101 protein-coding genes (1 of these 101 running past the window's edge) are annotated in these 113,222 nt (G+C 66.6%); 50 read left to right on the top strand and 51 right to left on the bottom strand.

What is annotated here, in order from left to right; genetic code table 11:
• Positions 1–936, top strand: the 3' portion of a protein-coding gene (locus AC5P88_RS02445; RefSeq protein WP_029550681.1) for an RluA family pseudouridine synthase. Its footprint begins 39 nt before the window's first position; only the last 936 of its 975 coding nucleotides appear in the window; its start codon lies beyond the left edge, outside the window; the stop codon is at positions 934–936.
• A 508-nt stretch (positions 937–1,444) separates the two neighbouring features.
• Here the strand turns inward: AC5P88_RS02445 and zupT are convergent.
• The 3 genes from zupT to AC5P88_RS02430 form a co-directional block, all read right to left on the bottom strand.
• Positions 1,445–2,254, bottom strand: a complete 810-nt coding sequence (gene zupT / locus AC5P88_RS02440) for a zinc transporter ZupT (RefSeq protein ID WP_010486740.1) — start codon at positions 2,252–2,254, stop codon at positions 1,445–1,447.
• Between the two features lie 98 nt (positions 2,255–2,352).
• Positions 2,353–2,769 carry an energy transducer TonB gene (locus tag AC5P88_RS02435; protein WP_106550976.1) on the bottom strand — a complete coding sequence of 139 codons (417 nt, stop codon included), beginning with the start codon at positions 2,767–2,769 and terminating at the stop codon, positions 2,353–2,355.
• Complete coding sequence (locus tag AC5P88_RS02430; protein WP_005410315.1) at positions 2,766–3,116, bottom strand: 4a-hydroxytetrahydrobiopterin dehydratase; 351 nt, start codon at positions 3,114–3,116, stop codon at positions 2,766–2,768. The genes AC5P88_RS02435 and AC5P88_RS02430 overlap by 4 nt, the downstream gene beginning before the upstream one ends.
• 90 nt (positions 3,117–3,206) lie before the next feature.
• Here AC5P88_RS02430 and AC5P88_RS02425 point away from each other — a divergent pair, with 90 nt between their 5' ends.
• Together AC5P88_RS02425 and AC5P88_RS02420 are read left to right on the top strand one after the other, a co-directional pair.
• Positions 3,207–3,806, top strand: a complete 600-nt coding sequence (locus tag AC5P88_RS02425) for an NfuA family Fe-S biogenesis protein (protein WP_049429107.1) — start codon at positions 3,207–3,209, stop codon at positions 3,804–3,806.
• A 10-nt stretch (positions 3,807–3,816) separates the two neighbouring features.
• On the top strand, positions 3,817–5,580 hold the full coding sequence (locus AC5P88_RS02420; RefSeq protein WP_495224216.1) for a hypothetical protein: 1,764 nt from the start codon (positions 3,817–3,819) through the stop codon (positions 5,578–5,580).
• A 132-nt stretch (positions 5,581–5,712) separates the two neighbouring features.
• On the opposite strand, the gene AC5P88_RS02415 is transcribed toward AC5P88_RS02420, so the two are convergent.
• Positions 5,713–6,126 carry a barstar family protein gene (locus AC5P88_RS02415; RefSeq protein WP_049429109.1) on the bottom strand — a complete coding sequence of 138 codons (414 nt, stop codon included), beginning with the start codon at positions 6,124–6,126 and terminating at the stop codon, positions 5,713–5,715.
• A complete protein-coding gene (locus AC5P88_RS02410) occupies positions 6,126–6,578 on the bottom strand; it encodes a guanyl-specific ribonuclease (RefSeq protein WP_106550989.1) in 453 nt (150 codons plus the stop codon). The genes AC5P88_RS02415 and AC5P88_RS02410 overlap by 1 nt, the downstream gene beginning before the upstream one ends.
• Positions 6,579–6,798: 220 nt before the next feature.
• Between AC5P88_RS02410 and AC5P88_RS02405 the strand changes: the two genes are divergently transcribed.
• The gene (locus AC5P88_RS02405) at positions 6,799–7,410 is read left to right on the top strand and encodes a superoxide dismutase (protein WP_005410310.1); all 612 of its coding nucleotides are present in this window, start codon (positions 6,799–6,801) and stop codon (positions 7,408–7,410) included.
• Positions 7,411–7,612: 202 nt separating this feature from the next.
• Here AC5P88_RS02405 and AC5P88_RS02400 read toward each other — a convergent pair whose 3' ends face one another.
• The gene (locus AC5P88_RS02400; protein WP_495224214.1) at positions 7,613–8,461 is read right to left on the bottom strand and encodes an endonuclease/exonuclease/phosphatase family protein; all 849 of its coding nucleotides are present in this window, start codon (positions 8,459–8,461) and stop codon (positions 7,613–7,615) included.
• 163 nt (positions 8,462–8,624) lie between these two features.
• Here AC5P88_RS02400 and AC5P88_RS02395 point away from each other — a divergent pair, with 163 nt between their 5' ends.
• Positions 8,625–10,190, top strand: coding sequence for a POT-type proton-dependent oligopeptide transporter (locus tag AC5P88_RS02395; RefSeq protein ID WP_106550979.1), 1,566 nt, complete (start codon positions 8,625–8,627; stop codon positions 10,188–10,190).
• 7 nt (positions 10,191–10,197) lie between these two features.
• A complete protein-coding gene (locus tag AC5P88_RS02390) occupies positions 10,198–10,824 on the top strand; it encodes a rhomboid family intramembrane serine protease (protein WP_111205080.1) in 627 nt (208 codons plus the stop codon).
• Positions 10,825–10,879: 55 nt separating this feature from the next.
• On the opposite strand, the gene AC5P88_RS02385 is transcribed toward AC5P88_RS02390, so the two are convergent.
• Positions 10,880–11,041 carry a hypothetical protein gene (locus AC5P88_RS02385; protein ID WP_005413966.1) on the bottom strand — a complete coding sequence of 54 codons (162 nt, stop codon included), beginning with the start codon at positions 11,039–11,041 and terminating at the stop codon, positions 10,880–10,882.
• Positions 11,042–11,250: 209 nt separating this feature from the next.
• On the opposite strand from AC5P88_RS02385, the gene AC5P88_RS02380 reads away from it, so the two are divergent.
• Genes AC5P88_RS02380 through cfa form a run of 3 tightly spaced genes read left to right on the top strand, consistent with a single transcriptional unit; the run spans position 11,251 to position 13,607 of the window.
• Positions 11,251–11,553, top strand: a complete 303-nt coding sequence (locus AC5P88_RS02380) for a GNAT family N-acetyltransferase (RefSeq protein ID WP_005417588.1) — start codon at positions 11,251–11,253, stop codon at positions 11,551–11,553.
• Positions 11,554–11,590: 37 nt separating this feature from the next.
• Complete coding sequence (locus AC5P88_RS02375) at positions 11,591–12,472, top strand: DUF3298 and DUF4163 domain-containing protein (RefSeq protein WP_495224212.1); 882 nt, start codon at positions 11,591–11,593, stop codon at positions 12,470–12,472.
• Positions 12,473–12,491: 19 nt separating this feature from the next.
• Complete coding sequence (gene cfa / locus AC5P88_RS02370) at positions 12,492–13,607, top strand: cyclopropane fatty acyl phospholipid synthase (protein WP_111112309.1); 1,116 nt, start codon at positions 12,492–12,494, stop codon at positions 13,605–13,607.
• A 138-nt stretch (positions 13,608–13,745) separates the two neighbouring features.
• Here the strand turns inward: cfa and AC5P88_RS02365 are convergent, their stop codons facing one another.
• Positions 13,746–15,914 (bottom strand): M3 family metallopeptidase, encoded by a 2,169-nt coding sequence (locus AC5P88_RS02365; RefSeq protein ID WP_495224210.1) that lies wholly within the window; start codon positions 15,912–15,914, stop codon positions 13,746–13,748.
• A 169-nt stretch (positions 15,915–16,083) separates the two neighbouring features.
• On the opposite strand from AC5P88_RS02365, the gene AC5P88_RS02360 reads away from it, so the two are divergent.
• Complete coding sequence (locus AC5P88_RS02360) at positions 16,084–16,569, top strand: glutathione peroxidase (protein ID WP_111112308.1); 486 nt, start codon at positions 16,084–16,086, stop codon at positions 16,567–16,569.
• 33 nt (positions 16,570–16,602) lie between these two features.
• On the opposite strand, the gene AC5P88_RS02355 is transcribed toward AC5P88_RS02360, so the two are convergent.
• The 5 genes from AC5P88_RS02355 to AC5P88_RS02335 form a co-directional block, all read right to left on the bottom strand.
• Positions 16,603–17,127: a TlpA disulfide reductase family protein gene (locus AC5P88_RS02355; protein WP_495224208.1), complete on the bottom strand. Its 525-nt coding sequence runs from the start codon at positions 17,125–17,127 to the stop codon at positions 16,603–16,605.
• A 198-nt stretch (positions 17,128–17,325) separates the two neighbouring features.
• Positions 17,326–18,105: a ferredoxin--NADP reductase gene (locus AC5P88_RS02350; RefSeq protein ID WP_006455701.1), complete on the bottom strand. Its 780-nt coding sequence runs from the start codon at positions 18,103–18,105 to the stop codon at positions 17,326–17,328.
• A gap of 80 nt (positions 18,106–18,185) precedes the next feature.
• Entirely contained in the window at positions 18,186–20,039 is a 1,854-nt protein-coding gene (locus AC5P88_RS02345; protein WP_106550986.1) for an ABC transporter ATP-binding protein, read from the bottom strand.
• Between the two features lie 365 nt (positions 20,040–20,404).
• The gene (locus AC5P88_RS02340; RefSeq protein WP_053509636.1) at positions 20,405–20,854 is read right to left on the bottom strand and encodes a carboxymuconolactone decarboxylase family protein; all 450 of its coding nucleotides are present in this window, start codon (positions 20,852–20,854) and stop codon (positions 20,405–20,407) included.
• 36 nt (positions 20,855–20,890) lie between these two features.
• Positions 20,891–21,787 (bottom strand): RNA polymerase sigma-70 factor, encoded by an 897-nt coding sequence (locus AC5P88_RS02335; protein ID WP_106550987.1) that lies wholly within the window; start codon positions 21,785–21,787, stop codon positions 20,891–20,893.
• A gap of 158 nt (positions 21,788–21,945) precedes the next feature.
• Between AC5P88_RS02335 and AC5P88_RS02330 the strand changes: the two genes are divergently transcribed.
• The 3 genes from AC5P88_RS02330 (at position 21,946) to AC5P88_RS02320 (ending at position 24,618) form a co-directional block, all read left to right on the top strand.
• Positions 21,946–23,463: a fumarate hydratase gene (locus AC5P88_RS02330; RefSeq protein WP_049429429.1), complete on the top strand. Its 1,518-nt coding sequence runs from the start codon at positions 21,946–21,948 to the stop codon at positions 23,461–23,463.
• Positions 23,464–23,585: 122 nt separating this feature from the next.
• A complete protein-coding gene (locus AC5P88_RS02325) occupies positions 23,586–23,924 on the top strand; it encodes a hypothetical protein (RefSeq protein ID WP_495224206.1) in 339 nt (112 codons plus the stop codon).
• Between the two features lie 58 nt (positions 23,925–23,982).
• Positions 23,983–24,618 (top strand): glutathione S-transferase family protein, encoded by a 636-nt coding sequence (locus tag AC5P88_RS02320; RefSeq protein WP_495224205.1) that lies wholly within the window; start codon positions 23,983–23,985, stop codon positions 24,616–24,618.
• 77 nt (positions 24,619–24,695) lie between these two features.
• On the opposite strand, the gene arsC is transcribed toward AC5P88_RS02320, so the two are convergent.
• From arsC to AC5P88_RS02305, 3 genes are all read right to left on the bottom strand, one after another.
• Positions 24,696–25,037 (bottom strand): arsenate reductase (glutaredoxin), encoded by a 342-nt coding sequence (gene arsC, locus AC5P88_RS02315; protein ID WP_111113755.1) that lies wholly within the window; start codon positions 25,035–25,037, stop codon positions 24,696–24,698.
• Positions 25,037–26,191 (bottom strand): phospholipase A, encoded by a 1,155-nt coding sequence (locus AC5P88_RS02310; RefSeq protein ID WP_106550918.1) that lies wholly within the window; start codon positions 26,189–26,191, stop codon positions 25,037–25,039. The genes arsC and AC5P88_RS02310 overlap by 1 nt, the downstream gene beginning before the upstream one ends.
• Positions 26,192–26,310: 119 nt before the next feature.
• Positions 26,311–26,796, bottom strand: coding sequence for a DUF456 domain-containing protein (locus AC5P88_RS02305; RefSeq protein WP_495224204.1), 486 nt, complete (start codon positions 26,794–26,796; stop codon positions 26,311–26,313).
• Between the two features lie 236 nt (positions 26,797–27,032).
• Here AC5P88_RS02305 and AC5P88_RS02300 point away from each other — a divergent pair, with 236 nt between their 5' ends.
• Complete coding sequence (locus AC5P88_RS02300; RefSeq protein WP_005410290.1) at positions 27,033–27,242, top strand: cold-shock protein; 210 nt, start codon at positions 27,033–27,035, stop codon at positions 27,240–27,242.
• A gap of 73 nt (positions 27,243–27,315) precedes the next feature.
• Here AC5P88_RS02300 and AC5P88_RS02295 read toward each other — a convergent pair whose 3' ends face one another.
• Both AC5P88_RS02295 and AC5P88_RS02290 read right to left on the bottom strand, forming a co-directional pair.
• Complete coding sequence (locus AC5P88_RS02295) at positions 27,316–27,810, bottom strand: glycine zipper 2TM domain-containing protein (protein ID WP_005410289.1); 495 nt, start codon at positions 27,808–27,810, stop codon at positions 27,316–27,318.
• Positions 27,811–27,946: 136 nt separating this feature from the next.
• Positions 27,947–28,381: a hypothetical protein gene (locus AC5P88_RS02290; RefSeq protein ID WP_495224202.1), complete on the bottom strand. Its 435-nt coding sequence runs from the start codon at positions 28,379–28,381 to the stop codon at positions 27,947–27,949.
• Positions 28,382–28,461: 80 nt separating this feature from the next.
• Between AC5P88_RS02290 and AC5P88_RS02285 the strand changes: the two genes are divergently transcribed.
• On the top strand, positions 28,462–29,286 hold the full coding sequence (locus tag AC5P88_RS02285) for a tRNA threonylcarbamoyladenosine dehydratase (RefSeq protein WP_049429422.1): 825 nt from the start codon (positions 28,462–28,464) through the stop codon (positions 29,284–29,286).
• 98 nt (positions 29,287–29,384) lie between these two features.
• On the opposite strand, the gene AC5P88_RS02280 is transcribed toward AC5P88_RS02285, so the two are convergent.
• Together AC5P88_RS02280 and AC5P88_RS02275 are read right to left on the bottom strand one after the other, a co-directional pair.
• The gene (locus AC5P88_RS02280) at positions 29,385–30,158 is read right to left on the bottom strand and encodes a TatD family hydrolase (protein WP_106550914.1); all 774 of its coding nucleotides are present in this window, start codon (positions 30,156–30,158) and stop codon (positions 29,385–29,387) included.
• On the bottom strand, positions 30,155–30,373 hold the full coding sequence (locus AC5P88_RS02275) for a DUF6116 family protein (protein ID WP_005410285.1): 219 nt from the start codon (positions 30,371–30,373) through the stop codon (positions 30,155–30,157). Before AC5P88_RS02275 ends, AC5P88_RS02280 begins: the two co-directional genes overlap by 4 nt.
• A gap of 163 nt (positions 30,374–30,536) precedes the next feature.
• Here AC5P88_RS02275 and AC5P88_RS02270 point away from each other — a divergent pair, with 163 nt between their 5' ends.
• The 11 genes from AC5P88_RS02270 to AC5P88_RS02220 all read left to right on the top strand — a co-directional run bounded on the left by AC5P88_RS02270 (position 30,537) and on the right by AC5P88_RS02220 (position 44,223).
• On the top strand, positions 30,537–31,379 hold the full coding sequence (locus AC5P88_RS02270; protein ID WP_049429434.1) for a glycine zipper 2TM domain-containing protein: 843 nt from the start codon (positions 30,537–30,539) through the stop codon (positions 31,377–31,379).
• Positions 31,380–31,503: 124 nt separating this feature from the next.
• Positions 31,504–32,046 (top strand): GNAT family N-acetyltransferase, encoded by a 543-nt coding sequence (locus tag AC5P88_RS02265; protein ID WP_106550913.1) that lies wholly within the window; start codon positions 31,504–31,506, stop codon positions 32,044–32,046.
• 105 nt (positions 32,047–32,151) lie between these two features.
• Positions 32,152–32,808 (top strand): glutathione S-transferase family protein, encoded by a 657-nt coding sequence (locus AC5P88_RS02260; RefSeq protein WP_495224335.1) that lies wholly within the window; start codon positions 32,152–32,154, stop codon positions 32,806–32,808.
• Between the two features lie 62 nt (positions 32,809–32,870).
• Complete coding sequence (locus tag AC5P88_RS02255) at positions 32,871–35,150, top strand: transketolase C-terminal domain-containing protein (RefSeq protein ID WP_495224201.1); 2,280 nt, start codon at positions 32,871–32,873, stop codon at positions 35,148–35,150.
• A 3-nt stretch (positions 35,151–35,153) separates the two neighbouring features.
• Positions 35,154–37,097: an asparagine synthase (glutamine-hydrolyzing) gene (gene asnB / locus AC5P88_RS02250; RefSeq protein WP_106550911.1), complete on the top strand. Its 1,944-nt coding sequence runs from the start codon at positions 35,154–35,156 to the stop codon at positions 37,095–37,097.
• Between the two features lie 66 nt (positions 37,098–37,163).
• Positions 37,164–37,724 (top strand): NADPH-dependent FMN reductase, encoded by a 561-nt coding sequence (locus AC5P88_RS02245; RefSeq protein ID WP_099603905.1) that lies wholly within the window; start codon positions 37,164–37,166, stop codon positions 37,722–37,724.
• 346 nt (positions 37,725–38,070) lie between these two features.
• Positions 38,071–39,501 (top strand): replicative DNA helicase, encoded by a 1,431-nt coding sequence (locus tag AC5P88_RS02240; protein ID WP_005410278.1) that lies wholly within the window; start codon positions 38,071–38,073, stop codon positions 39,499–39,501.
• A 172-nt stretch (positions 39,502–39,673) separates the two neighbouring features.
• Entirely contained in the window at positions 39,674–41,917 is a 2,244-nt protein-coding gene (locus AC5P88_RS02235) for a TonB-dependent receptor family protein (RefSeq protein ID WP_495224200.1), read from the top strand.
• Entirely contained in the window at positions 41,917–43,506 is a 1,590-nt protein-coding gene (locus tag AC5P88_RS02230; protein WP_495224198.1) for an alkaline phosphatase D family protein, read from the top strand. The genes AC5P88_RS02235 and AC5P88_RS02230 overlap by 1 nt, the downstream gene beginning before the upstream one ends.
• A gap of 250 nt (positions 43,507–43,756) precedes the next feature.
• Complete coding sequence (locus tag AC5P88_RS02225) at positions 43,757–43,969, top strand: hypothetical protein (protein ID WP_495224197.1); 213 nt, start codon at positions 43,757–43,759, stop codon at positions 43,967–43,969.
• Positions 43,966–44,223 carry a hypothetical protein gene (locus tag AC5P88_RS02220; protein ID WP_495224195.1) on the top strand — a complete coding sequence of 86 codons (258 nt, stop codon included), beginning with the start codon at positions 43,966–43,968 and terminating at the stop codon, positions 44,221–44,223. The genes AC5P88_RS02225 and AC5P88_RS02220 overlap by 4 nt, the downstream gene beginning before the upstream one ends.
• Positions 44,224–44,334: 111 nt before the next feature.
• On the opposite strand, the gene lpdA is transcribed toward AC5P88_RS02220, so the two are convergent.
• The 6 genes from lpdA to purB form a co-directional block, all read right to left on the bottom strand.
• Positions 44,335–45,771 carry a dihydrolipoyl dehydrogenase gene (gene lpdA / locus AC5P88_RS02215; protein ID WP_008264626.1) on the bottom strand — a complete coding sequence of 479 codons (1,437 nt, stop codon included), beginning with the start codon at positions 45,769–45,771 and terminating at the stop codon, positions 44,335–44,337.
• A gap of 63 nt (positions 45,772–45,834) precedes the next feature.
• Positions 45,835–47,037, bottom strand: coding sequence for a dihydrolipoyllysine-residue succinyltransferase (gene sucB / locus AC5P88_RS02210; RefSeq protein ID WP_005410272.1), 1,203 nt, complete (start codon positions 47,035–47,037; stop codon positions 45,835–45,837).
• 40 nt (positions 47,038–47,077) lie between these two features.
• Complete coding sequence (locus AC5P88_RS02205; RefSeq protein ID WP_049429412.1) at positions 47,078–49,909, bottom strand: 2-oxoglutarate dehydrogenase E1 component; 2,832 nt, start codon at positions 49,907–49,909, stop codon at positions 47,078–47,080.
• A gap of 186 nt (positions 49,910–50,095) precedes the next feature.
• Positions 50,096–50,992 (bottom strand): GNAT family N-acetyltransferase, encoded by an 897-nt coding sequence (locus AC5P88_RS02200; RefSeq protein ID WP_495224193.1) that lies wholly within the window; start codon positions 50,990–50,992, stop codon positions 50,096–50,098.
• 8 nt (positions 50,993–51,000) lie between these two features.
• Complete coding sequence (locus AC5P88_RS02195; protein ID WP_495224192.1) at positions 51,001–52,416, bottom strand: ribosomal protein uL16 3-hydroxylase; 1,416 nt, start codon at positions 52,414–52,416, stop codon at positions 51,001–51,003.
• A gap of 754 nt (positions 52,417–53,170) precedes the next feature.
• Complete coding sequence (gene purB, locus AC5P88_RS02190; RefSeq protein ID WP_495224191.1) at positions 53,171–54,538, bottom strand: adenylosuccinate lyase; 1,368 nt, start codon at positions 54,536–54,538, stop codon at positions 53,171–53,173.
• Positions 54,539–54,827: 289 nt separating this feature from the next.
• Between purB and AC5P88_RS02185 the strand changes: the two genes are divergently transcribed.
• Positions 54,828–56,267 (top strand): class II fumarate hydratase, encoded by a 1,440-nt coding sequence (locus AC5P88_RS02185; protein ID WP_495224190.1) that lies wholly within the window; start codon positions 54,828–54,830, stop codon positions 56,265–56,267.
• Between the two features lie 126 nt (positions 56,268–56,393).
• On the opposite strand, the gene AC5P88_RS02180 is transcribed toward AC5P88_RS02185, so the two are convergent.
• The 6 genes from AC5P88_RS02180 to AC5P88_RS02155 all read right to left on the bottom strand — a co-directional run bounded on the left by AC5P88_RS02180 (position 56,394) and on the right by AC5P88_RS02155 (position 60,734).
• The gene (locus AC5P88_RS02180; RefSeq protein ID WP_286073871.1) at positions 56,394–56,819 is read right to left on the bottom strand and encodes a hypothetical protein; all 426 of its coding nucleotides are present in this window, start codon (positions 56,817–56,819) and stop codon (positions 56,394–56,396) included.
• A gap of 100 nt (positions 56,820–56,919) precedes the next feature.
• Entirely contained in the window at positions 56,920–57,531 is a 612-nt protein-coding gene (locus tag AC5P88_RS02175) for a DUF2884 family protein (RefSeq protein WP_495224188.1), read from the bottom strand.
• A 30-nt stretch (positions 57,532–57,561) separates the two neighbouring features.
• Positions 57,562–58,449, bottom strand: coding sequence for a DUF4097 family beta strand repeat-containing protein (locus AC5P88_RS02170; protein ID WP_495224186.1), 888 nt, complete (start codon positions 58,447–58,449; stop codon positions 57,562–57,564).
• Positions 58,450–58,474: 25 nt separating this feature from the next.
• The gene (locus AC5P88_RS02165) at positions 58,475–59,503 is read right to left on the bottom strand and encodes an ABC-2 transporter permease (protein WP_495224184.1); all 1,029 of its coding nucleotides are present in this window, start codon (positions 59,501–59,503) and stop codon (positions 58,475–58,477) included.
• Positions 59,500–60,375 (bottom strand): ABC transporter ATP-binding protein, encoded by an 876-nt coding sequence (locus tag AC5P88_RS02160; RefSeq protein ID WP_286073868.1) that lies wholly within the window; start codon positions 60,373–60,375, stop codon positions 59,500–59,502. Before AC5P88_RS02160 ends, AC5P88_RS02165 begins: the two co-directional genes overlap by 4 nt.
• A complete protein-coding gene (locus AC5P88_RS02155) occupies positions 60,375–60,734 on the bottom strand; it encodes a GntR family transcriptional regulator (RefSeq protein ID WP_005410261.1) in 360 nt (119 codons plus the stop codon). Before AC5P88_RS02155 ends, AC5P88_RS02160 begins: the two co-directional genes overlap by 1 nt.
• Positions 60,735–61,343: 609 nt before the next feature.
• Between AC5P88_RS02155 and AC5P88_RS02150 the strand changes: the two genes are divergently transcribed.
• The 5 genes from AC5P88_RS02150 (at position 61,344) to AC5P88_RS02130 (ending at position 65,301) form a co-directional block, all read left to right on the top strand.
• On the top strand, positions 61,344–61,931 hold the full coding sequence (locus AC5P88_RS02150) for a glutathione peroxidase (RefSeq protein ID WP_049428335.1): 588 nt from the start codon (positions 61,344–61,346) through the stop codon (positions 61,929–61,931).
• A 96-nt stretch (positions 61,932–62,027) separates the two neighbouring features.
• The gene (locus AC5P88_RS02145) at positions 62,028–63,005 is read left to right on the top strand and encodes an FKBP-type peptidyl-prolyl cis-trans isomerase (protein ID WP_106550265.1); all 978 of its coding nucleotides are present in this window, start codon (positions 62,028–62,030) and stop codon (positions 63,003–63,005) included.
• A 23-nt stretch (positions 63,006–63,028) separates the two neighbouring features.
• Complete coding sequence (locus AC5P88_RS02140) at positions 63,029–64,378, top strand: UDP-glucose dehydrogenase family protein (RefSeq protein ID WP_106550264.1); 1,350 nt, start codon at positions 63,029–63,031, stop codon at positions 64,376–64,378.
• Positions 64,371–64,613, top strand: a complete 243-nt coding sequence (locus AC5P88_RS02135; RefSeq protein WP_005410256.1) for a SlyX family protein — start codon at positions 64,371–64,373, stop codon at positions 64,611–64,613. The genes AC5P88_RS02140 and AC5P88_RS02135 overlap by 8 nt, the downstream gene beginning before the upstream one ends.
• A 10-nt stretch (positions 64,614–64,623) precedes the next feature.
• Complete coding sequence (locus AC5P88_RS02130) at positions 64,624–65,301, top strand: DUF2058 domain-containing protein (RefSeq protein ID WP_111113356.1); 678 nt, start codon at positions 64,624–64,626, stop codon at positions 65,299–65,301.
• Between the two features lie 48 nt (positions 65,302–65,349).
• On the opposite strand, the gene AC5P88_RS02125 is transcribed toward AC5P88_RS02130, so the two are convergent.
• The 4 genes from AC5P88_RS02125 to AC5P88_RS02110 all read right to left on the bottom strand — a co-directional run bounded on the left by AC5P88_RS02125 (position 65,350) and on the right by AC5P88_RS02110 (position 71,392).
• Positions 65,350–66,537 (bottom strand): MFS transporter, encoded by a 1,188-nt coding sequence (locus tag AC5P88_RS02125; RefSeq protein WP_106550262.1) that lies wholly within the window; start codon positions 66,535–66,537, stop codon positions 65,350–65,352.
• A gap of 78 nt (positions 66,538–66,615) precedes the next feature.
• On the bottom strand, positions 66,616–69,300 hold the full coding sequence (gene metH / locus AC5P88_RS02120; RefSeq protein WP_495224182.1) for a methionine synthase: 2,685 nt from the start codon (positions 69,298–69,300) through the stop codon (positions 66,616–66,618).
• A gap of 57 nt (positions 69,301–69,357) precedes the next feature.
• On the bottom strand, positions 69,358–70,449 hold the full coding sequence (locus tag AC5P88_RS02115; protein WP_495224180.1) for a homocysteine S-methyltransferase family protein: 1,092 nt from the start codon (positions 70,447–70,449) through the stop codon (positions 69,358–69,360).
• A gap of 13 nt (positions 70,450–70,462) precedes the next feature.
• Positions 70,463–71,392 carry an ArsR/SmtB family transcription factor gene (locus AC5P88_RS02110; protein WP_010480432.1) on the bottom strand — a complete coding sequence of 310 codons (930 nt, stop codon included), beginning with the start codon at positions 71,390–71,392 and terminating at the stop codon, positions 70,463–70,465.
• 153 nt (positions 71,393–71,545) lie between these two features.
• On the opposite strand from AC5P88_RS02110, the gene AC5P88_RS02105 reads away from it, so the two are divergent.
• Positions 71,546–72,694 (top strand): acyl-CoA dehydrogenase family protein, encoded by a 1,149-nt coding sequence (locus tag AC5P88_RS02105; RefSeq protein ID WP_049428349.1) that lies wholly within the window; start codon positions 71,546–71,548, stop codon positions 72,692–72,694.
• Between the two features lie 234 nt (positions 72,695–72,928).
• A complete protein-coding gene (locus AC5P88_RS02100) occupies positions 72,929–73,216 on the top strand; it encodes a hypothetical protein (protein WP_111113359.1) in 288 nt (95 codons plus the stop codon).
• Between the two features lie 154 nt (positions 73,217–73,370).
• On the opposite strand, the gene AC5P88_RS02095 is transcribed toward AC5P88_RS02100, so the two are convergent.
• From AC5P88_RS02095 to AC5P88_RS02085, 3 genes are read right to left on the bottom strand one after another with little or no spacing between them, the layout of a single operon-like run.
• Positions 73,371–76,544, bottom strand: coding sequence for a multidrug efflux RND transporter permease subunit (locus AC5P88_RS02095; protein ID WP_049428353.1), 3,174 nt, complete (start codon positions 76,542–76,544; stop codon positions 73,371–73,373).
• Positions 76,545–76,559: 15 nt separating this feature from the next.
• Entirely contained in the window at positions 76,560–77,813 is a 1,254-nt protein-coding gene (locus tag AC5P88_RS02090; RefSeq protein WP_495224176.1) for an efflux RND transporter periplasmic adaptor subunit, read from the bottom strand.
• On the bottom strand, positions 77,813–78,469 hold the full coding sequence (locus tag AC5P88_RS02085; RefSeq protein ID WP_106550257.1) for a TetR/AcrR family transcriptional regulator: 657 nt from the start codon (positions 78,467–78,469) through the stop codon (positions 77,813–77,815). Before AC5P88_RS02085 ends, AC5P88_RS02090 begins: the two co-directional genes overlap by 1 nt.
• Before the next feature lie 250 nt (positions 78,470–78,719).
• On the opposite strand from AC5P88_RS02085, the gene AC5P88_RS02080 reads away from it, so the two are divergent.
• From AC5P88_RS02080 to AC5P88_RS02070, 3 genes are all read left to right on the top strand, one after another.
• A complete protein-coding gene (locus tag AC5P88_RS02080) occupies positions 78,720–83,696 on the top strand; it encodes an NAD-glutamate dehydrogenase (protein ID WP_106550256.1) in 4,977 nt (1,658 codons plus the stop codon).
• Between the two features lie 197 nt (positions 83,697–83,893).
• Complete coding sequence (locus AC5P88_RS02075; RefSeq protein ID WP_111113363.1) at positions 83,894–84,667, top strand: NAD kinase; 774 nt, start codon at positions 83,894–83,896, stop codon at positions 84,665–84,667.
• 47 nt (positions 84,668–84,714) lie between these two features.
• Positions 84,715–85,659 carry a 5'-nucleotidase gene (locus AC5P88_RS02070; RefSeq protein ID WP_005410242.1) on the top strand — a complete coding sequence of 315 codons (945 nt, stop codon included), beginning with the start codon at positions 84,715–84,717 and terminating at the stop codon, positions 85,657–85,659.
• An 85-nt stretch (positions 85,660–85,744) separates the two neighbouring features.
• On the opposite strand, the gene AC5P88_RS02065 is transcribed toward AC5P88_RS02070, so the two are convergent.
• From AC5P88_RS02065 to asnS, 11 genes are all read right to left on the bottom strand, one after another.
• On the bottom strand, positions 85,745–86,296 hold the full coding sequence (locus AC5P88_RS02065; protein WP_495224174.1) for a DUF2939 domain-containing protein: 552 nt from the start codon (positions 86,294–86,296) through the stop codon (positions 85,745–85,747).
• Between the two features lie 55 nt (positions 86,297–86,351).
• Complete coding sequence (locus tag AC5P88_RS02060) at positions 86,352–87,038, bottom strand: DUF2461 domain-containing protein (protein ID WP_005410240.1); 687 nt, start codon at positions 87,036–87,038, stop codon at positions 86,352–86,354.
• Positions 87,035–88,474 (bottom strand): exodeoxyribonuclease I, encoded by a 1,440-nt coding sequence (sbcB, locus tag AC5P88_RS02055; protein ID WP_111113365.1) that lies wholly within the window; start codon positions 88,472–88,474, stop codon positions 87,035–87,037. Before sbcB ends, AC5P88_RS02060 begins: the two co-directional genes overlap by 4 nt.
• Positions 88,474–89,841 carry an FAD-dependent oxidoreductase gene (locus AC5P88_RS02050; RefSeq protein ID WP_106550252.1) on the bottom strand — a complete coding sequence of 456 codons (1,368 nt, stop codon included), beginning with the start codon at positions 89,839–89,841 and terminating at the stop codon, positions 88,474–88,476. The genes sbcB and AC5P88_RS02050 overlap by 1 nt, the downstream gene beginning before the upstream one ends.
• Positions 89,842–89,872: 31 nt before the next feature.
• Positions 89,873–91,147, bottom strand: coding sequence for a kynureninase (gene kynU, locus AC5P88_RS02045; RefSeq protein WP_495224171.1), 1,275 nt, complete (start codon positions 91,145–91,147; stop codon positions 89,873–89,875).
• 169 nt (positions 91,148–91,316) lie between these two features.
• Positions 91,317–91,838 carry a 3-hydroxyanthranilate 3,4-dioxygenase gene (locus tag AC5P88_RS02040; RefSeq protein ID WP_106550250.1) on the bottom strand — a complete coding sequence of 174 codons (522 nt, stop codon included), beginning with the start codon at positions 91,836–91,838 and terminating at the stop codon, positions 91,317–91,319.
• Positions 91,839–91,858: 20 nt separating this feature from the next.
• Positions 91,859–92,521 (bottom strand): carbonate dehydratase, encoded by a 663-nt coding sequence (gene can, locus AC5P88_RS02035; RefSeq protein ID WP_106550249.1) that lies wholly within the window; start codon positions 92,519–92,521, stop codon positions 91,859–91,861.
• Positions 92,522–92,595: 74 nt separating this feature from the next.
• Positions 92,596–93,234, bottom strand: a complete 639-nt coding sequence (locus tag AC5P88_RS02030) for an FMN-binding negative transcriptional regulator (protein ID WP_106550248.1) — start codon at positions 93,232–93,234, stop codon at positions 92,596–92,598.
• Between the two features lie 7 nt (positions 93,235–93,241).
• Positions 93,242–93,556, bottom strand: a complete 315-nt coding sequence (locus tag AC5P88_RS02025; protein ID WP_094000972.1) for a hypothetical protein — start codon at positions 93,554–93,556, stop codon at positions 93,242–93,244.
• A gap of 7 nt (positions 93,557–93,563) precedes the next feature.
• Positions 93,564–93,863 (bottom strand): hypothetical protein, encoded by a 300-nt coding sequence (locus AC5P88_RS02020; RefSeq protein ID WP_099490769.1) that lies wholly within the window; start codon positions 93,861–93,863, stop codon positions 93,564–93,566.
• A 33-nt stretch (positions 93,864–93,896) separates the two neighbouring features.
• Entirely contained in the window at positions 93,897–95,291 is a 1,395-nt protein-coding gene (gene asnS / locus AC5P88_RS02015; RefSeq protein WP_164135876.1) for an asparagine--tRNA ligase, read from the bottom strand.
• A gap of 128 nt (positions 95,292–95,419) precedes the next feature.
• Between asnS and AC5P88_RS02010 the strand changes: the two genes are divergently transcribed.
• From AC5P88_RS02010 to zipA, 7 genes are all read left to right on the top strand, one after another.
• The gene (locus tag AC5P88_RS02010) at positions 95,420–95,758 is read left to right on the top strand and encodes a HesB/IscA family protein (protein WP_006452998.1); all 339 of its coding nucleotides are present in this window, start codon (positions 95,420–95,422) and stop codon (positions 95,756–95,758) included.
• Between the two features lie 71 nt (positions 95,759–95,829).
• Positions 95,830–96,417, top strand: coding sequence for a CbrC family protein (locus AC5P88_RS02005; RefSeq protein WP_495224170.1), 588 nt, complete (start codon positions 95,830–95,832; stop codon positions 96,415–96,417).
• A gap of 188 nt (positions 96,418–96,605) precedes the next feature.
• Positions 96,606–97,043 (top strand): 30S ribosomal protein S6, encoded by a 438-nt coding sequence (rpsF, locus tag AC5P88_RS02000; RefSeq protein ID WP_005410228.1) that lies wholly within the window; start codon positions 96,606–96,608, stop codon positions 97,041–97,043.
• 11 nt (positions 97,044–97,054) lie between these two features.
• Positions 97,055–97,285, top strand: a complete 231-nt coding sequence (rpsR, locus tag AC5P88_RS01995) for a 30S ribosomal protein S18 (protein ID WP_002804494.1) — start codon at positions 97,055–97,057, stop codon at positions 97,283–97,285.
• 105 nt (positions 97,286–97,390) lie between these two features.
• A complete protein-coding gene (gene rplI, locus AC5P88_RS01990; protein WP_014647660.1) occupies positions 97,391–97,840 on the top strand; it encodes a 50S ribosomal protein L9 in 450 nt (149 codons plus the stop codon).
• 260 nt (positions 97,841–98,100) lie between these two features.
• Positions 98,101–101,604, top strand: coding sequence for a chromosome segregation protein SMC (gene smc, locus AC5P88_RS01985; protein ID WP_495224168.1), 3,504 nt, complete (start codon positions 98,101–98,103; stop codon positions 101,602–101,604).
• Between the two features lie 46 nt (positions 101,605–101,650).
• The gene (gene zipA, locus AC5P88_RS01980) at positions 101,651–102,391 is read left to right on the top strand and encodes a cell division protein ZipA (RefSeq protein ID WP_495224166.1); all 741 of its coding nucleotides are present in this window, start codon (positions 101,651–101,653) and stop codon (positions 102,389–102,391) included.
• Positions 102,392–102,468: 77 nt separating this feature from the next.
• On the opposite strand, the gene AC5P88_RS01975 is transcribed toward zipA, so the two are convergent.
• On the bottom strand, positions 102,469–103,593 hold the full coding sequence (locus AC5P88_RS01975) for a pyridoxal phosphate-dependent aminotransferase (protein WP_495224164.1): 1,125 nt from the start codon (positions 103,591–103,593) through the stop codon (positions 102,469–102,471).
• A gap of 254 nt (positions 103,594–103,847) precedes the next feature.
• Between AC5P88_RS01975 and ligA the strand changes: the two genes are divergently transcribed.
• The 6 genes from ligA to gyrA all read left to right on the top strand — a co-directional run bounded on the left by ligA (position 103,848) and on the right by gyrA (position 112,813).
• Positions 103,848–106,319: an NAD-dependent DNA ligase LigA gene (ligA, locus tag AC5P88_RS01970; RefSeq protein ID WP_495224334.1), complete on the top strand. Its 2,472-nt coding sequence runs from the start codon at positions 103,848–103,850 to the stop codon at positions 106,317–106,319.
• 50 nt (positions 106,320–106,369) lie between these two features.
• Positions 106,370–106,855 carry a GNAT family N-acetyltransferase gene (locus tag AC5P88_RS01965; protein WP_005413904.1) on the top strand — a complete coding sequence of 162 codons (486 nt, stop codon included), beginning with the start codon at positions 106,370–106,372 and terminating at the stop codon, positions 106,853–106,855.
• Entirely contained in the window at positions 106,852–107,808 is a 957-nt protein-coding gene (epmA, locus tag AC5P88_RS01960; RefSeq protein ID WP_495224162.1) for an EF-P lysine aminoacylase EpmA, read from the top strand. Before AC5P88_RS01965 ends, epmA begins: the two co-directional genes overlap by 4 nt.
• Positions 107,809–107,946: 138 nt before the next feature.
• Positions 107,947–108,675, top strand: a complete 729-nt coding sequence (locus AC5P88_RS01955; RefSeq protein ID WP_495224161.1) for a DUF3011 domain-containing protein — start codon at positions 107,947–107,949, stop codon at positions 108,673–108,675.
• A 47-nt stretch (positions 108,676–108,722) separates the two neighbouring features.
• Positions 108,723–109,787, top strand: a complete 1,065-nt coding sequence (gene mtnA, locus AC5P88_RS01950; protein WP_495224160.1) for an S-methyl-5-thioribose-1-phosphate isomerase — start codon at positions 108,723–108,725, stop codon at positions 109,785–109,787.
• Positions 109,788–110,098: 311 nt separating this feature from the next.
• Positions 110,099–112,813: a DNA gyrase subunit A gene (gyrA, locus tag AC5P88_RS01945; RefSeq protein ID WP_495224158.1), complete on the top strand. Its 2,715-nt coding sequence runs from the start codon at positions 110,099–110,101 to the stop codon at positions 112,811–112,813.
• The last annotated feature ends 409 nt before the right edge of the window (positions 112,814–113,222 follow it).

Below are 113,222 nucleotides of genomic sequence, written 5' to 3'. Positions count from 1 at the left end.
CCTTCCGTGCGCATGATCACCGTTCCCGCCGACCGCGCCGGCCAGCGCCTGGACAACTTCCTGCTTGGCCAGCTGAAGGGCGCCCCGCGCAGCCTGGTCTACAAGCTGGTGCGCAGCGGCCAGGTGCGGGTGAATGGCGGCCGTGCCAAGGCCGAACGCAAGTTGGAGGCGGGTGACGAGGTGCGTGTGCCGCCGGTTCGTCTCAGCGAAGAGGGAGACAAGGCCGGTCCTCCGGAGGCGTTCATGCGCCGCCTGGAGCAGGCCATCGTCTTCGAGGACGCCCGCCTGCTGGCCCTGAACAAGCCCACCGGCGTGGCCAGCCACGGTGGCAGCGGCATCAGCTTCGGCGCCATCGAGACCCTGCGCGCGCTGCGCCCGGGGCAGACTCTGGAACTGGTCCACCGGCTGGACCGCGACACCTCGGGCCTGCTGATCGTGGCCAAGAAGCGCTCGGCGCTGAGCGAACTGCAGGCCCTGCTGCGTGAAGACCACGGTGCCGGCATCCGCAAGCGCTACCTGACCCTGCTGGCCGGGCGCATGCCCGACGGCGTGATGACGGTCGATGCGCCGCTGCATGTCGGCCTGCGCCAGGGTGGCGAGCGCCATGTGCAGGTCAACGCGATCGGCAAGGAATCGATCAGCCACTTCCGGGTGCTGGAGCGCCGCGGCGGCCATTCCTACTGCGAGGTGCGCATCGAGACCGGCCGCACCCACCAGATCCGCGTGCATGCCCAGCACCTGGGGCATCCGGTGGCCGGTGACGACAAATACGGCGATCCTGCGGTCAACAAACGGCTTCGTGAGCAGATCGGGCTGAAACGACTGTTCCTGCACGCGGCCTCGCTGGAGTTCGCACTGGACGACGGCAAGAGCCCGTATGTGCTGAACGCGCCGCTGGCGGATGAGCTGGTCGAGGCGCTGGACCGCCTGAAGTAACCTCTGCGAGGGGCTGACCGGCCAACGGGCGGAGCCCCCTCGCGGCTGGCCTCCAAAGCGGGATTCCGGTTTTGGTCGGTCCGGGTGGGTTGGCGGGGGACGCCGTGAACCCATCCTTGGGGGCTTGGCCGCGGCATCCATGCCGCGGACACCCCCGCCAACCCACCCGGACCGCCCTTCGACAGATCGCGTGCGCGTCAGCCACGGAACATCAAAAGAAAAGCAGACCCGGGCCGCGCGGCGGCCCGGGTAGAGTCGAGCCACGCTCGACTCACGCGCGCAGCGCGGGCTTCGCTTTTTCATTCTTTCATCGCGCGGCTGGCACGCACGGAAAAATGACGGGGCACGGGCGGGGGCGGCTTGCAGGGGTGTCCGCCGCATGGATGCGGCGGCCAAGCCTCCATGGATGGATTCACGGCGTCCCCTGCAAGCCGGCCCCGCCCGTGACCTCTCGATACTGCGGTACGTACCAGCCGCGAGGGGGCTCAGCCCGTTGGCCGCAACCCCTTCACCACTTGAACAACACCAGGCTGATCGCCAGCGTGCCCATGCCCGCCACCAGGCCGTATACGGTTTCGTGGCCCTTGGCATATCGCTTGGCCGCCGGCAGCAGCTCATCCAGCGCCAGGAACACCATCACGCCTGCGATCAGTCCGAACACCCAGCCAAACGTAGCGTGCGACAGCGATCCTGACAGCAGCCAGTAGCCCAGCGCCGCGCCCACCGGCTCGGCCAGGCCGGACAGCAGGCTGGCACTGAACGCATAGAACTTGTTCTGGGTGGCGAAGTACACCGGCACCGCGATCGCGATGCCCTCGGGAATGTTGTGGATGGCGATGGCGAAGGCCAGCGGCATGCCCACCGACGGGCTTTCCAGGGTGGCGAAGAAGGTCGCCAGCCCTTCCGGGAAATTGTGCGCGGTGATCGCGACCGAGGTCAGCAGTGCGACCCGCTTCAGGTACTCGCGGCTGTTCTCGCGGAACGCAGGATCCTGTTTGTCCAGGCTGTCATGCGGGTTGGGAATGAAGTGGTCGATCAGCACGATCACGATCACGCCCAGCAGGAACGCCAGGGTGCCGTAGGTGAAGCCGGTGCGCTCGCCATAGGCCAGGGCGAACGATGCGATCGACTTGTTGAGGATTTCCGACAGCGACACATAGACCATCGCGCCGCCGGCGAAGGCCAGGCCGAACGCCAGCAGGCGCGGATTGGGGCGGCGCGAGAACAGCACCAGCAGGCTGCCGATGGCGGTAGCGAGGCCGGCCGCAAGGGTGACCGCCAGCGCGATCCAGATGTTTTCGGGGGGAATCTGCAGCATGTACCGACGCGGTCCTGGTCAACAGACAGCCGCCCCGGGCAAGGCCGGGGCGGCGAGGGCGAGGCGGGCGTCGGCTGGCCTCGTCGGGGCGCGGGCGGTCAGCCGCCGCGGCGCAGGCGTTCTTCGATGGCGAAGCACTGGTCCGGCTTCGGCTGCGGTGGGTTGAAGCTGACCGGCACCTGGATGGTGGCCGGCACCGGCTGGCCGTTGCGGGTGGCCGCGTTGAACTGCCAGCCCTGCACGGCGGTCTTGGCCAGCTCGTCCAGCTGCGGGTTGCCGGCGCCGGTCAACAGGGCCACGTCGCTCGGCTTGCCATCGGTGCCGATGGTCACCTTGAAGGTGCTGGTGCCACCCACGCCCATGCAGGCCAGTTCAAGCGGGTACTGCGGCGGCGGCGTCTTCACCGCGGCCACTTCGGTCGGCGGCGGCGGGGGCGGTGCCGGCGGCTCGGACGGGCCACAGCCGGCCAGGCCGGTCGCAGCGATCAGGGACAGGCTCAGCAAACGTACGTTCATGGCAGTTGCTCCGTCAGGGCCGAAGTCTTTGCAGCGCAGATGAAGTCGTTCTCGCTCAGGCCGCCCACGTCGTGGGTGGAAAAGCGCACGACCGCGCGGTCGTAGTGCACGCCCAGGTCCGGATGATGGTCCTCGCGGTGGGCAATCCAGGCCAGCGCGTTCACGAAGGCCATGGTGGCGTAGTAATCCTTGAAGCGGAAGGTGCGCGTCAGGGCCTGTCCGCCCTCGCTCAGCTCCCAGCCGGGAATCTGCGGCAGCAGTTCGGCCAGGCGGGCCTCGCCCAGCTTGTGGTCGCTGCCTTTGCGCGGCACGCAACGGGCCTGGGCCAGTGGAATCAGGTCGGCCATGGGAATCTCCACCTCGTGTTGACTGAACAATGCGCCGGACGGTGTATAAACCGAATGAGCGGCTGACGCTTACTTGGCTAGAATAGCCTGATGATCCAGATCTCCGACACTGCCCAGACCCATTTCCGCAAGCTGATCGAACGCGAGGGCGTGCCCGGCATGGGCGTGCGCCTCAGCGCGGTCGATCCTGGCACTCCGCGCGCCGACGCCCGGCTGGAGTTCGCCGAGCCGGCCGACCTGCTCGGTGACGAGTGGGCGGTGGACTGCGATGGCTTCACCCTGTATGTCGATGCCAGCAGCGTTGGCTGGCTCGATGGCGCCGAGATCGACATCGTCGCCGGCAGTGCCGGTACCCAGCAGCTGACCATCAAGGCGCCGCGCATCAAGGGCGAAGCACCCGGCGATGCCGCCTCGCTGGTCGAGCGCGTGCACTGGGTGGTGGAAAACGAAATCAATCCGCAGCTGGCCTCGCATGGCGGCAAGGTGGCCGTGCAGGAAGTCTCGGCCGAAGGCGTGGTGCTGCTGCGCTTCGGTGGTGGCTGCCAGGGCTGCGGCATGGCCGACGTGACCCTCAAGCAGGGCATTGAAAAGACCCTGATGGGCCGCGTGCCGGGCGTGACCGCCGTGCGCGACGCGACCGACCACGACAGTGGCCACGCGCCGTATATCCCTCGCGGCAACGCCGCCTGATCGCTGACGCGTGCCTCTGACCCGGGCCGAGCAATTCATCGACCTGCTGCTGGCCCGCCAGCAGCCCAGGGCCGTCCTCGAGAAAACCACGCGCCTGCCGTATGGCTGGGCGCTGTGGCTGCGCTCGCTCGGTCCGTTGCCGCGGCCGCTGCATGCCAGCGAGTTGATCGCGGTGCTGCTGCCGCGACCGCTGCCAGGGCCGCCCGGGCAATTGCCCCGGTTGTCACCCTGGCAAGCACTGCGCCGTCTGTTCTGGCAGGACTGGGATGCTGCGCCGCGCGACCAGCGCTGGATGCGCTGGATCTCGGCATTGGCCAGTGCGCTGCTGCACCTGCTGTTCTTCATGCTGCTGCTATGGGTGGCAGTGATCCGCACCACGGCACCGGAAGAAGAAGGCGCCGAGGGCGAGCGCGTGCAGGTGGAGTTCGTCGGTCGCGCCACCCAGGAGGGCGGCGGCGATCAGCCGGGTGCCGAGGCGGCGGCGGCTGCACCGCCGGGCCAGGTTGCAGCTGGCCAGAACGCAGGGGCCGCAACGGCGCCTGAGCCGCGTCCTGCGTCCGCGTCGGCAGCTGCGTCCGCTCCCGCTCCGGCTGCAACGGCCAGCGTGCCACCGCCGCCCGCCGAATCCGAGCCAGCGCCGGTCGCGGCACCGCCACCGTCACCGGTGCAGGCCACCGAAGTGGCCGAGGCCAGTACGGATTTCGTGGTGCCACCGGTCAGCGTGCCGCGCACCGAGGTCAGCATCGTGCCGCGCGACACCACACCGACGGTGCGCGAGCGCAGCGTGCAGCCGGTGCAGGCGCCGCCGACCCCAGCCACACTGCGTGCGCCGGAGATTGCGGTGCGGGCACCGCAGCTGCGTGACATTCCGGTGCAGGAGCGCGAAGTCAGCACGGTCGATGCACCGGCGGTATCGCAGCCGCTGCGCACGGCCGATGTACAGGTCCGTGTGCCGCAGCGCGACGTGCAGGTGCGCGAGCGCGAAGTGCAGGCCGTGGTCGATCCGCAGGTACGGATGGCTGCTGTGGCCGGGCGTGAGCCGACCGTGCGTGCGCCGGCGGGCCGTGACCTGCAGGTGCGCGAGCGCGAAGTTGCGTCGGCACCCGCGGCGGCGCCTTCAACGTCCAGCGGCAGCGCGCCAGCGGCAACGGCGGCGCCTGCGGCCGGCACTGCAAGCCAGGCCAGCAGCAGTACGCCACGGTCGTCCGCCTCCAGCACGACACCGGCCCAGGCCGGCGCGCGTCCGGCTCCCAACCCGGGCAACTGGGCCACGCCTGCCAAGGGCGACGACTGGGGCGCGTCGAGCCGCAACCACGACGGCGCCAGCAGCGGCGCAAGCCAGGCCAGTACCGCCGGCAAGGGCAATGGCCTGTTCAATGCCGATGGCAGCGTGCGCGTGCCGGGGCAGCAGGGTGACGGGCACGCCGAGCGTGGCGCCCCCGGTGGCGCCAACGATGGCTGGAGCAAGGAGCGCATCGCGCAGTCCGGTACCTGGTTGAAGCGGCCGCCGTACGATTACACGCCGACTTCGTTCGACAAGTACTGGGTGCCGCAGGAATCACTGCTGGCCGAATGGGTGCGCAAGGGCATCAAGTCGATGGAGATTCCGTTGCCGGGCACCGGTACGAAGATCTCCTGTGTGATCTCGATACTGCAGGCGGGTGGTGGCTGTGGCCTCACCAATCCGAACATGCAGGACCAGCCGGCCGTGGCACGGCCGCCGCCGGACATCCCGTTCAAGAAAGAGCTGCAGGAAGATAACGGCAGTCGCTAGCGGCGATGCCGGGTCAACTCTCATCCACGCGTGGCGTGGATCTACCGATTCGTTGCAGGTAGCGCCGGGCCATGCCCGGCGGTGGTGTGCACGCAGCGATGCGCACTCGCCGGGCGCGGCCCGGCGCTACCGTCACGCACTCTGCGACAGGAACACCCAGAACGGCACATCGCGGCCGACCCAGTCGCGGCTGGCTTCATCCATCACGTCCAGCAGGGTGTCGAAGTCCTTCTGGGTGGCGGCACGCAGTGCATCCACGTCGGCCAGGAACAGCGCGTAGCCGTTGGCCGGCAGCCATTGCAGGTCGCGCAGGTTGTCCGACAGCGCATCCCAGTTGCCGCCGAAGCCCGCCGGGAAATCCAGCTGCGCCGCCAGCCGTGCGAGCAAGGTGCGCTTGTCGGCCACCCCTTCCAGATCGATGCGGATCACCTTCAGGCCGGCGTCGCGCATCGCGGCGGCCAATGCGCTGATGTCGTCGCTGTCGATGGCGTAGACGCCAGCGTTGTTGATGTCATGCAGGCCGAGGCCGAAATCGTCATGGCTCATCACTGCGCTCCCTGGGCCGGTACGGTGAAGCTGCGGAATGATTCGTAGTGGTCGTCGGTGTAGTACCACGCCTCCGCCGGATCACCGCCGGTGACGATGCGGCGCGTGCCACGGGTGCGTGCGCCGGGGGTGTCCACGGTGTATTCGCGGTAGTAACCGCGCGGGCGCTGCGGCAGCTGTTGTTCGCGGTTGCCGAAGGTGCTGCCGTCCTGGCGGTGCGGGAACGGCCCGCCGCGCTGGATCAGGGCGATGGTCTGCCGGGCTTCGGCGGGCAGGAAGGCGGGCAGGCCGCTGTCATTGTCTGCACCGGCAGCGGCCGGTGCACGCGCGGCGGGTGTGCCCTGCAGGTCCGGTGCGAACTGCGGCGCCGGTGGGCGCTGCATGAAATGGTTGACGACCAGGCCGAGCAGCAGCAGGGCGATGGCGGTGATCAGCAGCCGGGGGTTGCGCATGGGCAGGGGCGGGCAGGGGTGGTGGCAGGCACTGTAGCGCTCCTGCGCTGCACGGTGCATGAGGAGCGCGGTGCGTCACCGCTGCGTAACAATTGCCGTCGTGCTCACTGGCAGGACGCAATTTCCTTTACATCCCCCTTGGTAATCTGGCGGTCTGTCCCCATCATTCACCGCGCAACGCCCGACACCGTCGGGTGCCCTCGCAATCAGGAGATGCATCATGGCCTACACCCTGCCCAAGCTGTCCTACGCCTACGACGCGCTGGAACCGCATATCGATGCGGCGACGATGGAAATCCATCACACCAAGCATCACCAGACCTACATCAACAACGTCAACGCGGCGCTGGAAGGCACCGAGTACGCTGACCTGCCGGTCGAAGAGCTGGTGAAGAAGCTCAAGTCGCTGCCGGAGAACCTGCAGGGCCCGGTGCGCAACAACGGTGGCGGCCATGCCAACCACTCGCTGTTCTGGACCGTGATGGCGCCGAACGCGGGCGGCAACCCGGTGGGTGACGTGGCCAAGGCCATCGACAAGGACCTGGGCGGTTTCGACAAGTTCAAGGACGCCTTCACCAAGGCCGCGCTGACCCGTTTCGGCAGCGGCTGGGCATGGCTGAGCGTGACCCCGGACAAGAAGGTCGTGGTCGAGAGCACCGGCAACCAGGACAGCCCGCTGATGGAAGGCAACACGCCGATCCTGGGCCTGGACGTGTGGGAACACGCGTACTACCTGAAGTACCAGAACCGCCGTCCGGAATACATCGGCGCGTTCTTCAACGTCATCGACTGGAACGAAGTCGAGCGCCGTTACCAGGAAGCGATCGCCTGATCTACGTGACTGGATGAACTGAAAAGGCCGGGGGAGACCCCGGCCTTTTTTGTTTCCCGGATGCTGGACGTCGGGTAGGACCTGGTGGGTGCCGACCTTGGTCGGCACGGAGGCACCTGCGCGCGCGGCAGGGATGTGCCGACCAAGGTCGGCACCCACCGTCGGCACCCACAACCGGCACCCACCGGGGCCGGAGGCGGGGCTATTCGGTCGTGGCCGTATCACCCTGCAGGCGCAGGGTGGCCATCACGCCCAGGCGCAGGCCGGGCAGATCGCCGTCGGCGGGCAGCAGGATCGGCTGCTGGCGGATGCCGCCGAAGTGCTTGACCTGGAACAGCACGTCCAGGCCGTGACCACTGGCGCCGCCGCCGCTGGCCGCAGCGGCCTCGGCGCGGCCGCCGGGATTGCGCCGCGCCGGCTGGAAGCCGGGGGTGCTGCGTACCAGCTCCACGGTGTTGGCGGAGAAATCACCGGCGATCAGGCTGGGCATGCCTTCGGCAGTGGCGCCGATCCAGGTCATCAGGTCGCTGGTCTGGTGCTGGCGCGCGGTGGTCTCGTCCGGGTCCGGGCGCAGCCGCGCCACATAGATGTTGACCAGCGCCTCGCCCAGCTTCAGCCGCATCATGCCGGCCGCACTGAAGGTGCCGGGTGGGTGCAGCAGGGTGACTCCGTCCTCGCTGACCGGCAGCCGGGTCAGCATGGCATTGCCATGCCGCAGCGGCTGGCTGGGCGGGTCGGCGGTAACGAAGTCGCAGCTGTAGCGCAGCCGGCTGGCCAGCCAGCAGGCCGGATTGCGGCCCTGCTGCTGCAGCACCTGCTGCACCGAGATCACGTCAGGCTGCAGCTCGGTGAGCAGCTTTGCCACCTGTTCGCGACGCAGCTTCCACTGCGCGTCATCGCGACTGGGCAGTTCCAGGGCGGCCACGGTTAGCTGGTGCGGCTCGGCGTCACCGTTTGCGCTGGCCGGCACCTGCGTCCGAGCCTGGGCCGGCAACGCCAGCACCATTGCGAGGCAGCTGAGCAGCAGACGGGCGTGGGCGAGGGGGCGCATAACGATAAGTTTACGCTTTTGTCGTGCAGGTGCCGTGACTTCCGGCACGTAGTGTCGCTGCCTGCCATGGATTGGCACCGTTGTCATGCAGCCCTGCAGCGTGCTTCGCAAGCCGCTGTTCCGGTAACCTTGCGCCTTTCGCTTTGCAGGATTGCCTTACAGGATGAGCCACGACGCAGTTGCCCCCATCGCCGGCCAGGGAAAGATGCCGCGCCAGATCCCGTACATCATCGGCAATGAGGCCTGCGAGCGGTTCAGTTTCTACGGGATGCGCAACATCCTGGTGCAGTTCCTGATCACCTCGCTGCTGCTGCAGGAAATCACTGCGGAAGGGCGTGCCGGTGAAGCCAAGGACATCATGCACAGCTTCATGATCGGCGTGTACTTCTTCCCGCTGCTCGGTGGCTGGCTGGCCGACAGGTTCTTCGGCAAGTACCACACCATCCTCTGGTTCAGCCTGGTCTACTGCGCCGGCCACCTGTGCCTTGCCCTGTTCGAGAACAGCCGCGAGGGCTTCTTCCTCGGCCTGGGCCTGATCGCGCTCGGCGCCGGTGGCATCAAGCCGCTGGTGGCCTCGTTCATGGGTGACCAGTTCGACCAGAGCAACAAGCACCTGGCCAAGATCGTGTTCGACGCCTTCTACTGGATCATCAACTTCGGCTCGCTGTTCGCCTCGCTGCTGATCCCGCTGGTGCTGAAGAACTGGGGCCCGCAGTGGGCGTTCGGTATCCCGGGCATCCTGATGTTCATCGCCACCTTCGTGTTCTGGCTGGGCCGCAAGCGCTACGTGCTGGTGCCGTTGCCGCCGAAGGATCCGCATTCGTTCGCCAACGTGGTGCGCACCGCGCTGACCGCGCGCGTGGCGGGCCAGGGCCGTCCGGGCCTGGTGATCGCGGTGCTCGGCCTGGTGCTGGCAGTGGCTTCGTTCGGCCTGGTGGGCTCGCTGGGCATCGTCATCTGCCTGTGCCTGGCGCTGGTATCTATCCTGGCCGGTATCGGTGGTGGCACCTGGCTGCAGCTGGATCGCGCCCGTGGCCAGCATCCGGCCGAAGCGGTTGAGGGCGTGCGCTCGGTGCTGCGCGTGCTGGTGATCTTTGCCCTGACCACGCCGTTCTTCTCGCTGTTCGACCAGAAGGCCTCGACCTGGGTCCTGCAGGGCCAGCAGATGCAGATGCCGAGCTGGTTCACCGCCTCGCAGATGCAGGCGCTGAACCCGCTGCTGGTGATGATCCTGATCCCGTTCAACAACCTGGTGCTGTACCCGGCCCTGCGCCGCTTCGGCTTCGAGCCGACCGCGCTGCGCCGCATGACCGCCGGTATCGCCTTCAGCGGCCTGGCCTGGATCGTGGTCGGCGGTATCCAGGTGGTGATGGACGGTGGCAACGCCATGTCGATCTTCTGGCAGATGCTACCGTACGCGCTGCTGACCTTCGGTGAGGTGCTGGTCTCGGCCACCGGCCTGGAATTCGCCTACAGCCAGGCGCCGCAGGCGATGAAGGGCGTGGTGATGAGTTTCTGGAACCTGACCACCACCATCGGCAACCTGTGGGTGCTGCTGTCCAATGCCGCCGTGCGCAATGACACGGTGACCCACAAGATTGCCAGTACGGGCCTGAGCGAGGCGGCATTCCTGATGTTCTTCTTCGCCGGTTTCGCCTTCGTCGCGGCGTTGGCCTTCGGTTGGTACGCGAAACGCTATCGTATGGTCGACAACTACCGTAGCGCCTGAGCCTGACATGACCCCCGTCAATCTGCTGTTGATCGCCGTCACCGCCATCCTGTCGTGGATGGCGTTCAACAACCGCAAGCTGGCCGACCGGCTGATCCTGTGGCCGCCGGCCATCGACCGTCACCGCCAGTACGACCGGCTGGTGACCTATGGCTTCATCCACGCCGACTGGTCGCACCTGATCTTCAACATGATCACCCTGTTCTTCTTCGGGGGATTCATCGAGAGCGTGATGGTGCAGCTGACCGGCAGCTACCTGACCTACCCGGCGTTCTACATCGGAGCGCTGCTGGTCTCGATCCTGCCCAGCTACCTGAAGAACCAGAAGAACCCGAATTACCTCAGCCTCGGCGCGTCCGGAGCGGTGTCGGCGGTGCTGTTCGCCTTCATCCTGATCAAGCCGTGGTCGATCATCCTGGTGTTCTTCATCCCGGCACCGGCGATTGTCTATGCCGCGTTCTACGTGGGCTACAGCATCTGGATGGACAAGCGCGGTGGTGATCGCATCAACCACAGCGCGCACCTGGCCGGTGCAGCGTTCGGCGTGATCTTCATGCTGGCCATGCAGCCGAGCATCTTCACCCACTTCCTGCGCGAACTCTCCAACCCGACCTTCCGCCTCGGCGGCGGTTGAGCGGCAGGGGTCGGATCCGCTGGATCCGACCCCGGGGCAGGGCCCCCGCTCCTGGTCAGGCGCGGGTCTGCTGGCCGTAGGTGTCCAGCAGACGGGCGAATACTTCTTCACCGATACGCTGGAAATCCTGGTCTTCGGTCTGCCCTTCCACCGCCAGTTGCAGCAGGCCCTCCAGCAGGGCGCGGTCGGTATCGGAATGGGAATCGCTGGGGTGCATCGGGGCCTCCGCGGTGATGCGCATGGTCAACGGTCGCAAGGGCCGTGCCAGCCTGGCCGTACCCCTCCACAGGCGATAGCGGCCGTCCTCCCTCCAGCTTGAGGGTCGAAATCTGACGTGAATGGATTGGACTTGCCCCTGTTCAGGCTTCACGCGATCATGGCGCCCGGCTGCGCACCATCCACGCAGTCGCCGCAGGAGACAGTTCCATGGCTTCGGTCACGCCCCCCGGTCTGGCCTACGAGGTCGAACACGACCTGGCCAACCATCGCTTCACCGCCCGTGTGCGCGGACAGCTGGCGGTGCTCGATTACCAGATCAAACGCAAGCGCATGGTCATCACCCACACCGAAGTGCCAGAGCCGATTGCCGGCCGTGGCATCGCCGGTGAGCTGACCCGCGTGGCGCTGCGCTTTGCCCGCGAGCAGAAGTACAAGGTGGTGCCGGCATGTTCGTATGCCGAAGCCTTCCTGCAGCGGCACGAGGAGTATCACGACCTGCTCGTTGGCTGAATGCCAGCGGGCCACGCTTCAGCCATGGCAGGCGATGATGTACAAACATGAACAGGGGATCCCGATGAAGATTGGAAACAACCGGCCATTGCGCGGCAGCGTGCTGGCCGGCGTGGTGGGCGTGCTGTTGCTGGCCGGTTGCCAGCGTGAGAGCGAGCCGGCACCGGCGACCGATGCGGCCCCCGCCGCCGAGGCCACCGCTGCGGGTGAAACGCCGGCCCCGGACGCGCCGCTGGACCTGCGCGACGTGATCGAGAACAACGAGCGCGAAGTGGTGGGCATCAGCTACCCGGCCGGCATCGACCGCTACCCGGGCCTGGCGCGCGCGCTGCAGGACTATGCCACCAGCGCGCGCAGTGACCTGCAGCAGGCGCTGGACGGGCTTGGCAACGACAAGCCGACCATGCCGTACGAGCTGTCGCTGAGTTTCGAGAAGCTGTTGGAAACCCCGCAGCTGGTGGTGGTCAGTGCCGATGGCAGCCGCTACACCGGTGGCGCCCACGGCGAGCCGCTGGTGGCCCGCTTCGTATGGCTGCCGCAGCACCAGCAGATGCTCAGCGCCGAGAAGCTGGTGGCCGATGCCAAGGGCTGGAAGGCGATCAGCGATTTCGTCGCCGACCAGCTGCGCGAACGCGTGGCCACCCGCCTCAGCGGCGAGGACATGGACCCGGCCCAGCTGCAGGAATCGCTGCGCAACGCATCGCGCATGATCGCCGACGGTACCGGCCCGCAGGCCGACAATTTCAGCCAGTTCCAGCCGCTGACCGACGACAAGGGGCAGATCACCGCGCTGCGCTTTGTGTTCCCGCCGTACCAGGTGGGTCCATACTCGGACGGCACCCAGACTGCCGATGTACCGGCGGCGGTGCTGTTGCCGCACGTGGCCAAGGACTACGTGGAGCTGTTCGCACGCGGTTGACCGCAGTCGAGGAGGTGGCGTGGATACAGGGTTGCAGGAGCGGGTCGCCGGCCTGCTGCAGGAAGCCGGGGTCCGCATCGGCGGTACCCAGCCACAGGACATCCAGGTGCATGACCCGCGCTTCTTCGCGCGGGTCATGGGCCACGGCTCGCTGGGTCTCGGCGAGAGCTACATGGAGGGTTGGTGGGATGCCAACGTCCTCGATGAATTCCTTGTCCACCTGATGCAGGCGCACCTGGACGAACGGGTGCACGGTTGGCGCGAAGTGGCCGATGCGCTGAAGGCGCGGCTGTTCAACCTGCAGGCCGGGCAGGGCAGCTACGAAGTCGGCCGCCGCCACTATGACCTCGGCAACGATCTCTACCAGGCCATGCTCGGCCAGCGGCTGGTCTACAGCTGCGGCTACTGGCGCAATGCCGGTGATCTCGACGCCGCACAGGAAGCCAAGCTCGACCTGGTCTGCCGCAAGCTGGGCCTGCGCCCGGGGCAGCGCGTGCTGGACATTGGCTGCGGTTGGGGCGAAGCCCTGAAGTTCGCCGCTGAGCGCTACGGTGTCAGCGGCGTCGGCGTGACGATTTCGCAGGAGCAGGCTGAGTTCGCGCGGAACCTGTGCGCGGGCCTGCCGATCGAGATCCGCCTGCAGGACTACCGCGAGCTGGACGAACCGTTCGATGCGATTTTTTCGATCGGCATGTTCGAGCATGTCGGCGACAAGAACTACGCCAGCTTCTTCGAGGTGGCCCGGCGCTGCCTGTCGTCGCGCGGGTTGCTGCTGCTGCACACCATCGGTACCAACATCTCGCGGCATCGCACCGATCCGTGGATCGCGCGCTACATCTTCCCCAATTCAATGCTGCCGTCGGCGGTGCAGATCAGCAAGGCGTTCGAAGGGCGCTTCGTGCTGGAGGACTGGCACAACTTCGGCACCGACTACGACCTGACCCTGCAGGCCTGGCGACGCAACGTGGAAGCCGCGTGGCCGCGGCTGGATGCCCGTTACGACGAGCATTTCCGCCGCATGTGGCGCTTCTACCTGGCCGGATCGATGGCCACCTTCCGTTGCCGGCACGCGCAGCTGTGGCAGCTGGTGCTGTCGCCGGAAGGCGTGCCGGGCGGGTACGTGGCGCCGCGTTGATCTGGAAGAGCATCCACGCATGGCGTGGATCTACCGGGTCTGCGTAATGAGGGTAGATCCACGCCATGCGTGGATGACCCAACAAAAAAACCGCCCGGTTTCCCGGGCGGTTTTCGTTTCAGGCTACCGCACCAGCGATCAGTTGCCGGCGCCGGTCAGGCCACGCTTTTCCAGCAGCGGCTCGATCTGCGGCTCGTGGCCGGCGAAATCGCGGAACAGCTGCATCGCATCCACGCTGCCGCCCTTGGACAGCAGGGTGGCGCGGAAGTGGTCGCCGTTCTTGCGGCTCAGGCCGCCGTTGTCCTTGAACCACTTCTGGGTGTTCGCGTCGAGCACTTCCGACCAGATGTAGGCGTAGTAGCCGGCCGAATAGCCGCCCATGATGTGGCTGAAGTACGGGGTCTTGTAGCGCGGCGGAACCGGCGCGTAGTAGATGCCGTCCTTCTCCAGCGCGGCGCGCTCGAAGGCCATCACGTCCTTGGCGGCCGGCACCTGGTCGGCGCCGATCTGGTGCCAGCGCTGATCAAGCATGGCTGCACCCAGGTACTCGGTGGTGGCGAAGCCCTGGTTGAACTTGGCGGCAGCCAGCACCTTGTCCAGCAGTGCCTGCGGCATCGCCGAACCATTCTGGTAGTGCTTGGCGTAGTTCTTCAGGATGACCGGGTTGTCCGACCACATCTCGTTGACCTGCGAGGGGAACTCGACGAAGTCACGCGGCACCGAGGTGCCCGAGAAGTACGGGTACTTCACGTTGGAGAACATGCCGTGCAGGGCGTGGCCGAACTCGTGGAAGGTGGTGTTCACCTCGTCCCAGGTCAGCAGGGTCGGCTGGCCGGCCGGCGGCTTCGGGATGTTCAGGTGGTTGGCGACCACCGGCTTGAAGCCGGTCAGCTTGGACTGCGAGACGTAGGAGTTCATCCACGCGCCACCGCGCTTGGAGGCACGCGCATACGGGTCGAAGATGAAGATCGCCAGCTGGCTGCCGTCGGCGTCGAACACGTCGTAGACAGTGACGTCATCGTGGTAGACCGGCAGGTCGGTGCGCTGCTTGAAGGTCAGGCCGAATTCCTGGCCAGCGGCGTAGAACACGCCGTTCTCAAGCACGTTCTTCATTTCGAAGTACGGCTTCAGCTGCGACTCGTCGAAGTTGTACTTGGCCTGGCGCACCTTCTCGCTGTAGAAGGCCCAGTCCCACGGTTCCAGCTGGAAGGTCGGCTTGCGCGCGGCCTTCTGTTCCTTGTCGATCATCGCCTGCAGGTCGGCGGCTTCGCGCTTGGCGTTGGCCACGGCGGCCGGAGCCAGCTTGCCCAGCATCGCGTTGACCGCTTCGGGCGTCTTGGCGGTCTGGTTGGTCAGGTTGTAGGCGGCGAAGTTCGGGAAGCCCATCAGCTTGGCCTTGTCGGCACGCAGCTGCATGATGCGCGAGACCAGCGCGGTGTTGTCGAACTCACCGCCGCGGCTGCCGCGGCTGACCGACGCTTCGTAGATCTTCTGGCGCAGGGCGCGGTTGGCCAGGTTGGTCAGCGGCGGCTGGCCGGTGGTGTTGAGCAGGGTGATCACGTACTTGCCGTCCTGGCCGCGGGCCTTGGCGGCTTCGGCGGCGGCGGCGATCTGTTCCTTGGACAGGCCGTCCAGTTCCTTGACGTCGTCGACGGTGATCGCCGAAGCGTTCACTTCCGACTGCACGTTCTGGCTGAACCTGGTACCCAGATTGGCCAGCTCGGCGTTCATCTCCTTCAGCTTGGCCTTGTCGGCCTCGGACAGCTTGGCGCCTGCGCGCACGTAGTTGTCGTAGTACTTCTCGACCAGGCGCACGCCTTCGGCGTCCAGGCCCAGCTGGCTGCGGGTGTCGTACAGCGCCTGGATGCGGGCGAACAGCTTGCCGTTCAGCGCGATCGCATCGCTGTGCGCGGCGAACTTCGCCGAGTAGTCGGCCTGCAGCTTCTTGCGGGTGTCGTTGGTATCGGCGCCCACCAGGCTGAAGAACACGGTGGTCGCGCGGTCGAGGATGTCACCGCTCTTTTCCAGGGCGATGATGGTGTTGTCGAAGGTCGGCTTGGCCTTGTTGTTGGCGATGGCCTCCACTTCCTTCAGCTGCTGCGCCATGCCGGCGTCGAAGGCCGGGGCGAAGTCGCTGTCCTTGATCTTGTCGAACTGCGGGAAGTGCAGCGGCAGCGGGCTTTCGGCAAAGAACGGGTTGGCCTGCTGGGCGGCGGTGCTGGCGGCCGGGGTGGCGGCGCCGGCCGAGAAGGCGGGCAGGGCAAGGCCGAGGGACATGGCCACGGCAAGGGCAAGGCGAGTGGTCAAGGTAGGAACTCCGGTAAGGCAAACAAGGGCCCGAGGGTAACCCGGCCAGCCGTGTGCCCACTTGTGTCAAAAGGCATGTTCACGCCGCCGCGATGCCGTGGAGCCACTGCACCGGAGGCTGGCCCGCTACCATGGGCCGCCCCCCCCCCACCGCCCAAGGCCCGCCAGCATGACCACCGCCTACGATTTCAGCTTCAACGACCTCGACGGCCAGCCGCAGGCCTTGGAGCGGTACCGCGGCAAGGCGCTGCTGTTGGTCAATGTGGCCAGCAAGTGTGGTTTCACCCCGCAGTACGAGGGGCTGGAGGCGCTGTGGCGCGAGTACGGCCCGAGGGGCCTGGTGGTGATCGGCTTCCCCTGTGACCAGTTCGGTCACCAGGAACCAGGCAATGCCGAGGAGATCCGGAGTTTCTGCTCGCTGACCTATGCAGTGGACTTCCCGCTCTCGGAGAAGATCCAGGTCAACGGCGACGGCGCGCATCCGCTGTGGAAGTGGCTGAAGGCCGAGAAGACCGGGCTGCTGGGCCTGAGCGCGATCAAATGGAACTTCAGCAAGTTCCTGATCGGACGTCAGGGGCAGGTGCTGGGGCGCTATGCACCTACCGACAAGCCGGAAAGCCTGCGCGGGGATGTCGAGAAGGCATTGCAGCCCTGAGCACGCGGGCGCGTTCTCCTGCCGGAGGGCGGATCATCCCTGCGGCGGACGGTTGCGCACCTCTTCAGGGAGCTGGGCCAGGATGGCGTCAATCACCTTGGGCAGGCTTTCTTCGGAGTAGCCGCGGTGGATATGGGCAATCCGGCCGTCCTGTCCGATGATGAACATGTGCGGGATGGTCTGGATGCCGTACTGGTCGCTGACCTCGCCCTTGGCGTCGTGAATGTAGTCCAGCACCGGCGCATTTCGGTTGCGTATCACGCTGATGAAGTCGCGACGCGGTTCCTTGAAGTTGACCGCATACACCTGCAGGGCGTCGCGCCCGACCACTCGCTGCAGGTTGCCCAGCATGGGCAGTTCCTTGCGGCACGGGCCACACCAGGACGCCCAGAATGTCACGATGACCACTTTGCCTCGCTGGGTGCCGAGATCGACCAGGTTGCCGTCGCGATCCTTGCCCAGGATCTGCGGTGGTACCTCGTTCGGGCGCGGGCGCGAAGCCGGGTCGACGGGCGCGGCGGTGGCGACACCACTTGCCGCCAGCAGTGCGGCGGCCAATACCAATACACGACGAAGCGTCCTGATCATCGCTGTTCCAGGTAGGGGCGGGCTCACTGCCCGCCGAGCTCGGAGCATACGCAATTGCGGGAAGCAGGCGAATCCCTTCGGCCCCGCGATGGCCACGCCCGGGTGGGCCGGGCGCAGGCCCGGCGCCATTCAAGCCGAGCGTGGGCTCGGCTCTACGGATGCAACGCGTTACTTCTCGACGAACGCGCGCTCGAACACGTAGTGGCCCGGCTGGCCGATGCGCGGCGAGACCTGGAAGCCGCGCGCATCAAGCACGCTGCGCAGGTCGGCCAGCATCTGCGGGCTGCCGCAGATCATCGCGCGGTCGTTTTCCGGGCTCAGTTCCGGCAGGCCGAGGGTGCGCTGCATTTCACCGCTTTCCATCAGCGAGGTCAGGCGGCCCTGGTTGGCGAACGGCTCGCGGGTGACGGCCGGGTAGTACAGCAGCTTGTCGCCGATCATCTCGCCGAGGAACTCGTGCTCACGCAGCTCCTTCTCGAAATAATCGCGGTAGGCCAGGTCCTTTTCGTAGCGCACGCCGTGGCAGAGGATCACCTTCTCGAAACGCTCGTAGGTTTCCGGGTCCTTGATCACCGACAGCCACGGCGCCATGCCGGTACCGGTGCCCAGCAGGTACAGGTTCTTGCCCGGGTGCAGGTCGCTGATCAGCAGGGTGCCGGTGGGTTTCTTGCCAACCAGCACCTTGTCGCCCGGCTTGATGTGCTGCAGCCGCGAGGTCAGCGGGCCGTCCTGCACCTTGATGCTGAAGAACTCCAGATGCTCTTCCCAGTTGGCGCTGGCAATGGAATAGGCGCGCAGCAGCGGCCGCGCCTCGGTTTCCAGGCCGATCATCACGAACTGGCCGTTCTCGAAGCGGAAGCCGCTGTCGCGGGTGAGGGTGAAGCTGAAGTAGGCGTCGGTCCAGTGGCGGACCTCAAGCACCGTTTCGGCGCCGAAAGCGGAGGACATGGGCGTATCTATCGAAAGTCGTCGGGGGTGATTCTATCTCAAATGAGACAGGTTCTCATTAGGCGGAACGAGAGGCGTTCTCAGCGGTAACCCGCTGCCTGCAGCTCGAACAGCTCGGCGTACCGTCCTCCCTGGGCCATCAGCTGCTCATGGGTGCCGCTGGCCTCGATGCGGCCATCGGCCAGCACCAGGATGCGATCGGCCATGCGTACCGAAGAGAAACGGTGGGAAATCAGCACTGCCGTACGATTATCCGCCAGCTCCCTGAACCGCTGGAACACTTCGAACTCACTGCGCGCATCCAGCGCTGCGGTTGGCTCATCCAGGATCATCACCTGCGCATTGCGCATCCACGCGCGGGCAATGGCGATCTTCTGCCACTGGCCACCGGACAGGTCCACGCCCTGCTTGAAGCGGCGGCCGATCAGCTGGTTGTAGCCGCCGGGCAGGTCGTCAATCACTTCCTCGGCCATGCCTCGCCGCGCGGCATCGGCGATGCGCGCCTGGTCATCCATCGCCTCGACCTGGCCGACGCCGATGTTCTCGCCGGCGCTGAGGTTGTAGCGCACGAAGTCCTGGAAGATCACCCCGAGGTTGGCGCGCAGGTCGTCCAGGTCGTAGTCGCGCAGGTCGCGGCCATCGAGCAGGATGCGGCCTTCGTCCGGCTCGTACAGCCTCGCCAGCAGCTTCACCAGCGTGGTCTTGCCGGCGCCGTTCTCGCCGACCAGGGCCAGCACCTCGCCGGCCTGCAGCTGGAAATCGAGGTGGCGCACCGCCCATTGCTCAGCATCGGGGTAACGGAAGCCGACGTTCTCGAACACGAAGCCCTGGCGGATCGGCTGCGGTACGCGCACCGCGCCTTCGCGCGAGTGGATTTCCGGCTGGATCTGGAAGAACGAGAACAGGTCGTCCAGGTACAGCGCCTGGCTGGCCACCTGCGAGAACCCGATCAACAGGCCCTCCAGCAACTGGCGCAGGCGCAGGAAGCTGCCGGCGAGGAAGGTCAGGTCGCCGATCGAGAAATCGCCACGCACCGTGCGCCAGGCGATGTAGGCATAGGCGGTGTAGTAGCCCAGCGTGCCCAGCGCGGCCAGCAGCGTGCCCCAGAACGCGCGGCGCCGGGCCAGTGCACGGTTGGCCTGGAACAACGCCACCGACAGCCGCCGGTAGCGCTCCACCAGGAAGCGGTGCAGGTTGTAGATCTTCACTTCCTTGGCCGTTTCCACGCTGGCACCCAACTGGCGCAGGTAGTCGAGCTGGCGGCGCTCGGGCGTCCACTGGAAGTTGAGGCTGTAGCCGGCCGCGTTGAAGTGCGATTCGCCGATGAAGGCCGGCACCAGTGCCAGCGCCAGCAGCAGGATCAGCCACGGCGCGTAGACCAGCAGACCGACGGCGAGGCTGGCCACGGTGATCGCATCCTGCACCTGGCCGAACAGCTGGCTCATCAGGTTCATACGGCCCATGGTCTGGCGCCGCGCACGGTCCAGCTTGTCCTGCAGGTCCGGGTCCTCGAAGTCCTCCAGATCCAGTGTCGCAGCGTGTTCCATCAGCCGGATGCTGGTGACGTTGGCGAACAACTCCGAGAGCAGGGCATCGGCGTAGCTGACCAGGCGGCCCAGCAGGTCCGAGGCGATGGCCAGGCCGAACTCCAGCGCCAGCAGGCCCAGCAGCGGGTTGAGCAGGCCGCTGGACAACGCTTCGCCCAGTGGCGGGAAGCCGGCATCGTGCTGGCTCAGGTGCAGCGCGCTGTCGATGATCAGCTTGCCGACGTAGAGCATCGCCACCGGCAGCAGTGCACGGATCAGGCGCAGCCCAAGGCTGGCCAGGGTAAGCGCGGGGCTGGTCTTCCAGACCATGCGCAGGAACGGAGGCAGGTTGCGCATCGCCCTGAAGCGCTGGCGCAGGCTGGGTTTCTTTTCGGAGGCAGCAGGCATCCGTTTATTGTGCGCGCCCCGGCCGTGCAGAGGGGGTCAGTGCAGGCGTGCGGCCCGGGGTCAGATCCCTTTGCCCTGCAAAGGGATCTGACCCTGCTGCATCCACGCATGGCGTGGATCTACCGTGTCGACCAAGGTCGACACCCACCAACAGCAGTAGAAGTCTGTCGAGGGCGGGGTGGGTCCGGTTGCGGGGGGGGGGCAGCCGCATGGATGCGGCTGCCAAGCCCCCAAGGACGGGTTTACGGCGTCTCCCGTAACCGGATCCACCTCGCCATCCCTCAGGAAACCAGCTTCTGACGTTGCTGTTGTTTCGGCTGTTGCCTCTGCGGGTGCCGGGCGGCAGCCTGGCCAACAAAACCCTCTTACGGCAGCGGCGGCAGCAGCCCTGCACCCAGCCGGTTCCAGGCATTGATCACGGCGATGCCCATGCTCAGGTCGCTGATGCCCTTCTCATCGAAGTGCGGCGCCAGTGCATCGAACGCCGCCTGCGAGGGCGCGCCGTCGGTCAGCCGGGTCAGCGCCTCGGCCCAGCCCAGCGCCGCGCGCTCGCGTGCATCGAAGAAGCGGCTTTCATGCCAGGCCGGCAGCGTGTCCAGCTTGCGCGGCTCGATGCCGCCCTTGCGCAGCGCGGTGCCGTGCATGTCCATGCAGTAGCCACAGCCATTGAGCTGCGACACGCGCAGGAACAGCAGTTCCATCAGGGTCGGGTCGATCGAGCTGTCATGCACCGCCTTGCTGGTGGCCAGCAGGCCCTTGAAGGCCTCGGCGGCCAGGCGGGTGTACGGAACGCGGGGAGAGGCGTGGTCGGACATTTTCGGCTCCACGGCGGCCACAGTGGCCGCCTTTCACTACCAGGACGCCGTACCGTCGCCGCGCGTGACAACATCCGGCAGCTTTTCCGGATTCAGCACGCTGTACACATTGGCAATACGGCCATCGACCACCTCGATGGTGGTGACCGAGTGCAAGTGCTCGCCGTGGAAGCGCAGGATCGCCGGCTCGCCGTTGACGTAGCCCAGCTGCGCTGGATGCACCGCGCCACGACGTGCGATCGCCCAGAACAGGCGGCCGATGCGCTCGGCGCCCAGCAGTGGACGCACCGCCGCGGTGACCACGCCGCCGCCGTCGGACACCAGCAACGCGTTGGTGTGCAGCAGGGCCTGGATCGCCTCGCTGTCACCACGTTGCGAAGCATCCATGAAGCGCGCCAGCAACTGCCGGTGCTGGCTGGCGTCGGCGTTGAAGCGGGGCCGCCCGGACTGCAGGCGCTGTTTCGCGCGGTGCACCAGCTGCCGGCAGTTGGCCTCGCTGTGGCCGATCAGGTCGGCGATCTCGCGATAGTCGTGGTCGAAGGCTTCCTTCAGCAGGAAAGCGGCGCGCTCTTCAGGGCCCAGCTGCTCAAGCAGGGTCAGGAAGGCGACCGAGACATCGTCGGCCAGCGCGTGCAGCTGGGCCGGGCCGGGCGCAGGATCGGGCTCCAGCGTGACTGCCAGCGGCTCGGCCAGCCACGGGCCGACGTAGTGCGCGCGCTCACGCTTGGCGGCACGAAGGCGGTCCAGGCCGAGTCGTGTGGTGGTGGTGACCAGCCAGGCCTCGGCATCGCGGACCCCGGCCGGATCGGCGCCGGACCAGCGCAGCCAGGCATCCTGGACCACGTCTTCGGCATCGGCGCGGCTGCCGAGCAGGCGGTAGGCCAGCGCCATCAGGCGCGGGCGGTGGGTCTGGAAAGCGGTTTCGGCGTTCATGTGGGCAAGGACGCCGCAGCGGCGCGTGGCGTGACAGGGGAGGTGGGGTCAGATCCCTGTCCCTGGGAAAGGGATCTGACCCCTGACTCTACCTGCGGCCGGGGGAGGGGGTAAAATGGGCGGATTACCCCCGCCAGCCTTGAGCAAGCGAGCAAGCCGTGACATCGATCAAGCAGGAAGACCTCATCCAGTCCATCGCCGACGCGCTGCAGTACATCTCGTACTACCACCCGGTCGACTACATCAAGAACCTCGCCGCCGCCTACGAGCGCGAGGAGTCGCCGGCCGCGAAGGAAGCGATGGCCCAGATCCTGATCAATTCGCGGATGTGCGCCGAAGGCCACCGTCCGATCTGCCAGGACACCGGCATCGTCACCGTGTTCCTGGAAATCGGCATGGACGTGCGCTGGGACGACGCCACCATGGGCGTGGAAGACATGGCCAATGAAGGCGTGCGCCGTGCCTACATGCACCCGGACAACAAGCTGCGCGCCTCGGTGCTGGCCGATCCGGCCGGCAAGCGCATCAACACCAGGGACAACACCCCGGGCGTGGTCAACGTCAAGGTTGTGCCGGGCAACACGGTCGATGTGATCGTCGCCGCCAAGGGCGGTGGCTCGGAAGCGAAGACCAAGTTCGCCATGCTCAACCCGTCCGACTCGATCGTCGACTGGGTGTTGAAGACCGTGCCGACCATGGGCGCCGGCTGGTGCCCGCCGGGCATGCTTGGCATCGGCATCGGTGGCACCGCCGAGAAGGCGATGCTGCTGGCCAAGGAAGCGCTGATGGAGCCGATCGACATCACTGAGCTGCAGGCCCGTGGTGCCTCCAACCGCATCGAAGAGCTGCGCCTGGAGCTGTACGAGAAGGTCAACGCGCTGGGCATCGGCGCACAGGGCCTGGGCGGCCTGACCACCGTGCTCGACATCAAGATCAACGATTACCCGACCCATGCGGCCAACCTGCCGGTGGCGATGATTCCGAACTGCGCTGCGACCCGCCATGCGCATTTCACGCTGGATGGCAGCGGCCCGGTGATGCTGGACCCGCCGTCGCTGGAAGACTGGCCGAAGCTGACCTACGACGCGTCCAAGGGTACCCGCGTGGACCTGGACACGATCACCCCGGAAGACGTGGCCAGCTGGAAGCCCGGCCAGACCCTGCTGCTCAACGGCAAGCTGCTGACCGGCCGCGACGCCGCGCACAAGCGCATGGTCGACATGCTCAACAAGGGCGAGGAACTGCCGGTCGACCTGAAGGGTCGCTTCATCTACTACGTCGGCCCGGTCGATCCGGTGCGCGATGAAGTGGTGGGCCCGGCCGGTCCGACCACCGCCACCCGCATGGACAAGTTCACCCGCCAGGTGCTGGAGCAGACCGGCCTGCTGGGCATGGTCGGCAAGGCCGAGCGTGGCCCGGCGGCCATCGAGGCGATCCGTGACAACAAGTCGGCCTACCTGATGGCCGTCGGTGGTTCGGCCTACCTGGTGTCCAAGGCGATCAAGGCGGCCAAGGTGGTCGGTTTCGCCGACCTGGGCATGGAAGCGATCTACGAGTTCACCGTGCAGGACATGCCGGTGACCGTGGCGGTTGATTCCACCGGCGAGTCGGTGCACAAGACCGGCCCGCGCGAATGGCAGGCCCGCATCGGCAAGATTCCGGTGGTGGTGGAGTAAGCCATCCGCCGCGGACCAGGCAACGGCGCCCGTGTGGCGCCGTTGTTGTGTGGGCCGAAGGATTAACGCTCGTGTAGCGGTTGCTCTGCTACGGTCAGCGCACGCTCGCACAGGACGTGTCCATGGCCCTGCATCGATTCATCGTGGTAGGCGTGCTGCTGGCCCTGGCCGGCTGCAGCACCCCTGCGTCGTACGAAGGCGCGGATTTCCCCGCATCAGCGCAATGCCGCGTGCAGTGCCAGGCCGGCTATCGCAGCTGCATGGCGCAGAATGACTCCCTCGGCAGCCGCCAGAGCAATTGCGAGCAGCAGGTGGTGCCGGCGCCGGACAAGCGCTGCAAGGACGTGGACAACCCGGACCTGCGCCGTGCCTGCGAACTGAAGGCGCACGACTGCACGATGCGCGCACCGATGATGTCCTGTGGCGAACGCCGGGATTCCTGCATGAGCAGCTGCGGCTGAGCAACAATCGCGCGCGTGGGCGCATAATCGGCGGATCCACCTGCACAGGATCTTCCGCATGAGCACCACGCTGTATGGTTCGGCCAGTACCGCCGCCCTGGTCGTGCACTGGCTGCTGATCGAGCTGGGCATCGAGCATGAACTGGTGCTGCTGGATTTCGATACGCGCGAGCACAAGTCGGCGCAGTACCTGGCGCTCAATCCGGCCGGTGTGGTGCCGACACTGCTGATCGATGGCCTGGTACTGACTGAAGCGGCGGCCATCGCGCTGTACCTGGCCGATCGCCATCCGGACGCCGGCCTGCTGCCCGCGGTAGGTACACCGCAGCGCGCCGATGCCTATCGTTGGATGTTCTGGTGCGCCAATACGCTGCAGCCGGCCTACCGTGCCTGGTTCTATCCGAACGAGGTGGCGGGCGAGGCGAACGTCGAGGCCAGCCGCGAGATGGCACGTCAGCGCCTTGAAGCGGCCTGGCAGCATGTCGCCACGCACCTGCAGTCTCATGGTCCGTACCTGCTGGGCGCCACGCCCTGCGTGGTCGATTACATGCTGGTGATGCTGATGCGCTGGTCGCGCAACATGCCCAAACCCAGCGACACCTGGCCGGTACTGAAGGCGCACGCTGCGTCGATGAAGGCGCGCCCGGCGTTCGCCGAGGTGTACCGCCGCGAAGGCATCACCGACTGGCTGTAAGCCAGCCGGGGAGGAGGGCTAGGACCCCGTTTGGGTAGAGTCGACTCTACCAACAGGCTCCGCTACGTCGCGGCGGGTTACAGGATCTCCAGGACCGTTTCCGGTGGACGGCACAGGCGTGTGCCCTTGGAGGTGCGCACCACGGGACGGTTGATCAGCCGCGGGTGTTCGGCCATCGCCGCCAGCAGCGTGGCCTCGTCCGCATCTTCCAGGCCCAGTTCGGTGAACTGCGCTTCCTTGCTGCGCACCAGCGCCTGCGCGTCCAGCCCGGATTCGGCCAGCACCTGGCGCAGCACCGCGACGTCCGGCGGGCTGTCCAGGTAGTCGACCACCACCGGCTCGAAGCCAGCATCACGTATCAGCTTCAATGCGCCGCGCGAGTTGCTGCAGGCCGGGTTGTGCCAGATCGTCACGTGCATCAGAACCACTCCAGCAGGGACACGCCCACGCCCACGTAGGTGGCCTTGTGGTTGTAGTCGATCAGGCTTTCGCCGTAGCCGTCGAACACCTGTACATGGCCGCGCAGCAGGTTGCTGATCGGGAAGCCGTAATCCAGCTGCAGGGCACCGTGCGAGCGGCTGCCGGTGCGCAGCGAGTGGCGCGCCATCAGCGAGACCTCATGGCCGTTGCGGTTCCAGGTCAGGGTCGCATCACCGCGGCCCATGTAATCCTCGATGTCCGGGTTGTTGTCGTCGCTGCGGGTCTCGGGAATGCGGTACCAGGGGCGCAGCACCAGCGCCCAGTTCTCACGGTCCAGGCCGATGTTGAGCATCACCCGGTTCCAACTGCGCGACAGCGGGTCGGCGCGGCCATTGGACTGGTGGTTCAGCGCGATGCCGGTCATGCGCCCGCGCCAGCCACCGATCGAGTAGCCATTGCGGAACACCATCATCACTTCCGGCTCGTAGTTGGTTTCGCGGAACGGGCGCGAATCCTCACCGTTGTAGGCCTGCCAGCGCGAGCTCTGGGTGTAGCCGGCCCAGATGTCGCCGTTGTCGCCGAACAGGTTCTCGGCGATCTTGGTCTTGAAGCTGATCTGGAACTTCAGTTCGGCACTGTCCAGCACCTGCGGCGTGGTGACCGTGTTGGCCGGGTTCGGCGAGTGCGGCGTGGTGTTGCGGTCGCTGGTCCAGAACGCCGGCAACAGGTACACCGGCTTGTAGGCGCGCAGCTGGAACGGGCCGAGCTTGGAGTCTTCGGCCAGCTCCCAGCGGCTGTCCAGCAGCGAGCCACGGCCGGCATTGGCCAGTGCGCTGTCAGGGGCCGCTGGACGGAACAGGTCACTGACCCGCTCGCGCAGTTTCTCTTCGCCCTGGCTGACGCGTGCGGTCTGGCGTTCTTCGCGACGGGCCTGCGCGGCTGCCTCGGCCGCAGCGTCGGCCTCGGCGGTGGCCTGCGGGGTACGCCCGAACTGGCGGTCATAACAGGCCAGGCGGGCAGCATCGGTGGTAATTGCCGCGCACGCGGCCGGCGAGGCTTCGGCACTGGGCGCGAACTCCTGCGCGGCCAGTGGCGCACTGGCCAATGCCAGCGCCAGCGGCGCGAAGCGGGGAAGCAGCGGAGACAGGGTCATTGCAGCAGGCCCTTCGGTGAATACGGGAATCGCACAGTGTGGCGGCTGCACCGGATCACGGCCAGCCCCCACGGTTTATGCACGGCCACCGCGTGCGCGTGGCGTGAAGGAGAGGCTGGTCACAGGAACCAGGCGAACGCAAACAGCCCCAGCATCGCGATCACCACCGCCAGCTTCAGCGCCAGGCCGAGCAGGATGCCAAGCCATGTGGCCAGGCCCACCTTGGTCGAGCGCCCCAGTTCGCGGGTGTGCCAGTACTCGCCCAGCAGGGCGCCGATCAACGGGCCGGCGAACAGGCCGATCGGCATGAAGAACAGGCCGACGATGCTGCCGACGAAAGTTCCCCACAGTGCCTTGCGGCTGGCACCGACCCGTTGCGCCCCCACCACGGTGGCCAGCACGTCCACCAGCAACGAGAGCAGGGTCAGTACCCCCAGCACAACCAGGGTCGGCCAACCGACGTGGGCGAAGCTGTCCGCCCACGCTGCCAGCAGCAGTCCGATGAACACCAGCGGGATGCCGGGCAGGGCCGGCAGGATGATTCCGGCGATGCCGACAAGGACAAAAATGACCGCTAGCAGATATAAGATGAATGAGAGTCCCATGCTGTCCCGTATGGTGGCCGTTTTGGGGTTGACAGTGAAAGATTTTGCCAGTTGCTTTTTCGTTTTGGGCGGGTTAAGTTGCAGTCGCTGAGCTTGGCAAGGTCACCGTGGATCGTGGCCTGATGAAGCAAGATCTTCCCGATCCGCTGCATCGATGCACCTCGCTTCCCCCTTGCTTGTCAGCCGCCCACCAGGCGTTTCCTACAACAAGAGAGAGTCACCAGGGAGTTAGTGAGATGTCTGATCGCGAGACCGGTACCGTCAAGTGGTTCAACGATGCAAAGGGCTTCGGCTTCATCAGCCGTGAAAACGGCGAAGACGTGTTCGTGCACTTCCGTGCCATCCAGACCCAGGGCTTCAAGAGCCTGAAGGAAGGCCAGAAGGTCACCTTCACCGTCGTGCAGGGCCAGAAGGGCCTGCAGGCCGACGCCGTGCAGCCGACCTGATCGCGCTGCAAGCCGTCACATGAAAAAGGCCCGCGCAAGCGGGCCTTTTTCTTTGCCGTCGGCCCGGTGCAGGTCAGCGCAGGATGACCTTGCCGTTGACTACGCGCACATAGGTGTTTTCGCGGATGCCGCCGAGGTCGCGCTGGTTGACCACGATGGTGCGGCCATCATCCATGCGCACGCTGATGTCGTAGGTATCGCTGGTGACGTTCTTCTGGATCTGGTTGCCCGCCAGCGCACCGCCGACCGCGCCTGCGGCCGCGGCGATGTTCTTGTTGCCACGGCTGCCGCCGGTGTGATCGGAGATCTCATGGCCGGCCACGGCACCGACGATGCCGCCGAGGATGGCGCCGGTCGCGCTGGGCGCGGTGCGGCCCGACGGCACGGTGTTGATGCGGGTGACGATGCCGCAGTCGGCGCAACGGCCCTGGTTGTATCCGCCATTGTTGCCGTAGCCGCCATTGTTGTAGCCGTTGTTGTAACCACCGCCACCGTAGCCGGGCGAGGTGGCACAGCCAGCCAGGGCGAGGGTAGCGATGGCGCTGGCGGCAATGAGCTGGATCTTCATGGGGCGTCTCCTGGCCGTGAAGGCGGGTGCGTTGGGTGGTACTGCGTCATGCAGCAGGGTGGACGAATCCTCTCCTTTCGAACGTGAACAAGGTGCCAACCAGGCGTGCCTTGCCCGGCTACAGGATGAATGCGCGTCAGCGGAAGTCCTGGTGGCAGGCTCGGCAGTCGGCCTGCACGGTTTCCACCACCTTGGCCAAGGCGGTGCAGTCACTGGGCGGCGCCGCCAGTGCGGCGTTGAGGTTGCCGCGCAGCTGGCTGGCGTGCTGCTGGAACCGGCCATTGTCCTTCAGTCCGGGAAAGGCCAGGTCGAGGTCGTTGGACAGAAGACGCAGGGCCTGCAGCCGCGGCACGCTGTCGGCCAGGCTGCAGCGGTTCTGCTGCTGGGCCTGCAGCAGCAGCTGCGATTGCCGCTGCATCACCTGCATCAGGCTGTCCGGGAACGGGTCGCGGCGGGCCTGCAGGGCGCGGCCAACCATGACCGTAGCAACCAGGCCGATCAGCAGGCCCAGGCACAGCACGAACAGGTAGCGATGGGCAGTGGACGGGCGGCGGGGCGGGCTGGCGTTCATGGCGGGCTCTCCGGGCGTGCAACGGTGGGTTCGATGCCGGCGCGCTGTAGGCGCTGGCGCCTGCACGTTAAAATAGCCGGATGAACGAACAGGTCAAACAACGCTTCGCCGGCATCGAACGGCTGTATGGCGTAGGTGCGCTCGAGCGCCTGCAGGGCAGCCGCGTGGCGGTAGTGGGCATGGGCGGGGTCGGCTCGTGGGTGGTGGAAGCGCTGGCGCGTTCGGCGGTCGGCCACCTGACCCTGATCGACGCCGATGACATCTGCGTGTCCAACACCAACCGGCAGCTGCCGGCGATGGAGGGCAACTACGGCCGCAACAAGGCCGAGGCAATGGCAGAGCGCTGCCGCGCGATCAACCCGGACATCGAGGTTGATGCCGTGCAGGCGTTCCTGACCGTGTCCAACATGGCCGAGCTGCTGGACCGTGGATTCGATCTGGTGATCGATGCCTGCGACAGCTTCCGGGTCAAGGTCGAGACGATCGCCTGGTGCCGTCGCCGCAAGCTGCCGCTGCTGACCGTGGGGGCTGCTGGTGGTCGCACCGATCCGACCCTGGTGCGGATCCGCGATGTCTCGCGCACCGAGCATGACGCCATGCTGGCGCTGATCCGCAAGAAGCTGCGCAGCGAGTTCAATTTCCCGAAGAACGCCAAGCGCTATTTTGGCGTGCCGGCGGTGTACTCGCTGGAAAACGTGAAGTATCCGCAGGCCGATGGCAGCGTCTGCGGCATCCGCCCGAACCTGGGTGCGGATGCGGCACTGAAACTGGACTGCGGCGCAGGCCTCGGTGCGGCAACGCACATCACCGGCGCGTTCGCGTTCGCTGCGGTGGGCAAGGCGCTGGAAATGCTGCTGGAGCCGAAGAAGGTGAAGGCCGGGGTGGCTGAGGCCAGCGAGGCCTGATGGATCGTGCCGGCCGAGGTCGGCACCTGCATTGATTCAATCATTCCAGCGTTGGATTGGTAGCGCCGGGCCATGCCCGGCGTCCGGTCCGCTGCCCGTTACAACGCCGGCAAAGCAAACAGTCGGCGCGCGTTCTCCGTCGTGGCATGTGCCACGGCTTCAACGTCCATTCCGCGCAGTGCGGCCACGTGGCGGGCGATGACCGCCAGCCGCGCCGGTTCGTTGCGCTGGCCGCGGATATCGGCATCGGGCTGATCCGGTGCATCGGTTTCCAGCAGCAGCTGTTCCAGCGGCATCCCGCGCACCAGGCGCTGCAGCCGTTGCGCGCGTTCGTAGGTCAGTGGGCCGCCAAGACCAAGCAGGAAGCCTTGCCGATGCAGTTGCGCGGCCTGTTCCGGGCTGCCGGAAAAGCTGTGCACCACGCCACGCAGGCCGCCGATGCGACGGATCGCGGCAATGACCGCATCCACCGCGCGTCGCGCATGCACGATCACCGGCAGCTCGAACTCGCGGGCCAGTTCCAGCTGGCCGATGAAGTACGCCTGTTGTGCCTCTGCGTCCAATCCCTCGACGAAGAAATCCAGCCCGCATTCGCCGATCGCACACGGTCGTTCGCGCTCGATCCACTCGCGCAGCAGCGGCAGATGGTCGGGCCGGTGCTCGGCCAGGAACATCGGATGCAGGCCGTAGGCCGGGTACAGCCCCGGTGCCTGCCGGCAGACCTCGCGCAGCTTCGGCCAGCTGGCGGCGGTGACGGCCGGTACCACCTGCTCGCGCACGCCTGCGGCGCCTGCGCGCTCGATCACCGCCGTGCGGTCAGCATCGAATTCACTGGCATCCAGATGGCAGTGGCTGTCGACCAGCGGGGTCAACGCTGTTCCAGCGGCGGCGGGGCCGGGACTGTATTGCGGCTCTTCCAGTTGGCCAGCAGCAGGGTACCGAAGCCCAGTACCAGTTCGTCGACGAACGGGATCGGGTCGGGGATGAACAGGGTCAGCACGAACAGGCCGGCGGTGAGCTTGAACAGGGTGGGGTAGCGCAGCCGGCGGGCCCATTGCAGTACCGGCAGCAGCATCGGGTTGGCCATGGCGTGGATCCTCCTGGGGAATATGCAAACGCTACCACGGGCCCAGCATTTCCCGATGCTGAATGGGTTACAGGAATGAGCAGGAAATGTGGAGATTCCGTTCAGGCAGTGCATGCTGCAATCTGGCCCGAGAACGTTGCGGATGGTCCGCAAGGAGCAGGTCATGAAAAGCACAACTACAACTGTCCTGGTCGCAGCGGGCGCGCTGCTGGTCGGTGGCATCGCCACCGCCGCCTTCATGAAGAGCGGCGACAAGTCGCCTGATTCCATCAGCGCCGGAACCCCCAACGGTGAATCACGCCTGGTTGACGGCAACGCCGTTGACGATGGCGCACGTGGTGACAAGCTCGACCCGTCTGCGCCGCGCGGGCTGGAATATGCCGACGTGCTGAAGGTCGACCCGATCACCGAGAAGCAGAAGGCCTACGCCACCGTGATCGGCACCGATGCCGTGCGCGAGACCTCCACCACCCAGACCCCGCATGAGGTCTGCCAGGACGTGACCGTGCAGGAGCGCCTGCCGGAGCGTGACGGCAACGTCGGCGGCACCGTGGTCGGCGCGGTGGTCGGTGGCCTGCTCGGCAACCAGGTTGGCGGTGGCAACGGCAAGAAGGCCGCGACCGCGGCCGGTGCCGTGGCCGGTGGCTTCATCGGCAACCAGATCGACAAGCGCCACGTGGGTGGCCGCGTGGTCAACCGTACCGAGCGCCAGTGCCACACCGAGACCGCCACCTCCGAGTCGAGCCGTGTTACCGGCTACAACGTGACCTACCGCAACGAGGACGGCACCACCGGCACCATGCGCATGGCCAGCAAGCCGGGCAACCGCATCGCCATGGGCACCAATGACGTGGTGAAGGGCTACAACGTGACCTACCGCTACGACGGCGCCGAGAAGACCGTGCGCATGGACAACAAGCCGGCCAGCGATCGCCTGCCGGTGGTCGATGGCCAGCTGGTCACGCAGACCGCCGCTGCCGGCGCCACTGCGGCCACGCGCCAGTAATCCAGAACACCCTGCTGTACCCGACGGGCCGGCTCATGCCGGCCCGTTCTTTTGCGAGCGCGGGCGTTCATCCGTGTGGACGCGGAATCCACCATCATGGTGGCCCTTTCGACATGGAGTCGGCATGAGCATCTTCGACCTGCGCATCGAAACAGAGCGCCTGATCCTGCGCCCGCTGCTGCGCGAGGACTACGAACCTTACCTGGCGTTCTGCGCCGACGAGGAAACGATGCGCACCCTGGGTGGCGTGCAACCGGCGTCGGTGGCATGGCGCGGTTTCTGCAGCCTGGCCGGCGCCTGGCAGCTGTTCGGTTTCTCGATGTTCAGCGTGATCGAAAAATCCAGCGGGGAATGGATCGGGCGGATGGGCCCCTGGCAACCGCAGGACTGGCCGGGTACCGAGGTCGGCTGGGGCATCCGCCACGCCAGCTGGGGCCGGGGCTATGCGCCGGAAGCGGCCGTCGCGGCGATCGACTGGGCCTTCGACACGCTGGGTTGGGACGAGGTGATCCATACCATCGCCGAGAACAACGACAACTCGCGGGCGGTCGCGCGCAAGCTGGGCAGCACGTTGCTGCGGATGGGCGAACTGCCGCCGCCGTACAACGACAAGCCCATGCAGATCTGGGGCCAGTCGCGCGAGCAGTGGCGGCAACGCGCGCGCTGAGCGCTGCCCGGTAGTGCCGGCATGCTGCACCCGCGCTTGGCATTCACCGGCGCACTTGCCAGACTGCACGCAGCCGGCCGCCGGCCGGATCCGATGGAGCAGGCAATGGTGGAAGAGCGCGTTCCGTTGACCGTGCATGGCATGTCGGTCTCGGGCAATTGCCACAAGGTGCGCCTGCTGCTGGAGCAGCTCGGCAGCCGCTATCGCTGGGTGGAAGTGGACAGTGCCCACGGCCAGACCCACACCCCTGAATTCCTGGCATTGAATCCGAACGCGAAGGTCCCGCTGATCGTCCGCGACGATGGTCGCGTGCTGACAGAATCCAACGCGATCCTGTTCTGGCTGGCCGAAGGCACGCCGTACCTGCCCAGCGATGGCTGGGAGCGCGCACAGGCATTGAGCTGGATGTTCTTCGAGCAGTACACGCATGAGCCCTGCGTGGCAGTGGCACGCTTCATCCGTGGCTGGACCGAGGTTGACTCGCCACGCCGCGCCGAACTGCCACGCCTGCAGCAGCGCGCGGCCGATGCGCTGGCAGTGATGGAGCAGCACCTGCGCCAGGCGCAATGGTTCACCGGCAGCGAGTACGGCATCGCCGATATCGCCCTGTTTGCCTATACCGATGTGGCGGGCGAGGGCGGCATCAGCCTGGAACCGTTCCCGGAAGTGCGCGCGTGGCTGCAGCGCGTGCGTGCGCAGCCGCGCTTCCTGCCGATGCCAGCGGTGACCGCCGAGGTGCAGGCGCGTTTCGAGGCCGCGTAACGCCCGGAGGGTAGCGCCGGGCCACGCCCGGCGGAATGCAACAACGACACGGAGGGTGTTCGATGTTCGCAGTGGTTCCCGATCCGATTCCCGCACGCATGCGCGTGCTCAACCGCGCCGATGTGTGCGACGTCAATTTCCTCGAGGCGGTGCGCGGTTGGCGTGGTACGCCGCGCCCGCGACCGGCGGCGGATGCACCGATCCTGCCGGGCAGTACGCTCAGCGCCACCGCGTTCGATGAACTGTTCGATTCGCAGCTGGCCAGCCGCCAGCTGGACCTGATGGCACGCGTACTGCGCGTGCAGAACAAGGTCTTCTACACCATCGGTTCTTCCGGTCATGAAGGCAACGCGCTGCTGGCGCGGGCCTGCAGGCACACCGATCCGGCGTTCCTGCACTATCGTTCCGGCGCCTTCATGGCCGAGCGTTCGCGGCAGGTGCCGGGCATCGACCCGCTGCGCGATGCCGCGCTCTCGTTCGCTGCCAGTGCCGAGGATCCGGCCAGCGGTGGCCGCCACAAGGTGTGGGGCAGCAAGCCGTTGTGGGTGCTGCCACAGACCTCGACGATCGCCTCGCACCTGCCCAAGGCGCTGGGCACCGCGCTGGCCATCGAGAGTGGCAAGCGCTTGGGGCAGGCACTGCCGGTTCCGCCCGACAGCATCGTGCTGTGCTCGTTCGGCGATGCTTCGGCCAACCACGCCACCGCGCAGACCGCCTTCAATACCGCGATGTGGTCGGCCTACCAGAAACTGCCGGCGCCGATCCTGTTCGTCTGCGAGGACAACGGCCTGGGTATTTCAGTGAAGACCCCGGAGGGCTGGATCGCCGAGCGCTTCAGCCGCCAGCCGGGGCTGGACTACTTCTTTGCCGATGGCCTGGATCTGGCCATCGGCCACGCGCAGGTACAGGCCGCGGTGGAGCACTGCCGGCGCACCCGGCGGCCGACCTTCCTGCATCTGCGCACCACGCGCCTGATGGGCCATGCCGGTACCGACTTTGAAGTGGAATGGCGTGCGCTGCCCGAGCTGTGTGCGGCCGAGGCCCAGGACCCGCTGCTGCGTTCGGCGCAGATCGCACTTGAATCAGGCTGGATGGATGCGGCCGCCATCGAAGTGGCCTACGAGACGATGCGCGCGCGCTGCATGGCCGCCGCCGCCGATGCCGAAGGCAGTGCGAAGCTGCAGTCGCTGCGGGAGGTGATGGCGCCGCTGGCACCGTACACGCCCGCAGCGGTGCAGGCCGAAGCGCAGCGCGAGGTCGCTGCCGAAGCGCGCGAGGCACTCTATGGCGGTGCCGAGGCATTGCCTGAACGACAGGCGCCGCGGCATCTCGCGATCCAGATCAACCATGGCCTGCAGGAACTGCTGGCCAAGTATCCGCAGAGCCTGTTGTTCGGCGAGGACGTGGCGCAGAAGGGCGGTGTCTACACCGTCACCAAGGATCTGCTGCGCCGCTTCGGGCCGCGCCGGGTGTTCAACACCCTGCTGGACGAGACCATGATCCTGGGCATGGCACAGGGCCTGGCCAACATGGGCATGCTGCCGATTCCGGAAATCCAGTACCTGGCCTACCTGCACAACGCCATCGACCAGCTGCGTGGCGAGGCCTGTTCGCTGCAGTTCTTCTCCAACGACCAGTACCGCAACCCGATGCTGGTGCGGGTGGCCGGGCTGGGCTACCAGAAGGGTTTCGGTGGCCATTTCCACAACGACAACTCGATCACCGCGCTGCGCGACATCCCCGGGCTGGTGGTCGGCTGCCCATCGCGCGGCGACGATGCCGTGATGATGCTGCGCACGTTGGCGGCGCTGGCGCGGGTGGATGGGCGGGTGGCCGTGTTCCTGGAGCCGATCGCGCTGTACATGAGCAAGGACCTGCACGCACCCGGCGATGGCCAATGGCTGTTCGACTACCCGGCCCAGGGCCAGGCGTTGGTGCCGGGCGAAGGCCGTGTCTACGGGCCGGAGGCTGGCGACCTGGTGATCTACACCTACGGCAACGGCGTGCCGATGGCGCTGCGCGCGGCGCCGGCCATCGAGCAGCAGCTGGGCTGGCAGGTGCGGGTGGTGGACCTGCGCTGGCTGGTGCCACTGGATGCCGGCTTCATCGCCGCCCAGGCCGCCAGTGCGCGGCGTGTGCTGGTACTGGACGAAGGACGCCACAGCGGCGGAGTAGGCGAGGGGGTGGTCACCGCACTGGTCGAGGCCGGTTTCGGCCACCTGCCGCTGCGCCGGGTCTGCGGTGCCGATACCTATACCCCGCTGGCGGGGGCAGCAATGTTCGGGCTTCCAAGCGACAATGCAGTGATTGGCGCCGCCCTTGAACTGGCGCAGGAACCCTGATGCATGTGTGGATTGGCGGGAATGTTGTTGCCGGCGCCGGTGGCGTCGGCCGAGGTGCTGCAGGCGCAGGTTCTGGCCATGGGCGAGGCACTGCACCACCGCGGGCCGGATGATGGCGGCAGCTGGGTCGACGCCACGGCCGGCATCGCGCTGGCGCATCGCCGCCTGAGCATCCTCGACCTGTCGCCGCTGGGGCACCAGCCGATGGCCTCGGCCGATGGCCGTTACGTGATGGCCTACAACGGCGAGGTCTACAACTTCGCTGCCCTGCGTGCCGAACTGGAGCCGCTGGGGCACACCTTCCGTGGCCATTCGGATACCGAGGTGCTGCTGGCAGCGATCCTGCAGTGGGGTATCGAGGACACCCTGCAGCGCTGCAACGGCATGTTCGCCATCGCCCTGTGGGACCGCCAGCAGCAGTGCCTGTGGCTGGCCCGCGACCGCGTCGGCAAGAAGCCGCTGTACTACGGCTGGGCCGGTGACACGCTGGTGTTCGGCTCTGAACTGAAGGCGCTGTGGCAGCACCCGGCGTTCGACAACGACATCGACCGGGATGCGCTGACCCTGCTGCTGCGGCTGGACTACATTCCCGCACCGCACAGCATCCACCAGCGCTGCTACAAGCTGATGCCCGGGCGCGTGCTGCGGCTGGACGCCGAAGCCGTAGCGGCGGGTGCGGCCGCGCACCGCCCGGAGCAGGCACAGCGCCCCTACTGGGATGCGCGTGCGCGCATGCAGGCCGCGCTGGCGGCCCCGTTCCAGGGTCGCATCGAGGAGGCCGAGGAACAGCTGGACACGCTGCTGCGCGATGCGGTCGCGCTGCGCATGGTGGCCGACGTGCCGGTGGGCGTGTTCCTGTCCGGCGGTACCGATTCGTCGCTGGTGGCGGCGCTGATGCAGGCGCAGAGCGGGCAGCCGGTGCACAGCTTCAGCATCGGCTTCACCGATTCGGGCCACGACGAGGCACCGCTGGCCAGGGAACTGGCCACGCATCTGGGTTGCGACCACACCGAGCTCTACGTCAGCGGCGCGGATGCACTGGCAGTCGTGCCGCAGCTGCCGGCAATGTTCGACGAACCTTTCGCCGACGCTTCGCAGGTGCCGACCGCGCTGGTCGCACGCCTGGCGCGTCAGGGCGTGACTGTGGCGTTGTCTGGTGACGGCGGTGATGAGCTGTTCTTCGGCTACACCCGCTACGTGCGCGCGCTGCGCAACTGGCAGATGCTGGGCCGCGTGCCGGGCCCGCTCCGGCGCTGGATGGGCGCGCGCGCGCAGCAGCAGGGCGAGGCCTCGCGGACCGGCGGACTGGCCGCGCTGCTGGCCGAGTCCGGCGCGCGTGGCATCGGCGACGTGTACCGCAACCGCATCTCGCGCTGGCGCGATCCGGCGGCGGCAGTGCCGGGCGCGCAGGCTGCCGGCAGCTTCTACGACCTGGCCGATCCGTTGCACGGCGCCGGCACACCGGCCGACGCGATGATGCTGGCCGATTACGTGACCTACCTGCCGGATGACCTGCTGTGCAAGGTCGACCGCACCTCGATGGCAGTCAGCCTGGAGGCACGCGCGCCGCTGCTGGACTGGCGCGTGGCCGAGTTCGCCTGGTCGCTGCCGCTGGGCTTCAAGCGCAGCGAAACCACCAGCAAGGTGCTGCTCAAGCGGGTTCTTGGCCGCTACGTGCCGCAGTCGATGGTGCACCGGCCCAAGCGCGGGTTCGGTGCGCCGGTCAGCGATTGGCTGAAGGGCGACCTGCGGCCGTGGGCCGAAGACCTGCTGCAGCCGGCACGCCTGGAGCGCGAGGGAGTGCTGTCGGCGTCGGCGGTGCAGCCGCTGTGGCAGCAGTTCCTGGGGGGCCAGCGCAAGTGGCATACCCACCTGTGGAACGTGCTGATGTTCCAGGCCTGGCAGGCGCATTGGCGGCAGGTGCGGGCCGGCGTGACCGGCGGCTGATCTTCACCGGACGGCACGGGCCCGGCGTCTAGGCTGGGCCTCCCGCACCGTGAGGAGTATGTCCCGATGTCCGTCCCCACCATCGCCGTGTTCGTCGGCAGCCTGCGCAAGGATTCCTGCAACCGCAAGCTGGCCCATGCGCTGGAGAAGATCGCTGGCGACCGCGCGCGCTTCCAGTACGTGCAGATCGGCGATCTCCCGTTGTACGACCAGGATTTCGATGGCCAGTACCCGCCGCAGGGCACCCGGCTGAAGGATCAGGTGCGTGCCGCCGACGCGGTTCTGTTCGTGACCCCCGAATACAACCGGTCGGTACCGGGCGTGCTGAAGAACGCCATCGACATCGGTTCGCGCCCCTACGGTGACAGTGCGTTTGCCGGCAAGCCGGCGGCGGTGATCGGCGCCTCCATCGGCCAGATCGGTACCGCCGTGGCCCAGCAGCACCTGCGCATCAGCCTGGCCTTCCTGGACATGCATGTGCTCGGCCAGCCCGAAGCGTTCATCCACTTCAAGGACGGCCTGATCGATGCTGACGGCACGATCCACAACGAGGGCACGCAGAAATTCCTGCAGGGCTACGTGGACCGGTTCCTGGCGCTGATTGCGGTGCACGTCAAGGGCGATTGAGGCCGATGGGGTCAGAGCCCTCTGCTTTGCAGAGGGATCCGACCCCAACCACGCCCGGGGCGGATCCCGGCGCGCAGCGACGGGCCCTGCCCCGACGTCCCGCTGAGCGGGCCAGAGCGCGTACGCTGCACGGAATCCGACCCGGGCCGCCTGATCTGCGATAATGCTCCACTCGGGCGTCGCAACGGCGCCCGTCGCAGGCAATGCGACGCCCCCGCGCCAGAGTGGCCAGGCACTGGCGGATATCCCCCGTTTCTCCACGGCTTATCCACAGGCTTGTCCATGGCTGCCGGGGTCGGCGCATGCCTACACTCGTCCGGCCCACTTTTGCAGGAAACACCGCAGCATGTCCGCTCGTTCCGGCTTCCGTTCCAACCGCAGAGAGCGCGGTGATGGCTTCGATCGCGATCGCGACGAATCGCGTATCGACCAGCTGCGCGTGCCGCCGCATTCGGTGGAAGCCGAGCAGGCGGTGCTGGGTGGCCTGATGCTGGCGCCGGAGGCCTATGACCGGGTCAACGATCAGCTGACCGAGGGCGATTTCTACCGCCGCGACCACCAGATGATCTACCGCGCGATCCGCGAGCTGTCCGAGCGTGAGCGGCCGTTCGACGCGGTGACCCTGGGCGAGTGGTTCGAATCGCAGGGAAAGCTGGAGCTGGTGGGCGATGGCGCCTACCTGATCGAGCTGGCGAGCACTACGCCATCGGCGGCCAACATCGTGGCCTATGCCGAGATCGTGCGTGACAAGGCGGTGCTGCGGCAGCTGATCCAGGTCGGCACCGACATCGTCAACGATGGCTTCCAGCCCGAAGGCCGTGACAGCAGCGAGCTTCTGGCATCGGCGGAAAAGAGCGTGTTCGCCATCGCCGAGCAGGGGGCACGCGGACGTACCGACTTCGTGGCCATGCCTGGCGCGCTGAAGGATGCCTTCGAGGAGCTGCGCAACCGCTTCGAGAACGGCGGCAACATCACCGGCCTGCCGACCGGCTACAACGACTTCGATGCGATGACCGCCGGCCTGCAGCCGACCGACCTGATCATCCTCGCCGCGCGCCCGGCCATGGGCAAGACCACGTTCGCACTGAACATCGCCGAGTACGCGGCGATCAAGTCGAAGAAGGGCGTGGCGGTGTTCTCGATGGAAATGTCGGCCTCGCAGCTGGCGATGCGCCTGATCTCCTCCAACGGCCGCATCAACGCGCAGCGCCTGCGTACCGGCCAGCTGGAAGACGAGGACTGGAGCCGCGTCACCAGCGCGATCAAGATGCTGAAGGAAACCAAGATCTTCATCGACGATACGCCGGGCGTGTCGCCGGAAGTGCTGCGTTCCAAGTGCCGCCGCCTCAAGCGCGAGCACGACCTGGGCCTGGTGGTGATCGACTACCTGCAGCTGATGAGCGTGCCGGGCAACAGCGAGAACCGCGCGACCGAAATCTCGGAAATCTCGCGTTCGCTGAAGGGCCTGGCCAAGGAACTGCACGTGCCGGTGATCGCGCTGTCGCAGCTCAACCGCTCGCTGGAAACACGTACCGACAAGCGCCCGGTGATGGCCGACCTTCGCGAATCGGGCGCAATCGAGCAGGATGCGGACATGATCGTCTTCATCTACCGCGACGATTACTACAACAAGGAAAATTCGCCGGACAAGGGCCTTGCCGAGATCATCATCGGCAAGCACCGTGGTGGCCCGACCGGTTCGTGCAAGCTGAAGTTCTTCGGCGAATACACCCGCTTCGACAACCTGGCCCACGACTCGGTCGGTTCGTTCGAGTAACGACCGTGCCGGCCGCCGGCCGGCACCACCACCCGGCCGGCAAACCATTCGAAACGCCCATCTTCCGTATGTGGCGTGTAAATGACATGTAACGCGACGCTTCTACGATTCCGCCGCTGCTGCCCTTCGACGCCGCCCTTCGGCGTCCAGCGTGCCCAAGGAATCCGCCCCCATGCCGTCCCACGCTCCGCTCCGCCGCAATCTGCTGGCCTTGCTGGTCTGTGCTTCGCTGCCGTCGCTTGCCGCCGCTGAAACCGCCCCCGCCACCGACGCACCGTCGCCCACCACGCTTGATTCGATCTCGGTGATCGGCCGCGGCGAAGCGCGCCAGGTCCAGCGCGTGACCGCCGAGGACATGAAGGTGCTGCCGCCCGGTGCCAACCCGCTGAAGCTGCTGGCGACCAAGCCGGGCGTGCATTTCGAATCGGCCGATGCCACCGGCGCCTACGAGTGGTCCACCACCATCAGCCTGCGTGGCTTCAACCAGAACCGCCTGGGCTACACGCTCGATGGCATTCCGCTGGGCAACATGGCCTACGGCAACAGCAATGGCCTGCACATCAGCCGCGCGGTGATCAGCGAAAATCTCGGCGGTGCCGAAGTCTCCACCGGCATCGGTGCGCTGGGTACGCCGTCCACCAGCAACCTCGGCGGTGTGTTCCAGTTCTATTCGATCGATCCGTCCACCGAGTATGGCGTGGTGCTGGCACAGAGCTTCGGCAGCGACAGTGCGCGCCGCAGCTATGCGCGGCTGGAGACCGGTGAACACCAGGGTTTCGCCGCCTACCTGTCCGGCGTGTATTCCGAAGGCGACAAATGGAAGGGCAAGGGCTCGCAGGAACTGAAGCAGTTCAACGGCAAGGCCACCTACAACTTCGGCGCGGACAGCAGGATCACCGCACTGTTCAATGCATCGCGCCGCGTCGAGGCCGACTACCAGGACCTGTCGCTGGAGATGATCGATCGCCTCGGCTGGGACTGGGACAACTACGCCCCGGACTGGGATCGCGCGGTGGCTGCCGCACGCGGCAAGTTCAGCGGCGGCGTCAACAGCCCGTGGGACGCGTATTACTCCGGTCACGGCCTGCGCAATGACGACCTGTCCAGCATTGCCGGCGATTTCGGCCTGAACGAGTCGATGCGCCTGAAGGTGAACGTCTACAACCACAGCAACCGTGGCCAGGGCCACTGGTTCAGCCCGTCCAATCCGTCCAACCCGGGCACCAGCCGCGAGATCCCGATCTCGATCCGCACCACCGAGTATGCGATCGACCGCACGGGCGTGACCTCGGCGTTCACCTGGAACGTCGGTGGCCACGAACTGGAAGCAGGCCTGTGGTACGAAGACAACGGCCACAGCGTGCAGCGCAACTTCTATTACATCGACGGCCCGATCACCGACGATTTCTTCCTGCGCAATCCGGACCAGCGCGTGTGGCACCAGCGCTACACCACCATCACCCGCCAGTTCTACGTGCAGGACCGCTTCCGCCTGTTCGATGACCGCCTGACCATCGACATCGGTGCAAAGTCGCCGAACACCCGCACCAGCGTGCGCACGCCGCTGGGCAGCTACGCCAACAACAGCAGCCTGACCTCGAAGAAGGGGTTCCTGCCGCAGGCCGGCTTCAACTTCAAGCTCAACGAAGGCAACGAGATCTTCGGTTCGTTCGCCAAGAACATCGCCGCCTATGCACTGGGCGTGGGCAGCCCGTTCAACGTACCGCAGGCCGCATTCGATGCCAGCGCAAAGAACCTGAAGCCGGAACAGTCGCGCACCATCGAGCTGGGCTGGCGCGGCTACGGCCAGGGCTATGAAGCCTCGGTGGCGGTGTACGACGTGAAGTTCGACAACCGCCTGCTGGCCATCGCGCAGTGCGTGGGCATCCTCGGTTGCCCGGCGCTGTTCTCCAACGTCGGTTCGGTGACCAGCCGCGGTGCCGAGGCGACCCTGCAGCTGAAGCCGATGCAGGACCTGACCTGGTCCAACGCGCTGTCGTGGAATGACAGCACCTACGACAACGACTACGTGAACAACGGCGTGGTGCCGACCCGCGGCAAGAAGACCGTCGACACCCCGGAATGGATGTTCGCCAGCACTCTGGCCTGGACGCCGGGCCCGTGGGACCTGCGCCTGGCCGCCAACCATGTCGGCAAGCGTTACGTGACCTATACCAACGATGTGTCGGTGCCCAGCTACTGGCTGGTCAACGCTTCGGTGGCCTATGACTTCGGCAAGCTCGGCCCGGCACAGAACCTGACCGTGGCGCTGAACCTGACCAACCTGACCGACAAGCGTTACCTGTCCTCGATCAACACCAACGGCACCTACGCCGCCGACCCGACCCGCAGCCTGGCGACCATGCAGGTCGGTGCGCCGCGGCAGGTGATGGCCACCGCCACCGTGCACTTCTGATGCGCGGGCCTGTTGATCCGGAAAGCCGTCGTCGCCTGTTGCGCATGGCGTGGCAGGGCACGGGGGCAGCGATCGCACTGGCGGCGATGCCGGGGCTGGCTACGGCCGGCCCACGCCCGCGGTTGGGACGTGATCCGTTCACCCTGGGCGTCGCTGCCGGCGATCCGGATCCGCAGGGGGCGGTGCTGTGGACGCGGCTGGCGCCGGACCCGCTCAACGGCGGCGGCATGCCGTCGCGGGCGGTGCCGGTGCGCTGGTTCGTGGCCGAAGACCCGGGCATGCGCCGGCTGGTACAGCGTGGCGTCGCCGCGGCGGTGCCCGAGCTGGCGCACTCGGTACATGTGGAGGTCAACGGCCTGCGCCCGGGCCGTGACTACTACTACCGCTTCGCCTGCGATGGCGATGAGGAAAGCGCGGTCGGTCATTTCCGCACCGCACCGCTGCTGGACACGCAGCTGCAGCAGCTGGGGCTGGCGCTGTGCACCTGCCAGGCCTGGAACAGCGGCTACTACCCGGTGCTGCGTGACATCGCGCAGAGTGATGTCGACCTGGTGCTGCATGCCGGTGACTACCTCTACGAATACAGCCCGCTGCAGAACGCGCGCGGACGCACGCTGGATGCCGGGCGCTTCAGCGGCGAGACCGTCAGCCTGGAGCGCTATCGCGACCAGTATGCGCTGTACAAGCTCGATCCCGATCTGCAGGCCGCGCACGCCGCACACGCGTTCGCGGTGATCTGGGACGACCACGAAGTGCAGAACGATTACTCCGGCATCCATCCGGAGAAGCCTGGCGTCTCGACGGAGGACTTCATCGTTCGCCGCGCGGCGGCGTACCGCGCGTTCTACGAGCACCTGCCGATGCGCAGCACGCCCGCCGGCAACGGTGGCCTGCGCGTGCATCGGCGCCTGCGTTACGGCGATCTGGCACAACTGACCCTGCTCGACTGCCGCCAGTTCCGCCCGGCCAATCCCTGTGGGGTGGGCGAGTCGCCGCGCTGCGAGGCGGCCCTGGACCCGCGCATGAGCATGCTGGGCGCGGGCCAGGAAGCGTGGTTCGCACAGTCGATGGCGGCCGCACGCGGCACGCGCTGGAACGTGGTGGTGCAGCAGCTGCTGATGGCGCAGCTGCGGCTGGACGGCGGTACGCCGCGCGAACGCTTCTGGAACGATGCCTGGGATGGTTATCCCGCTGCACGCACCCGGCTGCTGCAGGCGATGCAGGCGGGGGGGCAGGGTAATGCCATCGTGCTGGGCGGGGACTGGCATTCCACCTTCGTCAACGACCTGAAGCTGGACTTCGATGCCGCCAGTGCGCCGGTCGTCGCCACCGAATTCATCGCTCCGGCGATCAGCAGCGGCGGCGACGACACACCGTATGGACCGTATTACGGGCCATCGATACCGCAGAACCCGCACATCCGTTACTTCGATGGCGACCGCCGCGGCTGGTGGAAGCTGCAGCTGAACCGGCAGACCGTGGACGCCGAGCTGCGCTTCGCCGACAGCGTGCTGCGCGCGGATGCGCCGGTGCGTACCGCGGCCCGCTTCCAGGTCACCCACGGCCGCCCGGGGGCCGTGCCGGTGTAATGGCGGCTGCGGACCTCCTCGGTGGGTACGGACCTCTTCGGTGGGTGCGGACCTCTTCGGTGGGTGCGGACCTTGGTCCGCACACTCAGGCCACCCGCCGGGCATGGCCCGGCGCTACCGGGCAGAGGCAGAGCGCAGATCGACCGCTTTCATCGCCCCCAGCCGGGTTTCGTCGCAAACCATTTGCGGCCGCCGGGGCAGGGCGCCAAGGTGGTCGCAGGCGGCAGGGTGCCGCCCCAAGGAGACCGTGATGAAGACCCTGTTCGCGCTCGGTGTGTGGTGCCTGCTGTTCGCGCTGTGCTGGCCGCTGGCGATCCTCGCCCTGATCGCCTGGCCGTTCGTCTGGCTGCTGAGCCTGCCGTTCCGCCTGGTCGGCATCACCTTCTCGGCACTGTTCGCGTTCCTGCGCGCGCTGTTCATGCTGCCGGCGCGGTTGCTGGGCGGCCGGGCGGTGGCCGCATGAGGATGGTGCTGCTGGTGGGTCTGGCCCTGTTGTCAGGCCCGGTGCTGGCCGCACCGCCCGCGCCACCGTCTGCGTGGCTGGAGCGGCAGCAGGCAGCGGGTGCTGATGAAGCGAATGCTGCGGGAGCAAAGGCTTCGACGGTACCCGAGGCCAAGGAGCGCTGCCGGGTCACGAAGGAATGGAAGGTTGGCGAGACGGTGGTGCAGCACAGGGTCTGCGACGATCCACCGAAGAAGCCGGCTGGAAAGGTGTAGCGCCGAGCCCATGCTCGGCTCTACATGAAGAAGGGCAACAAAAAACCCCGCCGAGGCGGGGTTTTCTGTATCCAGCCATGCCGGCCAGCGGCCGGCACTACCAGCGAACGATCAGTTCGCCTTGTGGATGGCGCGCTTGCTGACCGCCATTGCTGCGTCGTGGATCACTTCCGACAGCGACGGGTGGGCATGGCAGATGCGGGCCAGGTCATCGGCCGAGCCGCTGAACTCCATGGTCAGCACACCTTCGTGCACCAGCTCGGAGACGTTGGCGCCGACCAGGTGCATGCCGAGGATGCGATCGGTTTCGGCGTGGGCCAGGATCTTCACGAAGCCGGCCGGTTCGATCATCGCCACGGCGCGGCCGTTGGCGGCGAACGGGAAGCTGCCGGCCTTGTACGGGATGCCTTCGGCCTTCAGCTGGGCTTCGGTCTTGCCGACCCAGGCCAGTTCCGGCTCGGTGTAGATGACCCACGGGATGGTGTCGAAGTTGACGTGGCCCGGCAGGCCGGCGATCAGCTCAGCCACCGCGATGCCTTCCTCGAAGCCCTTGTGCGCCAGCATCGGGCCGCGCACGCAGTCGCCGACCGCCCACACGCCGTTGACGCCGGTGTGGCAGTGCGCGTCGACTTCGATCTGGCCACGCTCGTTGATCTTGACGCCGGTGCCTTCAGCCAGCAGGCCCTTGGTGGCGGCGCGACGGCCGACGGCCACCAGCAGCTTGTCCACGGTCAGGGTCTTCTCGCCTTCGCTGTCGGTGTAGGTGACAACGACTTCCTTCTTCTTGCCCTTGCCGGTGATCTCGGTCTTGGAGACCTTGGCACCGAGGCGGATGTCCAGGCCCTGCTTCTTGAATTCCTTGGCAGCGGTCTTGGCCACTTCGGCGTCGGCCACGGCCAGGAACTCCGGCAGTGCTTCCAGGATGGTGACTTCAGCGCCCAGGCGCTTCCACACGCTGCCCAGTTCCAGGCCGATCACGCCGGCGCCGATCACCGCCAGACGGTTCGGCACTTCGGTGAAGTCCAGGCCGCCGACGTTGTCGACGATGGTCTCGCCGTCGAACTTGGCGAACGGCAATTCGATCGAATCCGAACCGGCGGCGATGATGACGTTGGTGCCCTTCAGCTCGACGATGGAACCGTCATGCTGGGTGACCTTGACCACGTTGCCCGGCTGCAGCTCGCCGAAGCCGTAGTAGGCGGCGACCTTGTTGGCCTTGAACAGCATGCCGATGCCACCGGTGAACTGCTTGACGATCTTGTCCTTGCGGCCAACCATCGCCTCGACGTCGATCTTGGCATCCTTGAAGCTGATGCCGTGGTCGCCAAAGATGTGGCCCATGTTCCAGAACTGGCGCGAGGAATCCAGCAGCGCCTTGGACGGGATGCAGCCCACGCGCAGGCAGGTGCCGCCGAGGGCCGGCTTGCCGTCCTTGCCCAGCGCTGCGTCGATGCAGGCGGTCTTCAGGCCCAGCTGGGCCGCGCGGATGGCAGCGTGGTAACCGGCCGGGCCGGCACCGATGACGACGACGTCGAATTGTTCAGCCATTGAATTATTCCTTGATGCATTACCAGAACCCCTCCGCGCAGGCGCGGAGGGGCGGGAGGTTTCTTACAGGCCGAACAGCATGCGGCCCGGGTTTTCCAGCTGGTTCTTGATGTCCACCAGGAACTGCACCGAATCCTTGCCGTCGATGATGCGGTGGTCGTACGACAGCGCCAGGTACATCATCGGCGCGATCACGACCTGGCCGTTCTGGGCGATCGGACGCTCCTTGATGGCGTGCATGCCCAGGATGGCGCTCTGCGGCGGGTTGATGATCGGGGTCGACAGCAGCGAACCGAAGGTGCCGCCGTTGGTCACGGTGAAGGTGCCGCCCTGCAGTTCATCCAGGCCCAGCTTGCCGTCACGCGCCTTCTTGGCGTAGTCGGCGATGGTCTTCTCGATGTCGGCGAACGACATGCGCTCGACGTTGCGCAGGACCGGCGTGACCAGGCCCTTCTCGGTCGACACGGCGATCGAGATGTCCGAGTAGCCGTGGTAGATGATGTCGTCGCCGTCGATCGAGGCGTTGACCAGCGGGAAGCGCTGCAGCGCGTTGGCCGCGGCCTTCACGAAGAAGCTCATGAAGCCCAGCTTGATGCCGTGGGCCTTGACGAACTCGTCCTGCAGCTCCTTGCGCGCGGCCGACACCTTGGACAGGTCGACTTCGTTGAAGGTGGTCAGCATGGCGGTGGAGTTCTTCGACTCCATCAGGCGCTCGGCAATGCGCTTGCGGATGCGGGTCATCGGCACGCGTTCTTCCGGACGTGCGCCACCGGCCTTGCCGGCACCGCCGTTGCGGGCGAAGTTGACGATGTCTTCCTTGGTGACAGCGCCGCGACGGCCGGTGCCGTCGACGTCGGCCGGGTTCACGCCTTCGGTGATGGCGGTGAAGCGGGCGCCCGGCGGCAGGGCATCGGCAGCCGACTTGGCAGCCGGGGCCGGGGCGGCGGCAGCCGCCGGAGCAGCAGCGGCCGGGGCAGCGGCGGCTGCCGGAGCGGCTTCAGCAGCCGGAGCCGGGGCAGCAGCCACGGCGCCTTCTTCGATGATCGCCACGACCTGGCTGGAGGTCACGGTCGAGCCTTCGGCGAACTTGATTTCCTTGAGCACGCCGTCGACCGGCGACGGCACTTCCAGGACGACCTTGTCGGTTTCCAGGTCAAGCAGGTTTTCGTCGCGCTTGACGGCGTCGCCCACCTTCTTGTGCCAGGTGGCGATGGTGCCGTCGGCGACGGATTCGGGCAGTACCGGGGCTTTGACTTCGGTGGCCATTGCGGGAGCTTCCTGGTTTGTCTTCTAAATAGGGGGAGGATTATTCAGCGAACGTGTCGTTGAACGGGTTGACCAGTGCGTCGGCGACCAGCTGCTGCTGTTCGCGGACGTGGTCAGCCATGTGACCGGCAGCCGGCGAAGCCGAACGTGCGCGACCGGCGTAGTGCAGGTTCTGGCCATCGGCCAGGCAGAACTGCAGGTGGTGGCGGATCTGGTACCACGCACCCTGGTTCTGCGGTTCTTCCTGCGTCCACACCACGTCGGTGGCCTTGCCGTACTTCTTCAGTTCGGCAGCCAGCAGCGCACGCGGGAACGGATACAGCTGCTCCACGCGGATGATCGCCACGTCGTCCTGGCCACGCTTGGTCTGGTCTTCCAGCAGGTCGTAGTAGACCTTGCCCGAGCACAGCACCACGCGCTTGACCTTCTTGGCGTCCGCGTTGGCGTCGCCGATCAGGTGCTGGAACTCGCCGTTGGCCAGCTCGTCCAGGGTCGACACGGCCAGCTTGTGGCGCAGCAGCGACTTCGGCGACATCACCACCAGCGGCTTGCGGGTGGTCATGTGCAGCTGGCGACGCAGCATGTGGAAGGCCTGCGCCGGGGTCGACGGCACGACAACCAGCATGTTCTCCAGCGCGCACAGCTGCAGGAAACGCTCCAGGCGCGCCGAGCTGTGTTCCGGGCCTTGCCCTTCATAGCCATGCGGCAGCAGCAGGGTCAGGCCGGAAATGCGGCCCCACTTGGCTTCACCGGCGGCGATGAACTGGTCGATGACGACCTGGGCGCCGTTGGCGAAGTCGCCGAACTGGCCTTCCCAGATGCACAGCGTGTTCGGATCGGTGGTGGAGAAGCCGTACTCGTAGGCCATCACCGCTTCTTCGCTCAGCAGCGAATCGATGACGGTGGCCTTCTCCGGCGAATCCACCAGCTGCCGCAGCGGCATGTAGTAGTTGTCGGTCTTCTGGTCGTGCAGGATCGCGTGGCGGTGGGTGAACGTACCGCGGCCCACGTCCTGGCCGACCAGGCGCAGTGCATTGCCTTCGTCGAGCAGGGTGGCGTAGGCCAGGTTCTCGGCAAAGCCCCAGTCGCCCGGGATCTCGCCGGCAGCCATCTTGCGGCGGTCGTCGTAGACCTTGGCCACGCGCGAGTGCAGCTGCACGTCTTCGGGAATGGTGTTGATCAGCTTGGCCAGCTCGACCAGCTTGTTCTTCTCGACCTTGGTCGAGATCGGATCGGACAGCTTGCCTTCCAGCAGCTTCGGCCAATCGACGAACAGCGGGCTGGTCGGCGGGGTCTTCTCGACCTTGGCCAGCTCGGTGGTCACTTCACCGGCATCCAGCTTCTCGCGGTAGGCATCGACCATCGCCTTGCCGGCGCCGGCGGCGATCACGCCTGCCTTTTCCAGCTGCTCGGCGTACATCTCGCGGGTGGTGGCGTGCTTGCGGATCACCTGGTACATCAGCGGCTGGGTGATCGCCGGCTCGTCGGCCTCGTTGTGGCCCCAACGGCGGTAGCACATCAGATCGATGACCACGTCCTTGGCGAACTTCTGGCGGAACTCAAAGGCCAGCTGCGCGGCGAACACGACGGCTTCCGGATCATCACCGTTCACGTGCAGCACCGGGGCGGCGATCATCTTCGCCACGTCGGTGGCATAGCGCGTGGAGCGCGTATCCAGCGGGTTGGAAGTGGTGAAACCGACCTGGTTGTTGACCACGATGTGCACGGTGCCGCCGACGGCGAAGCCGCGGGCCTGCGACATCTGGAACAGCTCCATGACCACGCCCTGGCCGGAGAAGGCCGCGTCGCCGTGGATCAGGATCGGCATGACCTGCTTGCGGGCGGTGTCCTTGCGGCGCTCCTGGCGCGAACGCACGGAACCGGCCACGACCGGGTCGGCGATTTCCAGGTGCGACGGGTTGAACGCCAGCGCCAGGTGCACCGGGCCACCATCGGTAGCCACGTCGGCGGAGAAGCCCATGTGGTACTTCACGTCGCCGGCAGAAGCGTGCTCGTCGTGCTCGAACTTGCCTTCGAATTCGTCGAACAGCTTGCGCGGGTTCTTGCCCAGGGTGTTGACCAGCACGTTCAGGCGGCCGCGATGGGCCATGCCGATCACCACGTCCTTGACGCCATCCTTGCCGGCGCTGCGGATGATGGTGTCCATCATCGGGATCAGCGAGTCGCCGCCTTCCAGCGAGAAGCGCTTCTGGCCGACGTACTTGGTGTGCAGGTAGCGCTCCAGGCCTTCGGCCGCAGTCAGGCGCTCCAGGGTGCGGCGCTGGGTGTCAGCGTCCAGCTGGTAGTTGCCACCGGCCGCTTCCAGCTTCTTGTAGATCCACTGGCGCTGCTCGACCTCGGAGATGTGCATGAACTCCGCACCGATCGAGCCGGTGTAGGTCGCCTTCAGGCGTGCCAGCAGGTCGCGCAGCTTCATGCGCGGCTGGCCGCCGACGCCGCCGGTGCTGAACTCGGTGTTGAGGTCGCCATCGGACAGGCTGTGGAACGGCAGGCCCAGGTCCGGGGTGTTGACCGGCGCGGCCAGGCCCAGCGGGTCCAGGCGGGCGTCCAGGTGGCCGCGCGAGCGGTAGGCGGTGATCAGACGACCGACATTGCGCTCACGCTCGTCGCCCGCACCGTTGCCGGTGCCGGCCTTCAGCGCTTCCTTGGCCGCGTCCGCAATGTGGGAGATGACGGCCGAGTGCGGAATGTCGCCTGCTTCGCGGCCCTTGAAGCCGTCGAAGTAGGTCTTCCATTTGGGATCGACACTGTCCGGGGAGACCAGGTACTGCTCGTACAGGTCCTCGACATAGGAGGCGTTGCCGCCGGCGAGCTGCGAAGATTGCGCAAACTGCTTCAGTTGATTGTCCACGATGGAGGGTGTTGATTCGCTTTGTGGGGTATGGCTTCAGAAGGACCCGGCAGGAAGATGAATAGCCCTGCGCGGGCGCGTTCAAACAGCCAAATTGTACCCCCATCCGGACACGAAGGGGCACCACCACAGGCATCCCGGGTCCCCCGGTGCCGCTTCCAGACAGGTTGAGTGGGCGGTGCCCGCTCAGATGCCGAGCGCACGCAGTTCGCTGCAATCGCGCGAACGGTCCCAGACGCGCTGCAATTGCTGCTCGAACGGCTGCGAACGTGCAGGCAGCGCGATGCCGGCCTCGCCGTCGAGGCGATGACCGATCAGACGAAAGTAGAAGTCGCCTGCATCGTTGAGCAGGCAGGCCGAGGCCAGCGCACGGTCGACCGGGTCGGTGACCTCGCGGAACTGGATCACACTGGGCAGGCGCTGGGCCAAGGCCAGCAGCGGTGCACCGGCCGAGGCGATCGCCGCCGCGTCGTGCACGATCACCCGGAGCTGCTTGTCGTGGCGGGCGGTGACGAAGCGGCGCAGGGCGGCCTGTACCGGCGGCGCGTCCAGCAGGCCGGGGTCCAGCTGGCGGCTGTGCAGCCACAGCTGGCGACGGGCGCGGTGGATGATGGCGGTGGTGATCGCCACCGCCTGCTCGCGGCCGTCGATGGCGCTGGCCGCGCCCAGCCGGCGGCGCATCTGCTGGTGGCCGATGCCGGCCTCCTCGAACACCTCGCCCTCGGGCAGGAAGCCCTGGCGGGCATAGAAGTCACGGGCCGGCAGCTGCGCGTGCAGATGCAGCTCGGCCAGGCCGAGCCGACGTCCGGCCTCGACCAGCGCCGCCAGCAGGGCCTCGCCGACACCTTGGTTGCGATGGCTGGCCAGCACCGCCATGCGGCCGATGCGTCCATCCGGGGCCAGCCGGCCGGTGCCGACCGGTTCGCCGTCGGCCTCCAGCGCCAGTGCATGGGCGCTGACCGGGTCCAGCGCATCGCGTTCCAGCTCGGCGGCGATGCCCTGTTCCTGCACGAACACCCGCTGCCGCACGTCGTGGATGGCGACGTGGGCGTCGGCGTGGCTGACCTGCTGGACCCGGACCATGGCCGGTCTCAGGCGCGACCGTCGTCGCTGTCGTCTTCGTCGTGATCCTCGAAGTTGACGATGACCTCGATACCGTCGTCGTGCACGGTCACGGTGTGGACATCGTCGGACACCGCGTCGGCGTCGATCGCGTCGACACGGTCACGGCCCTCGACTACTTCGCCGAGCACCACGGCGTCCTCGCCGTCGTCCTCGTCTTCAGCGTCATACACCTCGTTCGGATCGATCAACTGGAACACGCCACCGACCAGCAGCTGCTGGACCACCGCGCGGCCCTTGTCGGACAGGCCGCGATAGGCGGCGGCGTCGAGCTGCTCGGCACCGGCCAGGCGTTGTGCGTCCTTCACCGGCAACGCGAAGTCCTGGCCGCTGACATACAGGCTGGCGCCACGCTTGGCCCGGCGCCAGGCCAGTCGCGCCCACGGGTGGCGCTGCAGCAGCAGGCCGGACGCCAGTGCTTCGACCACCTCTTCCTGTGCCGGTGCGGCCTGGTGGGCCATCACTTCGCCGGCGGCGCGGTAGGTGGTGATGAAGCGGCCGAACCAGTCGCCCAGCTTGTCCGGGTCGTTCATGCGGATGGCGTTGAGCGCGGTGATCACCCGCGCCATCGCCACCGTGTCGATTTCGTTCGGGTCGGCCGGCACCTTCAGGTCGGCATCCTGGTAGCGGATGTTCTCGTCGGCATCGGCGATCAGGGTGTCCAGGTAGTCGCTGATCAGCTCGGCCGAGGCCGGTGCGCGCATGCCGAACGAGAAGGTCAGGCAGGGATCTTCGGCCACCCCGTGGTGCGGCACGTTCGGGGGCAGGTACAGCATGTCGCCCGGCGCCAGCACCCAGTCATGGGTGGGCTTGAACACCTTCAGCAGCTTCAGTTCCACGTCCGGGCGGAAGCCCAGCGGCGGCTGCTTGCCCTTGATCGATTCGCTGGCATCGATCTGCCAGCGGCGGTGGCCTTGGGCCTGCAGCAGGAACACGTCGTACTGGTCGACATGGGCGCCGACCGAGCCACCGGTGGCGGCGAAGCTGATCATCACGTCATCCATGCGCCAGCGCGGCAGGAAGCGGAAATGCTCGATCAGGGCGCGCACGTCCTTGTCCCACTTGTCCACGTCCTGCACCAGCAGGGTCCAGTCGTGGTCGGGCAGGGCGGGGAAGATGTCTTCCTGGAACGGGCCGCTGCGCACGCGCCAGCCGTCGTGGGCCTTGTCGTGCTCGATCAGGCGCGCCAGCACGCCTTCCTCGCAGGCCAGGCCCGCGAGGTCTTCCGGCTGAACCGGGGTCTGGAAATCGGGGAAGGCGTTGCGGATCAGCAGCGGGCGTTTCTGCCAGAAGTCGCGCAGGAAGGTGGCCGGCGCCATGCCCAGCGGCTGGCCGGGGCGGGCGGTGACTTCGATCAGGGGGGCGGAGGACTTGCGGGCGGCCATGGGGGAATCCTTGCAACGGAAAGCGGGAGGGGCGGCGCGGCGGGCCGCCAAGGTCTCCATTGTCCGACGTTCGCGGGGATTGCGCACGTGCGCGGGTTTGTCGCGGGGTGTCCGGCCAACGGCGGAGCCCCTCGTGGCGGGGGCTGGGTAGAGTCGACTGTTAGTCGACTGGCCTGCTGAGGAGGGCCGGGCGGGTGGGCTGCGCGGGGGACGCTGCAAGTACGTCCATGTAAGCTCGATCGCCGCATCCATGCGGCTCACGCCCCCGCGCAGCCCACCCGCCCGGCCCCTGACAGTTTCCTGCGCGGCCCGCCACGGAATGGAAGAAGAAAATCAAAGGCAACAGCGGGTCGCGCGCTGCGCTTGCTTGTGCATCTGTAGAGCCGAGCCCATGCTCGGCTTGCTGTTGGAACAAGCAGCCGAGCATGGGCTTGGCTCTACAAAACCCCCAAAAACAAAGAGGGACGCGGCGAAGCCGCGTCCCTCTCAATTCCGCCCCGATAACGTCATCCACGCATGGCGTGGATCTACTCATCCGTCACTGGAATCTGTCAGAGGTGGGGCGGGTTGGGTTCGCGGGACCGTTGGCGCCATGGATGGCGCCATCGAGCCCCCAGGGATGGGTTTACGGCGTGTCCCGCTAACCCAACCCGCCCCGCCAAGCACGGCAAAAAAACCAGAGCCGCTTTTGCCGTTGCTGTTGCTGTTGCCTGCCGCAGGCAGCGCCCGCGGCCGCCGCCGCAAAGGAAGCCCCTTAAATCTTCTTCGCCAGCGACTCGGCCAGGCCGGTGTAGCTGCCCGGGGTCATCTCCAGCAGGCGCTGCTTCGCATCCGCCGGCAGCTCCAGCCCCTGCACGAACGCGCGCATCGACTCCGCAGTAATGCCCTGGCCGCGGGTCAGCGCCTTCAGCTGCTCGTACGGGTTCGGCAGGCCGTGGCGACGCATCACCGTCTGCACCGCCTCGGCCAGGACTTCCCAGGCCGCGTCCAGATCGGCGTCCAGGCGCTGCGGGTTCACTTCCAGCTTGCCCAGGCCCTTGGCCAGCGAATCCAGCGCCACCTGGCTGTGGCCGAACGCGGTGCCCAGTGCACGCAGCACCGTGGAGTCGGTCAGGTCACGCTGCCAGCGGCTGATCGGCAGCTTCGCGCTGAAGTGCTCGAACAGCGCGTTGGCGATGCCGAAGTTGCCTTCCGCATTCTCGAAGTCGATCGGGTTGACCTTGTGCGGCATCGTCGACGAGCCGACTTCGCCTTCCTTCAGGCGCTGCTTGAAGTAGCCCAGCGAGATGTAGCCCCAGATGTCGCGGGCCAGGTCGATCAGGATGATGTTGGCGCGGCGGGCGGCATCGCCGATCTCGGCGACGTTGTCGTGCGGCTCGATCTGGGTGGTGTACGGGTTGAACACCAGGCCCAGGCCGGTCACGAAGCGCTCGGCGAAGGCCGGCCAGTCCACGTCCGGGTAGCTGGCGATGTGAGCGTTGTAGTTGCCGACCGCGCCGTTGATCTTGCCGGTCAGCTCGACGGCGGCGATCTGCCTGCGCTGGCGCTCCAGACGGGCGACCACGTTGGCCAGCTCCTTGCCCAGGGTGGTCGGCGAGGCGGTCTGGCCGTGGGTGCGCGACAGCATCGGCTGGCCGGCCTGGGCGTGGGCCAGGGTGCGCAGGGTGGTGGCGATGCCGTCCAGGGTCGGCAGCAGCACTTCGCGGCGGGCCTGTTCCAGCATCAGGCCGTAGCTGAGGTTGTTGATGTCTTCGCTGGTGCAGGCGAAATGCACGAATTCCAGCGCCGGAGCCAGCTCGGCGTCGTCCTTCAGCTGTTCCTTGATGAAGTACTCCACCGCCTTGACGTCATGGTTGGTGGTGCGCTCGATCTCCTTCACGCGCGCGGCCTGGGCCGGGCTGAAGTTGGCGGCCAGGGCACGCAGGCGGGCGATGGCGGCGTCGGAGAACGGCGCCAGCTCGACGATGCCCGGTTCGGCGGCCAGGGCCAGCAGCCATTCCACCTCGACCACGATGCGGGCCTTGATCAGGCCATATTCGGAGAAGATCGGGCGCAGGGCGTCGACCTTGCCGGCGTAGCGGCCATCGAGCGGGGACAGGGCGAGCAGGGCGGAATCGGACATGTCGGCAGGGCGGGGACGAGCGGCGGGGCCGATATTCTACGACGCGGGGCCTTTGCATGCTCGGTAGCGCCGGGCCATGCCCGGCGGATGGCGGCCGCGCTGCGCGCTCGCCGGGCACGGCCCGGCGCTACCCGTGTAAACGGCCCTGCGGACGGAACGATCTGGCCCGCACTCGTCATCCCATGCTGCAGGCAAGGGAGTATCGTTGGCGCAGCCGCCAGCCCGGGAAGCGACACCCTGCCAGCCGCCGCTTCCCTTTCCCCAACTGAAGTAGTGCGGAGTCGATGCAATGAGCAAAGCTGCAAGCAAGGGTGGAACCACCGGGTTCCGGATCGAACATGACAGCATGGGCGAGCTGCAGGTGCCTGCCGATGCCCTGTGGGGCGCGCAGACCCAGCGTGCCGTGCAGAATTTCCCGGTCTCGGGCCAGCGCATGCCGCGCGGTTTCATCCGCGCGCTGGGCCTGGTCAAGGGCGCCGCTGCCGGCGTCAATGCCGAGCTGGGCCACCTGCCCAAGACCGTGGCCAAGGCCATCCAGACCGCCGCCGCCGAGGTGGCCGCCGGTGACTGGGACGCGCATTTCCCGATCGACGTCTACCAGACCGGCTCGGGCACGTCGTCGAACATGAATGCCAACGAGGTCATTGCCACCCTGGCCAACCGTGCCGGCAAGGCAGGCAAGACCGTGGTGCACCCCAACGACCACGTCAACCAGGGGCAGAGCTCCAACGACGTGATCCCGACCGCGCTGCGCGTGTCGGCGGTGCTGGCCACGCACGAACAGCTGCTGCCGGCGCTGGTGCACCTGCGCAAGACCCTGGACAAGAAGGGCCGCAGCCTGCGCAAGGTGGTCAAGACCGGTCGCACCCACCTGATGGATGCGATGCCGCTGACCTTCGAGCAGGAATTCGGCGCGTGGTCGGCACAGCTGGCCTCGGCGCAGGAGCGCATCGAGGACAGCCTCAAGCGCGTGCGCCGCCTGCCGCTGGGTGGTACTGCCATCGGCACCGGCATCAACGCCGACCCGCGTTTCGGCGCGCAGGTGGCCAAGGCGCTCAAGCAGCAGACCTCGATCAAGTTCGACAGCGCAGAGAACAAGTTCGAAGGGCTGGCGGCGCAGGATGACGCGGTGGAACTGTCCGGCCAGCTCAATGCACTGGCCGTGGCCCTGATCAAGATCGCGAATGATCTTCGCTGGATGAATGCCGGTCCGCTGGCCGGGCTGGGCGAGATCGAGCTGCCGGCACTGCAGCCGGGCAGCTCGATCATGCCGGGCAAGGTCAACCCGGTGATTCCGGAAGCGACCGTGATGGCCTGTGCGCAGGTGATCGGCTACCACACCGCGATCACCGTGGCCGGCCAGACCGGTAACTTCCAGCTCAACGTCACCCTGCCGCTGATCGCGGTGAACCTGCTCGATGGCATCGGCCTGCTGGCCAATGTTTCCACCCTGCTGGCCGACAGTGCCATCGCCGGACTGAAGGTGCGCGAAGACCGCGTGGCCGAGGCACTGGCGCGCAACCCGATCCTGGTCACCGCGCTGAACCCGATCATCGGCTATGAGAAGGCCGCGGCCATCGCCAAGCGCGCCTACAAGGAACAGCGCCCGGTGCTGGATGTGGCGCTGGAAGACAGCGGCCTCGACGAGGCCGAGCTGCGACGCCTGCTGGACCCGACCGCGCTGACCGCTGGTGGCATCCAGGCTGGCGGTGGTGGCGCCGGCGGTTGATCTGCCGGTTCGGTAGCGCCGGGCCGTGCCCGGCGGAATGCTGGCGGACCGAACGCTACATTCGCCGGGCGTGGCCCGGCGCTACCAGAGCAATGAGAAACGCCGCCCTTGGGCGGCGTTCCTGCTTCAGCGACGGTCGGCGACGATGTTGCCGAAGGTGTCGGTGTAATCCTTGAACTCGGGGATGCGCTGGATCAGGTCGGCCGGGATAACCTCCATGCCCTCCGGCGGCTGGATCTTCACCGGCTGCATGTTCGGGTCGGCCGGTGCAGCCACCAGCGTGTTCTGGCGCAGCACCTGCAGCTTGCCGAACATCGTCTGCAGCATCTGCTTCTGTCCGTCGTCCAGCGGAATCTGGATCTCGTCCACCTTCATCGTGCCATCGCCGAGGATGATGATGTTCGGTGCGGGCGGGCGGCGCACGGTCACCATGCCTTCGCTGACGGAAATCTTGGGCTTGCCGCGCTCGGCGCGGTGGTTGCGGTAATCCTTGTCGCAGCCGATCAGGCCCAGGCAGAGCAGGGCGGCCAGCAGCAGGAACAACTTCTTCATGGCGTTCGGTTCGGGGGCATCCGGGGCCCCCATTGTAAGCCCGCCGCCGCAGCCGGACCGGCAACGGAAGGCCGCTGCCGGTCGGGTGCGTCGATTTGTCTCAGTTGGAGAACGTGACCGAGTTGTTCTTGCCGCAGTCGTCCACGTCGCTCTGGTCCATCGTCGCGTAGGGCTTGAACGCCGGTAGCTCGCGCGCCAGTGCCTGCTGGCTGGCCAGCATCGCCGGCAGGCGATCACAGATGCGCTTGGCCTGGACCTCGATCTTGGCGGCTTCGGCGTTGATGCGCTTCTCCACACCTTCACTGTCGCCGCTGAAGATGCCCTTCAGCGCTTCGCCTGCCGCATTGGCACCGAGCTTGGCACCGGCCAGGCCGACGTCCATGCCGTCCATTGCGATGGCGACCACGTGGCCGCGGTACTCCTGCAGGTGGCGGCGCTGGGTGTCGTTGGCCGCGACCTCCTTGCCGGCGATCAGCAGGCGGCCGTCGGGCGTGATCTCCGCACGCGGCTGCTTGTCGGCCGAGATCTTGATGTTGCCCTGGGCGATGTCCTTGCGGGCATCGTCCATGGCTTCCTTGACGGTTTGGCCGACGCCGCTGGTGGCTTCGGCGACGCTCTTGCCGACGGTCTTGTCGGGGGCGGAGGACGCGCCGCCGCAGGCGATCAGCGGCAGGCACAGCAGGGTGGCGGGCAGCAGGCGCAACAGATTCATGATGTTCCCCTGGACGTGTCTGGAAGAGGATTACTTGCTGCGCGGCAGGGTGACCCGGCCGCTGACGTTACGGTGTTCGACATCGCCGCTGCCGCTGTGATCGACGGTCAGGCTGCCGCGTACACCGTCCACCTGGATGTCGCCCGAGCCGTGGCTGCGCACATGCACGTTGCCGCCGATGTCGGCCAGGTCGACACCGCCGGAGCCGACCACGCCGACTTCGACGCTGCCCTGCACGCGCTTGAACTCGATGTCGCCCGAGCCGACCGTATCCAGACGCGCGTTGCCACGCACATCGGTGATCTTCAGGTCACCCGAACCGACCGTGCCGGTGATGGCGTCGCCGCCGATGTTACGGGCATTGACGTCGCCCGAACCCAGCGACAGCAGGTTCAGCGAACTGCCGCCGTCGATGTTCAGGTCGCCCGAGCCCACTGCGGCGTGGATGCTGCCGCGCGTGCCGCGGGCAACCGCGTCACCGGAGCCGACATCCACGCTGAGCGACTGTGCGTTCTCTACGCTGGCATCGCCGGAGCCGACCTTGAGCTGCAGCGGCAGGTTGTCCGGCACGCTGCCGTGGATGTCCAGCCAGGCGTAGCTGTTGCCCAGGCTGATGCCACTGTGGCGACCGTCGCGGCGCAGGCTGACGACCAGCTTGTCGCCTTCCCTGCGCTGGTCCAGCACCAGCTGGTCCAGCCATTCCTGGCTGGAGGCGCAGGCGCGGCCATCCAGCTGGCCACCGCCCTTGCTGGCGACGACCTTCAGGTCGTGCTGGTTCACCTCGATCACCACCGCCTTGGCACCGGCCGTATCCAGCTTCAACGTGCGCGCAGCAGTGAACTTGCAGTTCGGGGCATCGGCAGCGAGTGCCGACAGCGGCAACAGCAACAACGCGGAACAGGCGAGCAGGGAACGCATGGGTGGTGCCTCCGGGTGGATGGAATCAGATCTCGCCGGCGCGCTTGCGCAGGCGGATGGCGAGGAAGATGAACACTGCACCGACGGCCACACCGATCCACAGTTCCGGCATCGCCAGCGACTTCAGCTGCGAGGCAGGGGACATCAGGCTGACCACCGAGTCCAGGTCGCGGCGCGACCCTTCACCTGCGCCGAGGCGATACAGCAGGTCCATGCCGGGCACGCCGCCCAGCAGCAGGCGGCCGACGATGTTCTGCCAGAACCAGCCGGTGGTCAGGCCGAACAGCGGCATGATCTTGGTGGTGCTGACGATGACGCCGGCAAACAGCGGCAGCATCACCGCCCACAGGAACGGCTTGCTCTTGGCCCAGGCCGAGCACAGCAGCAGCCAGCCGGCGGTGGGCAGGGCCCACAGCGCGTAGACCGGAATCCAGCTCAGGTGGCCAGCGGCCAGGGTCAACGGGCTGGCCGGGCCCCAGATCAGCGCCATCGGGCTGCCTCCGTGCATCAGCGCGACGATGCTGATGATCAGCATGAAGCCGAACATGGTGATGATGCCGGCGACCACCGCGATCAGCGGCGCAACGATCAGCGCGCTGATCACCTTGGACAACACGGTCTGGGTGTCCGACAGCGGCAACGACTTCCAGAACAGGATGCTGCGGTCGCGACGGTCGTCGTACAGGGCGCCCAGGCAGTAGAAGAACACCACGAAGGCCAGCACCAGGAACGGCCATGCCGAGCTGAGCACCAGGGTCAGGTCGAGCCCGTTGCCCAGGTCGGCCAGGTCCTTGCCGTTGATGTTGCGGGTCAGCAGGGCCAGGTCCAGGCCGTTGACGTTCACGCTTTCGCCATCGACATGCAGTGCGCCGTTGCGCGCTGCGCGGTTCAGAGCGAACAGGCCGAAGGCGATGCCGACAGTACTCATCACCAGCGAGATCAGGCCGGCGATCAGCGGGGCATACAGGAAACCGCCGCGGTTTTCCCAGTACTCGCGCTTGAGCAGCCAGCGCAGTGTGCCGAGGGGGCTGACGGGGTGGTTGACGGCATTCATGCGTAGGTCCCCTTCATGACGGCGACGAACAGGTCGGCCAGGCCCGGGCTGCGGGTCTCGCCAAGAGTGGAAAGCTGGGCGCGCGGTACGCCGTCGAACAGCATCACGGTCTTGCCGAACGCCAGGCTGCGTTCGTCGATCGGCTTCAGGGCGCGTGCGGTCTCCAGCTGGTCGGCGTTGACCAGCAGTTCGGTGTAGCGCTGGCCGACTTCGTCCATTTCCGCATCGAGCACGATGCGGCCGTCGCGGATGAACATGACGTCGCTGAGGATGTGCTCGATCTCTTCCACCTGATGGGTGGTGACGATGATGGTCTTCTGCTCGTCGAAGTAGTCTTCCAGCAGGCGCTGGTAGAACTCCTTGCGGTACAGGATGTCCAGGCCCAGGGTGGGCTCGTCCAGTACCAGGACGCGGGCATCGATGGCCATCACCAGTGCCAGGTGCAGCTGCACGATCATGCCCTTGGACAGTTCGCGCACGCGCTGCTTCGGCTGCAGCTTGGTATTGGCGAGGAAGCGTTCGCAGCGGGCGCGGTCGAAGCGCGGATGCACGCCGGCGACGAAGTCGATCGCCTCGCGCACCTTCAGCCAGCGCGGCAGCACGGCGACATCGGCGATGAAGCAGATGTCGTTCATCAGCTCGTCACGGTGCAGCCGTGGATCGCGGCCAAGCACGCTCAGCTCACCTTCCACCGAGGTCAGGCCGAGCAGTGCCTTCAATGCCGTGGTCTTGCCGGCACCGTTGGGGCCGATCAGGCCGACGATGCGCCCGCTCGGAATGCTGAAGCTGGCATTGTCGAGGGCAACGGTGGACTTGTAGGCCTTGCGCAGGCCGCGGGCGGTGATGACCGATTCGCTTGCGGTGCTATTCATCAGACTTTCCCCTGGGGCAGCAATTCGTCGAGGCTCAGGCCCAGGCGCTGGATGCGCTCCAGCACGGCCGGCCATTCTTCATTGAGGAAGCGCTCGCGCTCGCTGCTGCGCAGCTGCGTGGCGGCCTGCTCGGTCATGAACATGCCCAGGCCGCGGCGCTTTTCGACCAGGCCTTCATCGGCCAGTTCTTGGTAAGCGCGCGAGACGGTGATGGGGTTGAGCTGGTAGTCGGCGGCCACCTGGCGCACCGAAGGCAGGGCATCGCCCGGCTTGAGGATTCCGTCGAGCATCATGGCGATCACGCGCTCCTTCAACTGACGGTAGATGGGAGCGCCGTCGCTCCACTGGATGTCGCTCATATTCAGCTCCGTGGGGTCAGCGGCTGGGCGAACGAGAAATACGGCATGGACAGGGAGCTGTGCAGCCGACGCGGGGGAGGGGGGGAGGGGGCAGTGGCGTTCTCTGCCGGCGAGGCGGTCGCGTCCTGCGCACTGTCAGCGGAGTCGGGGAGGCTGGGCGCGGCCAACCAGGCCAGCACGATCAGGGTCGAAACGGCAGCGGCCGCGGGTGCGGCGAGGTTGCGACGGATCCGGATGTTCATGGCTTCCCCCTGTCTCAGGTGACTGGTGTTGTATGAAACTATAACACCGGCACGCCCATGTGCAACCCCCTGCCGGCCCCAACTGATGGCAGGGGCGGTCAGATCGTTGAAATATCACCTTATGCAATTGATTCTAAAGGGAAATAAAAGTGTCGCATGGCCCAATCCAGGCCTGCCTTCCATTCAGCGATGTCCATACCATGTCATCACTTCGCCAACGAAGACCGGCGAAGGGCGTAGCCGCCACGCCGCGCAAAGCCTGGGCCGCCCCCTGCCATCTGGGCCATCGAAGCCCGGTGCTATAGTTCGGCCGATTCCCGGCCGCTGCTGGCCGGGCCCTGTGACTGGCTACCGCGGACCGCTCCTGATGCCCCTGTCGACCGTTACTCCGCGCCGCCTGCGCGGCCTGTCCCTGCTGGCCCTGATGGTGGCCGGTGTCGCCGGTTCCGCCAGCGCCCTGGCCGCCGACCTGCTCGACCTGGACTACCGGCCGCTGGCCAGCAAGCAGCAGGTCAACCTGCAGCAGCGCTATCACGGCCAGGTGCTGCTGGTGGTCAATACCGCCAGCAAGTGCGGCTACACCCCGCAGTACGAAGGCCTGGAGGCGCTGCAGAAGCGCTACGCAGGCCGTGGTTTCGCGGTGCTCGGTTTCCCCTCCAATGATTTCAAGGGGCAGGAACCGGGCGACGAGAAGCAGATCCAGGATTTCTGCACGCTCACTTACGGGGTCAAGTTCCCGATGTTCGAGAAGGTGCATGTGGTCGGTGCGGAGGCGACGCCGCTCTATCAACGGTTGACGGCGGCCACCGGCGTGGCACCGGGCTGGAATTTCCACAAGTACCTGGTCGGCCGCGATGGCAAGGTCATCGCCCAGTTCGCCAGCAAGGTGACACCGGATGATCCGCAGCTGACCGCGGCCATCGACAAGGCGCTGGCTGCAGCCGCCGCACATTGATATCCGGCACGGATGCCTCGACATCGACGGCATGCGTGCGACAATGTTTCTTTTCGCGCCGACGTCGGCGCCCAGACACTTCCAGGAATGCAGCGAATGAAGATGGGAATGCGCGGCGCCGCGGCGTCGGTTCTGATTCTGGCGATGGGCACTTCGGGTGTCGCTCTGTCGCAACAACCGGCTGCCCCCGCAGCCGCCAAGGAGACCGCAACCTTGAATTCCCCGAAGCAGAAGCTCGGCTACGCCATCGGCCTGGACGTGGCCAAGTCGTTCACCCCGATCGCCGATGAGATCGACGTGGCCGCGCTGCGCACCGCCGTGGAGCGTTCGTTCGAAGGCCTGCAGCCGCAGATCACCCAGGAACAGGCCAAGGCCACCGACGCGGCCCTGCGCCAGGTCGTGATGGCCCGCAGCGGCCAGCAGGTGCCGGGCATGGCGCCGGGTTCGCAGCCGCCGAAGGTCGACCGCGTCAAGGTGTCGCAGATGATCGGTTCCTACTCTGTGGGCCCGTCGTTGGCGCAGCTGAAGGATGACATCGATGTTGCCTCGCTGTTTGACGCGATCAGCACCGGCCTGACCAAGGGCCAGCCGAAGATGACGGAAGCCGACGCGACCGCCACCATCCAGGCCTTCATGGGCAGCAAGCAGGCTGAAATGCAGGCCAAGGCTGCCGCTGCTGCGCAGACCAACCGCGAAGAAGGCAATGCCTTCCTGGCCAAGAACAAGACCCAGCCGGGCGTCGTGACGACGGCCTCGGGCCTGCAGTACCAGATCATCCGCCCGGGCAGCGGCGAGCGCCCGCTGCCGAGCAGCAAGGTGCGCGTGAACTATGAAGGCAAGCTGCTCAACGGCACCGTGTTCGACAGTTCCTATGGTCGCCAGCCGGCCGAGTTCGGTCTGGACCAGGTGATCAAGGGCTGGACCGAGGGCGTTGCGCTGATGCCGGTCGGTTCGAAGTACCGCTTCTGGATCCCGGGCAATCTGGCTTATGGCGAGAATGGCACCCCGGGTGGCCCGATCGGCCCGAACGCGACTCTGACGTTCGACGTCGAGCTGCTGGGCGTCCTGCCGTAAGCCACCACGGAGCCTGCACGGACATGCGCGTTGCGATTTTCGGTACCGGTTATGTAGGTCTGGTGACCGGTACCTGCCTGGCCGATGTCGGTCATCAGGTGGTCTGCGTCGATATCGACCAGGCCAAGGTGGATGGCCTCAACCAGGGCATCATCCCGATCTATGAGCCCGGCCTGGAGCCGATGGTGAAGGCCAACCACGCCGCGTCGCGGCTGGCATTCACCACCGATGCCGCGTCCGCGATCGCGCATGGCCAGGTGGTGTTCATCGCCGTCGGTACCCCGCCGGACGAGGACGGCAGCGCTGACCTGCAGTACGTACTGGCCGTGGCCCGTACCATTGGCCGGCACATGAGCGTGCCGACCGTGGTGGTCAACAAGTCGACGGTGCCGGTGGGCACCGCCGACAAGGTGCGTGCCGCCATTGCAGAGGAACTTGCCGCGCGTGGCGCGGACATCGCCTTCGACGTGGTGTCCAACCCGGAATTCCTGAAGGAAGGCGACGCGGTCGCCGACTGCATGCGCCCGGACCGCATCATCATCGGTGCGACCAGCGAGGAGTCGGTGGCGGTGATGCGTCGCCTGTATGCGCCGTTCAACCGCAACCACGACCGCGTGGTGGAAATGGACGTGCGCTCGGCCGAGCTGACCAAGTACGCGGCGAACGCGATGCTGGCGACCAAGATTTCGTTCATGAACGAAATCGCCAACATCGCCGAGCGTGTCGGTGCCGACGTCGAGCAGGTCCGCCAGGGCATCGGTTCGGACCCGCGCATCGGCTGGCACTTCATCTATCCGGGCGCCGGTTACGGTGGCTCGTGCTTCCCCAAGGACGTGCAGGCGCTGGCCCGCACCGCGCAGCAGCATGGTCTTGAGCCGAAGCTGCTGAACGCCGTGGAAGCGGTCAATGATGCGCAGAAGGGCCACCTGTTCGCCCTCATCCAGCGTCATTACGACAAGGGCGAGGACGAAGGCGTGCGCGGCAGGACGTTTGCCGTGTGGGGCCTGGCATTCAAGCCGAACACCGACGACATGCGTGAAGCCTCCAGCCGTCGCCTGCTGGCGCAGCTGTGGGAGGGCGGTGCCACGGTGCGTGCCTACGACCCGGAAGCGATGCATGAGTCGCAGCGCATCTTCGGCGAGCGCGATGACCTGGTGTTCTGCAGCAGTGCCGATGAAGCCCTCGAAGGGGCCGACGCGCTGGTGGTGGTCACCGAGTGGAAGCAGTTCCGCAGCCCCGATTTCCAGAAGCTGCGCGAGCAGCTGAAGGACGCGGCAGTGTTCGACGGGCGCAATCTGTACGATCCGGCCGAAGTGGAAGCTGCTGGCCTGGCGTACTACGGCATTGGCCGGGGGCGTTCGCTGCATGTCTGACCTGCTGCCGACCGAACGCGAGCAGGCGCTGGAAGCGCGCCTGGTCGAACTGGAAATGCGCGTGTCCTTCCAGGAACAGGCGCTTGCCGAGTTGAGCGATGCGCTGGCCGATGCCCGCATGCAGGGCATGCGCAACGCCGACGTGCTGCGCGTGCTGCTGGAGGACCTGGGCAAGGTCCGCAATGCACTGAATTCTTCCGATCCGGCGAGCGAACCGCCGCCGCCGCACTACTGATCCGAATCCTATGAGCGATACCCTCCGCGACCAGCTGATGGGCCTGGGCTTCAAGCCGGCGCCCAAGCCCGAGCGCAAGAATGATGGCCCCCGCCGTGATGGCCGCCCGCAGGGCAAGGGTGGCAATGGCAATGGAAAGCCGCAGGGCGCAGGCCGGGGCGAGCACAAGCCTGGCGAGCGCCGTGGGCCGGGCGGTCCGGGCAAGCCCGGTGGCCCGGCGCGTGGCCAGGGCCCGCATGGCCCGCGCAAGCCGCGCAGCGCCGAAGAGATGGATCTGGCCAAGGCCTATGCCATCCGTGCGCAGCGCGAGAAGGAAGAGCGCATCGAGACCGAGCGCCTGAAGCAGGAAGAGGCACGCGTGCGCCGCGAGGCGAAGGCCAAGCTGGAAGAACTGCTTAAGGACAAGAGCCTCAATGCCGAGGCGGCAGACATTGCCCGCCACTTCCCGTATGGCGGCAAGATCAAGCGCATCTACGTGACCGCCGAACAGCTGACCGCGCTCAATGCCGGTGAACTGGGCGTGGTCCAGCTCAATGGCCGTTACCTGCTGGTGACCGCCGAAGTGCTGGCACAGTCCGAAGCGGTGTTTGCCGCATCGGTGGCACTGAAGGTCGACCCGAACGCACCGGCCGAGGAAGATCCCTACGCGGATCCGCAGTACCAGGTACCGGACGACCTGGTCTGGTAACCGCACCTGCTGCACGATGAGAACGCCGGGCATTGCCCGGCGTTTTCGTTACCGGGCGCGCGCAGCACTGCGGCGTGCACGGATCAACGGCAGGCTCAGCGCGAAGAAGCACAGCAGGGCGCCGACCAGAGCGAACCCGCTACCGGCGAGGAAGGCCGTGCGCCCCTCGTCGATCTTCCACAATTGGCCGGCGATGAGCGCGCCCAGCACGCCGCCGACACCGGACGAGAATCCGTACAGCAGGCCCTGGCCATGGCCGTTGAGGCGACCCGGGAAGTAGGTCGCCAGCATCTGCATCGCCGCCGCGAAGAACGCGGCAAAGCCCAGCGCGTGCGCGGTCTGCGCAAGCAGCATCACCGGCAGGCTTTCCGGGAACAGCGCGGTCACCGCCCAGCGCAGGCAGGAGCTGACCAGGGCGATCAGCAGCATCCAGCTGGCGTCATAGCGGCGGAAGAAACGGCCGATGGTGAAGAACACGCCCACTTCGAACACCACGCCGATGGTCCAGAGCAGGCCGAGCGTGGACGTGCGATAGCCGTGGTGGTCCATGTAGACCGAGAAGAAGGTGTAGTACGGGCCGAACGAGAGCTGCTCCATGAAAGCGGCGAGGAAGAACGCCAGCACCGGCGGGCGCCGCACGATCTGCCAGAAGCCGCTGGCATCGCCGCCGGTCCTGCCGATGTCGCGTGCGTAGTGGTTGCTGAAGGCCGAGGCAACCAGCAGGACGAACAGCGGCAGCATCATCCACGGCAGCAGCCCCGCGCGGCTGGCAGTGCCGTCACCTTCGATCAGCCAGCCGAACAGGGTGACGATGGCGATGAAGCCGAGCGAACCCCAGACCCGGATCAGGCCGTAGCGATGGCTGTCGCTGCCGAGATGGGTGAGGGTGATCGACTCGAACTGCGGCATCACCGCGTTGTAGAAGAAGCAGAACACGATCATCGCTGGATACATCCACGGCTGCGGCAGGGGCAGCAGGAATGCGGTGAAGCTGATCAGGGTCAGCACGCAGCCGATGCGCAACAGGCGGATCGGCCGCGGTGAGGTGGCCGCCAGCGAGGTCCAGGCACTGGGTGCGACCACGCGCGTGGCATACCACAGTCCCATCATCACGCTGATGGCGGTCACGCTCATCCCGCGCGCAGTGAGGAACAGGCTCCAGTACGGAGTGAACGCACCGAGTGCCGCGTAGTAGAACAGATAGAAGCTGGAGAGGCGGGCAGCAGGAACGGTCATCGCGAGAACAACGCAGGGTAGCGCCGGGCCACGCCCGGCGGAGAGGGATGACGCCGGGCATGGCCCGGCGCTACCGTGTCATTCGGGATCGTAGTCGAGGTTGGAAGCCAGCCAGCGCTCGGCCTGGGCGCGGTCCACGCCCTTGCGCCGGGCGTAGTCGCTGACCTGCTCGCGGCCGAGGCGGCCGACCACGAAGTACTGGCTCTGCGGGTGGCTGAAGTAGTAACCCGACACTGCGGCGGTCGGCAGCATCGCGAAGCTCTCGGTCAGTTCCATGCTGGCGTTGGTTTCGGCCTGCAGCAGGTCGAACAACCGGCGTTTCTCGCTGTGCTCGGGGCATGCCGGATAGCCAGGGGCCGGGCGGATGCCACGGTACTGCTCATCGATCAGGGCCTCGTTGTCCAGTGTCTCGGCGTGGTCGTAGCCCCAGAATCCGGTGCGCACGCGCTGGTGCAGGCGCTCGGCCAGCGCTTCGGCGAAGCGATCGGCCAGGGCCTTCAGCAGGATCGCGTTGTAGTCGTCATGCTCGGCTTCGAAACGCGCGACATGCGCGTCGATGCCGATGCCGGCGGTGACCGCGAACGCGCCGATCCAATCCTGTTTTCCGCTGTCGGCTGGTGCAATGAAATCGGCCAGGCAGAAATCCGGGCGCTCGGCCGGCTTGTCCACCTGCTGGCGCAGGAAGTGCAGCGTGGTTTCGCCCTGCGGGTGATGCACGCGGACATCGTCACCGATGCTGTTGGCCGGCCACAGGCCGAACACCGCCTTGGCGGTCAGCCACTTCTCGCCGACGATGCGGTCGAGCATCGCGCGTGCGTCCTTGTACAGATCGCTGGCCTGGGTGCCGACGATTTCGTCGGTGAGGATGGCCGGGAACTTGCCGGCAAGCTCCCAGGCCTGGAAGAACGGCGTCCAGTCGATGTAATCGACCAGCTCGGCCAGCGGATAGTCATCGAATACGTGCAGGCCTGGCTGTTTCGGTGCCGGCGGCGTGTAGCTGTCCCATTCCCCTTGGAATTTCTGCCCGCGTGCATGTTCCAGCGTGACCAGGCGCTTGGCGTCGCCACGGTTGCGGTGGCGGGCGCGGATCTCGGCATAGTCGGCCTCGTTGGCGGCAACGAAGGCCTCGCGCAGGTCACGCGAGATCAGTGACTGGGCCACGCCGACCGCGCGCGAGGCATCCTTCACCCAGACCGTCGGCGCGTGGTAATGCGGGTCGATCTTCAGTGCGGTGTGCGCGCGCGAGGTGGTGGCGCCACCGATCAGCAACGGCAGGTCAAAGCCCTGGCGCTGCATCTCGCGGGCCACGTGGCTCATCTCCTCCAGTGATGGGGTGATCAGGCCGGACAGGCCGATCAGGTCGGCGTTGTGTTCGCGCGCGGCATCGAGGATCTTCTGTGCCGGTACCATCACGCCGAGATCGACCACCTCGAAGTTGTTGCAGGCCAGGACCACGCCAACGATGTTCTTGCCGATGTCATGCACATCGCCCTTCACCGTGGCCATGATGATGCGGCCATTGCTCTTGGCGGTGTCGCCGCTGCGCGCCTTTTCCGCTTCGATGTACGGCAGGAGGTAGGCCACCGCCTTCTTCATCACGCGCGCGGACTTCACCACCTGCGGCAGGAACATCTTGCCGGCGCCGAACAGGTCGCCGACCACGTTCATGCCGTCCATCAGCGGACCTTCGATCACGTCCAGCGGGCGGCTGGAGGCCTGGCGGGCGAGCTCGGTGTCTTCCTCTACGAAGGCATCCAGGCCGTGCACCAGCGCGTGCGCCAGGCGCTGCGCCACCGGCTTCTCGCGCCAGGCCAGGTCTTCGGTCTTCGCCGCGCCCTTCTTGCCCTTGTAGCGCTCGGCGATCTCCAGCAGGCGCTCGGTGGCGTCGCTGCGGCGGTTGAGGATCACATCCTCCACGCGCTCGCGCAGTTCCGGCTCCAGCTCGTCGTAGATCGGCATGGCACCGGCGTTGACGATGCCCATGTCCATGCCGGCGGCGATCGCGTGGTACAGGAACACCGAATGGATGGCCTGGCGCACGGTCTCGTTGCCGCGGAACGAGAAGGATACGTTGGAGACGCCACCGGACACATGGCAGTGCGGCAGCGTCTGCTTGATGATGCGGGTGGCTTCGATGAAGTCCACCGCATAGTTGTCGTGCTCTTCAATGCCGGTGGCGACGGCGAAGATGTTCGGATCGAAGATGATGTCCTGCGGCGGGAAGCCGATCTCGTCGACCAGGATGCGGTAGGCGCGGGTGCAGATCTCGACCTTGCGCGCGCAGGTATCGGCCTGGCCGCTTTCATCGAAGGCCATCACCACCGCAGCGGCGCCATAGCGCAGCACCTTGCGTGCATGCTCGCGGAACAGCGCCTCGCCTTCCTTCAGCGAGATCGAGTTGACCACGCTCTTGCCCTGCAGGCATTTAAGGCCGGCCTCGATCACGCTCCACTTGGAGGAGTCGACCATCACCGGGATGCGCGCGATGTCCGGCTCGGACATGATCAGGTTGAGATAGCGGGTCATCGCCGCCTCCGAATCGATCAGGCCCTCGTCCATGTTGACGTCGAGGATCTGCGCGCCGCTCGCCACCTGCTGGCGGGCCACGTCCACCGCTTCTTCGTAGCGGCCTTCCTTGATGAGCTTGCGGAACTGCGCACTGCCGGTGACGTTGGTGCGTTCACCAACGTTGATGAACAGCAGGTCCGGGGTGATGACCAGGGGTTCCAGGCCGGACAGGCGGGTAGGGCGGACAGGCGTCATGGCAGGCGTCGGCTCAACAGCAGTAGGGCGGGAAGTGCGGGACGGTGGCGGCAACGTTCATGCGGCCTGCTCCCGGGTTCCGGGCAGGGCGCGCGGCGGCAGCCCAGCCACCGCCTGGGCGATGGCGCGGATGTGCTCGGGGGTGGAGCCGCAGCAGCCGCCGACCAGGTTCAACAGGCCATCCTCGGCGAAGCCGCGCAGGGTGACGGCCATCTCTTCGGGGGTCTCGTCGTACTCGCCGAAGGCATTGGGCAGGCCGGCATTGGGGTGTGCGCTGACGTAACAGTCGGCGACCTGTGCAAGGGTTTCCACGTGCGGGCGCATCGCATCGGCGCCCAGCGCGCAGTTCAGTCCGATCGACAATGGCCGTGCATGGGCGAGCGAGGCATGGAAGGCTTCTGCTGTCTGCCCGGACAGGGTACGTCCGGACGCGTCGGTGATGGTGCCGGAGATCATCACCGGCAAGCGCGCGCCGCGCGCATCGAAGGCTTCCTCCAGCGCATACAGTGCAGCCTTGGCGTTGAGCGTGTCGAAGATGGTCTCGACCATGATGGTGTCGGCGCCGCCATCGATCAGGCCGTCGATGGCTTCGCGGTAGGTGTCGCGAAGCTCGTCGAAGCTGGTGTTGCGGAAGCCCGGATCGTTGACATCGGGGCTGATCGAGGCGGTGCGGCTGGTCGGCCCGATCACCCCGATCACGAAGCGCGGCTTGCCCGGCGTGGTCGCAGCCACTGCATCACAGCAGGTTCGCGCAACCGCAGCACCGGCCTTGTTCAACTCGTACACCAGGTGTTCGAGGTGGTAGTCGGCCTGGCTGACCGAAGTGGCGTTGAAGGTGTTGGTCTCGACCAGATCCGCGCCCGCTTCCAGGTAGGCGGTGTGGATGTCGGCGACGATCTGCGGCCGGGTCAGCAGCAGCAGATCGTTGTTGCCTTTCAGGTCATGGCCTTCCGGCGCTGCATGGTCACAGCCCGGGCCGTGCGCGTGGTCGTAGCCACCGGCGAAGCGCTCGCCGCGGTAGTCGTCTTCCTGCAGGCCGTGGCGCTGGATCATCGTACCCATCGCACCGTCGATGATCAGGATCCGCTCGCGCAGGGCGTCGAGCAGGGCGTTGGCACGATCAGGATGCAACCAGGGCAGGGCGGGCATGGCGGTTTCCGGCTCAGGGCTTGTTGGCGATCAGCGAAATCACTTCGAAGTGCGGCGGGCGCTTTTCGCGGGTGACCGTCTCCAGGCTCGAGACCTGCAGGCCGGCCTTGTCGACGAACCTGCGCAGTTCCTTGTCGCTGAAGCCAAGGTTGACGTGGCCATAGGCCTCCACCGCCGCCTTGTGCTCATGACGGGCCAGGCTACACAGCAGGAGGCGGCCTCCCGGGCGCAGCACGCGCGCGGCTTCGGTCACGGCCTGCGCCGGCTTGCTGGCATAGGTCAGCGCGTGCATCAGCACCACCAGGTCGAAGCTGCCGTCCTTGAACGGCAGGGCATGCATGTCACCTTCGCGGACTTCGACGTTGGGCAGGCGACGCAGCCGCTCGCTGGCCGCGGCGACCACGCGCGCGCTGGTGTCGATGCAGATGTAGCGCTTGGCATGCGGGGCCACCAGTTCGGCCAGCACACCGTCGCCGGAGGCGATGTCCAGCACGTCGCCGGTTTCCAGCAGCGGCAGCGCGGTACGCGCCAGCGCCTCCCAGGTCCGTCCGGGAGAGTAGTGGCGTTCCATGTCGCCGGCCACGCTGTCGGCCCAGTTCTGGTCGGAGGCACGGTGGGCCAGCACCGCCGCCACGCGCTCGGCATCCTGGCGCAGCAGGGGGTCGTCGCTTCCGTTGCTCAAGGCATGCCACAATGCACGCTGCGCCGGGTCCAGCTGGGCCTCGTCGAAGCGGTAATAGGCCGACACGCCGGCGCGGCGGTCGCGAACCAGGCCGGCTTCCTTCAGTCGCGCCAGATGGGTGGACACGCGCGGCTGGGCCAGCCGGGTGATCGCCGACAGTTCGGCCACGGTCAGTTCTTCCTGCTCCAGCAGCGCCAGCAGGCGCACGCGGGTGGCATCGGCGAACACCTTCAGGCGGGTCGACCAGTCTTCAAGATCCATAAATATCTACCTATCGCGATATAGAGATATATTCGCTGAGAAGGCCTGCCGCGGTCAAGTCGCTGGCGTACGGAAGCCGCCGGGCCCCGGTACAATCGGTGCACCTGGGCACGCCGTGCGTGGCCCATAACATCATGTACCCGGGAGGGTGTTGTGGATTTCAGCTTTACTGAAGAGCAGTTGATGTTGCAGGACGTGGCGCGGCGCATCGCGCAGGAAAAGATCGCCCCCAGCGCGGAGCACCATGACCGTACCGGCGAGTTCCCGCTGGACAACATCCGCCTGCTGGGCGAGAACGGCCTGATGGGTATCGAAGTGCCCACCGAATACGGTGGTGCGGGCATGGACCCGGTTGCGTACGTGCTGGCGATGGTGGAGGTCGCCGCCGCCGACGCAGCCCATTCGACCATCATGTCGGTCAACAATTCGCTGTTCTGCAACGGCATCCTCACCCACGGTACCGAAGCGCAGAAGCAGACCTACGTGCGTGCGATCGCCGAGGGCGAGGCCATCGGCGCGTTTGCGCTGACCGAGCCGCAGTCGGGTTCGGACGCTACCGCCATGCGCTGCCGCGCGGTGAAGCAGGCCGATGGCACCTTCGTGATCAACGGCAAGAAGAGCTGGATCACCTCCGGCCCGGTGGCCAAGTACATCGTGCTGTTCGCGATGAGCGAGCCGGACAAGGGCGCGCGCGGCATCACCGCCTTCATCATCGATACCGACAAGGCGGGTTTCGGTCGCGGCAAGACCGAGCCGAAGCTGGGCATCCGTGCCTCGGCCACCTGCGAGATCGAGTTCAACGACTACGTAGCGCAGCCTGAGGATGTGCTGGGCCAGGAAGGCGAGGGCTTCAAGATCGCCATGAGCGTGCTTGATGCTGGCCGTATCGGCATCGCCTCGCAGGCCATCGGCATCGCCCGTGCCGCCTATGAAGCGACCCTGGAGTACGTGAAGGAGCGCAAGGCGTTCGGTGCGGCCATCGGTACCTTCCAGATGACCCAGGCCAAGATTGCCGACATGAAGTGCAAGCTGGACGCGGCGTTGCTGCTGACCCTGCGCGCGGCGTGGGTGAAGGGCCAGGGCAAGCGCTTCAGCACCGAAGCGGCGGTGGCCAAGCTGACCGCTTCTGAAGCCGCGATGTGGATCACCCACCAGGCGGTGCAGATCCACGGTGGCATGGGCTATTCAAAGGAAATGCCGCTGGAGCGCTACTTCCGTGATGCCAAGATCACCGAGATCTATGAAGGCACTTCGGAAATCCAGCGCCTGGTGATCGCCCGCAACGAGACCGGGCTGCGCTGAGTGGCAAGGGCCGCGCCGCTGCAACGGCGGCGCGGCCAGTAGATCCACGCCATGCGTGGATGCGCTGTTCTCTGGCCGTCTGTAGAGCCGAGCCCATGCTCGGCTCCGATACAAGCAGCCGAGCATGGGCTCGGCTCTACAGAGCGGCAACCCGCGCACCGCCATCAATTTCATTCTTCGGGGGCCTTCCAAAGCCCCGCTACAATGCAGGCCGTTTTTTCAAGTGTCTGCACGATGATCCATCGCGGTTGGGGCTTCATGACGCTGGTGACGCCGATCGCAGCAATTCTGCTGCTGGCGTACTTTTTTCCGCATGATGGCCCCAAAGGCAACATTCCGTTGCAGCAGGTTCTCTTGGGTGGAGGTGTTGGCGCGGTAGTGAACGTGCTGCTGGGCCTGTGGCTCAACCGAGTTCCGCGAGAGAAGGGCGAAGCCGCGCCCCATCATTTCTTCTTCGTGCCGATGCAGTGGGCCGCGCTGGTTCTGGTGGCAGTGTGCATAGTGGTTGCGCTGCTGCGCTGAGACGTTTCCCTGGAGAGCGCCAACCAAGGTTGGCGGCTACCGGGCATGCTCTTGCTCTGGTAGATGCCAACCTTGGTTGGCATGGATTCAAAAGCGGCAAGAAAAAAGGCCCCGGATCGCTCCGGGGCCTTTCTCGTTTCAGCCCACCACCGGATCAACGATCCGGACGGTGTGCAGCATCCGCGTCACGCTGGCGTTCCATGAACTCCTTGGACGGTTCATCCAGCTTGTCGCCCAGCATGCGGCGCACGACCACGAAGAACACCGGGATCATCAGCAGGCCGAGCAGGGTGGCGAACAGCATGCCGCCGATCACGCCGGTACCGATGGCGTGGCGGGAGTTGGCGCCGGCGCCGGTGGAGATTGCCATCGGGATCACGCCCATGATGAACGCAAACGAGGTCATCAGGATCGGGCGGAAACGCAGGCGGGCCGCCTCGATGGTGGCATCGCGCAGGTTCTTGCCGGCTGCACGCTGCTCCACCGCGAACTCCACGATCAGGATCGCGTTCTTCGCCGCCAGGCCGATCACGGTGATCAGGCCGATCTTGAAGAACAGATCGTTGGGCAGGCCACGCAGCATCGACAGGCCAAGTGCACCCAGCACGCCCAGCGGCACCACCAGCAGCACCGCCACCGGGATCGACCAGCTTTCATACAGCGCGGCCAGGCACAGGAACACCACCACGATCGACAGCACCAGCAGCAGGGTCGCGGCGTTGCCGGCCAGGATTTCCTGGTAGGACATGCCGGACCAGTCGTAGCCGAAGCCGGCCGGCAGGTCGTCGTTGACGATGCCTTCCATGGTCTGCATCGCTTCACCCGAGCTGGTGCCCGGCGCCTGCGAACCGACGATGTTGATCGCCGAGTAACCGTTGTAGCGGCTCAGCGACGGCGGTGCGGATACCCATTCGGACTTGACCACCGTGTTGAGCGGGATCATCGCGTTGGTGCCGTCGGCATTGGTGGTCAGGCTGGACGGGCTGTAGAAGCTCTTCAGCGACTCCTGGCCGGTGCGGTAGGGGCCATCGGCCTGCATGGTGACGCGCTTGATGCGGCCTTCGTAGAAGAAGTCGTTCACGTACACCGGGGCCAGCATCAGCTGGATGGTGCTGTACACGTCCGACACCGACATGCCCATCGACTGCGCCTGCACGCGGTCCACGTGCAGCTGCAGCTGCGGCGCGTTTTCCAGGCCGTTCGGACGCACGCCGACCAGGTGGTCCGGCTTCTGCGCTGCCTGGCCGAGCAGGATGTTGCGGGCCTGGGTCAGCTGCTCGTAACCGGCACCGCTACGGTCCTGCAGCCACATGTCGAAACCACCGAACTGGCCAAGGCCCTGCACGGTGGGCAGGTTGACCACGAAGATCTGCGCTTCCTTGATGCCGTAGAACGCGCCGTTCATGTTCTGGATGAACTCCGGCGCGGTGAACTTGCGTTCCTCCCACGGCTTCAGGCGGATGAAGCCCATGCCGACGTTCTCGCCGGAACCGACGAAGCTGAAACCGGCGACCTGCAGCATGCCTTCATAGCCATCCTGCTTTTCCAGGATGCCACGCATCTGCGCGAACACTTCGTTGGTCTGGCCCTTGGTCGAGCCCGGCGGCAGCTGCACGATCGCCAGCGCATAGCCCTGGTCTTCTTCCGGCAGGAAGCTGCCCGGCATGCGGGTGAACAGGAAGCCGCACAGTGCGGTCAGCACCACGAACAGGATCATCCAGCGCGGCGCATGGCGCACCGCCGAGGTGATGTGGCCCACATAGGTGTGGCTGATCTTGTCGTAGTACTTGTTGAAGGTGCGGTAGACGATGTTCGGGTTGTCGTTGTGCGTCGGCTTCAGGAAGGTCGCGCACAGCGCGGGGGTGAAGCCCAGCGCCAGGAACGCCGAGAATGCCATCGAAATGGCGATGGTCAGCGCGAACTGCTTGTAGATCTCACCTGCCGCGCCGCCCTGCAGGGCGGACGGAATGAACACCGCGGCCAGCACGACGGTGATCGCCACCACCGCGCCGGTGATCTGGGTCATCGCCTTCTGCGTGGCCGGCTTCGGCGCCAGGCCTTCCTCGGTCATGATGCGTTCGACGTTCTCGATCACCACGATCGCGTCATCGACCACGATGCCGATTGCCAGCACCATCGCGAACAGGGTCAGCTGGTTGATCGTGAAGCCGATCATCCACATGCCCAGGAAGGTACCGAGCAGGGCCACCGGGATGACCAGGGTCGGGATCAGGGTGGCGCGGAAGTTCTGCAGGAAGATCAGCATCACCAGGAACACGAGGAACACCGCCTCGAACAGCGTCTTGACCACTTCCTGGATCGAGATCTTGACGAAGGTGGTGCTGTCGTACGGCGAGAACCAGGTGACGCCGGCCGGGAAGCTCGGCTGCAGTTCGTCCATCTTGGCGCGCACCGCATCGGCCACGTTCAGGGCGTTGGCGCCCGGCAGCAGCTGGATGGCGAAGGCACCGGTCGGCTTGCCGTTGTACTGGGTATCGAAGCCGTAGTTGTTGGCACCGAAGGCAACGCGGGCGATGTCCTTCAGCAGCACGCGCGAGCCGTCAGCGTTTGCGCGCAGGATGATGTTCTCGAACTCCTGCGGCGAGCTGAAGCGGCCCTCGGCCGAGACCGTGGCGGTGAAGTGCTGGCCTTCCGGCGACGGGTCCGAACCCAGCGCACCGGCGGCGAACTGCACGTTCTGCGCACGCACCGCCGCCAGCACCTGGCTGGCCGACAGGCCGTAGCCCTGCATCTTTTCCGGGTTGAGCCAGATGTTCATGGCGTACTCGGAACCGAACTGCTGGGTGCTGCCGACGCCGGGGATGCGCGAGACCTGGTCGAGCACGCGCGAACCGACGATGTCGTTCAGGGCGTCACGGTTGATGGCCGGCGTATCGGACTGCAGCGCGATCACCATCAGGAAGCCGGCGTTGGCCTTGGCCACCACCACGCCCTGCTGGGTCACTTCCGATGGCAGTCGGGGCGTGGCCAGCGAGACCTTGTTCTGCACCTGCACCTGGGCGATGTCCGGATCGGTACCGGTCTCGAAGGTCAGGGTGATCTGCGCACGGCCGTTGGAGGCGGACGAGGAACTGAAGTACAGCAGGTGATCGATACCGGTCAGCTGCTGCTCGATCACCTGGGTGACCGATTTTTCAGTGGTGTCCGCACTGGCGCCCGGGTAGGTGGCCGAGACGGTCACCTGTGGCGGGGCGATGTTGGGATAGGACTCCACGCCCAGGTTGAGGATCGCGATCACGCCGCTGAGCGAGATCAGGATCGCAACCACCCAGGCGAAGACTGGATGTTCGATGAAAAATTTAGGCATGACGGAAGGTTCCCGTTACTGCTTGTTCGAATCGGTGGCGGCCGGCTTGGCCGCATCGGCCTGCTCGGGCTTGGCCGCGTCGGCCGGTGCCTTGCCAGCTGCCGGCGCAGCGCCGCCTGCGGCAGGCTTGCCGTTGGCGTCCTGCGCCGGGGTCCACGGCTTGGCGACCGCCGGTGCACCTTCCTTGACCTTCTGCACACCGGCCACGATCACCTTGTCACCGGCGGCCAGGCCGTCGCTGACCAGCCAGTTGCCGTTCTGCGCGCCGTCGGTCTTCACGTTCTTGCGCACCACCTTGCCATCGGCGCCGACCACCATCACGTAGCCGCCGGTGGTGTCACGCAGCAGCGCCTGCTGCGGCACCAGGAAGGCGTTGTTGCGCTCGCCCAGGTTGGCCTGGAAGCTGACGAAGGCTCCCGGCAGCAGGATCTGCTGCGGGTTTGGCAGCAGCGCACGAAGCGACACCGCGCCGGTGGCCGGGTCGACCGTGGTCGAGGAGAAGTCCAGGGTGCCCGGCTCGCTGTAGGTGCTGCCATCGGCCAGCTTGACGCTGACCGTGGCCTTGCCATCGCCGGACAGCGCCAGCGCGCCCTTGGCCTGCTGCGCGCGCAGCTGGCTCAGTTCGTCCACGCTCAGCGAGAAGTTCACGTACAGCGGGTCGAGCTGGTCGACGGTGGTCAGCAGGGTCACATCGCCCTGGCCGACCAGTGCGCCTTCGGTGACCTGCTGCTTGTTGGCCACGCCGCTGATCGGTGCGGTCACTTCGGTGTAGCCCAGGTTGATCCGCGAGGAGGTCACCGCTGCCTCGGCCTGCTTGACCGCAGCCAGCGCGGTGCGTTCGGCCGATTCAGCGTTGTCCAGGTCGGACTTGGAGACGAACTGCTGCGGCGCCAGGGAGCGGGCGCGATCAGCGGCCACCTTGGCATTGGCGTAGGTGGCGCGGGCCGAGGCCAGCTGTGCTTCGGAGGCGTTGAGCGAGGCGCGCAGCGGCGCCGGGTCGATCAGGAACAGGGTCTGGCCCTGCTTCACCTGCGAGCCTTCCTGGTAGACGCGCTTGAGCAGCACGCCCGGCACGCGCGCGCGTACGTCGGCGCTGCGGAACGGCGACAGGCGGCCGACCAGCTCGCGCTGCAGCGGCAGGGTCTGCGGCTTGGCGTCGATCACGCCCACCTCCGGCGGCGGGGGCATCTGCTGTTCCGGCTTCTTGCAGGCAGCCAGCGCGACAGCAACGGCGCACGTCAAGGCAAGGGTGCGGAGTGGGGCGGTCATCAGGAGGAACTCCGGGGTTGGTTTGTAGGCGGGGCCGGCAACGGCTGTGGCGCGAATGCGCGCAGGAAGCTGTCGACGGAGAACTCTGCCCAGCGCCGACGCAGCAGCGCGTCATCACGATGGGGGGTATGGAAGCGCTGTTTGTCGAAATCCTGACCGGCGATCATGCTCAGCAGCAGTTCGGCCATGAAGTGCGGGTCGTCATGCCGGAGCTGGCCACGCATGCAAACGGTTTCAATCCATTCAGCAAGATGAAGCGTCAGCGCGCCGGCCCCATGCCGGTACAGCGTACGCGCCTCTTCGGGAAACTGGGCCGCGTCGGTAGCGATCAGCCGGCAGGCCTGTCCTACGTGCGGTTGGTTGAAATGCTCCAGGAAGTCGGTGGCGAACTGGAGCAGGCTGGCACGCAGGTCGTCAGTGCGGAGTGCACGGACCATGGCGCCGGTGGCGTGGCCGACATGGCGCTGCATCACCCGGCGCAACAGATCCTGCTTGCTGCCATAGCGCGAGTACAGGGTCTGCTTGGAGCAGCCGGCGTGCTGGGCCACCGCCTCCATGCTCATCTGCATGCCCTGCTGGGCCAGCAGTTCGCGTACGGCGTCGAACACACGCTCATCGCGTGCATCGAGGGCAACGGGGAGGTAGGCCGGGTTCACGCGGTGGACTATACCGTCCAGTTCAGGATTGTGGAATCGCATCGGCGTCGCCGCGTGTGTCTTCCGGTAACACGTTTTGCCGATCCTGTCGGCAGTGCTGAAACAGGTGCCAGCACCATACCGGTGCGAACTGAATAGGCGTCTAAACCGCAGCAAACCCGAATCTGCTTATTCCGTCCTGCAGCAAGGCCTTTTCGTGCGGTAGGGCTACAATTTCATTTTCCCAACTGAGCAAGCGCATCGCTCTGCCATGAAACCGCAAAAAACCGCAGCCAAGACCGTGAAAAACAAGACCAAACCAGCAGAGTCGGAGGTCGCAGTGACCGCTGGTTTCTCCCTGGAGCCGGTGTACACGGCATTGCGCAAGCGCTACCCCGCGGCCGCACAGGCCGAAGCAGTGGCCTTCGCCACTGACTTCTACAAGCGCATGGAGTCGGACGAGTTCCCGCACCACAGCGCTGAAGAGTGGGCCGCTCTCGCGGCTGAGACGCTGGAATTCGCCCGTGCCCGCAAGGCCGGCAAGGCCAACGTCCGCGTGTTCAATCCGACCGCGAAGGCCAATGGTTGGGAATCGCCGCACACGGTGCTGCAGATCGTCAACGACGACATGCCGTTCCTCGTCGATACCGTCACCATGTCGCTGGCCGAACAGGGCGTGGGCGTCCACGTGCTGGGCCACCCGGTGCTGCGCTTCACCCGCGACAAGGCCGGCAAGCTGGTCAAGGTCGGCGAGGGTGATGCCGAGTCGGTGATGCTGCTGGAGATCGACCGCCAGCCGGCCGAAGCCATGGCCGCCATCGAACAGGCCATCAACAAGGCACTGGACGAAGTGCGCGCGATCGTGCGCGACTGGCAGCCGATGAAGGACAAGGCGCTGGCGCTTGCCGACGACCTGGGCAAGCGCCAGCTGCCGGTCGACGATGCCTCGCGCAAGGAAGCACAGGAATTCCTGCGCTGGGCCGCCGACAACCACTTCACCTTCTTCGGCTACCGCGAGTACCGCGTCGAGAAGCAGGGCAAGGAAGACGTGCTGGCGCCGCTGAACGACACCGGCCTGGGCCTGATGCGCGGCAAGGACAAGTCCGCCGCCCGTCCGGTCAAGACCCTGGCCGCGCAGGGCCTGAACGCCACGTCCGGCCTGAAGGACGCGCTGATCCTGACCAAGACCAATGCCCGTTCGCGCGTGCACCGCGCCGGCTACATGGACTACATCGGCGTGCTGGAATTCGACGCCAAGGGCAAGATCATCGGCGAGCAGCGCTTCCTCGGCCTGTTCACCTCCAGCGCCTACAACCGCCGCCCGTGGGAAATCCCGCTGGTGCGCCAGCGCCACGAGCACGTGATGAAGCAGTCGGGCCTGGCCCCGGCCAGCCACAGTGGCAAGGCCCTGCGCCACATCCTGGAAACCCTGCCGCGCGAAGAGCTGTTCCAGTCCAGCGAGGACGAACTGTTCCGCACCGCGATGGGCGTGCTGGGCCTGCAGGAGCGCGTGCGCAGCCGCCTGTTCCTGCGCCGTGACAAGTACAGCCGTTTCATTTCCGCGCTGGTCTACCTGCCGCGCGAGCGCTTCAACACCGACGTGCGCCTGCGCATCGAAGCGATGCTGAAGGAAGCGCTGCACGGTGAGTACGTGGACAGCTCGGTGGTGCTGGGCGAATCGCCGCTGGCCCAGGTGCACCTGATCGTGCGCCCGAAGCCGGGTGAAATGCTCGACGTCGATACCGCCGAACTGGAGCAGAAGCTGGCCCAGGTGCTGCGCAACTGGCAGGACGACCTGCGCGAAGCGCTGGTGTCCCGCCACGGCGAGACCGAAGGCCTGCGCATTGCTGCCCGCATCGGCAAGGCGCTGCCGGCTGGTTACATCGAAGACAACAGCACCGCCGTTGCCGCCAACGATGTCAGCCAGCTGGACGCGCTGACCGGCCCGGACGACCTGCGCCTGAGCCTGCAGGCCGTGCCGCGTGAAAGCGGTGATGGCCTGCGCCTGAAGCTGTACCGCCAGCTGGACGACATTCCGCTGTCGGATGCGCTGCCGATGATGGAAAACATGGGCCTGCGCGTGATCGCCGAGCGTCCGTACCGCCTGTCGGTCGACAACGCGCCGGTGTACGTGCAGGACTTCGAGGTCGAATCGACTGCCGGTGCGATCGATGCCGCCAGCGTCGATGAAGCCTTCGGCGAAACCTTCGCCCGCGTCTGGCACGGCGATGCCGAGAACGACGGCTTCAACCGCCTGGTGCTGGCCGCTGGCCTGCACTGGCGCCAGGTCGCCATGCTGCGCGGTTACTGCAAGTACCTGCTGCAGACCGGCGTGCCGTTCTCGCAGGCCTACGTGGAAGGCACCTTCGCGCGTTACCCGCTGCTGGCCCGCCTGCTGGTGGAACTGTTCGAGGCGCGCTTCGATCCGGCCACCGGCCACGAGAGCAAGGATGACATCGCCGCTGGCCAGGCCCAGCTGAAGGCCCACCTCGATGTGCTGGCTGCCGGCGACGACGCCACCCTGAAGGTGCTCAAGACCGTGGTCGACGCCCGCAAGGGTGACCGCGACGCGCAGATGCAGGCCGCGCGTGATGCGCTGCTGAAGCTGATGGACCGCGTGTCCAGCCTGGACGAGGACCGCATCCTGCGCTCGTTCATGGGCGTGATCGACGCGACCCTGCGTACCAGCTACTACCAGACCGATGCCAACGGCCAGCACGGCCATGTCATCAGCTTCAAGTTCGATTCGGCGCTGGTGCCGGACCTGCCGAAGCCGCGCCCGTACCGCGAAATCTTCGTCTACGGCCCGCGCGTGGAAGGTACCCACCTGCGCTTCGGTGCCGTGGCCCGTGGCGGCCTGCGCTGGTCGGATCGTCGTGAAGACTTCCGTACCGAAGTGCTGGGCCTGGTCAAGGCGCAGATGGTCAAGAACACCGTCATCGTGCCGGTCGGCGCGAAGGGCGGCTTCTTCGCCAAGACCCCGCCGGTGAACGGCGACCGCGATGCGATCTTCGCCAACGGCGTGGCCTGCTACAAGCTGTTCATCCAGGGCCTGCTGGACATCACCGACAACATCGTCAACAACAAGATCGTGCCGCCGGTGGATGTCGTGCGCCACGACATGGACGATCCGTACCTGGTGGTGGCCGCCGACAAGGGCACCGCGACCTTCTCCGACATCGCCAACGGCCTGGCCATCGCGCACGGCTTCTGGATGGGCGATGCGTTCGCCTCCGGTGGTTCGGTCGGTTACGACCACAAGGGCATGGGCATCACCGCACGCGGTGCGTGGGAGTCGGTCAAGCGCCACTTCCGTGCGCTGGGCCGTGACAGCCAGACCCAGGACTTCACCGCGGTCGGCGTCGGTGACATGTCCGGCGACGTGTTCGGCAACGGCATGCTGCTGTCGCGCCACATCCGCCTGGTGGCTGCGTTCGACCACCGCCACATCTTCCTGGACCCGAACCCGGATGCGGCCACCACGTTCGTCGAACGTGAGCGCCTGTTCACCGTGCCGCGCTCGAGCTGGGCGGACTACGACGCCAAGCTGATCAGCAAGGGCGGTGGCATCTACCCGCGCAGCCTGAAGTCGATCGAGATCACCCCGCAGGTGCGTGAAGCGCTGGGCCTGGACGACAACGTCAAGGCGCTGTCGCCGAACGATCTGATGAGCGCGATCCTGAAGGCACCGGTCGACCTGCTGTGGAACGGCGGCATCGGTACCTACGTCAAGGCTGCCAGCGAGCAGCACAGCGATGTCGGCGACCGCGCCAACAACGCGCTGCGCGTGAACGGTGGCGAGCTGCGCTGCAAGGTGGTGGGCGAGGGCGGCAACCTGGGCATGACCCAGCTGGGCCGCATCGAAGCTGCCCAGGCCGGCGTGCTGCTCAACACCGACTTCATCGACAACTCGGCCGGTGTGGACACCTCCGACCATGAAGTCAACATCAAGATCCTGCTCAACGATGTGGTGCGGGCCAAGAAGCTGACCGTCGAGCAGCGCAACAAGCTGCTGGCCTCGATGACCGATGAAGTCGCCGAGCTGGTGCTCAACGACAACTACCGCCAGAACCAGGCGCTGAGCCTGATGGAGCGGATGGCGGTCAAGCGCCTGGGTTCCAAGCAGCACTTCATCCGTACCCTGGAACAGCAGGGCCTGCTCGATCGCCAGATCGAGTTCCTGCCGTCCGACGCCGAGCTGTCCCAGCGCAAGGCACGCGGCCAGGGCCTGACCCGTCCGGAACTGTCGGTGCTGCTGTCCTACTCCAAGCTGGTGGCGTTTGCCCAGCTGCTGGATTCGGACATCCCGGAAGATCCGTACCTGTCCAAGGAACTGCAGCGCTACTTCCCGACCCCGCTGCAGAAGAAGTACGCCGACGCGATGGAGCGTCACCGCCTGAAGCGCGAAATCATCGCCACGGCCGTGACCAACCAGACCATCAACCGCATGGGCGCCACCTTCCTGATGCGTATGCAGGAAGACACCGGCCGTTCCATCGCCGAGGTCGCCAAGGCCTACACCATCAGCCGCGAAACGCTGGATGCACGCGCGCTGTGGGCGCAGATCGACGCGCTCGACGGCAAGGTGCCGGAGTCGGTGCAGATCGACGCACTGGAAGTGATCTGGAAGCTGCAGCGTTCGTTCGTGCGCTGGCTGCTGTCGCGCCCGGGTGCGATGCCGGGCATCACCGAAGCGGTCAACCGCTACCAGGGCCCGTTCAACGACATCCGCGTCGCCTCGGGCGTGCTGCCGGATTCGCAGCGTCCGACCTACGAAGCCCTGGTGGCCGAGTGGAAGGAAAAGGGCCTGCCGTCCGCGCTGGCGCAGCAGCTGGCCGAACTGCACTTCCTGGAGCCGGCGTTCGACATCATCGAACTGGCCCGCACCCGCAAGCTGAAGCCGGTGGACGTGTCCAAGGTCCACTTCCGCCTGGGCGATGCCCTGCAGCTGCCGTGGCTGTTCGAGCAGGTCGACGCGCTGGAGGTCAACGGTCGTTGGCATGCCGTGGCACGTGGCGTGCTGCGTGACGAACTGGCGGCCAACCACCGCAACCTGGCCGGCCAGGTGCTGGGCACCAAGGGCAGCAGCGCGGAGGCCAAGGTCGCAGCCTGGATGGGCCGTGACGACAACAGCCTGCGCTTCACCCTGGCGATGCTGGCCGAACTGGCCGAGCAGAAGACCCTGGACTACCCGACCGTCTCGGTCGCGGTGCAGCGCCTGGGCCAGCTGGCGGCACACGGCGCGTAAGTGATGTAGTGCCGGGCCACGCCTGGCATGCGTGAACCGGAACGGCCCCGCGAAAGCGGGGCCGTTCTGTTTCTGGGCACGTTCGCCGGGCATGGCCCGGCGCTACCGACGCACCGGGCGAGGGTAGCGCCGGGCCATGCCCGGCGAGCGCAGCGGTGCTCGGTTATGCTCTTGACCAGTTCCCCCCGGATCCACCGATGAGCGACACCCCCCGCATCGCTTTCCTGGCCAGCAGCACCGAGCCCGCGCAGATGGCCCGCGCGGCCATGGTCTCGCGCTATGGCGACTTCGCGCCCGAGCAGGCCGACGTGCTGTGCCCGCTGGGCGGTGATGGCTTCATGCTGCAGACCCTGCATCGGCATGGGCACCTGGGCAAGCCGGTGTTCGGCATGAAGCTGGGCACGGTCGGTTTCCTGATGAACCAGTACCGTGGCGACGAAGACGTGCATGCCCGCATCGCCCGCGCCGAGCCGGCCCATCTGCGCCCGCTGGAAATGGTGGCGCTGACCGAGTCCGGCACCAGTACCGGTTCGCTGGCCTACAACGATGTTTCGCTGCTGCGCCAGACCCGGCAGGCCGCGCATATCGGCATCGACCTGAACGGCCAGGAGCGCGTGGCCGAACTGATCGGTGACGGCGTGCTGGTGGCCACCCCGGCCGGCAGCACCGCCTATAACTATTCCGCGCATGGCCCGGTGCTGCCGCTGGGTTCGCACACCATCGCGCTGACGCCGCTGGCCCCTTACCGGCCAAGGCGCTGGCGCGGGGCCATTCTCAAGGCCGACACCGAAGTACGCTTCCGTGTGCTTGACCCGTACAAGCGCCCGGTCAGCGTCACCGCCGATTCGCACGAGACCCGCGATGTGGTCGAGGTGACCATCCGCGAGTCGAAGGACCGCCGCGTGACCCTGCTGTTCGACCCGGAGCACAACCTGGAAGACCGGATCCTGAGCGAACAGTTCGTTTTTTGAGGACAATGGGCGGCCGGCCGTGCCGACCGCTTGAAGGACCCCCACCGATGGGCGACAACTCCCCCCGTTTGCTGACCGTCGCGGTGACCTCGCGCGCGCTGTTCGACCTCGAGGAAAGCCACGCGCTGTTCGAGAGCGATGGCGTGGCGGCGTACGCCGAATTCCAGCGCCAGCACGAGGACGACATCCTCGGCCCCGGCGTGGCCTTCCCGGTGGTACGCAAGCTGCTGGCGCTGAACCAGGGCGCCAGCCCGGAGAACCCGCGGGTCGAGGTGATCCTGCTGTCGCGCAACTCGGCCGATACCGGCCTGCGCATCTTCAATTCGATCCAGCACTACGGCCTGGGCATCATCCGCGCCACGTTCACCGCCGGTGAGCCGACCTGGCCGTACGTGAAGCCGTTCGGCACCGACCTGTTCCTGTCGGCCAACCCGGAATCGGTGCGCAGCGCGCTGCGCCATGGCATTGCTGCGGCCACCATCCTGCCCAAGCCGCCTGGCGAGACTGCAGCCGCTGCGGCCGACCAGATCGATACCGGCCGTCCGGCCGGGCAGCTGCGCATCGCCTTCGACGGTGATGCGGTGATCTTCGGTGACGAGAGCGAGCGCATCTCGCGCGAGCAGGGTGTGGAGGCGTTTGGCCGGCATGAGCGCGAACGCGCCCGCGAGCCGCTCAGTGGTGGACCGTTCCGCGGTTTCCTGTCGGCCCTGCATACGCTGCAGGAAGTCTTCCCAGCCGGCGAAAGCGCACCGATCCGCACCGCATTGGTGACCGCGCGCTCGGCGCCGGCGCACGAGCGGGTGATCCGCACCCTGCGCGAATGGGGCGTGCGCCTGGACGAAGCGTTGTTCCTTGGTGGGCGCCACAAGGGCCCCTTCCTGCAGGCCTTTGGAGCCGACATCTTCTTCGACGATTCGCAGCACAACATCGACAGTGCGCGCGAACACGTGGCCGCCGGCCATGTGCCGCATGGCGTCGCCAACGAAGGTTGATCGTCGCCGGGCATGGCCCGGCGCTACCGGATGGGGCCGTCGGTGGTAGCGCCGGGCCATGCCCGGTGGGCGCCACGGCAATCGGTCACGGTGCGGCCGACATCCCCAACTGCAGATCCACCACCTTCCAGCGCAGGCCCTGCGGTTCCAGCACCACCTTCAACGGAGGCTGGCCGGGGCCGCGATCGACGTCGATCACGAAGCGGTCCAGCGCTTCAAAGTGATGCTCGGCGTTCTTCAAAGGACGCGCCGGTTCGGTCGCGCCGAAGGCATCGCCGCCCTGCAGTTCATTGCGGCCGCGCTTCCACAGCACATGGCCCTGCAGCATCGCGCCGATGCCGGTCGGGGTCACCATGGTCTCCACCGCTGCACCGCCGAGCTGGTCGCCCAGGCCGTAGAGCAGGGCGCCGAACGGGCTGGCCGCTACATCCGGACCGGCCTGGCGCACCAGATAGTCATTGAGCTGCGCGCGCAGGCTGCTGCGCACGCGCGGGAAATCGACGTAGCGTTCCAGTCGCGCCGTGTCACGTTCTTCGATGGCCTTGGACAGGCCGTGCACGGTCATGTAGGGGCCACCGAACCACCACGCAGCCAAGGCCAGGACCAGCAGCACAGCCAGTGCAGTGAGCTTCTTCATGCTGTCCAGACTGCCGCAAGTGAGGCAGCCAGTGGTGAACGGCAGGTGATGCGGCTCAGAACTCCAGGTCCAGCGCCGCGCACAGGTAGTCGACGAACGGGCCGAGCCCAGCCAGGTCCTTGCCCAGCGTGGACAGCAGGCGCGGGCCGGTCATGGTGGCATCGTCCAGCGAGCGCCACATCACCCAGTTGCGGTGCTTGAGGTCGTCAATGAACTCGAAGTCGGCCGGGAAGCCACGTGGCGGGCGCACCAGCTTCTCGCTCTCCTCGAAGTCGAAGCGCTTGCGCAGCGCCGGGGCATGCGCGGCGGCCTTCCAGCTGCCAGGGTTGTCGAGGATGAAGTGGCGCACGCGGCGCTGCGTCTCGGGTTCTGGATGCCACAGGCCAGCGCCGACGAAGCTCTCGCCCGGCTGCAGGTGCACGTAGAACGAGGGCGCGGCGACTTCGCGGCGGCGCTCATGGAACAGGCGTGCACCCTGCCAGGTCTTGTACGGCGACTTGTCGTTGGAGAAACGCGCGTCACGATGGATGCGGAACAGCGAGCCACCAACGCCGCGGGTATCGGCGCGGAAGTGCTCGCTGACCTCGGCCAGCGCCGGCTGCAGGTCGCCCAGCAGGCGCAGGAACGGCTGCCGCACGTGGTCTTCGTACTGCTGGCGGTGATCGTTGAACCAGGCCTTGTCGTTGTGCCGCGCAAGGCTGCGCAGGAACTTGAAGCTGGCGTCCGAGAAATAAGTGCTCACAGCGTCTCCTGCAGGTGCTGGCCCCAATCACGCAACGACTGCAGCAGGGCCTGGCGCCGGGTGTCATCGGGCGCTTCGGCGGCCAGTGCATCCAGCTGCTGCTGGTACTGGGGCAGGTTGAGTTCGCCCAGGCCCCCGTCTCCGAGCAGGCGCTGGCGGCGGTAATCCTGCCAGCGCTGGCGTTCAGCCGGCGCGAGGCTGCCGGGATGGTTGCGCGCACGGTAGCGGAACAGCAGCTCGGGCAGGCGCGGGTCACGGAAGCGCCCTTCCAGCGCGGCCAGCTGATCCGGCGCTGTGGTACGGGCCAGGGCCAGCAGCGGCTTGTCACCGTTGCCCAGGAATCCGTCGTACAGCGATGCATCGACATCAGCCACGGTGGCCACGCGCGGCTGGTTGTAGACCTGGCGCGCCTTCTCGGCCAGCTGCGGGGCGAATTCGCGCAGGCGCTCGATCTTGGCTTCGATGGCCGCCACGTCCAGGCCCAGACGCTCGTGGTCGTCGGCACGCAGGTGGTTCCAGGCGATCAGCGCCGGCACCTTGTTCAGGTGCACCTCCTTCAGCGGCACCCGTGCAACGCCCTCGGGCAGCTCGCTGGCGCGCATGTACAGGCGCTGTGCGATCACGTCGGCCGGCAGTGCCAGCAGGTCGTCGATGTCGCCGTCCAGGTCGAACACGATCACCCGGTTGCTGATCGTCGGGTGCACGGCCAGCGGCAGCACCGGCGCCGCGCACAGGCGGCTGGCCGGGTAGCGCATGGAAATGTGCAGCACCGGCTTCATCGCGGTTACATCCAGCAGGCTGCCGACGAAACGCTTGTCGCGCAGCTTCAGAGCGTAGTCCCACAGGCGCGGCTGCGACTGCTTGAACAGCCGTGCCATGCCGATCGTGGCGCGCACGTCGGACAGCGCTTCGTGCGCATCACCCTCGCGCACGTTGTTGGCTTCGGCCAGGTGCTCGAGCTTGAACGAGGTGGCACCGTCCTCGCGCAGCGGCCACTGGATGCCGTCCGGACGCATCGCGCGCATCAGCCGCAGCATGTCCAGCAGGTCCCAGCGCGAATTGCCGTTGCGCCACTCGCGCTCGTACGGGTCATGGAAGTTGCGGAACAGGCCGTAGCGGACGAACTCGTCGTCGAAGCGCAGCGTGTTGTAGCCCAGTGCGCAGGTGCCGGGACGCGACAGCTGCTCGTTGATGCGGTCGAAGGCTTCGGCCTCGCTGATGCCCTCGGCCAGGGCCTGCTGGGGGGTGATGCCGGTGACCAGGGTGGCCATCGGCGAGGGCAGCAGATCGTCGGCCGGGCGCACGAAGAAGCTGACCGGGGTGTCGATCTCGTTCAGATCGGCGTCGGTACGGATCGCGGCGTACTGCGAGATGCGCGTGCGCCGCGGGTCCTGGCCGAAGGTTTCCAGGTCGTAGAACAGGAAGCTGTCAGCCATCAGTGCGCGCCCTCCAGGACCGGCAGCTGCGCATGGATCTGCGCTTCCAGTGCGGCCCAGTCGATGTTGTCCAGTGAATCGTGGCCGGCCGTGGCCGCCACCAGCATGTCGCGCTGAAGCTCGGTGCGGCGCAGGGCCTCCGCGTACGGCGTGTGCAGGAAGGTGACCATCGTGTAATGCGGTACGAACCGGGTCGGCCAGCGCCGCTGCAGTTCCTGTTCCAGTTCACGCTGCAGCAGGAAGGCGGGATCGGCCACGCGGTCGCGCATTTCCAGGTAGTTTTCCAGTGCCATCTGCTGGATCGCGCGTGCGTTCGGCTTGCGCTCGGCCTCGAATGCGGCGAATGCGCCTTCCAGGTCGTCCGCTTCCATCAGGTGGCGGGCCAAAGCCACGCAATCCTCGAACGCACAGTTCATGCCTTGCCCGTGGAACGGCACCATCGCATGTGCGGCGTCGCCGATCAGGACCGCGCGGCCCTGCTGGTGCCAGCGATCAAGCGTCAGCGTGCCAAGCAGGCCGGGCGGGTGCTGTTCCCAGTCCGCGCGCAGGTTCGGGATCAGCGGCAGGGTGTCGGCGAACTCGCGCGCGAACAACGCTTCGGCCTGTACGCCCGTGTTGACGGTGGCAAAGCTGGGATCGCCCTGGTTGGGCAGGAACAGCGTGACGGTGAAGGTGCCTTCGTGGTTGGGCAGGGCGATGCACATGTAGTGGCCGCGCGGCCAGATATGCAGCGCGTTGCGTTCGATGCGGAAGCTGCCATCGACGGCCGGCGGAATTTCCAGCTCCTTGTAGGAGTGGTCGAGGAACGCGATGTCCTCGCCCAGCGGCGCCCGCCGGTTCATCGCCGCGCGCAGCGCCGAGCCTGCACCATCGGCGCCGATCAGGGTGTCGAAGCGGATGTCGTGCGGGCTGTCGTCGCGGTCATCGATGAAGCGTGCGTAGCCGGCATCGAAATCGACGGTGTGCAGGCGGCGGTGGAAGTGCACGGTCGCGCCAGCCTGTTCGGCCAGTTCCAGCAGCGTGGTGTTCAGGTCGCTGCGATGGATCGACCAGATCACCTCGCTGTCGTCGCGGCCATAGCGCTGCAGCTGCGGTTCGCCTTCGCGCGGATGCACCATGCGTCCGCGCATCATCACTGCGCGCGCCATGACCTCGTCTTCCACACCGGCCTGGCGCAGCGCGTTGCGCCCACGTTCGGCCAGCGCCAGGTTGATCGAGCGGCCGCTCTCGTAGTCGGCCACGCGCGGATCGCCGCGGCGTTCGTACAGGGTGATGCGCCAGCCCTGGCGTGACAGCAGGATGGCCAGCAGTGACCCGGCGAGGCCGGCACCGATAATGCTCAACGAGCGGGAAGCGTGTGCGATCAACGAACTGTCCAGCAGTAGGGGAGGGGCCGGCTCAGAGGCCGGCCCAGGCTTCCACTTCCTCGACGAAATGGTGCACGTCCAGGTAGCGGTTGTAGAGCGGGGTGGGCGAAATGCGGATCACGTCCGGCTCGCGCCAATCGCCGAGCACGCCGATGCCGCGCAGGTGCTCGAACAGCGCACGGCCGCGCTCGCGGCCACCGATCACGCGCAATGACAGCTGGCAGCCACGGCGCTGCGGCTCGGCCGGAGTGATGATGTCCAGCACGCTGGACAGGCGCGCGCGTACCAGCGCTTCAAGCATGCCGGTCAACGCCAGCGACTTGCTGCGCAGTGCGTCCATGCCGGCGCGCTCGAACAGGTCCAGCGAGGCACGCAGCGGTGCCAGGCCGAGAATCGGCGGATTGCTCAGCTGCCAGCCTTCGGCGCCGACGGCCGGAGTGAACTGCGGCGCCATCTGGAAGCGGGTGGATTCCTCATGGCCCCACCAGCCGGCAAAGCGCGGCAGCGTGGTGTCGCGGTGATGGCGCTCGTGCACGAACGCGCCAGCCACCGCACCCGGGCCGCTGTTGAGGTATTTGTAGTGGCACCACACGGCGAAATCGGGCGCGACGTCATGCAGGCGCAGCGGCAGGTTGCCGACCGAATGTGCCAGGTCGAAGCCGATGCGCGCGCCCTGCAGGCGTGCGGCACGGGTGATCGCATCGAGATCGAAGGCCTGGCCGGTGCGGTACTGCACGCCAGGCCACAGCACCAGCGCCAGGCGCGGGCCGTGTTCGGCGATGGCGCGCTCGATGGCAGTGAGCGAGATCGTTCCGTTGGCTTCGTCCGGCTGCACTTCCACCAGGCACTCGGCCGGATCGAACCCATGGAAACGGATCTGCGCTTCCACCGCGTGGCGGTCGGTCGGGAACGCACCGGCTTCCATCAGGATCACCGGGCGCTGCGCGGTCGGCCGGTAGAAGCTGACCATCATCAGGTGCAGGTTCACGCTCAGCGTGTTCATCGCCACCACTTCGCTGGGCAGCGCGCCGACCACGCGGGCCAGCTGCCCGCTCACCAGGCGGTGGTAGGACAGCCACTGCGTCGGGCCGGTGAAGTGGCCTTCCACAGCCAGCTCGCCCCACTGCTTCATCACTTCCTGCACCGCGGCCTGTGCGCCGCGCGGCTGCAGGCCCAGGGAGTTGCCGACGAAGTAGGTCTGCTCGCCACCGCCATGGCGCGGAATCAGGAATTCGTTACGCAGCGGACGCAGCGGATCGGCGGCGTCCAGGGCAATGGCGTGGGTGCGGCTGAGCAGGTCGGACATGGTCGGGCAACAGGCTGCAACGGGGCTGCCAGTGTAGCGCTTGGGGCCGGCGTGATGCCGCGCGGCGCGCTCGCCGGGCATGGCCCGGCGCTACCCGGGGATCACGCGCATCGGTAGCGCCGGGCCATGCCAGGCGGAGGTAACAGCAATCGCCATGCCCACCGGCCTTTCAACCCGCCGCCGGCACCGGCAACGGGTCCACGTGCCCGCATTCGCTGCAGGTACGCAGCTCCAGGCTGGCGTGATAGCGCGCGAACACCTTCGGCAGGTCGGTTTCGATGTTCTGCAGCGGGAAGAACTCTTCGTGCAGCTTGTGGTTGCAGCGCTCGCAGTGCCAGATCACGCCGTCCATCTCATGCGGCAGGCGCTTGCGCTCGACCACCAGGCCGACACCGCCGGGCGGGCGCCGCGGCGAGTGCGGCACCCTGGCCGGCAGCAGGAAGATCTCGCCGGCACGGATCGGGATGTCGCGCACCGCGCCGTCCTCCTGCACCTTCAGCACCATCTCGCCCTCGAGCTGGTAGAACCATTCCGGGCCTTCGTCGTAGTGGTAGTCGGTGCGCGAGTTCGGCCCGCCCACCACCATCACGATGAAGTCGCCGTTGTCGATCATCTTGTTGCCCACCGGCGGCTTCAGCAGGTGGCGATGTTCTTCGATCCAGGCGTGCAGGTTGATCGGCGAGGCGAGCATGGTCGTAGTCCGTAGTGAGGTCAGTCGCGCCGGCCCTGGCGGGGCACATAGGACAGCGCCTTTTCATAGGCAGGCTTCAGCTCTTCCGGCGCACCGACGTCGATGCCCATTTCGCTGACCCGGCCGTTCTTCAGGCTGTAGACCCAGCCGTGCACCATCAGCTTCTGGCCGCGGGCCCAAGCGTCCTCGACGATGGTCGAACGGCACAGGTTGGCGACCTGCTCGATCACGTTCAGTTCGCACAGGCGCGCGTGTTTCAGCTCGTCATCCTCGATCGCATCGAGGATGCCCTGGTGCTTCTGCACCACGTCACCGACATGGCGCAGCCAGTTGTCGGCCAGGCCGACGCGGGTGTTGTGCAGGCAGGCGTGCACGCCGCCGCAGCCGTAGTGGCCGACGATCAGGATGTGCTTCACCTTCAGCTGGTCCACCGCGTACTGCACCACGCTCAGGCAGTTCAGGTCGCTGTGCGCCACCACGTTGGCGACGTTGCGATGCACGAAGACCTCGCCCGGTGCCATGCCGATGATCTGGTTGGCGGGCACGCGCGAGTCGGAGCAGCCGATCCACAGGTACTCCGGATGCTGCTGCTTGGCCAGCTGGTGGAAGAACTCCGGATCTTCCTGGGCGATGCGGTCGGCCCAGTCGCGGTTGTTCTGCAGCAGGCGATGGATGTCTTTCATGTGCGGTATCCCTGGCGTCGGGTGGGGGCAAGGCGCGGCCGCTCTGGTCGCGTCGTCGCGGGAATCTGAGGTGATCAGCCGCCGGTAGCGGCCTGTTCACGGTGCCAGCGCATCCACTGCGCCAGCTCGTGGGAAGAAGGGGTGCCCAGTGCGTCCAGCGCGGTGATCACCGCCTGCTGGTTGGCTTCGGGATGGTTCTGGCTGAGTTTCAGCTTCAGCTGCACGTGTTCGACCTGGAAGCGGAAGCCGACGATGGCGCGCAGCTCGGGGCCATGCTCGGCACGCGTGGCATCGAACTGCCAGGCCTGGCCGACGCTGGCCTCGAAGCGGTCGCTGATCGCGCCGACCAGTCCGGCCAGCGAATCGGTGTCGTCGAAGGTCTGCAGCTGGCCACGCAGCTCGGCGGCGGCGTAGTTCCAGGTGGGTACCCGCGCGGCAGGCTCCTTGTCCGGATACCAGCTGGCCGAGACGTAGCCATGCGGGCCGTCGACCAGCACCTTGGCCGCGCCGCTGTGGCGCGACTGCGGATTGGCGCGGGCCCAGTGGCCGCGCAGCTCGATCTGTTGCCCGTCACGCTGGTACAGCACCGGCATCCGGGTCAGCTCGGGCAGGCCGTCATTGCCGACGGTGAGCACGGTGACGAACGGGTCACGCGCCAGCAGGCGATCCAGCCAGAGCAGGTCGGTCTCGGCGAAGGCGCGCGGGGTGAACATGCTGGGGTCAGGCGCGCCCGCCCAGCGACTGGATCATGCGGCCACGCAGACCCTCGTCGTTGTCGGCCTGCGGCGGCTGCACTTCGTGCAGGCTGAAGCCGCGCACCAGCGCATCTTCCTCGTCCAGGCCGTCGTACTCGACGAATTCGGCGTCGAACAGCTGCGAACGCGCGGTGTCTTCGCTGTCATAGCTCAGCGTGTTGCCATCGCTGTCGAGCACTTCGGCGGTGCCGGCGGGGCGAACGCGCAGGCGCGCCCAGATCAGGGTGTTGCCGAGGCTGGCCAGCCACCAGCTGTCGCGCGAGGCGGTGATGTCATTCATGAGCGTATTACCAGAGCGAGGCCAGCCAGAGCAGGGCAGCCATGCCCAGTCCGGCCAGCAGGGTCAGCAGCGATACCCAGGCCGGTGTCGCCAGCCCGGACAGCGACCGGTCCGGTTGCTGCCGATAGTCTCGGCGCAGCAGCCAGCCCAGCGCGTCGGGCTTGAGGAAGGCGCCGCTGCCGAAGCGCGCGGCGAGCGCCGGATGGCGATCGCGCACGTGCACCAGGGTCAGTGGCCAGAAGATCACGAAGGCACTGAACCCGGCCACTGCGACGCCGACGAAACAGAGGGCGAAGAACAGGGTCATGGGGGCAGTACCTCCGTGGTCGTGTGCAGTGGCTTAGAAGTCCGCGCTGCCCGGGGCGCGCGGGTAGGGGATCGCATCGCGGATGTTGGACAGCCCGCAGACGTACACCACCAGGCGTTCGAAGCCCAGGCCGAAGCCGGCGTGCGGCACCGAACCGTAGCGGCGGAAATCGCGGTACCAGCTGTAATGCTCGCGATCCAGGCCGAACTGGGCCATGCGCGCGTCCAGCACGTCCAGGCGCTCTTCGCGCTGGCTGCCGCCGATGATCTCGCCGATGCCCGGGGCCAGCACGTCCATCGCGGCAACGGTCTTGCCGTCGTCGTTCAGGCGCATGTAGAAGGCCTTGATGTGCTCCGGATAGTTGGTCACCACCACCGGGCGGCCGACGTGTTCCTCGGTCAGCCAGCGCTCGTGCTCGGTCTGCAGGTCCAGGCCCCATTCGACCGGGAAGTCGAACTTCCTGCCGGACTTCTGCAGCAGGCTGACCGCATCGGTGTAGTCGATGCGCTCGAACGGTGCGTTGATGAAGTCTTCCAGCTTGGTGATCGCGTTCTTGTCCACGCGCTCGGCGATGAAGGCCAGGTCGTCGCCACGCTCGTTCAGCACCGCGCGGAACAGGTACTTCAGGAACTCTTCGGCCAGGCGTGCGTCTTCAGCCAGGTCGGCGAAGGCGATTTCCGGCTCGATCATCCAGAACTCCGCCAGGTGGCGGGTGGTGTGGCTGTTCTCGGCGCGGAAGGTCGGGCCGAAGGTGTAGACCTTGCTCAGCGCCAGGCAGTAGGCCTCGACGTTCAGCTGGCCGGACACGGTCAGGAAGGTTTCCTTGCCGAAGAAGTCGCGGCTGAAATCGATCGCGCCCTTCTCATCGCGCGGCAGGTTCACCATGTCCAGGGTGGACACGCGGAACATCTGGCCGGCGCCTTCGGCGTCGGAGGTGGTGATGATCGGGGTGCTGATCCAGTTGAAGCCGTTCTCGTGGAAGAAACGGTGCACGGCCTGGGCCAGGCAGTTGCGGATGCGGGTGACCGCGCCGAACAGGTTGGTGCGCGGGCGCAGGTGCGCCACTTCGCGCAGGAACTCCGGCGACATCGGCTTGGGCTGGATCGGGTAGGTGAGCGGGTCTTCGACCCAGCCGACCACCTCCAGCGCGCTGGCCTGGATCTCGAACGACTGGCCCTTGCCCTGCGACTTCACCAGGGTGCCGGTGGCGATGACCGAGCAGCCGCTGGTCAGGCGCTTGATCTCGTCGAAGTTGGCCAGGGTGTCGTTGGCCACGACCTGGATCGGGGCGAAGCAGGAGCCGTCGCTCACATTCACGAAGGCCAGATTCGCTGAACCGCGCACCGTGCGCACCCATCCGCGTACCGTGACTTCGCCGCCTTCCGGGATCTTCCCGGCAAGCGCATGTTCAACGCTGACCACCGTCATGACTTGAATCCTCTGCTGATCGACTCGATCTGTGAACACGGGAGTTTACCGGTTGCAGCGTTCCGCTTGCGAGGCATTTTTCGTGGCAACGGCTCCTTATAATGTCCCCGTACCTCTGGAGTAGCCCCATGGCCGTCAGCCTGACCCCCATTGCCTTCGAGCGCGTGCAGCGCTTTGTCGCCCAGACCCCCGGCGCGCTGGGCCTGCGTTTCGGCGTGACCAAGACCGGTTGCTCCGGCTGGGGCCACGTGACCGACCTGGCCCGCGACGAGCGCGAGGGCGACACCGTGTTCGACCAGGACGGCGTGAAGATCTATGTCGACGCCAAGAGCCTGGCGCTGGTGGACGGCACCGTGATCGACTTCGGCAAGCACGGCCTGAGCGAGACCTTCACGTTCAGCAACCCCAATGCCACCGCCGAGTGTGGCTGCGGCGAGAGCTTCACCACCGACGCCGACAAGGCCTGAGGGCCGGTTCTGGCATCCGCCGGGCGCGGCCCGGCGCTACCGGGGCCTGCTCCATGGGGCAGGCAGGGTAGATGCCGACCTTGTTCGGCACGCTGCACCAGAAGGGACCTCCACGGATGGAACGACCGGTTTTCGCCTTTTACCCGAACGCCTACGCGCTGTCCTTCGAGGACGCTGATGGCGTCTGCGACTGCTGTGGCCAGCCCCGGGCGCTCCGCTACCGCGGGCCGTTCCATTCCGTTCTGAGCCCCGATTACCTGTGTCCCTGGTGTATCGCCGACGGCAGCGCGGCAGCACGCTATCAAGGCGAATTCACCGGCTGGAGCGATATCGAGGGGGTGTCGCCGGACCCGGCCGACCCGCCGCCGACCATCGCCCGTGAGCTGCTGCTGGAAATCTGCGAGCGTACGCCGGGCTACTTGTCCTGGCAGCAGTCGGCCTGGCTGAGCCACTGTGAGCGGCCCTGCGCCTTCCTCGGCTTCGCCGGCAGCGAAGACCTGCTGCCCATCCTCGATCAGGTCCGGCCGGACGTAGCCGAGGTCAATCCGCGCGACGCGGACTGGGTGCTGGAGCATCTGAGCCGGGACGGGATGATGGTGGGCTGCCTGTTCCAGTGCCTGGCCTGCGGTCAGCACCGCCTTCACGTCGATCTGGGCTGAATACGTCCGCCGGGCATGGCCCGGCGCTACCGGGTTCAGGTTGCCTGGGCCCCGCCGGTTGCCCGGTGCCTGCATCTGGGCCATAATGCGCGGCTTCCTGCCTACCCGGCGGGAACCCTTGCCCCACCGCGGTCTCAACGGCGGGGGGCTGTCCGGCCGCAAGGCCACATCCGAAAGGTAGAAAAAACATGAGTCGTCATTACGAAATCGTGTTCATGGTCCACCCGGACCAGAGCGAGCAGGTCCCGGCCATGATCGAGCGCTACAAGTCGCTGGTCGAGAACGGCAACGGCACCATCCACCGTCTGGAAGACTGGGGCCGCCGCCAGCTGGCGTACCCGATCCAGAACCTGGTGAAGGCCCACTACGTGCTGATGAACATCGAAGCCGACCAGGCCGTTCTGAACGAACTGACCGAGAGCTTCCGCTTCAACGACGCCGTGCTGCGCAACCTGGTCATCAAGCGTGACGAGGCTGACACCGAGCAGTCGCTGATCATGAAGAGCAAGGACGAGAAGGGTGACAAGCCGGAGCGCGGTGAGCGCCGTCGTCGTGACGACGAAGAAGGCGAGTCCAACAACACCGCTGACAACGAAGCTGGCGACGACGCCGCTTCCGCCGCCTAAGGAGCCTTCCCATGTCCAAGTTCTTCCGTCGCCGCAAGTTCTGCAAGTTCACTGCTGAAGGTGTGAAGGAGATCGACTACAAGGATCTCAACACCCTGCGCCAGTACCTGACCGAGAACGGCAAGATCGTGCCGAGCCGCGTCACCGGTACCAAGTCGAAGTACCAGCGCCAGCTGGCGACCGCCGTCAAGCGCGCTCGCTTCCTGGCCCTGATCCCGTACACCGACAACCACGACGTCTGATGCCCGGCGGGGCGGCCCGGTGCCGCCCCCGCTGTGCCAGCTATTCGGACAGCCTTTGTTGCGGGGCACCGCCTCGCTAACGAATAACTTATCTGGAGCAATACCATGCAGCTGATCCTCCTGCAGAAAGTCACCAACCTCGGCAACCTGGGCGACCTGGTCGACGTGAAGCCGGGCTACGGCCGTAACTTCCTCGTGCCGCAGGGCAAGGCCGTTCCGGCCACCGAGAGCAACAAGGCCGAGTTCGAAGCCAAGCGCGCCGAATACGAAGCCAAGGCCCAGGCCATCCACGCCGATGCTGACGCCCGCAAGGCCAAGCTGGACGGCGCGAGCGTGACCATCCCGGCCAACGCTTCGACCGAAGGCAAGCTGTACGGCTCGGTCGGCGCCCGCGAAATCGCCGATGCCTTCACCGCTGCCGGCCTGCCGGTCAGCAAGAGCGAAGTCATCCTGGGCGAAGGCGCCTTCCGCAACATCGGCGAATACGACGTGCTGATCCACCTGCACGCCGACGTCGAGACCACCGTCAAGGTCGTCGTCGTCGCCGAAGCCTGATCCCACGCCGCAAGGCCTGGCATCACCGAAGAACGGGCGCCCGCAAGGGTGCCCGTTTTGTTTTATGGCTCCCGCTCCAGGGTGTCGAGGCCGGCCGGGCCGACGGGGCAGGGCTGGACAATGTTCCACGCCCATTCGTAGAACACGGCCACATCGGTATACTCAGGGCGTCACACCCGTTCCACGGCCATCGATCCCAACAGGATCAATGACTTGGAGGGTAAACGCAGGCCGCTTGCCGGCCCCAGTCCGGAACCCCTATGCGTCTTTCCACGATCAAGCTGTCCGGCTTCAAGTCGTTCGTCGATCCGACCACCCTGCACCTGCCGACCAACATGACCGGCGTGGTGGGGCCCAATGGCTGCGGCAAGTCGAACATCATCGACGCCGTGCGCTGGGTCATGGGCGAGAGCTCGGCCAGCCGCCTGCGCGGCGACTCGCTGACCGACGTGATCTTTTCCGGTTCCAACGCCCGCAAGCCGGTCTCGCAGGCCACCGTCGAGCTGATCTTCGACAACTCCGACCACACGATCTCGGGCGAGTACGCCTCGTTCAACGAAATCTCGGTCAAGCGCACGGTCAGCCGCGACGGCACCAGCAATTACTACCTCAACGGCACCAAGTGCCGCCGCCGCGACATCACCGATCTGTTCCTCGGCACCGGCCTGGGCCCGCGCAGCTACTCGATCATCGAGCAGGGCATGATCAGCCAGATCATCGAGGCGCGCCCGGAAGACCTGCGCGTGTACCTGGAAGAGGCGGCCGGCATCTCCAAGTACAAGGAGCGCCGCAAGGAGACCGAGACCCGCATCCGCCACACCCGCGAAAACCTGGACCGCCTGGGCGACCTGCGCGACGAGATCAGCAAGCAGCTCGAGCATCTCAAGCGCCAGGCCAAGCAGGCCGAGCAGTACCAGGCGCTGCAGGAAGAGCGCCGGGTCAAGGATGCCGAGTGGAAGGCACTGGAATTCCGTGGCCTCGACGGACGCCTGTCGAAGCTGCGCGAGGGCCTGTCGCAGGAAGAGACCAAGCTGCAGCAGCTGATCGCCGACCAGCGTGATGCCGAGGCCCGCATCGAGACCTCGCGCGTTCGACGCGAAGAGGCCGCCGATGCGCTCAACACTGCGCAGGCGGCGGTCTATCAGGTCGGCAGCACGCTGGCCCGCCTGGAGCAGCAGATCCAGCACCAGCGCGAGTTGTCGCAGCGCCTGCACAAGGCACGCGATGAAACCCAGCAGGCCCTGGCCGAGCTGGGGCAGCACATCAGTGGCGACGAAGCCAAGCTGATGGTGCTGCGTGAGGCGGTGGAGGCCGCCACTCCGCAGCTGGAAGAACTGCAGGAAGAAAACGAGATCAAGCAGGAAAGCCTGCGCGAGGCTGAAGACCGGCTGGCCAGCTGGCAGCAGCGCTGGGAACAGCACACCTCGCAGAGTTCGGAAGCCTCGCGCGCCGGCGATGTCGAGCGCACGCGCGTGGACTACCTGGACAAGCAGATCCTCGATGCCGACCGGCGTCGTGAAGCCCTGGCCGCCGAGCGCGCCGGGCTGGACGTGGACGCGCTGGAAGAAGCCTTCGAGCAGCTGCACCTGCAGCACGACACGCAGAAGACCGCGCTGGATGAGCTGAGCGAAGACGTCGAGCTGCGCAAGCAGGGCGTGACCGCCGTGCAGGAGCAGCAGCGCAATGGCCAGAACGAACTGGCGGAACTGCGCAAGCAGGTCAACGGCCTGCGTGGCCGCCTGGCCTCGCTGGAAACCCTGCAGCAGGCCGCACTGGGCCAGGAGCAGGGCGCGGCCGTGGCCTGGCTGAAGGCGCGTGGGCTGGACTCGGCGGCGCGTGTCGGCGAACGCCTGGATGTCGATGCCGGCTGGGAAAACGCGGTGGAAAGCGCGCTCGGCCAATTGATCGAAGGCGTGCTGGTCGATGACCCGGCCAGCCTGGTCGACGCGCTGGGCGAACTGGGCGATGGCCACATTGCGCTGGTCGCCAACGCCGGTGCCGACTTCAAGGCTGCACCGACCTCGCTGGCTGCACACGTGCGTGGTCCAGCGGCGATCCGTCGCCTGCTGGCACACCTGCACGGTGCCAGGGATCTGGCCGAAGCCAAGGCGCTGCAGGCCGGCCTGCCCGAGGGCGATTCGATCATCACCCAGGGCGGTGAGCGCCTGGGCGAGGGCTGGCTGCGTGTGTCGCGTTCCGGTGCGGCCCAGCAGGGCGCGCTGCTGCGCGAGCGCGAGATCAATGAGCTGCGCGAGCAGATCGAGCAGCTGCAGGACCGCGAAGCCGAGCTGGAAGAACAGCTGGCAGGCTTCCGCGAGCAGTTGCAGGCCGCCGAACAGCAGCGCGAAGACGCGCAGCGTGCGCTGTACCAGGCCCATCGTGCGGTATCCGAACTGGCCGGCCAGCTGCAGGGCCAGCAGGGCAAGGTGGAGGCCGCACGCACGCGCATCGATCGCATCGAAGGTGAGCTGAAGCAACTGCAGGAAACGATTGAAGCCAACAACGAACAGGCGCGTGAAGCGCGTTCGCGATTGGAGAACGCGGTCAGCAGCATGGGCGACCTGGAATCGATCCGGCAGCGACTCGAGGGCGAGCGCCGCCAGCTGACCGAGGCCCGCGACCTGGCCCGCGACGCCGCACGTGCGGTGCGCGAGCGTTCGCACTCGCTGGCGCTGACCCTGGAATCGCAGCGGGCGCAGCTGGCCTCGTTGAGCCAGGCACTGGAACGCATGGGCACCCAGCGCGGGCAGCTGGATTCGCGCCTGGGCGAGCTGCATTCGCAGCTGGACGAGGGTGATTCGCCGGTCGAATCACTGCAGGCCGAGCATCAGAATGCACTGGAAGAGCGCGTGCGCGCCGATCGCGTGTTGACCGAGGCGCGCACGCTGCTGGACGGCATCGACGCCGAGCTGCGCAATTACGAACAGACCCGCCACCAGCGCGACGAACAGGCATTGGCCCAGCGTGAGCGCATCTCGCAGCGCAAGCTGGACCAGCAGGCGCTGGTGCTCAGCGCGGACACTCTGCAGGGTGCGGTGGAGAAGGCCGGTTTCGTGCTGCAGGACGTGCTCAATGCGCTGCCCGAAGATGCCCGACTGGGCGATTGGGAGCAGGCCGTGCACCAGATCGATGGCCGCATGCGCCGGCTGGAGCCGGTCAACCTGGCGGCCATCCACGAGTACGGTGAGGCGTCGCAGCGCTCGGACTACCTGGATTCGCAGCACACCGACCTGACCACCGCGCTGGAAACCCTGGAAGATGCCATCCGCAAGATCGACCGCGAGACCCGCGGCCGCTTCAAGGACACTTTCGACCGCGTCAACGCCGGCGTGCAGGCGCTTTACCCGCGACTGTTCGGTGGCGGGCACGCCTACCTGGAGCTGACCGGTGAAGACCTGCTCGACACCGGCGTGACCATCATGGCGCGTCCGCCGGGCAAGCGGGTGTCCAGCATCTCGCTGCTGTCCGGTGGCGAGAAGGCGATGACTGCAGTGGCGCTGGTGTTCGCCATCTTCCAGCTGAATCCCGCACCGTTCTGCCTGCTGGACGAGGTGGACGCACCGCTGGACGAAGCCAACGTCGGTCGCCTGGCCAACATGGTCAAGGAAATGAGCGAGAAGGTGCAGTTCCTGTTCGTCAGCCACAACAAGGCGACGATGGAGGCGGCGCACCAGCTGTCGGGCGTGACCATGCGCGAACCAGGCGTCAGCCGCCTTGTCAGCGTGGACCTGGAAGAAGCCGCACGATTGGCGGGCGCGGCCTGACGTGCCATCCTAATTACCTGAATGAACTAGCCGGAGAACCTATCGAATGTCCGACACGGCACTGTTGCGCATCGGCATCCTGGCCGCCGGCCTGCTGTTGATCGCCGCGATCTTCCTGTTTGGCCGTCCGAAGAAGAAGCCCCAGGGGCGCCGCGTGGAAAGCGCGGAACCGACCAGCGGCGAGCGTCGCGAGCCGGTGCTGGGCGATGATGGCGTCACCGTGGCCGATGGCCGCGTGGAACCGGGCATGGGCCCGGAAGGCGAGCAGGCCGAGCTTGGCCTGGCCGACACCGACGCCGGCGCGGCCAGCGACCTTGGCAAGCGCGCCACCCAGGACTTCGACAAGATCGTCTCGCTGTTCGTGGCCGCCCGCGCCGGCGAGCAGCTGCGCGGCGAAGACATCGTGGTGGCGGCGGAGAAGACCGGCCTGGTGTTCGGCCACATGAACGTGTTCCACCGCCTGGTGGAAGGCCACCCGGAGCGCGGCCCGATCTTCTCGATGGCCAGCATCATGAAGCCGGGCAGCTTCGACATGGCCAACATCCGCGCGATGGAAACCCCGGCCATCGCTTTCTTCCTGACCCTGCCGGCGCCGCTGACCGCGCTGGACGCCTGGGAGAAGATGCTGCCGACGGTGCAGCGCATGGCCGAGCTGCTGGACGGCCTGGTGCTGGATGACAGCCGCAACCCCCTGGGCCGCCAGCGCATCGCGCATATCCGTGACGAGCTGCGCGCCTATGATCGCCAGCACCAGGCGCCGCCGCTGACCAAGACCCCGCGCTGGTAATGGATTCATGTGCCGACCAACGGTCGGCACCCACCGTCAGCAACCTCCGGTAGATCCACGCCATGCGTGGATGCGGTCTACGCCGGTACGCCGGCGACCTTGGCGAACGCGCGGCGGAACGCCGCCATTTCTTCTTCGGTACCCACCGTTACCCGCACGCGCTGCGGCCAGATCGGCCAGCTGCGGCCGATGACAACGCCGTTGTCCGCCATCGCCTTGGCAAAGGCAGCACCGTCGCGCTGCACATCCACCACGAAGCAGTTGGCTTCCGACGGAACGCAGCTGAACCCACGCTTGCCCAACCACGCGATGGTGGCCTGGCGCGCCTTGGCATTCTGCAGGCGCCGCTGCGGGATCAGCTGCGGGTCGCGCAGGCTGGCCAGTGCCGCGGCCATGGCCGGCACCGGTAGCGGGTTGTCGCCCAGGCGGGCCAGTTCGCGCAGGCGGTCGGGATGTGCGGCCGCCACGCCCAGGCGCAGGCCGGCCATACCGTACAGCTTGGAGAACGTGCGCAGCACGATCAGGTCATCGCGCTGCGTCACCTGCGCGATCAGGCTCGGCTGCTCGCTGTACTGCAGGTAGGCCTCGTCGACCAGCACGCGGGTGGCGGCAGGCTTGTGGGCCAGCAGCCAGGCAAGCTCATCAGGAGGGCTGACCGAGCCGGTCGGGTTGTTCGGGTTGCACACATACAGCAGTCCGGTCGGTTGCGCGTGCGCCGCAGCCACCATCGCGCGCAGGTCATGTGCGCCGTCGTCGCGCAATGGCACTTTCTGCACGTGGGCGCCGTGGGCCGCAGCCACCTCGCCCAGCGTCTCGAAGGTCGGGTCGGCTACCACCAGGCCCGCCTGCGGGCCCGTCCACACGGTGGCGGCGCGATTCAACGGTTCACTGGAGCCGGGATAGAGGCGCACATGGTCGGCCGGCAGTCCTGCCTGTTCGATGAAGGTGTCGCGCACTTGCCCGGCGAGCTCGAAACGATAGCGTCCGCTGCTTGCGATGCTGTCCCGCGCGGCCTGCTGGGCTGCGGGCGACGGGCCATACGGGCATTCGTTGAAGTTCAGCAGTACGGCACCTTCGCGAGGTGCGGGCGCAGCGGCCGAGGCCGGCTGGGCCTGGGCAAGGCGGGGAAGGCCGGTTCCGGCCATGGCGAGGCCGGCACCGGCCAGCTGCAGGAAGTGACGGCGGGAGGCGGGCGGGGTCATGGGCGGAATTCCGATGAGAGGCGACGCACGCTAGCGCTGGAGGGGGCGGGCGGCAAGCTGATTCTGTAGCGTCGAGCCGTGCTCGACTGCAGACGTGCCAACCAAGGTTGGCACCTACCGGAACGGGGCGAAGGTTGGCAGCTACCAGAGCGGGGGAGCGGCAGTCGAGCATGGCTCGACGCTGCAAAGGCGGAGGCGTTACCGGGCCTGACGGCCGGGCGCGGTAGAATCCCCGGCCATCCCAGAACCACCGGATCCCGATGAGCCCCAGCCCCGCCGAACGCGCCGAAGATCTTCGCCGGCAGATCGCCCAGGCCAACCGCGCCTACCACGAGCTGGACGCGCCGGAGATCCCCGACGTCGACTACGACCGGATGGTGCGCGAGCTGGAAGCGCTGGAGCGCGATCATCCGGAACTGGCCCGTGCGGACAGCCCGACCCAGCAGGTCGGTGCCCGTCCTTCCGGCCGCTTTCCGGAGGTGCGCCACGCGGTGCCGATGCTGTCGCTGTCCAACGCCTTCAGCGACGAGGAAGTGGCCGACTTCGTACGCCGCATCGACGAGCGCCTGGGGCGCCGCAGCCTGCAGTTCTCGGCCGAGCCGAAGATGGACGGCCTGGCGATCAGCCTGCGCTACGAGGAGGGTCATTTCGTGCTCGGCGCGACTCGTGGCGATGGCAGTACCGGCGAGGACGTGACCGTCAACCTGCGCGAGATCGGTGACATTCCCAAGCGCCTGCACGGCAAGGACTGGCCAGATGTGCTGGAAGTGCGTGGCGAGGTCTACATGGCGCGTGCCGATTTCGAGGCCTACAACGAACGTGCACGTCAGCACGGTGGCAAGGTGCTGGCCAATCCGCGCAATGCCGCGGCCGGCTCGCTGCGCCAGCTCGATCCGAAGATCAGTGCGCAGCGCAGGCTGAGCTTCTTCGCCTACGGCACCGGCGAGGTGCAGGGTGGCGAGCTGCCAGACACCCATTCGGGCACGCTGGCCCAGCTCGGCGCCTGGGGTTTCCCGGTCAGCGCACTGTGCAAGGTGGTGGAAGGGACCGACGGCCTGCTGGGGTACTACCGCGATATCGGTGAGCGCCGCGACGGCCTGCCGTTCGATATCGATGGCGTGGTCTACAAGCTGGATGACCGCGCCGGCCAGCAGGCGATGGGCTTCGTCTCGCGCGCACCGCGCTGGGCCATTGCGCACAAATTCCCGGCGCAGGAGCAGAGCACGACGGTGGAGGCGATCGAGATCCAGATCGGCCGCACCGGTGCCGCTACGCCGGTCGCGCGTCTTGCGCCGGTGGCCGTGGCTGGCGTGATCGTCTCCAACGCCACTCTGCACAACGCCGACCAGATCGCACGCCTGGACGTGCGCGTCGGCGACAGCGTGATCGTGCGTCGTGCGGGCGATGTCATTCCCGAGGTGGTCAGCGTCATCCTCGATCGCCGCCCGCAGGGCACCTCGCCGTGGCAGATGCCGACGCGCTGCCCGGTGTGTGGCTCGGAAATCGTGCGCGAGGAAGGTGCAGCCGCATGGCGCTGCTCGGGCGAGCTGTCCTGCCCGGCGCAGCGCAAGGAAGCGATCGCCCACTTTGCCTCGCGCCGCGCGATGGACATCGATGGCCTGGGCGACAAGTACATTGAAACCCTGGTCGATGCCGGCATCGTCAAGAGCGTGGCCGACCTCTACCGGCTCAACCGCGATACGCTGCTGCACCTGAAGCTGGTGCTGGATGCAGAGGATCCGTCGGCGCTGGCGGCGGCGCTGAAGCTGCACCTGCCCGCCGAGGGCAGTGGTGCGGTGCTCAATGCGGCGCTCAAGCTGGACGGCAACGATCCGGGCTGGCGCGCGCAGGCGCTGGCGCAGCCGGCCAGCTTCGAATGGAACACGAAGAAGATCGCCACCAAGTGGGCCGACAACCTGATCGCAGCGATCGACGCCAGCCGAGCCGCCACGCTCGAACGGCTGCTGTTCGCACTCGGCATCGAGCATGTGGGTGAAAGCACGGCCAAGGCGTTGGCGCAGTGGTTCGGTGACCTGGAACTGATCCGCCATCTGCCGTGGCCGCTGTTCAAGCGCGTGCCGGACATCGGTGGCGAAGTGGCGCGCTCGCTCGGCCACTTCTTCGAACAGCAGGGCAACCAGCAGGCCATCGATGACCTGCTGCAGGTCGGCCAGGTGCGCATCAGTGATGTGCACGCGCCCAGCGCGAAGCTGCGCGAGGGCCTCGATCTGGCGCAGTTGCTGGTTGAGTCGGAGATCCCCGGCATTACCCGCCTGCGCGCGGAAAAGCTGGTCGCCGCGTTGCCCGGTGCACAGGCGGTGCTCGACGCCGAGCATGGCCAGTTCGTCAACGCCGGGCTGCCCGATGACACGGCGCGTGGTCTGGCCGATTGGCTGGACGCCGATGGCCATGGTGCGATGCTGTTGGCCGCCGAGAACGCGATGCGGCAGATCCTGGCCAAGGCGCCGGCGCTGGCCGAGATCGTGGCCGGTCCGCTGGATGGGCAGACCGTGGTACTGACCGGCACCCTGGCCCAGCTTACCCGCGATGCCGCCAAGGAGCGCCTGGAGGCCCTTGGTGCCAAGGTGTCCGGCAGCGTGTCGAAAAAGACCAGTTTCGTGGTGGCCGGCACCGAGGCAGGCTCCAAGCTGGACAAGGCACAGTCGCTGGGCGTGCCGGTGTGGGACGAGGACCGTCTGCTGGCCTATCTTGCAGAACACGAATGATGACCCCGCCGGGTGCCCCCGCACCCGGCATGAAACACAAAGGAACACCGATGCAGACCGCCCCGCTGGATTTCCGCCTGGCCACCCGTGCTGACGAGGAGCTGCTGATCGCATTGATGCGCGAGTTCTACGCCGAAGACCGGATCGACTTCGACGACGCGCGCGTGCGTCGCGGCGTGGATGCGTTGCTGGCTGACCCGCGCAACGGTGAAGTGCTGCTGTGGCTGGACGAGGCGGCTGAGGTGGTCGGCTATGCGGTGATCGCGATGGGCTTCAGCCTGGAACAGGGCGGCCACTTCATGCTGCTGGACGAGCTGTACCTGAGCCATCGTGCGCGTGGTCGCGGCCGCGGCAAGCAGGCGCTGGCCATCTGCGAACAGCGGGCACGGGGCCGCGGCGTCAGCCGCCTGCGCCTGGAAGTGAACCACCACAACGAGCTGGCCCGTCGCCTCTATCTGGCGAGCGGTTACATCGATGACACCCGCGATCTGCTGACCCTGCCGCTGGACCACCCGCGCCCGGAGGGCATCCTGTGAGCGAGGCCCTGCTGCGCGCGCTGCAGCAGCGTGCCGCGCTCAATGCGCTGGTCCGCCGCTTCTTCGCCGAACGCGATGTGCTGGAAGTGGAAACGCCGATCCTGTCGGTGGCCGGTAACACCGAGCCGAACATCGACAGCTTCCATACCGATTTCAGCGGGCATGTCGACGCCGGTGGCCGTCGCCGTTGGCTGCGCACCTCGCCGGAGTATCCGCTCAAGCGCCTGCTGGCCGCCGGCGTCGGCGACTGCTACGAACTGGGTCGGGTGTTCCGCAACGGCGAGGCCGGTGGCCGCCACAATCCGGAATTCACCATGCTGGAGTGGTACCGGGTTGGCTGGGATCATCATCGCCTGGTGCAGGAAACCGCCGAGCTGGTCACCCAGGCGCTGGCGCTGGTCGGGCGCAGTGCCAGCCTGCGCGTGCTGAGCTACCGCGAGCTGTTCCAGCAGTACGTGGGCGTGGACCCGTTCGAGGCCGATGAGGCTGCATTGCGGGCCGCGCTGGGTGATGTGCACATCGATCCGGTCGGGCTGACCCGCGACGACTGGCTGGACCTGTTGATGACCCATCGCATCCAGCCGCACTTCGATGACGCAGTGATGACCGTGGTCCATGACTGGCCAGCCAGCCAGGCGGCGCTTGCGCGCATCCGTGCCGGTACACCGCCTCTGGCCGAGCGCTTCGAGTTGTACCTGGGCGCGGTGGAGCTGGCCAACGGCTATCACGAACTGAACGACGCCCACGAGCAGCGCGCGCGCTTCCAGCGTGACCTGCAGCGGCGCCATGAACGTGGCCAGGTGCAGCCGGCGCTGGACGAGGCGCTGCTGGCAGCGCTGCCATCGATGCCGGCGTGCGCGGGCGTGGCGGTGGGTGTGGATCGCCTGCTGATGGCGATGAACCGCACGCCGCGCATCGCCGACGTGCTGGCCTACGACTTTGCCCACGCATGAGCGACATGCGTTCCTGAACATCGAAGACTGAACGGAATTCCGCGTTTCCGCGCTTGCTTCGGTAAGCAGGATGATGCTCTTATCACGGCAGATGCCGGACACTGGCACGCAGTTCATCCATTCCTGCTGGGGAAGGCTTTGGTCAAGTGGTTTGCGGTTGTCGCTGCACCGGTGTACTCCATCGCGCTCTGGGGTGCCTGGCTGCCGTCATCGGCATCTGCCCAGCAGGCCGGCTACGACGGTGAAGTGGTGACCTGTGAATCACGCGACATGGGCTGGGTGCATTGCGATATCGATGTCAGCAACGGCATCGACCTGGTGCGCCAGCTCTCCAACAGCAGCTGCATCCGTGGCAGCGAATGGGGGACCGACCGCAGTGGCGTGTGGGTCACGCTGGGCTGCCGCGCCGAGTTCCGCGCGCGCCGCGCTGCAGGCGCCGCGCCGGCAGCCAGCGAGGGCAAGCGCCTGGTCCGTCGCGTGGTGCGTTGTGAATCCAATGGCCGCCCGCAGAGTTGCCCGGTGCGCCTGGATGGCGCGCCAGTGCGCCTGCTGCGCCAGCTGTCGGCGCTGCCATGCCGCGAAGGGCAGGGCTGGGGCTACAAGCGCAATGAAGTCTGGACCAGCCGCGGCTGCCAAGGCGACTTCGAAGTGGCTGACGAGGATGGCCGATTCGTTGACGTACCACGCCGGCTGACCTGTGAATCGAAGTCGAAGAAGCGCCGTTTCTGCGGTGCCAGCATCTCGGTCGGTGCCGCCGTCTTCGAGCAGCTGTCCAGCACGCCGTGCCAGGAAGGCAGTACCTGGGGCTGGAGTCGCAACGGCATCTGGGTGGACGGCGGCTGCCGCGCCGAATTCTCGGTGAATTGAGCCCGGGCGGGCTCCAACCCCAGGGAGCGTGGCCCTACAATGGGCTCATGAACACTGCCTCCGACATCGACTACGCCCGTTACGACCACATCCGCCCGATCCTGTGGACCGGTGATGCCCTGCAACTGCTGGACCAGCGCAAGCTGCCGTTCGTGGTCGAGCATGTGGTCTGCCATGACAGTGACGAAGTGGCTGCGGCCATCCACGCGTTGACCGTGCGTGGTGCGCCGGCCATCGGCATCGCCGCCGCCTGGGGCGTGGTGCTGGCAGCGCGCGAAGTGCAGGCCGCCGACGGTGCACATGCCCTGCAGCAGCTGGAGCCGGCGCTGCAGCGCCTGAACGCCTCGCGCCCGACCGCGGTGAACCTGGCCTGGGCGCTGGCGCGCATGCGCCGCTGCCTGAATGCTGCCGGCGCTGACTGGAAGGCCGCGCTGGAAGCGGAGGCGCAGGCCATCGCCGAGGAAGACCTGGCCGCCAACCGCCACATGGGCGCGCTGGGTGCCGGCCTGATCGAGACCGGTAGCGGCGTGCTGACCCATTGCAACACCGGCTCGCTGGCCACCGCCGGCTTCGGCACCGCGTTGGGCGTGATCCGTGCCGGCATGGCCCAGCACCGCATTGCCCGCGTGTTCGCCGGTGAGACCCGGCCGTGGCTGCAGGGCGCGCGCCTGACCGTGTGGGAGCTGCAGCAGGATGGTATCGATGCCACCCTGATCGCCGATTCGGCTGCCTCGCACCTGATGAAGACCGGTGCCGTGCAGTGGGTGATCGTGGGTGCCGACCGCATCTGCGCCAACGGCGATACCGCCAACAAGATCGGCACCTACCAGCTGGCCATCGCCGCGCGCCACCACGGGGTGAAGTTCATGGTCGTGGCGCCGTCCTCGACGGTGGACATGGACACCGTTGACGGCAGCCAGATCGAGATCGAGCAGCGCGATCCGGGCGAGCTGTACGGCGTGGGCGGCACCCGCACCGTGGCCGAGGGCATCGCTGCCTGGAACCCGGTGTTCGACGTCACTCCGGGCGAGCTGATCGACGCCATCGTGACCGAACGCGGCGTGATCCTGAACCCGACCGCCGGGAACATGCGCGCCGCCTTCGGCGGTTGAGGCGGGCGGGTTCCGCGGGGTCGGATCCCTTTCCGCAGGAAAGGGCTCGGACCCCTTGTTCGCCCGCATCCACGCATGGCGTGGATCTACCGGGCGGGCCAGGCCGGTAGATCCACGCCATGCGTGGATGGATCATCTTTTCGCGCCCGGCAGTCCCCTAAGTTCCTGATTTGTGCAGGTAAAATCCCCGTAAAGGGAGGCGGAAAACGGCCTGTTGTGGTAGTATCCACAGGTTGAATCGAGGTTCCGGCACGACCCCCTCCCGCAGAGGGCTGCGCCGGACTGGACCGCTACCAGACAACGGAACCCGAATGGCAGAAACCGCCAAGGAAATCATCCAGGTCAACCTGGAAGACGAGATGCGCAAGAGCTACCTCGATTACGCCATGAGCGTGATCGTGGGCCGTGCGCTGCCGGATGCGCGCGACGGCCTCAAGCCGGTGCATCGCCGCGTGCTGTTCGCGATGAATGAACTGAACGCGCACAGCAACAAGCCCTACTTCAAGTCGGCGCGTATCGTCGGTGACGTCATCGGTAAGTACCACCCGCATGGCGATCAGTCGGTGTACGACACGCTGGTGCGCCTGGCACAGCCGTTCTCGCTGCGCTACATGCTGGTCGATGGCCAGGGTAACTTCGGCTCCATCGATGGCGACTCCGCCGCGGCAATGCGATACACCGAAGCGCGCATGTCGCGCCTCGCGCATGAGCTGATGGCCGACATCGACAAGGAAACCGTCGACTTCCAGCCCAACTACGACGAAAAGGAACTGGAGCCGACGGTCATGCCGACCCGGTTCCCGAACCTGCTGGTCAATGGTTCGGCCGGTATCGCGGTGGGCATGGCGACCAATATCCCGCCGCACAACCTGAGCGAATCGATCAACGCCTGCATCGCGCTGATCGACAACCCGGAAATCGACGTCGACGGCCTGATGGAGTACATCCCGGGCCCGGATTTCCCGACCGCCGGCATCATCAATGGCACCGCCGGCATCGTTGCCGGTTACCGTACCGGCCGTGGCCGCGTGCGCATCCGTGCCAAGGCCGATATCGAGGTGGCCGACAACGGCCGCGAATCGATCATCGTCACTGAAATTCCTTACCAGGTGAACAAGGCGCGTCTGATCGAGAAGATCGCCGAGCTGGTCAAGGAAAAGAAGATCGAAGGCATCAGCGAGCTGCGCGATGAGTCCGACAAGGACGGCATGCGCATCTACATCGAGATCAAGCGCGGTGAATCTGCCGAGGTTGTGCTGAACAACCTGTACCAGCAGACGCAGATGGAATCGGTGTTCGGCATCAACATGGTGGCGCTGGTCGACGGCCGCCCGCAGCTGATGAACCTCAAGCAGATGCTGGAGGCGTTCGTCCGCCACCGTCGCGAAGTGGTCACCCGCCGCACCGTGTTCGAGCTGCGCAAGGCGCGCGCCCGTGCCCACGTGCTGGAAGGCCTGACCGTCGCGCTGGCCAACATCGACGAGATGATCGAACTGATCAAGACCTCGCCGAACCCGAACGAAGCCCGCGAGCGCATGCTGGCACGCGTGTGGGAGCCGGGCCTGGTCGGTGCGATGCTGGGTGCTGCCGGTGCCGAAGCCTCGCGCCCGGAAGACCTGCCCAAGGGCGTGGGCCTGATCGAGGGCGGCTACCAGCTGACCGAGATCCAGGCCACCCAGATCCTGGAAATGCGCCTGCACCGCCTGACCGGGCTGGAGCAGGACCGCCTGACCGACGAGTACAAGCAGCTGCTGGAAGTGATCGCCGGGCTGATCCACATCCTGGAAGATCCCGACCGCCTGCTGCAGGTGATCCGCGAGGAACTGGTCAGCGTCAAGGCCGAGTTCGGCGACGAGCGTCGTACCGAGATCCGCCACAGCGAAGAAGACCTGGACATCCTCGACCTGATCGCGCCGGAAGACGTGGTGGTCACCGTTTCGCATGCCGGTTACGTGAAGCGCCAGCCGGTGAGCGTGTACCGCGCGCAGCGCCGTGGTGGCCGTGGCCGCAGTGCGGCGGCGACCAAGGAAGAGGATTTCATCGAACAGCTGTGGCTGGTCAACACGCATGACACGCTGCTGACCTTCACCAGTTCGGGCAAGGTGTTCTGGCTGCCGGTCTACCAGCTGCCTGAAGCCGGTTCCAACGCCCGCGGCCGTCCGATCATCAACTGGATTCCGCTGGAACCGGGCGAACGCGTGCAGGCCGTGCTGCCGGTGCGCGAGTACGCCGATGGCCAGTTCGTGTTCTTCGCCACCAAGAACGGCACGGTGAAGAAGACCCCGCTGGGCGAGTTCGCCTTCCGTCTGGCCCGCGGCAAGATCGCGATCAACCTCGACGAGGGCGATGCGCTGGTCGGCGTGGGCCTGACCGACGGTGAGCGCGACATCCTGCTGTTCGCCTCCAACGGTAAGACCGTGCGCTTCGGCGAGGACAAGGTCCGCTCGATGGGCCGTACCGCGACCGGCGTGCGTGGCATCAAGATGCCGGCTGGCGAGGAAGTGGTCAGCCTGATCGTGGCCGAAAGTGCCGGTGGCATCGAGGACGAAAACGAGGACGACAACGGTGTCGAGGAAGCCGCCGCCAATGGCGATGCGGTGATCGACGGCGCCGACGACGCCAGCGTGCAGTACATCCTCACCGCGACCGAGAACGGTTACGGCAAGCGCACCCCGCTGCCGGATTACCCGCGCAAGGGCCGTGGCACGCAGGGCGTGATCGGCATCCAGACCACCGAGCGCAACGGCAAGCTGGTCGCCGCGGTGCTGATGGGTTCGGATGACGAAGTGCTGCTGATCTCCGATGGCGGCACCCTGGTGCGTACCCGTGGTTCGGAAATCAGCCGCGTCGGCCGCAACACCCAGGGCGTGACCCTGATCCGCCTGTCCAAGGACGAGAAGCTGCAGGCGGTGGAACGCATGGATGCCTCCATCGAAGAGGACGAGGACGAGGTGGCAGCTGCCGCCCCGGCCGCGGCCGAAGGCGCCCCGGCTGCGGCCAGCAGCGAGGACGCCGCGCAGGAGTGATCCCGCCGCGATGAGAAGTACCCGACGACGCCGGCCCTGGGCCGGCGTCGTCGTTTCTGCGGATCTTCCGGTCGTGGCGGATCTTCCGGACGTGTTGGATTCTCCGAGCGCTGCGGACCATCCGATCGCTGAGGGCCATCCGATCGCTGCGGACCATCCGATCGCTGAGGGCCATCCGATCGCGGCGGACCATCCGGCCGCGGCGGTAGAGTCGACTGTTAGTCGACTGCTCTGCACATGGCGATGAAAAGCCCGCGCTGCGCGCGACAGTCGACTAACTGTGATCTCTCGGTAGGTTGTTCATCCGGGACATCTTTGGAAAATGGTGGTTACCACACCTGTCCAGCCCCCAAAGAGCCCGGATGAACCACCATAAAAATGCCCGTTTGACGCCGTTTAGTCGAGAACT

It is taken from the genome of Stenotrophomonas sp. YJH_SMC_8, assembly GCF_059371315.1.
The sequence above is the reverse complement of the archived record's forward strand: the minus strand, read 5'-3'. Positions and strand labels throughout refer to the sequence as shown.

Excerpts from the sequence above, each read along its gene's own strand:
- zupT (WP_010486740.1), bottom strand. The coding sequence starts at position 2,254 with ATGCTGCAGATTCCCCCCGAAAACATCTGGATCGCGCTGGCGGTCACC.
- AC5P88_RS02435 (WP_106550976.1), bottom strand. The coding sequence starts at position 2,769 with ATGAACGTACGTTTGCTGAGCCTGTCCCTGATCGCTGCGACCGGCCTG.
- AC5P88_RS02430 (WP_005410315.1), bottom strand. The coding sequence starts at position 3,116 with ATGGCCGACCTGATTCCACTGGCCCAGGCCCGTTGCGTGCCGCGCAAA.
- AC5P88_RS02425 (WP_049429107.1), top strand. The coding sequence starts at position 3,207 with ATGATCCAGATCTCCGACACTGCCCAGACCCATTTCCGCAAGCTGATC.
- AC5P88_RS02415 (WP_049429109.1), bottom strand. The coding sequence starts at position 6,126 with ATGAGCCATGACGATTTCGGCCTCGGCCTGCATGACATCAACAACGCT.
- AC5P88_RS02410 (WP_106550989.1), bottom strand. The coding sequence starts at position 6,578 with ATGCGCAACCCCCGGCTGCTGATCACCGCCATCGCCCTGCTGCTGCTC.
- AC5P88_RS02405 (WP_005410310.1), top strand. The coding sequence starts at position 6,799 with ATGGCCTACACCCTGCCCAAGCTGTCCTACGCCTACGACGCGCTGGAA.
- AC5P88_RS02400 (WP_495224214.1), bottom strand. The coding sequence starts at position 8,461 with ATGCGCCCCCTCGCCCACGCCCGTCTGCTGCTCAGCTGCCTCGCAATG.
- AC5P88_RS02395 (WP_106550979.1), top strand. The coding sequence starts at position 8,625 with ATGAGCCACGACGCAGTTGCCCCCATCGCCGGCCAGGGAAAGATGCCG.
- AC5P88_RS02390 (WP_111205080.1), top strand. The coding sequence starts at position 10,198 with ATGACCCCCGTCAATCTGCTGTTGATCGCCGTCACCGCCATCCTGTCG.
- AC5P88_RS02385 (WP_005413966.1), bottom strand. The coding sequence starts at position 11,041 with ATGCACCCCAGCGATTCCCATTCCGATACCGACCGCGCCCTGCTGGAG.
- AC5P88_RS02380 (WP_005417588.1), top strand. The coding sequence starts at position 11,251 with ATGGCTTCGGTCACGCCCCCCGGTCTGGCCTACGAGGTCGAACACGAC.
- AC5P88_RS02375 (WP_495224212.1), top strand. The coding sequence starts at position 11,591 with ATGTACAAACATGAACAGGGGATCCCGATGAAGATTGGAAACAACCGG.
- AC5P88_RS02360 (WP_111112308.1), top strand. The coding sequence starts at position 16,084 with ATGACCACCGCCTACGATTTCAGCTTCAACGACCTCGACGGCCAGCCG.
- AC5P88_RS02350 (WP_006455701.1), bottom strand. The coding sequence starts at position 18,105 with ATGTCCTCCGCTTTCGGCGCCGAAACGGTGCTTGAGGTCCGCCACTGG.
- AC5P88_RS02345 (WP_106550986.1), bottom strand. The coding sequence starts at position 20,039 with ATGCCTGCTGCCTCCGAAAAGAAACCCAGCCTGCGCCAGCGCTTCAGG.
- AC5P88_RS02340 (WP_053509636.1), bottom strand. The coding sequence starts at position 20,854 with ATGTCCGACCACGCCTCTCCCCGCGTTCCGTACACCCGCCTGGCCGCC.
- AC5P88_RS02335 (WP_106550987.1), bottom strand. The coding sequence starts at position 21,787 with ATGAACGCCGAAACCGCTTTCCAGACCCACCGCCCGCGCCTGATGGCG.
- AC5P88_RS02325 (WP_495224206.1), top strand. The coding sequence starts at position 23,586 with ATGGCCCTGCATCGATTCATCGTGGTAGGCGTGCTGCTGGCCCTGGCC.
- AC5P88_RS02320 (WP_495224205.1), top strand. The coding sequence starts at position 23,983 with ATGAGCACCACGCTGTATGGTTCGGCCAGTACCGCCGCCCTGGTCGTG.
- arsC (WP_111113755.1), bottom strand. The coding sequence starts at position 25,037 with ATGCACGTGACGATCTGGCACAACCCGGCCTGCAGCAACTCGCGCGGC.
- AC5P88_RS02310 (WP_106550918.1), bottom strand. The coding sequence starts at position 26,191 with ATGACCCTGTCTCCGCTGCTTCCCCGCTTCGCGCCGCTGGCGCTGGCA.
- AC5P88_RS02305 (WP_495224204.1), bottom strand. The coding sequence starts at position 26,796 with ATGGGACTCTCATTCATCTTATATCTGCTAGCGGTCATTTTTGTCCTT.
- AC5P88_RS02300 (WP_005410290.1), top strand. The coding sequence starts at position 27,033 with ATGTCTGATCGCGAGACCGGTACCGTCAAGTGGTTCAACGATGCAAAG.
- AC5P88_RS02295 (WP_005410289.1), bottom strand. The coding sequence starts at position 27,810 with ATGAAGATCCAGCTCATTGCCGCCAGCGCCATCGCTACCCTCGCCCTG.
- AC5P88_RS02290 (WP_495224202.1), bottom strand. The coding sequence starts at position 28,381 with ATGAACGCCAGCCCGCCCCGCCGCCCGTCCACTGCCCATCGCTACCTG.
- AC5P88_RS02285 (WP_049429422.1), top strand. The coding sequence starts at position 28,462 with ATGAACGAACAGGTCAAACAACGCTTCGCCGGCATCGAACGGCTGTAT.
- AC5P88_RS02275 (WP_005410285.1), bottom strand. The coding sequence starts at position 30,373 with ATGGCCAACCCGATGCTGCTGCCGGTACTGCAATGGGCCCGCCGGCTG.
- AC5P88_RS02270 (WP_049429434.1), top strand. The coding sequence starts at position 30,537 with ATGAAAAGCACAACTACAACTGTCCTGGTCGCAGCGGGCGCGCTGCTG.
- AC5P88_RS02265 (WP_106550913.1), top strand. The coding sequence starts at position 31,504 with ATGAGCATCTTCGACCTGCGCATCGAAACAGAGCGCCTGATCCTGCGC.
- AC5P88_RS02260 (WP_495224335.1), top strand. The coding sequence starts at position 32,152 with ATGGTGGAAGAGCGCGTTCCGTTGACCGTGCATGGCATGTCGGTCTCG.
- AC5P88_RS02255 (WP_495224201.1), top strand. The coding sequence starts at position 32,871 with ATGTTCGCAGTGGTTCCCGATCCGATTCCCGCACGCATGCGCGTGCTC.
- asnB (WP_106550911.1), top strand. The coding sequence starts at position 35,154 with ATGTGTGGATTGGCGGGAATGTTGTTGCCGGCGCCGGTGGCGTCGGCC.
- AC5P88_RS02245 (WP_099603905.1), top strand. The coding sequence starts at position 37,164 with ATGTCCGTCCCCACCATCGCCGTGTTCGTCGGCAGCCTGCGCAAGGAT.
- AC5P88_RS02240 (WP_005410278.1), top strand. The coding sequence starts at position 38,071 with ATGTCCGCTCGTTCCGGCTTCCGTTCCAACCGCAGAGAGCGCGGTGAT.
- AC5P88_RS02235 (WP_495224200.1), top strand. The coding sequence starts at position 39,674 with ATGCCGTCCCACGCTCCGCTCCGCCGCAATCTGCTGGCCTTGCTGGTC.
- AC5P88_RS02230 (WP_495224198.1), top strand. The coding sequence starts at position 41,917 with ATGCGCGGGCCTGTTGATCCGGAAAGCCGTCGTCGCCTGTTGCGCATG.
- AC5P88_RS02225 (WP_495224197.1), top strand. The coding sequence starts at position 43,757 with ATGAAGACCCTGTTCGCGCTCGGTGTGTGGTGCCTGCTGTTCGCGCTG.
- AC5P88_RS02220 (WP_495224195.1), top strand. The coding sequence starts at position 43,966 with ATGAGGATGGTGCTGCTGGTGGGTCTGGCCCTGTTGTCAGGCCCGGTG.
- lpdA (WP_008264626.1), bottom strand. The coding sequence starts at position 45,771 with ATGGCTGAACAATTCGACGTCGTCGTCATCGGTGCCGGCCCGGCCGGT.
- sucB (WP_005410272.1), bottom strand. The coding sequence starts at position 47,037 with ATGGCCACCGAAGTCAAAGCCCCGGTACTGCCCGAATCCGTCGCCGAC.
- AC5P88_RS02200 (WP_495224193.1), bottom strand. The coding sequence starts at position 50,992 with ATGGTCCGGGTCCAGCAGGTCAGCCACGCCGACGCCCACGTCGCCATC.
- AC5P88_RS02195 (WP_495224192.1), bottom strand. The coding sequence starts at position 52,416 with ATGGCCGCCCGCAAGTCCTCCGCCCCCCTGATCGAAGTCACCGCCCGC.
- purB (WP_495224191.1), bottom strand. The coding sequence starts at position 54,538 with ATGTCCGATTCCGCCCTGCTCGCCCTGTCCCCGCTCGATGGCCGCTAC.
- AC5P88_RS02185 (WP_495224190.1), top strand. The coding sequence starts at position 54,828 with ATGAGCAAAGCTGCAAGCAAGGGTGGAACCACCGGGTTCCGGATCGAA.
- AC5P88_RS02180 (WP_286073871.1), bottom strand. The coding sequence starts at position 56,819 with ATGAAGAAGTTGTTCCTGCTGCTGGCCGCCCTGCTCTGCCTGGGCCTG.
- AC5P88_RS02175 (WP_495224188.1), bottom strand. The coding sequence starts at position 57,531 with ATGAATCTGTTGCGCCTGCTGCCCGCCACCCTGCTGTGCCTGCCGCTG.
- AC5P88_RS02170 (WP_495224186.1), bottom strand. The coding sequence starts at position 58,449 with ATGCGTTCCCTGCTCGCCTGTTCCGCGTTGTTGCTGTTGCCGCTGTCG.
- AC5P88_RS02165 (WP_495224184.1), bottom strand. The coding sequence starts at position 59,503 with ATGAATGCCGTCAACCACCCCGTCAGCCCCCTCGGCACACTGCGCTGG.
- AC5P88_RS02160 (WP_286073868.1), bottom strand. The coding sequence starts at position 60,375 with ATGAATAGCACCGCAAGCGAATCGGTCATCACCGCCCGCGGCCTGCGC.
- AC5P88_RS02155 (WP_005410261.1), bottom strand. The coding sequence starts at position 60,734 with ATGAGCGACATCCAGTGGAGCGACGGCGCTCCCATCTACCGTCAGTTG.
- AC5P88_RS02150 (WP_049428335.1), top strand. The coding sequence starts at position 61,344 with ATGCCCCTGTCGACCGTTACTCCGCGCCGCCTGCGCGGCCTGTCCCTG.
- AC5P88_RS02145 (WP_106550265.1), top strand. The coding sequence starts at position 62,028 with ATGAAGATGGGAATGCGCGGCGCCGCGGCGTCGGTTCTGATTCTGGCG.
- AC5P88_RS02140 (WP_106550264.1), top strand. The coding sequence starts at position 63,029 with ATGCGCGTTGCGATTTTCGGTACCGGTTATGTAGGTCTGGTGACCGGT.
- AC5P88_RS02135 (WP_005410256.1), top strand. The coding sequence starts at position 64,371 with ATGTCTGACCTGCTGCCGACCGAACGCGAGCAGGCGCTGGAAGCGCGC.
- AC5P88_RS02130 (WP_111113356.1), top strand. The coding sequence starts at position 64,624 with ATGAGCGATACCCTCCGCGACCAGCTGATGGGCCTGGGCTTCAAGCCG.
- AC5P88_RS02125 (WP_106550262.1), bottom strand. The coding sequence starts at position 66,537 with ATGACCGTTCCTGCTGCCCGCCTCTCCAGCTTCTATCTGTTCTACTAC.
- metH (WP_495224182.1), bottom strand. The coding sequence starts at position 69,300 with ATGACGCCTGTCCGCCCTACCCGCCTGTCCGGCCTGGAACCCCTGGTC.
- AC5P88_RS02115 (WP_495224180.1), bottom strand. The coding sequence starts at position 70,449 with ATGCCCGCCCTGCCCTGGTTGCATCCTGATCGTGCCAACGCCCTGCTC.
- AC5P88_RS02110 (WP_010480432.1), bottom strand. The coding sequence starts at position 71,392 with ATGGATCTTGAAGACTGGTCGACCCGCCTGAAGGTGTTCGCCGATGCC.
- AC5P88_RS02100 (WP_111113359.1), top strand. The coding sequence starts at position 72,929 with ATGATCCATCGCGGTTGGGGCTTCATGACGCTGGTGACGCCGATCGCA.
- AC5P88_RS02095 (WP_049428353.1), bottom strand. The coding sequence starts at position 76,544 with ATGCCTAAATTTTTCATCGAACATCCAGTCTTCGCCTGGGTGGTTGCG.
- AC5P88_RS02090 (WP_495224176.1), bottom strand. The coding sequence starts at position 77,813 with ATGACCGCCCCACTCCGCACCCTTGCCTTGACGTGCGCCGTTGCTGTC.
- AC5P88_RS02080 (WP_106550256.1), top strand. The coding sequence starts at position 78,720 with ATGAAACCGCAAAAAACCGCAGCCAAGACCGTGAAAAACAAGACCAAA.
- AC5P88_RS02075 (WP_111113363.1), top strand. The coding sequence starts at position 83,894 with ATGAGCGACACCCCCCGCATCGCTTTCCTGGCCAGCAGCACCGAGCCC.
- AC5P88_RS02070 (WP_005410242.1), top strand. The coding sequence starts at position 84,715 with ATGGGCGACAACTCCCCCCGTTTGCTGACCGTCGCGGTGACCTCGCGC.
- AC5P88_RS02065 (WP_495224174.1), bottom strand. The coding sequence starts at position 86,296 with ATGAAGAAGCTCACTGCACTGGCTGTGCTGCTGGTCCTGGCCTTGGCT.
- sbcB (WP_111113365.1), bottom strand. The coding sequence starts at position 88,474 with ATGGCTGACAGCTTCCTGTTCTACGACCTGGAAACCTTCGGCCAGGAC.
- kynU (WP_495224171.1), bottom strand. The coding sequence starts at position 91,147 with ATGTCCGACCTGCTCAGCCGCACCCACGCCATTGCCCTGGACGCCGCC.
- AC5P88_RS02040 (WP_106550250.1), bottom strand. The coding sequence starts at position 91,838 with ATGCTCGCCTCGCCGATCAACCTGCACGCCTGGATCGAAGAACATCGC.
- can (WP_106550249.1), bottom strand. The coding sequence starts at position 92,521 with ATGAAAGACATCCATCGCCTGCTGCAGAACAACCGCGACTGGGCCGAC.
- AC5P88_RS02030 (WP_106550248.1), bottom strand. The coding sequence starts at position 93,234 with ATGTTCACCCCGCGCGCCTTCGCCGAGACCGACCTGCTCTGGCTGGAT.
- AC5P88_RS02025 (WP_094000972.1), bottom strand. The coding sequence starts at position 93,556 with ATGAATGACATCACCGCCTCGCGCGACAGCTGGTGGCTGGCCAGCCTC.
- AC5P88_RS02020 (WP_099490769.1), bottom strand. The coding sequence starts at position 93,863 with ATGACCCTGTTCTTCGCCCTCTGTTTCGTCGGCGTCGCAGTGGCCGGG.
- asnS (WP_164135876.1), bottom strand. The coding sequence starts at position 95,291 with ATGACGGTGGTCAGCGTTGAACATGCGCTTGCCGGGAAGATCCCGGAA.
- AC5P88_RS02010 (WP_006452998.1), top strand. The coding sequence starts at position 95,420 with ATGGCCGTCAGCCTGACCCCCATTGCCTTCGAGCGCGTGCAGCGCTTT.
- AC5P88_RS02005 (WP_495224170.1), top strand. The coding sequence starts at position 95,830 with ATGCCGACCTTGTTCGGCACGCTGCACCAGAAGGGACCTCCACGGATG.
- rpsF (WP_005410228.1), top strand. The coding sequence starts at position 96,606 with ATGAGTCGTCATTACGAAATCGTGTTCATGGTCCACCCGGACCAGAGC.
- rpsR (WP_002804494.1), top strand. The coding sequence starts at position 97,055 with ATGTCCAAGTTCTTCCGTCGCCGCAAGTTCTGCAAGTTCACTGCTGAA.
- rplI (WP_014647660.1), top strand. The coding sequence starts at position 97,391 with ATGCAGCTGATCCTCCTGCAGAAAGTCACCAACCTCGGCAACCTGGGC.
- smc (WP_495224168.1), top strand. The coding sequence starts at position 98,101 with ATGCGTCTTTCCACGATCAAGCTGTCCGGCTTCAAGTCGTTCGTCGAT.
- zipA (WP_495224166.1), top strand. The coding sequence starts at position 101,651 with ATGTCCGACACGGCACTGTTGCGCATCGGCATCCTGGCCGCCGGCCTG.
- AC5P88_RS01975 (WP_495224164.1), bottom strand. The coding sequence starts at position 103,593 with ATGACCCCGCCCGCCTCCCGCCGTCACTTCCTGCAGCTGGCCGGTGCC.
- AC5P88_RS01965 (WP_005413904.1), top strand. The coding sequence starts at position 106,370 with ATGCAGACCGCCCCGCTGGATTTCCGCCTGGCCACCCGTGCTGACGAG.
- mtnA (WP_495224160.1), top strand. The coding sequence starts at position 108,723 with ATGAACACTGCCTCCGACATCGACTACGCCCGTTACGACCACATCCGC.
- gyrA (WP_495224158.1), top strand. The coding sequence starts at position 110,099 with ATGGCAGAAACCGCCAAGGAAATCATCCAGGTCAACCTGGAAGACGAG.